Origin of the sequence: Lysinibacillus sp. NPDC092081 (genome assembly GCF_044755845.1) — a bacterium.
In the GTDB taxonomy this organism is placed as follows: Bacteria; Bacillota; Bacilli; order Bacillales_A; family Planococcaceae; genus Lysinibacillus.
Genome location: NZ_JBIVRU010000001.1, coordinates 864,102 through 976,340, shown reverse-complemented (window position 1 = coordinate 976,340; position 112,239 = coordinate 864,102). Strand labels below are relative to the sequence as shown.

The following is a 112,239-nucleotide window of genomic DNA, read 5'->3' as shown; positions in this document are numbered from 1 at the left end:
GCATATGGATTTCGACGTTTCGATCACTTTCGAGCAAAAATCTTATTAAATTTAAAGTATAAAGAAATCGGAGTTCATTTGGGCTAACGTGCTGAGAGATTAGTGCACCCCAACATTTGACTTAGAACCTTCTTGATAAAGTAATTAATGGATAATCATGGGCATAGTTTTCGTCTAGGCTAAAGCGCTAGGATACAATAGTAGTTTTTCCTTGAAGCGCACGTTCTTGCATTTCTACATCAAACTCTTTTTCAGATTTTGATACGACTACACAAGCTACACCGTTACCAATTAAATTTGTTACAGCACGTGCCTCAGACATGAAGCGGTCAACACCAATTAATAGCGCAATCCCTTCGACTGGAATCATTGGGAAGGCAGCAAGTGTCGCTGCTAATGTGATAAAACCAGAACCAGTTACACCAGCTGCTCCCTTGGATGTAATCATTAAAATCCCAAGAAGTGTAATAATCTGAATCCACGTCAATTCCATTCCGTATGCTTGTGCAATAAATAATGCAGCCATTGATAGGTAGATGGAAGTTCCATCAAGATTGAAGGAATAACCAGTTGGTACTACTAAGCCAACAACTTGTTTAGAGCAGCCAAAGTTTTCTAATTTACGCATCATAGATGGCAAGGCAGATTCAGATGATGAAGTACCAATTACTAAGAAAATCTCCTCTTTAATATAAGCAATAAATTTGAAAATGTTGAAGCCGAAGAATTTTGCAATCGTTCCTAAAACAAAGACTACGAACAAGAACATTGTAATATATACTGCAGCCATTAATAGGCCTAAGTTACCTAACGATTTCAAACCAAAATTACCAATCGTATAGGCCATTGCACCAAAAGCACCTATTGGAGATATTTTCATTACCATACTTACGATTTTGAAGAAAATCTCTGCCACTTGTTCAAAAAATGTGATGACAGGTTTTGCAGGTGCTCCAATAGAAGCAGCAGCTAAGCCGAACAAGATTGCGGAGAATAACACAGGAAGTAATTGTCCTGTTGCAAGTGCACCTACTACGTTTTCGGGAATAATGCTAGAGATGAAAGCACCTAAGCCTTGCTCACTTTCTGCAGCAGCGGTTGTATATTTTGAGATGTCAGCTTCGGAAGCACCTGATGTATCTAATCCAGTACCAGGGCTAACGATCATTGCAACAGCAATACCGATTGCTAAAGCAATGGTAGAGACGATTTCGAAATACAGTAACGCCTTTCCTCCGATTTTTCCAACCTTTTTCATATCTCCCATACTACCGATTCCAATTACAACTGTTAAGAAGATAATAGGGGCGATTAACATTTTAATTAGCTTAATGAATAAGTCTGCCAGAATTTTAAGGCTTGCACCAAACTCAGGGAAGATTGCCCCAACAATAACCCCTAGAATGATCGCAGCTATAACCTGAACGGTCAGATTTTTCAGTAATTTCACTGTATGCTACCTCTTTTCTAAATTTTCTCTTTGATATCGTTTTCACTAGATTTATCATAGCGAATCCTTTTAGAAAAAAGAGATTTAGAAAATAAGAAACATATCGTTCATTAAGTACATTCATCCATATTTTAAATAAAATGTAGTGTTTTCAATAACTCAAGCTGTTATGATGCTCTGTAAATAATTCACTATTGTTATAATACAAAAATAATTAATGATAGAAAATTTTGTTTTATGTCAATTTTCGTAATATTGTTCATTAAGTTCATGACTTTCTCCTACTTATGTCAACTAAAAGTGTTGTCAAAAGATTTTTTTGAAGATAATCTTAAAAGCATATCATTGATAGAAGTGACATTCTGAGCCTGAGTAAAATCCGTCCATTAGGCTTTTCTAATAGTGAAATGCAAATTTGGAAAGGAAGAAATTTTAAATGATAAAAATGCCTGTAAACGGCAAAATCCTGTTAGTGACATTTTTAATCATTGCATTCTCCTTTTTACTTGGTGGCATTTTTGTACTTGGAAACCTCTTAACTGAGCAAGAAAAGGAGTTTGGTCAGCGTGCTATGCTTGTTGCGCGGACTGTATCAAATGTGCCCGAAATCAGTATGCATTTGAAAAATGACAATATTAAAGAAGCGGCGAAAAATGTCAATAAAATTGTAGATGGAATTCGTGTTGTTAATAAAGCAGAGTATATTGTTGTAATGAATATGGATCGTATTAAACTATCTCACCCAGTCAGTAAAGAAATAGGGCAGCGTAGTGAGTCACAGGATTTAAATGCTTCCTTTAGTGAGCATTATTATGTATCGAAGGCACAAGGGGAAGCCGGTGTAATGATTCGAGCTTTCGTCCCCATCATTGATGACAAAAAAGAACAAGTAGGTATTGTCGTTGTAGGGTATTCACTGCCAACTTTTATAGAAATGTTGCAAAATTATGAGCATGAAATTTTTATTACTTTTCTTATATCGCTTGTTTTTAGTATTTGGGGGGCATATACACTTGGCCGACATATTAAAAAGCAAATGTTTGGGCTTGAGCCTCATGAGATTGCAAAGATGTATGTGGAACGAACAGAAACTTTCAATGCTATGCATGAAGGCATTATAGCGGTCGATAAAGGAATGAATATTACAATTTTTAATGAAAAAGCAGCTGATATATTAGGAGTTACTAGAAAGATAGAGGATTGTATTGGGGAAAAGATTTATGATGTTTTACCTGACACACGATTGCCTGAAATTGTTGAAACAGCAACGCCTGTATACAATCAAGAGCTCTACATCAATCATCATAGTATTTTGAGTAATCGTGTCCCGATTATTGTAAATGGAGAATTAGTCGGAGCAGTTGCCATGTTTAAAGATTTAACAGCGGTGAAAAAGCTTGCGGAAGAGGTAACGGGTGTTAAAGCTTTTGTGCAAGCACTGCGTGTACAAACACATGAGCATAAAAATAAGCTTCATACTATTGCAGGACTTCTGCAATTGGGACATACAAAGCAAGCGCTTGAATACGTTACAGCTACTACCGAAAATGAAGCTTCTTTAACGAAGTTTTTGAATGAACGCTTCCATAATGAAAATATTTCAGGATTATTGCTAAGTAAAGTTAGTTATGGCAAGGAATTAGGCATACAAGTAGAAATCGATCGAAAAAGTCATTTTAAACGCTTTCCACCATTATTAGATCACAACGATTTTGTCGTCTTGTTAGGAAATTTAATTGAAAATGCATTTGAAGCGCTAAATGTTCTTTCAAAGGATGATAAATATGTAGCGATTTCTGTAGATGAGCATGACGGTGTGCTAGCAATTGCTGTTTCTGATAATGGAATCGGGATGTCTGAAGGGGTGCAAGCTCGTATGTTTGAAAATGGATTTTCTACAAAGGCAAGTGAGAATCGCGGTATTGGCTTGCATCTAATACATGAAATCGTAAGAAAAGGTAATGGCGATATTGAGGTAGTGAGTGAATTTATGAAAGGGACAAGTTTCTTAATCTTATTCGAGTTAGGGGAAGAGTAGATGGATGTAATAAATGTGTTATTAATTGAAGATGATCCGATGGTACGAGAAGTGAACAGGCAATTTATTGAGCAAATCAAAGGATTTTCACTGATAGGCTATGCTAGTAATGGGATAGAAGGGGTAGAGAAGATTAAACAATTAAACCCTGAACTTGTCTTTATGGATATTTTTATGCCAGAGCAGGATGGTATTATTACGCTAGGAAAAATTCGTGAAGAACATATTCCAGTTGATGTTATTGCCGTAACTGCTGCGAATGATATGCCTACTGTGCAGCGAATTTTACACCTAGGCGTCTATGATTATATTATGAAACCTTTTACGTTTGAACGAATTGAACAAACTTTAAAAAATTATCAAGCTTATAGAAAGAAAATAAGTGGTATGCAAGATCTAACACAGCATGATGTGGATCATCTAATGCAGCAACGTATCCCTGAGCAAATAGTTGTTCCTCCAATCACTGAGACAATCATAATTGACGAGCTACCAAAGGGTTTTAACCGAGCAACATTAGACAAGGTACTTGCCTATATTCAAGAGAGTAACGAAGCCGTATCAGCGGAAGAAGTGTCCACGTATATTGGAACGGCTCGTGTAACAGCTCGACGTTACTTGGATTTTTTAGAAAAACAAAATTTATTAAAAGTAGATATACAATATGGAAGTGTGGGACGTCCTATCCATCGATATTATATTTAATTTATTTCAGCGGGTGTCCAAACACCCGCTGAAATAAGTAATTGATTCTAAATTGGTTGTCTTATAAAGCTGTTTAATACATCTTTTATAGGGCAACCTTTTTAGTAACTAAAAATATGCTTTATCCCACGAGACAAACTTTCTTTGACAATACATATAGCATAGAATACGCTACAATAATGGTATATTAGTCTTAAAAGGACGTTTTTATGAAAAAAGAATCTGCTGTCAATGAACTTAGATATTTAAAGTTTCGAGAAAGCTTATGAGGAGTAGGTTTAACACATGTTCAACGTTCGAAAAGAGTCGCTATTTAAATTTTTGAAAATTCTATTTCCATTAGCACTTTTAGCAATAGCAATTTATGAAATTCTACAAACGATAAGTGGGATAGATGTTCATTTACTTCAGAAGGAAGTTAATGAATTGCAGATATGGAAGCTATTATTTATTCTTTTCATCACCTTTTGTGCTATTACACCGATGATTTTTTATGATGTTATTTTAGTGAAAATAGTAGGAATCAAAATAAACAACCGTATTTTGCTGAATCATTCATTTATTGTGAATACCTTTTCAAATCTTATAGGCTTTGGTGGTTTAGTTGGTGTATTTCTGCGTAATTATTTCTATTCGAAATATAAAGAGGATAAGGAAGACTTGTTAAAAAGCATTGCCTCCGTTACACTCTTTTATTTAACAGGGATTTCGCTGTTAGCTTGGATTATGTCTATATTCTTTTGGGACTTCCCATTGCTAAAAGAAGTACGATGGTTAAAAATAGCGGTTATTCTTGTCAGCTTATATGTTCCGATTTTTATTGCTATACTCATCATTCGCAATAAAAAAGCAGGTTCTATAACTCCGAAGATTTCCCTTCAATTGATGGCAACTTCAGTAACTGAATGGCTTGCGGTCTTTTTAGTTATCTGGATATTAACTTTTATTTTGAAGATACCAATAGAATTATCTGGATTAATTCCCGTATTTCTAATTGCTTCCTGTGCGGGAATTGTCAGTATGATACCTGGTGGAGTTGGCTCATTTGACCTTGTTTTTTTATGGGGGACACAAAGTTTAGGAATCGCTGATGAAAAGGTCCTTTTTCTATTAATTTTGTACCGGATTGGCTATTTTGTGCTTCCATTTTTGGTTTCTGCCCTTTTATTTGTAAAAGAATATTGGAATCGTTGGAATGAATCGTGGGATGACTTGCCGAATGTTATTTTTCAGAAGCTTAGTCACACGTTATTAACGATATTGGTATTTCTCTCTGGTATTGTATTATTGCTATCAGCGTCGGTGCCAGGTATTTTAAGCCGACTAAAAATAGCTCAGGAATTTCTATCTTCACCAATCATGCATGTCTCCCATCAAATGACTGTTGCAGCTGGCTTTATTCTCTTAGGGTTATGTAGGGGGATTAAATATAAAGTAAAAAGGGCATACCAGCTTTGCCTCATTGTGCTAAGTAGCTCTGCACTATTTTCAATTTTTAAAGGCTTGGACTATGAAGAAGCTATTTTTTTATTGATTGTCGCAGGGCTGTTAATTGCCTCAAAAAAACAATTTTACCGTGAAAGTAACGTTTTGACATGGGGAATCGTTTTGATTGACCTTGCCGCAGTGACAATTATTACTGTGATGTATGTATTGATTGGTTATGTGAACTTACCTACTTCCAAAATTCGTATTCCAGCCACTCTACAGGAATATATCATTACAGATTACCGAGACCTATTTTATAGTGCAGTAATTGGCATCCTAATAGCAATTGTCATTTTTTGTATAGGTTATTTTATCCGTGCACCTAAGAAAATGGAAAAGCTTTTATCGAGGGAGCAAGAAGAAAGAATCAAAAATCATTTGATGTCCTATAAAGGGACGGAGTATTCACATTTAATTTTTTTACATGACAAGTTTGTACATTGGAATAAACAAGGTACAGTTTTATTTTCTTATCAAATATTTGCTGATAAAATCGTTGTACTGGGAGATCCAGTAGGAGATGAAGCTGATTTTTTATCTGCTATTCAGGAGTTTTTGGAATTGGCGGATAAGCATAGTTATACACCGGTGTTTTATGAAATTAACAATAAGATTTTTCCTTCGTTACATGAGCATGGGTATAGTTTTTTTAAGCTTGGCGAGCAAGCTTTTGTAGACTTAGATAAGTTTACACTCGCTGGTAAGGGAATGAAGGGACGTCGAGCGGTAAAAAATAAATTTGAACGAGAAGATTTTACAGTTGAACTAGTAAGTCCTCCTTACTCACGGGAATTAATGAGTGAATTGGAGGAAGTGTCTACGAAGTGGTTGCAGGGAAGGGCAGAAAAAGGTTTTTCTCTTGGCTTTTTTGATGAACACTATTTAAACACTTCAAACATTGCCGTTTTACGTGGAGTAGAAGGAGTTATTGGCTTTGCCAGTCTCATGCCAATGTACGATAATGGCGAAAGACTCTCAGTAGATCTCATGCGTTTTAAGCCAGGAGCTCCATCTGGGACGATGGATTTCATTTTCCTATCGCTCTTTGAATGGGCAAAAGCAGAAGGCTATCATGTTTTTAATATGGGGATGTCGCCATTGTCAAATGTCGGACAATCCAGGTATTCTTTTTTAAGCGAAAAAATTGCAGCACAAATATTTTTACATGGGCAGCACTTCTACCATTTTAAAGGATTAAAAAACTTTAAATTAAAATATGCAGATTTTTGGGAGCCAAAGTATATAGCGTATCGAAAAAAATCTTCATTACCATTTACAATGGCACAAGTTACGCTATTAATAGGCAAAAAGAGAAAATAAGTAGCAAAGGTCTCACACTGCTTGCATAGAGAAGAGTGGGAAGCTAATTAAGGGTTAGAAGGACCAGCATAATTAAACGCATTGGTCGCACAGCCAATACAAAAAAAGATGCATTGCAAAATTACTTTGCGATGCATCTTTTTTGATGGATTTTTTATCGTTGGAAGAACAGCGGATATCGCTGATAAAAGAGCCGGAATCGCTGATAAAGGAGCCAGAATTGCTATAAACAACAAGCAAAGCCGGTAGATGTGAAAAATCAACTTTTCATTACACGATGATATAAAACACATGAAAAAATTGTAATTTTATATTTGATTTTCCATTAGCGCTTTGTAATAATAGAGAAAATTTTAGTTCTAGATGAAAAATTAAAACTTATAAGGGGGGGAGCAGTTTGCGTATTCCGAATAAATTGACAGTAGGTGATGAAATACGTGTTATCGCACCTAGTCGCAGTGCGGCAATCATCACAGCAGAAGGCGCTGAACAAACAACGAAAAAACTTGAAGAGTTAGGCTTTACGGTATCCTATGGGCGTCATATTTTTGAATGTGATCTCCAACATTCATCATCAATTGAGCATCGAGTTGCTGACATTCATGATGCCTTTCGTGATGAGAATGTAAAGGCTGTATTAACAGTCATTGGTGGTTATAACTGTAATGAGGTATTACCCTATTTGGATTACGACATGATAGCAAATAACCCAAAAATATTTTGTGGTTTCAGTGATATCACAGCTTTAGCAACAGCTATTACAAAAAAATGTGGATTTATTACATATTCAGGTCCTCATTTTTCTAGCTTTCGTATGGAACAGGCACAAGACTATCAGTTAATATATTTTCAACAATGTTTAATGAACAATACACCATATACGATTAAAGCATCAAACGTATGGAGTGATGACGCATGGTATTTAGATCAACATAATCGTCATTTTGAAGCAGCTAGCTGGAAGGTGTATTCTGACGGAGAGGCAAGTGGACAATTATTTGGTGGAAATTTATGTACGTTAAATTTACTTCAAGGGACACCGTATATGCCTGATCTATCGAATAGTATTTTATTTTTAGAAGATGATGAAATAGTTAACCCAGAAATATTTGCCCGTGATTTCACCTCATTATTACAAGCCACTACCAATATTAAAGGAATAGCGATAGGGCGTTTTCAAAGAGCTTCTAATATGACAGAGGAGCAGCTACGTTTTATTTTAGATAAGCATCCCAATTTAAAAAGAATACCAGTTATCTATGATGTTGATTTTGGACATACACAGCCAATCTTTACGTTCCCTATCGGTGGTGAAATTCAAATGAACACGAAAGACTTGATGATACATGTCACTAAATTTTAGGCAGTAGGGGGTTAATAAAAATGTTAATAAGAGAAGCAATACGTGAAGATGCTGAACAGATCATAGCTGTCATAAAAAATGCGGAAGAGTCTAATTTAATGTTATTCGGGCCAGGTGAACGAAAGTTAGAGACTGAACAATTTACTAAATTTATCGAGAATATTCACAATAACAGCCATTCAACTTTATTTATAGCTGAAATTGAAAAGAGAGTAGTTGGTTATTTAATTGTTCAAGGTAATAATATGCCATCTAGAGTTTCACATCGAGCCTATATTGTCGTAGGCATCCATAGTGATTTTAGAGGAAGAAAGATTGGTACTGCATTATTTAGTCATCTTGACGATTGGGCAAAAGAAAAGGGCATGCATCGCTTGGAACTGACAGTAATGGCGAACAACACTGCAGGGGTAGCATTATATGAAAAAATGGGATTTGAAATTGAGGGAACTAAGAGACATTCCTTATATGTTGATGGGGAGTACATTGATGAATATTTTATGTCAAAAATATTGTAAGACAAAGGGTGTGTGTATATGAATTCTAGAACTAGAATTATTAATATCGGTATTTTTTCACCATCTTCACCCGCATCCATCAATGCACTATCTCGATATAAGCGTGCAAAAGCTTTTCTTGAACAAAGAAATATAAACTTAATTGACTAACTGGTAAATCTGATATTTATCGTTCAGGTACTCCTAAAGAGCGCGCTGAGGAATTGAATGAATTATTACGTGATTCAAACGTCCACATCATCATGTCGACAATAGGTGGTACAAATTCAAACAGTATGCTGCCATATATTGATTATGAGGCATTTCGAAGCAATCCAAAAATCGTCGTTGGTTATTCTGATGCAACGGCAATATTACTGGCACTTACGGTGGAAAAAAAGTTATATAAAAATGAATGGGTGACGGTTCAAGAAGGAGTTGCTGAAGGTAGATTAATTGGTGGCAATGTAAATGCTATGTATGGATTTATTGGTACTTCTTATTTCCCGAAAATTAATGATGGAGATATCTTATTAATAGAAGATTGCGCTAAAAATACGGCTATCGTTGAGAAGAATTTTGCAATGCTGAAATTGCATGGTGTATTCGAAAAAATAAGTGGCATTATTTTAGGTAAGCATGAGCGTTATGATGATCTAGGAACTGGACGTAAACCGTATGAAGTCCTGCTTGAACAGTTAGATGACATCGATATCCCGATCTTAGCAAAATTTGATATTTGCCATACTCACCCGATGCATCCAATTGCTATTGGAAAACAAGTAAGATTAGATGCAACGGCTAAAAAAGTCTATTGTATTGAGAGATGGTTGTAAATTAACTAGCCCTGCAGGTTTTTTGCAGGGCTTAGTTTCATTTAAGACCCGACGTAGTCATCTTCTGTAATAGCGTACATTTTAACATTTTGATGAATTCCCTTAATAAACATACTTTTTCGTAAAATCCCCTCAAAAAGCATCCCTGATTTTTCCATTACCTTTTGAGATCCGATATTTTCTTCAAAGCATCGCGCTTGAATTCGAACTAATCCTAATTCGTTAAAACCAAAATCAATTAATTTTTTTGCCGCTTCTGTCGTTATCCCTTTATTCCAATAAGCTTCAGAAAGTACATAACCAATCTCTGCGAATTTATGTGTCTCGTTAACCGATACGAAATCAATGGTGCCAACTAATTTTTGTTCAAATTCAATACCCCAAAACAAATGATTACCTTGCTGATAACCATCTAAAATTAGTGCCATAAAAGCTCTTGTATCCTCAATGCTTGTATGAACTTGCCATGTCACATATCGTGCTACACTTTCGCAAGAAGCATAATCGAACATAGCCTCTAAATCTTGCGGTGAAATAGGTCTTAAAAGTAGCCTTTCAGTTTTTAAACTAGGTATAGAATATTTCATTCATTTACCCTCCTTTACAATATTATATGAAAAAGTCTATTCCATTTCATATAATATTGGGTTGTACGTTTATCGATAGAAATGGCTAGCTCCGACATCTAAACACTCTTGATGAAAAATTCATACTTCCTCGAAAATCGAAAAGAACATTCGGGCTTCGAAGACGTGCATATAGCGAGCACTTGTCATATACTAAAATAGAAAAATAGCAAATGGAGGAAATATGAGAAAGAAAACTAGTAAATGGAAACTCGTCACATTAGTCGCGATGATTATTATGTTATGCCTATCGACAATCCCTGCAAAGACAGCAATGGCAAGCACTACACAGCCGAAAAGGGAAATGCGGGCTGTTTGGATTTCAACGGTTCTTAATATTGATATGAAAGCAGGCATGACTAAGGAGCAGTACACGGTTTGGACGCGTCAAACATTGGATCAATTAAAAGCAAGTAAATTGAATACTGTTATTTATCAAGTAAGACCAACAAATGATGCAATGTATGCATCTGAGCTGGCGCCATGGTCGTCCTACATAACAGGTAAAAAGCAGGGCACAAATCCTGGTTACGATCCTCTTACGATTATGGTAGAGGAGGCACATAAAAGGGGTATGGAGCTGCATGCATGGATGAATCCTTATCGTGTAACAATGTCTGGACAACAACTAACAGACCTTGCTGCCGATAATGTGGCTAGAAAAAATCCAAACTGGGTTGTCAAATATGGCAAGCAATATTATTTAAATCCCGGTTTACCAGAAGTGCAGAACTATTTAGTTGATACAGTAAGAGAGCTAGTAGCCAATTATGATATTGATGCAGTCCATATGGATGATTATTTTTATCCATACAAAATTGCTAATGAAGCTTTTCCGGATCAAGCAGCTTACAAAAAATACGGTGTTTCTTTTAAAAAGGTGGAAGATTGGCGACGAAATAATGTCAACCAGCTTGTAGAAAATCTTTACACTGCCATTAAAGACACAAAGCCATATGTTCAATTTGGTATCTCACCATTTGGTGTATGGCGCAATAAATCGTTGGATAAAACAGGAAGCGATACGCGAGCTGGTGTCAATAATTACGATGATTTATATGCAGACGTCAGAACATGGATTCAAAAGGGCACGATCGATTACATTACACCACAAGTTTATTGGTCAAGAACATTAGCTGTTGCCAAATATGGTACGTTATTGGATTGGTGGAGCCATGAAGTACAAACCTATGCACAGACACATCCTGTTCAGTTGTATATTGGACTTGCCGACTATAAAGTAGGGAATGACAGTGATGGGGCATGGAAAAATAAGATGGAGCTACCTAGCCAAATTATGGCGAATCGTTCGGAGCAAGTAGCAGCCAAGGGACAAATGCATTTCTCCCTAAAAAGTATTCAAAATAATAAACTGGGCTATTCAACGATTGTTAAACAGCAACTATATAATTACACAGCACTGACACCAGATACAACTTGGAATGGTGACACAGTGCCGAGCGAGCCAACTTTTGTACAAGTGACAAAGGAAGCGGCTGGTCGCAAGATTGAAATTATAGACGAAAATGAAGCACAACCACGCAAGTATGTCATTTATCGTTTTACAGGGAACAGAGAAGGTTCTTATAATGACCCTCAAAATATAGTGGATGTTGTTTATAATATGGATGGCATCACCCAGTTTGTGGACAAGACAGCTCTTGCTAAGGGTAGCTACACATACGGCATTACGGCTGTATCTGCTACAGGTGTGGAAAGCAAGGAAGTTTTTGTGGTGAAAGAAGATCAGTAAATAGCTTATGATTAACAAAACAGCCACTCACGCGATGACCGCATGAGTAGCTGTTTTTTTGAAGTTTCACTTTATTAATCTTCTTCAATATCTTTTCGGTTTTTCTTTAACATTTTAGATAACATTTCATATACGATTGGTACAACTACTAATGTTAACAATGTTGAAGATAGTAAACCACCGATTACTGTAATTGCTAAGTCTTTTGAAATTAGACCACTACCACCACTACCAAGTGCCATTGGAATCATCGCACCGATTGTTGCTATGGCAGTCATTAGGATTGGACGTAAACGAGTTGCACCTGCCTCTAAAATGGCCTCGCGCATAGCAAGTCCGCCACGTTCCATATGAATAATGCGGTCTACTAATACGATGGCGTTTGTTACAACGATACCGATCAGCATTAATAATCCCATCATAACAGAAACAGAAATTGTTTGACCTGTGACGAACAAGCCGACAAATGCACCAATTACTGCGAATGGAAGTGAGAACAGGATAGCGAATGGTGCTAAACCTTCACCGAATGTTACTACTAGGATGAAGTAAACGATAGCAATTGCCGCTAACATGGCAATTCCAAGCTTCGTGAATGTTTCTTGCATATCGGCAGCAACACCACCAACGCCAGTCGTTACACCTTTAGGTAAATCTAATTTATCGATTTTTTTATCAGCCGCTGAAGTTGCTTTTGAAATATCGTCACCGATAATCGTACCAGAAACTTTTGCGAAATATTCACCTTTTGAGCGAGATAATTTGTTTAATGTAGTGCCTTCTTCTACTTTTACTAACTCACCGATTGTCATTGTTGTGCCTAAAGCTGTTTGGATTTTAGTAGCTAATACATCATCAAGAGATTTAGCTGCAGCTTTTTCTTCATGTTGTACAATAACATCAATATCTTCACCATCATACTGAACTTTAGTTAGGACTTCTGATGATGTATTTTGATTTAAAGCCATTACAATTTGAGCAGTAGTTAAACCGTATTGTAGAACATTCTTTTGATCCACTTTTAGGATATGCTCAACAAATGGATCTTCAGTATCAGACTTAATGTCTTCTAAACCATCAACTTCTTTTAATGCGCCTTCTACTTGTTTCACTGCTTTGCGAAGCTTATCTAAATCTTCACTATATAATGTGTAACTTACTTCATTTGAAGACGACGACATTGATGAGAAGTTTTGAGATTTCCATGTTCCTGATTGACCGATGTTAGTTACATAGTCTTCAACTTCTTGACGTGCTTCAGGGAAGTCCTTCATATCTGGATCGAAGATGAGGTACATTAAGGCACCACCAGCACCGCCACCCATCATCATTGCCGAAGGATCAACATGTTTAGGGTCATTGATCGAAACTTGTAAAATATTAACGTCTTTACGTTTCATTAATTCTTTTTCAACTTTTGCAACATTTGCTTCTGTATCTTTCATTAGCTCGCCTGTACCAGGAGTGTAAGTTAAGTACATAACCTTATCTTCTTGTGAGCCCATGAAACTGAAGCCAATAAGTGGTGCTAAAGCAAGAGAACCAACAAGCAATACAATCGCTATAACTGATGTAATGATTTTATGATTTAATGCTTTTGCTAGTACATCTTTATACCAAAGAGCTAGTTTACCAACTTCTTTATGTTGACTTTCTTTTTTCTCACCGTATATTTTTTTACGGAATAGGAAGTGAGATAGAGCTGGAACAATTGTAATCGCCACTATTAATGAAGCACCTAGCGCAAACGACATTGTTAACGCAAACGGCATGAATAATTCACCAACCATACCGCCTACAAACATTAGTGGGGCGAATACTGCTACAGTTACTAATGTAGAAGAAAGGATTGGTTTGAACATTTCAATTGTCGCTTCACGAATAAGAGCGCGACCTGTTAGTTTTTCATCTTTTAAATGGATACGTCGATAAATATTTTCAACAACTACAATTGAGTCATCGATTACACGACCAATCGCCACGGTTATCGCGCCGAGAGTCATAATGTTTAATGTGATATCCATCCAGTTTAATAGTAGTAATGCCATGAATACTGAAACTGGGATTGAAATAATCGAAATAATTGTTGATTTGAAATCACGTAAAAATAGTAAAATAATTAATACGGCAATGGCACCACCGAATACCGCTTTTTCAATCATTGTAAAGACTGAATCTTCAATTGGTTTACCTTGGTCAAGTGAGATATCCACTTTTAGGCCGTCCAATGATTTTTCTTCGGCCTTCATTAAATCCTTCACTGCATTTACGACTTTTACCGTATTTGCATCTTGAGCTTTCACGATTTGAATCGCAATTGCATCTTTGCCGTTTGTACGTGATACGGATTGTACTTTACCTTCTACTGCAATCGTTGCAATATCGCCTAAGCGAACGAATGGTGAAGGATTTGTAGCTGAAGGTGTAACTGGTATTAATAAGTCTTTTAACTCATCGATAGATTTAACTTTACCGTCTACTGAAACGGCCTGTTCACCTACAGTAAATTGATATAAACCAAGTGAAAGTGACATATCACTTGCTTGAATCATTTGCTTGACAGAATCCTCTGTTAAGCCAAGAGCAGCCATTTTTGCTTTATCATATTTAAATGATATTTCATTAATGTGCTGACCATTGATAGTTGCTGAAGCAACGCCATCAATTTTTTCGATTTTAGGAAGTAGAATGTTTTCTACTGTTGACGTTAATCCAACAATATCTTCCTTAGAGCTACTAACCGATAAACCGACAACGGGCATCATATTCATGCTAATTGCCATAACTGTCGGTTTTTGAGCACCTTCAGGTAATTTTATACCTTCTAAAGCGGACTCTAATTGGCGCTTTTTCTCATCCATATCAATTCCGTAGTCGTATTCAACTTGAACTTGAGCTACGTTTGAAGAGGAATTTGAGTAAACAGCCTTTACATCTTCTAAGCTTTCTATTGACTTTTCAAATGGTATGGAAAGCTCATTCATAACCTGTTCAGGTGTTGCACCAGGATAAACACCCATTACAATTAAATATGGTATAGAAATGTCAGGTATGGATTCCATTTTCATTCTTGTACCTGAATAAATACCAGAGACAGTGATGATAATTGTTAATAACCACACTGCCAATTTGTTTTTCAATACGAAATTAACTAAACCTTTCACCTTCACACCTACCCTTTATTGACTAACTAGATTTCGTTATTTATACTAATGACTAATCGGTCATTTGTCAATGAAATACATTAGGAGAGAATTAAAAGTATGTTAAAAAAACAACTTATTATGGAGAAAGCATTGGAGCTATTCTCAGAACAAGGCTTTGAAGCTACATCTGTACAACAAATCACAGAACGATGTGGAATTTCAAAAGGTGCATTTTATTTATCTTTCAAAACAAAAGACGAGCTTCTAATTTCCATGGTAGAGTATTTTCTACAACAGTTTGTCACTGACGTTGACCAAGTAGTCAGAAGTTCACTTAGTAAAGATATTATTTTAGTTGAATTTTATAAAAGTATTTTTCAAGCATTTAAAAACCATGCTGCATCTGCCCGTGTTTTTTTTAATGAAAAAGTACTTCTTACAAAAAAAGAGTTGTTTCAAAAAATAATTGCCTATGATGTTGAGATGTCTAAGTCGATTATCTATATGCTTGAGCAGCTATATCAGGGTGAACTTCAGGAGACAAAATATGATGTTATGTATTGTATTAAAGGATTTATGAAAAGTTATTCAGAACTATTTATTTTTTCCGATATACCACTCGATTTAGATCAATTGGCTAAATCTCTAGCTGAAAAGACGGAGATCATTGCACGGCATACGACGATACCATTTATAACAGAAGAACTCGTTCGATTAACAGAAAAACCTTGTAATGAAGAAGTTTCACAGGAATCTTTGCTAGAATTAATCGAACAATATCTAGATGGCTTAGAAGACACTATAGAACGCGAGTCGCTTGAATTATTAAAATTTCAAGTTAAAAACCCAACCTATAGTAAACCGATTATAAAAGGTTTAATTGAAAACATACGCTTGCGACCAGATTATCGTTGGGTTGCTTATGTAATAGCTAAATACTTTAATATTTAGGCATAAGGATAGGATTGCTTACTCTAACGGGTGAGTAATCCTATTTTTATCTTCATTCAGAAATGTTTTCTGTGCGATAGCTAAAATTCTGTCAATGAAATTGATGGAGATTAAAAAATGGCCGTACAAAAAAATGAAGTGTTTAGCGGCAATTATGTAATGGTCTAGGTGATTAGAAGTGATTGCAGTGTTTCAAAAAGCGCTACAATAGGGACATGATTCCATTCAATTAGCCATTTCTTGAACTACTCTAATTATTTTCGAATCTTATTGTCATTGAAATGATTTTAGAGTCGTCATACTATATACGAAAAAAGAAGCAAAGAGGTTTCAAAAAATTGTAAAAAAAACTACGCAATTTTGCGTAGTTTTTTGTAATGAGGTTAAACCTCCATAATAATCGGTAAAATCATAGGTCGACGTTTTGTTTTTTCAAATAAATATGGTCCTAATACGTCAGTGATTTCATTTTTTAGCTCAGTCCATTGAGGTGTTTTACCTTGAATTGTCTCGTTTAGGTGACGATTTAACATTTTTTGCGCTTCGTTAATCATCGTACCTGACTCACGCATGTAAACAAAGCCTCGAGAAATAATGTCTGGGCCGGAAACAATTTTTTGATTTTCCATATCCACACTGACAACAACGATCACTAAACCTTCTTCAGAAAGAATGCGTCGATCACGTAATACGATATTGCCGATATCTCCAATACCATTGCCGTCAATATAAACGTCTCCAGAAGGGATACGACCTGCTACGTGTGCCTCATTGGCACTTAATGCTAGCACGTCACCATTCTCCATAACGAATGTGTTTTTAAGTGGAACATCACAATCTTCTGCTAGATGAGTATGCATTTTCAACATACGGAATTCACCGTGAATCGGCATAAAGAATTTCGGTTTCATTAAGCGCAGCATCAATTTTTGTTCTTCCTGAGAACCGTGACCAGAAGTATGGATATTATTTAGTGCACCATGAATAACTTCTGCACCAGCACGGAAAAGTAAGTTGATGATCTTGTTTACACTTACCGTATTTCCTGGTACTGGTGAAGAAGAGAAGATAACTGTGTCACCAGGCTGGATTTGGATTTGACGATGTGTACCGTTGGCAATACGAGAAAGGGCTGCCATCGGTTCACCTTGAGAGCCTGTACACAATATCATTACTTCATTGGCAGGAAGACGATTAATGCTTTGGGCATCAATAAATGTATCCTTTGGCGCATTAATATAGCCTAGTTCACGACCAAGTGTAATGGCATTATCCATTGAACGTCCGAAGACAGCAATTTTTCTTCCGTATTTTATTGCAGCATCCGTTGCTTGTTGTAAACGGTAAATGTTGGATGCGAAAGTTGCGAAAATAATACGGCTATCAACCTTACGGAAAATCTCATCGATACTTTTTCCAACTGTACGCTCTGACATTGTGAAGTTCGGCTTTTCTGCATTTGTACTATCTGAAAGTAAGCACAGTACTCCATCACGGCCGATTTCAGCCATTTTTGTTAAGTTGGCTGGCTCGCCTACAGGTGTAAAGTCAAATTTAAAGTCACCGGTATGCACGATGTTACCAGGTGGTGTTTTTACAACAACTCCGTAAGCGTCTGGAATACTATGTGTTGTTCTAAAGAAGCTAACAGATGTTTTTCTGAACTTAATAACATCCTCTTCTTTAATTTCGATAAGCTTTGTAGTACGTAGCAAGCCATGCTCGTCTAACTTATTGCGTAATAAGCCAAGTGCAAGCTTACCACCGTAGACAGGGACATTTACTTGACGTAATAAGTAGGGAATACCACCAATATGGTCTTCATGACCATGTGTAACAAATAATCCTTTAATTTTGTCGACGTTGCGTACTAAATACGTATAATCCGGAATTACATAGTCAATGCCGAGTAAGTCGTCTTCTGGGAATTTAATACCTGCATCAATTAAAATGATTTCATCTTGAAATTGAACGCCGTAAGTGTTTTTGCCGATTTCGCCCAGTCCGCCGAGCGCGAAAACAGCTGCTTGGTCATTTTTAACAAACTTCATGTTTGTTAAATTTCCTCCAAGATGAAGTTCGGACTTGCTTGTTCGTAGACTAAATAGTTACCTTCAAGCAGTTGAACGAACTCGATGTTGTAGTTTCGGTCTTGTAGCTTTTGACGTACTTCGCGTTCTGAAGCAGCTTCAAGGTATAGACTTTTAGTGTTTTCGCGAACTGGAATTTCATTTGCATTTTCTTGATAATAAACTTTGTAAATCATAGTTTGCTCTCCTTTTATTGCGTACAATTTTATTGCACCTTGACTAATACCACGCACGTACTACAAGGAAAAACAGCAAATTTCTAGATACTAAGGATGAAATTAGGTGTTTGAAGTTCTTGTATCTCAATGCTACAATCCAGACGTAATTACAACAAGGTGTAATTGAATAAAGCAATGAGACAGTGGTTGCACATAGCCAAATAAATGCATTTCCTTTATATTATCACGCAGTTACTCTAAAATAAAGAAAAGCCCTTCAAATAATGAAGGGCAAATGTTAGGCAATTGATTTTTTTCCGAGTATGCCGCGAAGTTGCTTCAACAATTTTCGTTTGAGTTTCTTCAGCATGGCACATCACTCCTTAGGATCATTATAATAAAAAATATTACCTCGGTAAAGTTATTAACCTTTGCAGTTATATTACATAATGAAGGGGACTATAAGATGAAGAAAATATTATTTTTTGATGTAGATGGTACACTTTATAATAGTGAGAAAATATTACCTGATTCTGCGAAAAAAGCGCTTTTTGAAGCTCGTCGTAATGGATATGAGCTAGCGATTGCAACTGGGCGTGGACCTTTCATGATTCAATCCTTGCTAGAAGAGCTAGATATTAATACGTATGTGACATTTAACGGACAATATGTTGTTTATCGTGGTGAAGTTGTCTATACAAATGGTGTTGAGAAAGACAAGCTAGCCAAAATCATTGCCTTTGGTGAAGCGCGAAATGAACCTGTAGTATTTTTAGACGACAAACGAATGATTGCATCTATAGGAAATAACGATATGGTAGTAGAAAGCTTAAATACATTAAAATACCAGTATCCAACTATAGACTCAACTTATTATATGCAGAACGACGTCTATCAAACACTTATTTTTATGGAAGAAAAAGATGAACATTTATATCGTGAAGCATTTCCAAATGTGCAGTTTGTGCGCTGGCATCGCTATTCTTGTGATATTTTACCAAATGGAGGCTCGAAGGCTGTTGGTATTGAAAAGATCCTTAAGAAAATGGGGCTGACATTAAATGATGCCATTGCTTTTGGAGATGGTATCAACGATATTGAAATGCTGCAGGCTGTTGGGACAGGCGTGGCGATGGGGAATGGACATGAGAGAGTAAAGGCTGTTGCTACTCATATTGCAGAGCATGTAGATGAGGACGGTCTTGCTAAAATCATGCACCAATTAAATATTATCTAATGAAGCAACTAGTTGGAGGAATTGACTACAACTAGTTGCTTTTGTATTTGAATTATTCAGTGTCTTTGTTTGTATTTACAAGTTTCAACTGTACACCTTTATCTGTGAAATGATTGATAGTGTCTTTAGAGAGTGCGTAATCTGTGATAATCATATCTACCTCATGTACTGGACAAACTTGAATAGCGACATCTTTGTTGAATTTCGAAGAGGCTGCTGCTACATAGACAGTTTGAGAAATATTTATAATTTGTTTCCGGGTGATAGCTTCTTCTAAATTGAAATCTGAAATTCCTTTTTCGATCGAGACCCCACAAGCGCAAATAAAAGCTTTATTAATATGAAGGTGATCGAAGCGGAAGAGGAAATCATTAGACGTTACAGATTTTTCAGAATGACGAATTTTACCGCCGATGATGATCACTTCGATATTGGAGGCACGATGGAAGAACTGCCTGCACTGCTGGGGAAAATTAATGAACGTTTAGAACAAGGGATAGAAATGGCATAAAAATAATTGGGATATTTAAGTTAGACCTGAGTGAAAGTAGACCCCGCAGTTTACAATAACTGCAGGGGTTTGCTTTCTTTCTGTGCTCCTAATCGCGCTCATATGGTATAGAATCTGGAATTTCCACAAATGGATTTTTTTCATTGATGCGATCGTAAAACATAATGCCGTTAAGGTGGTCTAATTCGTGTTGGAAGGCTATAGCAGGTAAGCCTTTAAGTCTCATTTTTTTCTCTTCACCGTCAATTGTTTTAAATTTAACTGTGACGCGAGCATGACGTGGTACATAGCCTGGAACATTGCGATCTACAGAAAGACAACCCTCACCCGCTGCAAGATATGTGTTTTCTACAGAGTGGCTAACGATTTTTGGGTTGATTGCTACAAAACTTAATTGTTCCCCATTCTCATCAGTTAAATGAAGGGCAAACATTCGATGTAGGCTATTTACTTGATTGGCAGCTAATCCAATGCCGCTACGTAAATTATATTTATCTGCCATTTCAGGATCTTGGCTGTTTTTTAAGTATTGAAGCATGTCTTCTGCAAGCTGTCTTACTTCATCAGTTAAAGGGAATTTAACCTCTTCAGCTTTTGTGCGTAAAGTCGGATGACCTTCGCGAATAATATCATCCATTAAAATCATATATGAATCTTCCTTTCAACTTTGTAGTGCTTACTTATAATTATACATCACGAATTAAAACAATCACATGAAAAAAGACCTTATTTGAATATACTTAAAAAATTTTTCTACAGCTATTAGATTGTCTAGAACTGGGGCATTCTACTATTGGTAACATGTAGGGAAACTTAATAATTGTGTACTTCAAACAAATTGTTATAATACAGTTCTTGTTAATTGGTGGTACAGTATAAAACAGGGTTCTTTAATCGTTATCTTAGAAAAAATCTTTGTTTGTACGCGTAATATATGATTGACCGACAGTATTTTATTCAGTATACTGAGTGCAAAGAATAAGTTGTACTAGTTGAAATGGTGATTTATTTTAATACAGCTGAAAGGGAGATGTGACAAATGGGCAAGAAAAACAATAATATTTTTGACGCTAAACAAACGCTAACTGAAATAGAAGATAAGTTTGAAATGTTTCAAATTTTGAATGAAGAAGGCGAAATTATAAATGACGAGGCAGACCCAAAGTTATCTGATGAGGAGCTAGTTGAGTTAATGACGCGTATGGTTTATACACGTATTTTAGACCAACGTTCTATCTCTCTTAACCGTCAAGGTCGATTAGGTTTCTATGCACCAACGGCTGGTCAAGAAGCTTCACAACTTGCTTCACACTTTGCATTAGAAAAAGAAGATTGGATTTTACCAGGTTACCGTGATGTACCACAAATCGTATGGCATGGTTTACCTTTAGATAAAGCGTTTTTATTCTCGCGTGGTCATTTTATGGGGAACCAAGTTCCTGAAGGTGTAAACGTATTAGCACCTCAAATCATTATCGGTGCACAATATATCCAAGCTGCAGGTGTAGCGCTTGGTATTCAAAAACGTGGTAAAAAGGCTGTAGCTGTAACTTATACAGGTGATGGTGGTTCATCGCAAGGGGATTTCTATGAAGGCATTAACTTTGCAGGTGCGTTTAAATCACCAGCAATCTTCATTGTACAAAATAACCAATTTGCAATTTCAACACCTCGTGAATTACAAACAGCTGCGAAAACAATTGCTCAAAAAGGTGTAGCAGCTGGCTTACCAAGTATTTTAGTAGATGGTATGGATGCGCTAGCAGTTTACGTAGCAACACGTGATGCACGTGAGCGCGCAGTTAATGGCGAAGGTCCAACTTTAATTGAAACAATGTGCTATCGCTATGGTCCTCATACAATGGCAGGGGATGACCCAACGCGTTACCGTACATCTGATACAGATAATGAATGGGCACAAAAAGACCCTCTTGTACGCTTCCGTAAATATTTAGAGGCGAAAGGTCTATGGGATGAGCAAAAAGAAGAAGCTGTTATTGAGCGTGCGAAAGAAGAAATTAAAGAGGCGATCAAAAAAGCCGATGCTGCTCCAAAACAAAAAGTAACACAGTTAATGGAAAACATGTATAAAGGCGAAATGCCATCTAATTTAAAAGAACAGTATGAAATCTACAAAGAGAAGGAGTCGAAATAACCTATGGCACAAATGACAATGATTCAAGCAATTACAGATGCACTTCGCACAGAATTAAAGAATGATGAAAACGTTCTTGTATTCGGGGAAGATGTAGGTGTCAACGGTGGGGTATTCCGCGCAACTGAAGGCCTACAAAAAGAATTCGGTGTTGACCGCGTATTCGATACACCATTAGCAGAATCAGGTATTGGTGGTTTAGCAATCGGACTTTCTCTACAAGGTTTCCGTCCAGTTCCTGAAATACAGTTCTTCGGTTTTGTTTATGAAGTAATGGATTCAATTAGTGGTCAATTAGCACGTATGAGCTATCGTAGCGGTGGTGTCTATAATGCACCAGTAACAATCCGTTCTCCGTTTGGTGGTGGCGTGCATACACCTGAAATGCACTCTGATAGCTTAGAGAGCTTAATGACAGCACAGCCAGGTTTAACGGTTGTTGTTCCATCAACACCGTACGATGCTAAAGGCTTACTGATTTCATCTATTCGAAATGATAACCCAGTCATTTTCTTAGAGCATTTAAAATTATATCGTTCATTCCGTGAAGAGGTACCTGAGGAAGCATACGAAATTCCACTAGGTAAAGCGGATGTAAAACGTGAAGGTAAAGATCTAACAATTATTGCCTATGGTTTAATGGTTCACGAAAGCTTAAAGGCTGCAGAAGAGCTAGAAAAAGAAGGCCACTCTGTAGAGGTTATTGATTTACGTACAATCCAACCAATTGATATTGAAACAATTATTGCGTCAGTTGAAAAAACAGGTCGTGCAATCGTTGTACAAGAAGCTCAAAAACAAGCTGGTATTGCTGCAAATGTTGTGGCTGAGATTACAGAACGCGCGATTTTAAGCTTAGAAGCACCTGTACTTCGTGTAGCTGCACCAGATACTGTGTACCCATTCCCACAAGCTGAAGGTGTTTGGTTACCAAACTTTAAAGATGTAATGGAAACAGCGAAAAAAGTTTTAACATTCTAACTTCTTTCAGCGAAGTCTCCCACTTCTATAGGTGGTGTGATGAATGCGGTTTGAAGTCACTTTTCAGCGGGTGTCCAAACATCCGCTGAAATAAAGGAACTCAGTCTAAGAACGCCACGTCCTGTGGCAATTTATCTGTGCGAAAGCGAAGCGACAGCAACACATGACTGAGTGACCAACATCCTGTTGGCCTAAAGCCTCCGGCGGATGTCACAGAATCGGAAAGGGATGCTTAAAGGAAGTTAGCCTAAAATCATCGCATCCATGCGATAACGGCTAACTGACCTGCATCGGTAAAAACGCCACGTCCTGTGGCATTACCGAAATGACCGACATCGTGTCGGCCCTCGTGCAGGCCTAAGCACAAAGCCGATTCCGGACGCAATTATGCCGAGGCATAATTGATTGTAGCTTCTAAACGACGGTAATATAGAAAGGATGGGTACACATGGCATTTGAATTTAGATTACCAGATATAGGCGAGGGTATTCACGAAGGCGAAATCGTGAAATGGTTCGTTAAAGCTGGAGATACAGTAAAAGAAGATGATATTCTTTGTGAAGTACAAAATGACAAAGCAGTGGTAGAGATCCCTTCTCCGGTTGAAGGGAAAGTAGAGGAAGTTTTAGTAGGAGAAGGCACAGTAGCGGTTGTTGGTGATATCTTAATCCGTTTTGATGCACCTGGCTATGAAGACTTAAAACTAAAAGGTGATGACCATGCTGAAGCGAAAACAGAGGCTCAAGTTCAAGCGACAGCTGAGTATGGTAAGGAAGTAGTAAAGGCACCTGTTGAAGCTGAGCAGGCTCCAGAGAAAACTCCTGAGAAGTCTGAAGCTGTTGTAGTAGCAGAAGATAATAAGCGTATCATTGCAATGCCTTCCGTACGTAAATTTGCACGAGATAATGATGTGAATATTCGTGAAGTTAAAGGTACAGGCAAAAATGGACGTATTTTAAAACTAGATATTGAGAATTTCCTAAAAGGTGGAGGCGTTGTAGAAGCTGAAGTAGCACCAGTGGCTAATGAAGAAGCTATTCAACAAGAAACAACTACACAAGCAGCACCAGTAGTCCTTGAAGGTGAATTCCCAGAAACACGTGAGAAAATGTCGGGCATTCGAAAAGCGATTGCAAAAGCGATGGTTCACTCGAAACAAACGGCTCCACATGTTACACTAATGGATGAAGTCGATGTAACAGCTCTAGTAGCACATCGCAAAAAATTCAAAGATATCGCTGCTGAAAAGGGTGTAAAATTAACGTACTTACCATACGTAGTTAAAGCGCTTATTTCAACTTTACGCGAATTCCCAGAATTTAACCGCTCATTAGATGATGCAACGCAAGAAATTATTCAGAAGCATTATTATAATATTGGTATTGCAGCAGATACAGAAAAAGGCTTGCTTGTACCAGTTATTAAGCACGCGGATCGTAAATCTGTTTTTGCAGTATCAAACGAGATTAATGAATTAGCGACTAAAGCACGTGAAGGCAAGCTTGCACCACATGAAATGAAGGGCGCTTCGATGTCTATTACGAATATCGGCTCTGCAGGAGGACAATGGTTTACTCCGGTAATTAATCATCCTGAAGTAGCAATTCTAGGTATTGGTCGAATTTCAGAAAAACCTGTAATAAAAAATGGTGAAATTGTAGCCGCACCTGTGTTAGCATTATCATTGAGCTTTGATCATCGTATGATTGATGGAGCCACTGCGCAAAATGCTTTAAATCACTTAAAGCGTTTGTTAAGTGAACCAGAATTATTATTAATGGAGGCGTAACAAAAATGGTAGTAGGAGATTTTCCAATCGAAACAGATACTCTTGTCATTGGTTCAGGTCCTGGAGGATATGTAGCAGCAATCCGTGCAGCTCAAACTGGCCAAAAAGTAACAATCGTTGAAAAAAATGTACTTGGTGGTGTGTGCTTAAACGTAGGTTGTATCCCATCAAAAGCATTAATTTCAGTAGGTCACCGTTTTGAGCATGCTAAACATTCAGATGACATGGGTATCATCGCTTCTGATGTGAAATTAGACTTCTCAAAAGCACAAGCATTTAAAGACAGCGTTGTTAAAAAATTAACTGGCGGTGTTGAAGGCTTACTTAAAGGTAATAAAGTTGAAATTGTACAAGGTGAAGCTTATTTCGTTGACGCTCATTCAGTGCGTATCATCAATGGTGAATCTGCTCAAACTTACACATTTAACAATGTAATTATCGCAACAGGTTCTCGCCCAGTTGAAATTCCAACATTTAAATTCTCTGATCGCGTACTAAATTCTACTGGCGCACTTTCTTTACAAGAAGTACCAGGTAAATTAGTTGTTATCGGTGGAGGCTATATTGGTACAGAGTTAGGTTCAGCTTATGCTAATCTTGGCTCACAAGTAACAATTATCGAAGGCGGAAAAGATATCTTAGCTGGTTTCGAAAAACAAATGACACAAATAGTGAAAAAAGGCCTTAAAAAGAAAGGCGTTGAAATGGAAGTAAACGCATCTGCAAAAGGCGTTGAAGAAACAGAAAACGGCGTAGTAGTAACATATGAAGTTGGCGGAGAAGAGAAAAAAGTTGAAGCTGACTATGTATTAGTAACTGTAGGTCGTCGTCCAAATACAGATGAAATGGGCCTAGCTGAAATCGGTATTGAATTCGGTGAACGTGGTCTTATCAATGTTGACAAACAATGTCGTACAAATATTCCAAACATCTATGCAATTGGTGATATTGTATCAGGTCCTCAACTTGCTCATAAAGCATCTTACGAAGGTAAAGTTGCTGCTGAAGCAATCGCTGGTGAAAAATCAATCGTTGATTATTTAGCTATTCCTGCTGTATGCTTCACAGATCCGGAAATGGCAACAGTTGGTTATAACGAAGATGAAGCGAAAGCTGAAGGCATTGAATACACTGCAGCGAAATTCCCATTCGCAGCAAATGGTCGTGCACTTGCATTAAACCAAACAGAAGGTTTCGTGAAGCTTGTTGCGCGTAAAGAAGACGGCTTATTAATCGGTGCTCAAATCGTAGGTGCTGGTGCATCAGATATGATCGCTGAAATGGGCTTAGCAATTGAAGGCGGCATGACTGCTGAAGATATTGCGTTAACAATCCATGCTCACCCAACATTAGGTGAAATTACTATGGAAGCTGCTGAAGTATTACTTGGCAACCCAATCCATATTGTAGCTAAAAAATAATAAAGTTTATGAAAACGGCTATAAAGCATTTGCTTTATAGCCGTTTTTTTTATTGAATAATTATTGTTTCAATGAAATTAAGGTGTCATATTAAATAAAGTATGGCTATTCGGCCCAACGAGAGGTTGATTTCCGTTATTACTAATCCCCAAGGAGTCGCCCAACCTCCACTCCAATCAACGTATCCACATGACATACGTTTTAACAAAATGTCATCTAACTTTTGAATTTTATCGCTTAACTTTCACATTTTATCGCCCAACTTTTAAATTTTATCGACTAACTTTCACGTTTTATCACCCAACTTCTGAATTTTATCGACATCCACCGTCCAAAGAACAAAAAAGGATTCATACACAAAACTGTGTGCGAAACCTTTTACTTTATTATGTCGCCCAGTCCATTTGCTTTGTAGCCGTTTTTTGTATATTACTTGTAATTTTGATAAAGTAATTATATCGAATGAATTTTCGAAAAATATAATTCGGTTTGGAATCTATTAAACGCCGGATAGACTTAGTGAAGGTGTCAGATAGATCTCTGACATTAACTGCTAGATGTCCGAAAATGATAACAATATTTATGAAAAAAGAGAAGTTGAACAAAAAACTGGGGTGATAAAGATGGAACTAGGCTTAAAGGGGAAAGTAGCGGTTATTACAGGTTCAAGTAAGGGAATTGGTTATTATACAGCGATGCAGCTTGTGAAAGAGGGGGTGAAGGTTGTACTTTGTGCCCGTGGTGAAAAGCAACTCCAAGTGGCTGCTGGCTGTATTAAAAACGAAACAGGCGAGGACGTTTTAATTGTACCGACTGATATTACAAAGGAAAAGGATTGTAAGTACTTAATTGAACGAGCAGTAGAGCATTTTGGTCGTCTTGATATTCTTGTAAATAATGCAGGTACAGCTTCAGCTAATCCATTTGAATCGGTTAGCAGTGAGCTATGGCAGGCTGATTTAGATTTAAAAGTGTTTGGTGCTGTCAATTGTTCAAAATATGCTGCACCTCATTTACGTAAGGTTGGTGGTGGTGCAATTGTAAATGTGACCGCGGTAATGGCTAAAACGCCACCAGCAAGTTCACTTCCTACTACTGTAAGCCGTGCGGCAGGGCTCGCGTTAACAAAAGCTATGAGCAAAGACTTAGGTAAAGATAATATTCGTGTGAATTCTGTTTGTATTGGGCTTATTCGTAGTGATCAAATAGAGAAGAAGTGGAAAGAAGAAGCACCAGAGCTTTCGTGGGAAAATTATTCCCGCAAGGTAGGTCAAGCGATTCCACTGGGGCGCGTAGGGGATACTCAAGAAGCAGCAAATGTCATTACTTTTTTAGTATCAGATGCTGCTAGTTATGTGACGGGCACTTCTGTAAACATTGATGGCGGTTCAGGGCATGCATTATAGTTAATGTTTTTTGAGAAAGGCTGTTTTCTAAAAGAATGTTGCTGTTAAAACATAAAAACAGAGTTAATCTACAAAATGTGTAGAATCAACTCTGTTTTTATGTTTGATATTTCGAAAATCGAATTTTTAACTAAAGCACCCGTTAGTTGAATAAGAATTAAACAACTTTATTATTTTTTATAGGACTTTAAAGTTACTAAACACTTAAGAAATCAACTATCATTTTCTTTTCACGCTCTGGCAACATATGTATGTGTCCGCATCCTTTTAGCATATGAGTCGTGTTGTTTGGTATGATTCTATTTGCTCTTGGTAATACCTTTTTCGCTGGAAACAAACAATCTTTTTCTGCTGCCATAATAAGTGTGGGTGCTTTACATTGTTGCATTAATTTTTCACTTACATTGGATGGCATCCCTACTTTTGTTTTTACATGATCAAAACTATCTTTCACCATATCCAAAGTATCTTTATCAAGAATTTCTTCGTTAATGGCCATAAATAAAGCCGTTTCTTTTATATATTTTTCTATCTTTGTTAGTTTATATTTGAGTAGTGGCATCATCATTTTCACAGTACTGATTGGAAAGGCATTATTAATACCTGATGGTACAATTAATACGGATTTTTTTACTTTTTCCGGTGCAATGCACATCAGTTTTGCCAAAACTCCGCCTCCAAACGAAACCCCAAAACAAGCTATTTTATCAAATCCAAGCCCTGAAATAACGTCACTGGACCACTTTCCATAATCATAATTGCTAGGTGAGAGAGTAACTTCATCACTTTTTCCGGGATGGCCAATAATATCAACCGCATAGATATGAAAATCCATAAGCAGGAATCTGTACGTTAGTAAATTATAGGCAGTCGTACTATTTCCACCATGAAATACTAACAATGGTTCACCCGATAGATTGCCAGTTTCAATGATATGAGTTCTTCCAAAACGAGTATGAACGTAAACATCCTTACATGAATAATCTAATTTCTTTAATTGAGCATCATAAAGCTTTAGTGACATTTCTCTTCCGGATTGTGTTTTGTATATACTCATATGTCCTCCCTTATATCCATATTTCCCTTTTCAACTTGTTATTCGTTAATATATTAAAAAAATCCTTCTTCCACTAAACTGCTCCGTTAGTACAATAAGAAAAAAGAGCTGTCTAAAACAGCTCAATAAACTTCTAGTAAAGCACCCCGTTAGTTTTATAAGAACAGAGACGCTTATTCAACAATCGCGCCAGGTCCAGCTGGGCATATGGCTATCCGGAAAGCACGCACAGGAAAGAAGAATGACAAAAAAAGTCAGCGATTAAAGTTTTATTTCGATATAGAAAAGTGTAAGGTATGTCCATTGCGTGAAGGCTGTTATAAAGAAGGTGGAAAAATGAAAACTTATAGTATTTCAATAAAATCCACCGACCACAAAGAGCAAGAAGCCTTTCAAGAAACTGAAATTTTCAAAGAGCTTTCAAAAAAAAGATATAAAATCGAAGCCAAAAATAATGAAATTAAAAATCCGCACGGGTTCCATACGGCCAAATCAGCGGGTTTATTTGGCATGGAAATACAAGGGGCCACAACGATATTTGCGGTAAATCTCAAACGAATATTGAAACTGCTAAACGAAAAAGAGTAAGTAATAGACAATAAAATAAGACACTTTCTGTTCAAAATGTACAGAAAGTGTCTTAATTTTATTTAAAAAACTACTGAACCCTTAAAAAGCTCAAGTTTTTCAGTGCCCTCGCAAAATACAGACAGCAGCTTCAAAAGGTTGCTTAGCTTTTTTTCAAAATGTCCTTTACAAAGGGTACACTTTAAAGCGAGATGGGCTTTATTTATTATTGAATTAAATGTGAAGGAATGTTGGGGAGGAAGGGGGATTATGAATTAATCACAGAGTACTCGCTCAAAAAATCAATCGAGAGATAACCCTATTAACATTGAGCAAATATTTTAGGGAAAAGACTAGTGACTGATTCGATTATAAGTCATCGAATTATTTTAATAATTATTTGGATGTTAAAAGATAGAATATATATATATACCTTCTCATTGAAGAAAAATCAATTAATCTAATATTGGACTCGCTATTAATAAACTCTAAAAGCACTCCAGATAACAAACAAAAATAAAAGTATTAAATTTAAAATCAACATTTTTCTTATACCAAAGCCTCTAAATGTATAACCCAACTTATGAAATACAATATCCACCAGACTTTTTACAATCAAAAACAATACAGTGTATAATAAATGATGCTCAGTTGATTGTTGTATTAATGATATTGTGAAAAACAGGATACCTACAGAAATAAGAGAATGGTAAATGCTTAGTTTGTTTTGACTCACGTACAGCCCAGGCTGAATGTTCAACTGCCATATATGGCCGGTAGAATAACTTTTCTTTTCCTCATTTCTGTAATAAGAGCATCTACTAAAAGATGTCCTTGATCTGTCTTCATTGCTATAGGCGGAAGCCAACGTGCTAACTCTCGATATTCTTTTAAAGTAAATGTCCGAAATCCTAATGTCTTTCTAATTTTACTCAATTGTTCTCGCGAAGGAATATGAAGAGACAAAGTAGCATCTTTCCTACATAGAATACTACTTTATCCCCAGTTGTATGAATACTTGCACTATCCCCCTATAATAAAATTGAATAATCATCGAATATTAATTGTTAACTATAATCAACATTTTTGATAAGTTGGAATAACCATCAAAATAATATCTTGTTACATTGTATTTTCGATAATTATTATATAAAATTGGATCTGCACCAAAAGAGTGTTGATAAAAATAAGATTTTTAAATTTTACTCATCGTAAGAATTATCGTTTCAGAAAAGGAGTGTATGATGAAAAAGTTTTTAAGAGTAATTCTAATCTTATTGGTGATATTTATAGGAATTATGGTGGGAAGCATAATTTTAAATAAAACATATCATACAGAGTTTAAGTCTATAAATGAAACGGATCAAAACATGTTAAAAGAATTATCTACTATTTATAAGAGCTTCGAAGAATCGAGTGATAAACTTTGGGATGAAGATTATCATTTCGAAAAAAGGCCATTAGTTCTGATACGTAGTAATAAAGATGGGGGGTTCTTTAGACAAGAAGCTTATGCAGTTAATGTAAAGGGGTTAGAAAATAGTATTTTTGCAAATGAAATAAAAGTCCCAAATTCTTTGCATTTACCTAAAGTCTATCGCTTAACTCGTTTTGATTTTAGAACTATTTCTACTTGGATGCCTTGGAACTTTGGGACAATAAATATTAACGATATGGATGTATTTTATTTAAAATATTATCCTAAAATGTTTAGTAATCCAGATTTATATTTTGATTTTTCGTCTTTCTTATTACATGAGGCTTTTCATGCTTATAAACAAAAAAATTGGACATATGATTCAAATGGTGGAGAGTCTATTCACGAATATCCGATAGATAAAGAAAATTACGCGCTAATGGGGTTAGAATTTAAGTTATTAGATAAAGCAATGATTGATACGAGCTCAGAAAGTATCAAGCAGGCATTATATGATTGGACAATTGTACGTAATTATCGCTATAAAAAATGGCCTCGATTAATTGGAGAAACAAAAACTGAAGCAATAGAAGGTTCAGCACGATACATAGAGTATCGTTATAGTAAGTTAACTGGTGGAAACCTTATGGTACTTGCAAAGAAACAGAAGCCATATCATGTTACTTTTATGGAGGCGTTCAACTTCATTGCTAATGGACAGGCAGAATCTCCAAGGTTTTTAGAGCGGAATATGAGATATGAGACTGGTTCAGCTCTTGAATTATGCATGGATAAAGCAAATATTCCTTGGAAAGAAGCTATTGAAGATAGTGCAACTAAACAAGGTAAGACACCATATGAAATATTAAATACGTACTTTAATATAAATGATACGCCAATAATTGAAAATAAAATAAAAGAAATTAAAGAGAACAATGACTATGAAACACTTTTAGAACAAGGAGAAAAACTTGTGAAAATAAGTAACGAGTAAAGAAAATATAATTTGAAAAAGAATCTCCTGGTTGTAGAAATTGCATCATCTAAGAATGTATCCACACAAGAAGTGATTGAAGTTATTGCGAAAGCACAAAAAGAGATGCAGTTTAAAAGAGGAGAAACAGGAGAAATGATAGAAGAATATTCTAAATGTATCGAATTAAAAGTATTACATGTAATTGAGTACAAAAGTAATTAAGTAAAATAAACGGTAAAAAATATTTTTACCACTTTAAAAACATGTCAAACTGTTGATATATCATTCTTTATATAATTAGTAAGAATTCAGATTATACAAATGGTTCTGTTAACCATTCGTATGATCTGTTCTTTTTTATCAATTATCTGGTTACTGGAGCAGAAATGTGTGCTTCAGAGCAAAATAATCACTGTCTCTTCCATTAAATTATACCTTTAGATGGGAACCCTATTTCGAAGGGTACTTTTTGTTCAAATGAAACTAAAGCTTTTACTTCTCAATAAGTTATTTTGTTCTGTATTACTCATGAGAATTGGATGAACTACAAGAGTTAAATGTAGGGATAGCAACGAACTTATTATTAAAGGAAATGACGAATTATATAATGATGAAATATGCATTGTGTAATTTTTAGTATAAATGACTTAATACAAATACTTGCTATTATTTGCTTTCGGTACGTTAACCGGCTGAAAGAGGCTGGCTGAAAGTAATGAAAACTATAGAACTATGTGTAGAAGAAACGGAAGTAACCGGTGATTACGGATTAGCATTACAAGCCTTTATAATAAACCCATTAATAGGTAATATTTCCAATCAATCACCAGCAGAAAAAGTGGATTACAACAATATGATGTTATGATTGCACATTGAATGAACAAAAAAAAAATAGAAAATGTCATCCAATTCCGTAAATATTTATTTAAGAAGAAAAAATAATTGGGTAATAAAATTGACTCCATACAATCTACTGAAGAACTCCATACGAATTCCTGAAAAACTTCATACAAACTCCAGATAGCATATTTAGAATAATAACTATCAAGGAGGTTAGGAAAATGAATTTTATAAAACGCGCAATTCTTAGTATGAAAAAAAGAATAGGAACATCATTAATTTTGATGGCGGTCTTCCTGATTGTAACAAATTTGGTGCTAGGAGGATTCGCAATCCAAAATGCATCACAAAAAGCTGCTGATTCAGCAAGAAAAAAACTGGGCGCAGATGTTACTTTAGGTCTTGATTTTGATAAATTAGGAAAACAAGCAAGGGAAACTGGCGAAATGCCTATTGTGCCAGATCTCAACATAAAAGAAGCAGAGCAGTTAGCGAAGTCCCAGTATGTAAAAGACTATAATTATCTAACCGGTACTATGGGAACTTCGGAGGGGCTTAAATTAGTAGGAGCTCCAGAAGAAGGAGAAGACGACGCAGGAGCAGGCAAAGCGGGAATGGCGGGTGTAGCAGGAGGATCAGCAGGTTCAGCTATAGAAATAGATATGAATTCCTCTTTTCTGATAGAAGGAGTTCGGAAGACTTTATTACAAGAAAGTTTTAAAAATGGAAAAAGTAAAATCATTGATGGAAAACCAATTACAGAAAAGATGGAAGATCAGAATGTAGCTTTAATGGAAAAAAGATTAGCGGAACAAAACAAATTAAAAGTAGGAGATAAGGTTAAAATTCAATCAGGGGATAAGAAGAAAACTCTTGAAGTTGAAATTATTGGTATTTATGAAACGGATGAGCAAGGAATGGGTCAAAATCCCCCACCATTTATTGATCCAGCTAATAAGCTATATATGCCTTACTCTACTCTAAAAAAATTAGAAGCAGATGAAGGTAATATGAGTAGCATTCAAGTTGTGTACTTCTTGAACGATCCACTAGACATTGATGCATTTAAAAAAGAAGCAAAACAATCTGATATTGATTTTAAGTATTTTAAGTTAGATGCACATGATTCATTGTACAAACAAATGATTGGTCCTATCGAAAATATCTCGTCTACTTCTCAAATGATTATCTATATTGTATCTATTGCAGGTGCTATTATCTTAGGATTAATCATTATGTTATCGATTAAATCACGTCGTAAGGAAATGGGAATTCTATTGTCCATTGGAGAGAAAAAATGGAAATTGATGGCGCAGTTTATGGTGGAAGTAGTATGTATTGCTATTTTAGCATTTTCATTATCTCTAGCAACAGGAGCTAAAGTTTCTCAATTTATAGGGGATAGCTTACTTTCGAGCGAAATTGCTACAGCAAGCGAAGAAGAAAATCCGCAAAATAGTGGTGCAGTTGTGGTATCTGGACCTGGTGGTACGCTACAAAATGAAACAGAAGATCCAATTGATGAAATTGATGTAAGTATAACAGTAGAGGATTTAGGGAAAATGGGGGGAATTGGACTAGCTATTGCTCTATTAGCCACTCTTCTTCCAGCATTATCTATTCTGCGCTTAAATCCAAAACAAATCCTTTTAAAAGATGAATAAGGAGGCTCGATATGGAGACGATTTTACAATTTAAAAACTTAGATTATTATTATGAAAGTAACGGAAAAAAAGTAACGATACTAGAGAATGTGAATTTTTCTTTTCAAAAAGGGCTTTTCTATACGATTTTAGGGCCATCTGGATCTGGTAAAACTACAACTCTTAGCTTAGGTTGTGGGCTGGATATACCTAAGAATGGTTATGTACTATATAATGGCAAGGATATTAGAAAAATTGGTTTGGATCGATACCGTAATCAAAATGTATCCGTAATTTTCCAATCCTATAATTTGATTACCTATATGACTGCTCTTCAGAATGTACTAACGGCAATGGAAATTACAGGTGTGAAGGTACAAAATAAAAAAGCAAGAGCATTAGAATTACTAGAGAAGGTAGGACTCACAGAAGTAGAAGCGAAACGCAACGTCTTGCAGCTAAGTGGTGGACAACAACAACGTGTAGCAATTGCTCGAGCATTATCTTGCAATGTGGATTTACTTATTGCTGATGAACCAACAGGAAACCTTGATGAAGAAACAGCAAAAGAGATTATTGAGTTGTTTCAGGAGCTCGCCCATCAAGAGAATAAATGCGTAATTGTTGTTACGCATTCACAAGAAGTTGCAAAAAAATCGGATCGAGCAGTTTATTTAAGCAAAAAGAAGTTAGTAGTAAACGAAATTAATAATACCTAATTCACAAGAGGCTAGGACAAAAGTATTTTAGCTAAAGTAAAACCCGAACAAATTTGCAAGACACTCATACGGTGTTTTGCCATTGTTCGGGTTTCTAAATACAGTGCTTGATTTGTTTGAATGTAATTGGGTTTTCACAAAAAGCTAATTAGTTATGTTCCAGCCTCTTCTTACGATTAGTCAACCTTATTTAAAGAATGATTTATATTTTTATGAGTGTGAAGTGGTGAGGGATATCCCTCACCACTTCACACTCATTTTTAGATACATCAAAAAGACCTTACGATTTTTATTTTTTTCGAAAGGTCATTATGATTTAGTTCTATGTAGGTGATTACGATTTCTGAGCTGGTAGTGCGGACTCATAATCGTAACGTCAGTAACTGAGAGGTCACTTTCAGAAACTTATTGATGCAGGCGATGATCGCAACTTTATGAGGCTTCCTCTGAGGTTGCTTTTTTAATTTGTTAGTAATAGTCCACACCCCATGCCCATCAATTTAAGGATGAATGCCATAGATTATAATCCTAGGAAACATCCATAATATCAAAGACAGTCTTCTTCTCATATCTGTGAGATTTCCGTCCATTTTCCTGCAGTAGGGTAAACAAGCGGATTAGAATCTTTGTTATTGCTTGGGTGTTTTGCTGTATCGCTTAATATAAAAAATCACATTACTAAACGTGGCTCCACTAGGCTTCGTCACATGCTTTATACAGCTGTTCATTGTTCCATTCGAGATAGTCGGAAAGAGAAAACAACACCTGAAAATATAGCACGAAATAAGCGATTAAGAGCCTTCTACGATTTAAAACGTGAGGAATGAAAGCCATATAAAGTAGCCATTATTGCTTGTGAAAATAAGCTTTTACATTGGATTTATGCTATTTTAAAAACGGAAACACCATTTCAAGAAACCATTTAGTGACGGTATTTTCAAATACAACAAAAACCTTCCAAATTGAATTCGGAGGGTTATTTGGGTTGCGCTTTTTAGTGTAGCATGAAGTGTTTTTTAATTTAAAAGATTTTTATTGACAATCTATTAGCTGGTTTAATTGAAGAAGAAGCGTGAAGCTTATTAAAAAACTTGCTAAACACTAACGGGTTCTGTTTTGAAGTACAAAAAGCAAAATCGCAGGTTAAAAAAACAATTAATTAGCATATTAAAAGGTACTGCGATTGCAGTACCTTTTTTGTACAACTTGGTTTGATATTTCGTGAATCAAAATTTAACTAAAGCCCCCCGTTAGTTTAAGTGCGATTCTTCACAAACTCTTAAATATTTGCAATTAAAAAAGATTCACACCATATTTATTAATTTCCTCATATTGTTCATTAGTTCGCAGTAGGGTGTACAAACGCTGCGCTTTTTTATGATGGAATTTACAAAAATTATACAATGAGGTGATAATATGGAAAATGATAAATTGGTTTGCAAGGCTTGTGGTAACGACTCCTTCGCAACTGGTCAAGTTGGTGCTGCTACAAGTCAAGGTAATGTTAGTCCTATAGGGTCTGTACTAATTGTTTTTGAATTCCTAACCGATCTATCTGAATCCAATACTCTGAGATTTTTTCATTTTCTATTCTATATACCGCACTTGCCATTTGTATTACTGGGAGCCCTGTAGGTTTGTATCCGTCGATTTCTCCTACATGTGTACCTATTTGTTTCCAACGTACATATACTTTATTTCCGTCCGCTAATAATTCTTGAATTTCTAATGAAAAATTACCATATGCTTTAATCATTTCTCTTACGTGATCAGCATAATCTTTAGGTGTCCTCAACACTGTTTGTTCTTCTTCAGATACAATTTGATGTGCTATTACTTGTTCTGCCATTAATTGATTTGAATAATCAGGTTTCTTACCTAATCGTACTTCTTTAAAAAATTTTCTGATAATTTGTTCTGGTGTCATTTAAAAACCCCCTGATAAGAACTCTCGGAAACCCATCAATTTTTTATTAAGTTACTATTTGATGGATTGAACTGTTGATATTAATGCTTCCCATATAATATCTAAATCTTTTTCCTCTGTACGCCAATTACTAAAGGCAGCACGAATTGCGGGAACACCTTTATAGATAGTTGGTGTCATAAACACTTTTCCTTGCTTATTTAAAGAAGTAAGAAATTGGTTGTTGATTTCAGTACTTATTGATTCTTTGTTTAAAGAAAAGCAAACGACGTTTAATCTTACTGGAGATAAAAGTTTAAACTCCTGGCTGTCGTTTATTTTGTCCCCAAGACGTTTAGCCAGCTCAACATTTTGCTCAATAAGATTTTGGTAGCCTTTTTTTCCATATGCTTTTAGCGTAAACCATGCTGGTAATGCACGGAATCTTCGAGAATTTTCGGGTGTAAGATCAAAAAATTCTGGATTTTCAATAGATCCTCCAAGATAAGCGGCATTATTTTGAAATACTTCCACTTGAAGCTGCTTATGACGAGTAAATTGCATTGCAGAGTCGTAGGGAACATTAAGCCATTTATGCGCATCAACTGTAATTGAATCGGCATAATCCATTCCCTCTACTAATTCTCTATACATAGGGGAACAAGCAGCAAAACCACCAAAAGCAGCATCAATATGTAGCCAAAAGTGGTAGTGCTGTTTAAGCTTCCCAATCGCAACCATATCATCATAGTCTACAGTGTTAACTGTCCCAGCATTTGCAACAACAATGCATGGTTCACTTTTATTTTGTTCAAGAAATTCAATTAATTTTTCGATATCGATAGCCTCTCGATCCTCCTTACAAGGTATTAAATTGATCGATTTTCTTCCTATGCCTAGCATAGAAGTTGCTTTGAAAACACTTGAGTGTGGTGCGCCACTCAAAATTTTAATTGGCGGAATATCGTACAGGCCTTCAATGGAAGTGTCTTTTCCATAGTGATGTGCAATCCATTGTCTTGCCTGAGCAAGACCTACAAAATTCGCCATGGTTGCACCGCTTACGAAGGTACCACTATATTCATTACTTAAATAAAATAATTCTTTTAACATATCAATCGTTTCCAATTCAATTAACCCAGCAATTGAATCTTGTGAGCTAGATACATTTTGATCATAAATACTAACCAACCAATCTCCAATAATGGATGCAGGTGTGGAGCCCCCGGTGACAAAACCTAAGTATCTTGAACCAGCACTTCCGCTTAAGCCTTTGGCGTAGTATTGAGTGAAATATTCAAGGGTTGCACTTGCACCAATACCTAATTTAGATAGTTCGTTTTTTGGCATTTCATAGGATTGAGTCGAAACGCGTCTATCTTCAATGCCATTATAAAAATTTGTTGCATGCTGTACTACTTTTTTTAATATATGCTCAAAATTTTTTTGGTCTTGGTTTATTACATTCATAATTTACATTCTCCTCTTTCAACAATTTTTTCTTGCCCTTAACTATTTCCACAATATATAGTATTGTGTATAACAGTCAATTAACGAATATAACAGTAGGAGATAATATGAAAATAAAGCTTAATCGTCAATCAGATCAATCTTTAATTAATCAGATTGCAAACATTCTTGCAGAGAAAATTCGTTCAGGTGCTTTAGAAGAGGGCAGCCAATTGCCTTCAATCCGGAAATTTTCAAAAGAAAATCAAGTAAGTCATGTTACAGTAAGCAAGGCTTATACACTCTTGGAGAAAAATAGATATATTTGTTTAGAGCATGGGAAGGGTGCTTTTGTTAGAAAGAAAGAACAGAGGAAAAGTATTGAAGATAGTAAAAGTAGGAATTATGATTGGCAGCTAGCTATTCCAGATTATATTCAGCGTTCACAATACATGTTAAACTTGGCACCTGAAAATTCGATTAAACTATCTAGTGCAATCATAAATCCAGGATTACTACCCTCAACTTATTTAACGAAAGAAATAAACCAAGTGTTGCAGGATGATTCACAAATTGTAGCCCGCTATGGTCCTATTCAAGGAGATTATGAAGTTCGAGAAGTGATTAGAAAATATTTAGAACTATATTGCCAATTCAAAACAATAAGCTCAGAGATCATAATTACCAGCGGTGTTCAGCAAGGAATTGATCTAGTTGCAAGAACTTTTATTGGCCCTGGAGACATTGTTATTACAGAGGCACCCACATATACGGCAGCCCTCGATGTTTTCCGAAATCGAGGAGCTCATATTATTCCTATTCCTGTGGATGAAGAAGGTATGCAGACAAATATTTTAGCTACTTTATGTTTAACAAAAAAACCAAAAGTTGTTTATACGATTCCTACGTTTCATAATCCAACAGGTACGGTTTTAAGTAAAAAGAGAAGAATAGACTTATTAGAATTGGCACAAAGGAACGGGTTTCTTATTATAGAGGATGACTCATGGAATGAAATATATTTTGATGATAGTCTACCGCCACCCAATATTAAATCTATGGATAATAGCGGTCATGTTATTTATTTAAAAGGTTTTAGCAAAGTATTAGCACCCGGCTGCAAAATTGGTGTAGCGGTTTCAAATGGGACAGTTCATCAGCGATTGTTAACATCGAAATCTTGTACAGACCTAGGCAGTCCACTTTTAACACAAAAAGCGTTGATTCCATTTTTAAGTTCAAATAGAATGAATAAACATTTAGAAAAGTTACGTATTGCACTGGAAATAAGAAGAGATCAAGCGATTGCATTGTTAGAGAAATATGCACCTGAAGGAGTTAAATGGGCAATACCTAAGGGAGGACTAAACATCTGGGTGACTTTGCCTAGTAGTGGAAATACAGATGAACTACTTTTAAAAGCACAACAGTCAAATATTTCATTTTTGCCAAGTTCAGCATGTTATCCAAGTGAACCACATTATAACCATATGAGAATTAGTTTCTCCTATCTAGATGATCAAAAGCTTGAACAAGGTATTATTGAGCTTTGTAAGGTTATGGAATTATATTTTCATGAAATTAAACCAAATAATAATAGCGTTTAAGTGCATTTTTTCACAATTTTGGGATAGCTAGAGAAAGAACTTTTATTGTCATAGTTGATGCTGTGTTATCAATAAAGGCACCCTAAAAATAGAAAAAGGTGCTTAATAAATATGTACGCACACCCAAATATCTCACAATCAAAAGTAAACAAACGATGGAAAGAAGAATTAATGTAAAACACGGATAAAGTGCGAGTTCATGAACTATACAATGAATATCCAGATGGAAATATTGACGGTATTACAGATTTTTATTAAAAATAAATGTAATAAAATAATCTTTAACTTTCCTCTAATCTAACGGGGAATTTTTTTATTTATAGAGAGCACTTTTAAGTCAGAATGATGTGCTCTCTTTTTCCTGCTTACTGAACAATTTCTTTCAGATATTCATTCAATGTAGTGATGGAATTTAAAATTCCGCATTGGTATATCTGTTTAAAGTAACCTTCTAACCTTCTTCTTCAACTAACCTGCCCCGTTAGTTGAAGAGCAACAATCTTTACGAAAACAGCCTTGAGAAAAGAATACTTAGCGGTGTCTAAAAAAATGAATGTAGATCAGTTTTAGACAACCTCTTTATTTTATGTATAGAAAAAGGGTGGCTCAAAGTGTTTTAGAGTTATCCTTTTTTTCTATTGTTTTCCTAAAATTATAATAGACAGAAAATTCCTGCAGATGTAGAATAAACGTAATAGGGGGTGAAATGTGGCGAAATGTTGAATGAAAATTTTGCTGCGATGTTAAAGAGGGTTGTTCGTATTATTGTGCAGATTGGGATACTCAATATTTTTTATTACATGGGCGTCGGTATTGTAGATTTACTACATGTACCTCTTCCAGGAAGTGTAATTGGATTACTATTATTAGCACTTACACTCAATTTTAAAATAATTAAAGTAGAATACATTCAAGATGGCGCAGGCTTCTTAATTGGCGTATTAACCTTGTTTTTCATTCCTGCAACAGTAGGAGTGATTGACTACCCTGAACTTTTTTCAACAACGGGTCTATTGATTATGCTAGCCGTTATAGCAAGCACGCTCATCACGATTTATGTTACGGGATTACTTAGTCAAATGGTTGAGAAAAAAGAGCTGGCTAAAAAAGAAATAGAAGTGATTGTAGAAGAAGGAGAGGGGAAATTAACTGTTGATTGAAATTATCGTTGTCGTTGGTACTGTTATCTTGTTCGTGTTATTTACAAAACTTTATCAACGTTACCCACATCCTTTAATGATTCCGCTAGTGACGACAACTATCGTCAGTGCAGTCGTGTTATTAGTCTTTAATATTCCGTATTCTACTTATATGGAGGGAGGGAAATGGCTTCAAAAAATGCTAGGTCCAGCAGTTGTAGCCCTTGCTTACCCTCTATATAATCAGCGTGAGATCATTATGAAATATAAGTATGCTATTTTGTCAGGTATTTTTATCGCTATGATTACGGGCTTAGTGACAATATTTGTTATGCTGAAATGGATTGGTGTCAATAAAAGCTGGCTGTTGACGGCCTTGCCTAAATCATTAACGACCCCAGTAGGTATGCAGGTGAGTGAGACAATTGGCGGCATTCCACCATTAACAGCTGTGCTTGTAATGCTAGCAGGGTTTGTAGGCGCTATTATTGGACCGTTAGTCATTAAATACGGCAAAATTGATACTGCCGTTAGTAGAGGGGTTGCAGTAGGTAGTGCTTCACATGGCGTTGGACTTGTGAAATTAAGAGAATACGGAGAACAAGAATTATCAGTAGGCTCGTTATCTATGGCCTTAACTGCAATTATTGGCGCATTTTTATGTCCACTTTTTGTTTATTTATTTTTATAAAAAAACTATATACAGCAGTATAATATAGGGTAAATAGTATAGTAAAATAGAACCAGACCTTATATTTAGAGGTTTTGAGTTTGATTATATATAATCAAACTTTTTATTTTTATATATGTAGCTTTGAAATAAAGTTTGAGCAAAACACTTCGTAAATCCTTATTTTACGATTAATAAGAAGAATCCATTTTGGAAAAAGATTGATTAAAATGGATTCTTCTTTTGCGTTTTTAAGTTTAGTTTTTATAAAAAAGTTTGAACATTTTCTACCAGTATTACTCCATAAACGCGCTGATTGTGGAATATCGTTTGTCAATTAAAGCCCCTGTAGTTAAAATATAGGAACTATTAAAAAATGCAGGTATATGTTGCTTTGAAATAAAGTTTGGGCACAAGACCTAATTCACCAGCAATGACAATTGTTTCTTCCAACGGCAATAAAGGAAATTGCTCCGGAATATTAACGGATAAATCCGAATATACAGTTAAATAAAAGTAGTTTCATTCCAAATCTGATAAAAATTCATGCTGCCTTTTCGTTTTAATACCTTTTAAACAAGTGGTTCTTCCTAAATGAGGAAACATCTGAAATATTTAACCACGGTTTATAATCAGCACCATTTCCTGAGCCACGACCTTCTTTAATCCACTTTTCAACTTTAGATGTTCTAGTTCTTTTAGACATAAAAAAACACCCCTTTGGCTAAAAAATACCAAAGGGGGAAAGCTTGGCAACATTTTTACAAACATCGCGACTTTATTTTAAACATCGCAACTTTATTTCAAAGCTACAATAGAAATTCTTTTATGCGAAAATTCAATATTAAGATACCCATCTTTATAGACATTAAAATAACCCTGATACTAGTAAATATATCTAGTATGATTTTATAACATTGACCACACGTGGTTATTCTAACAGTCATTTTCTACAAAAAAACCAGGTACTCACGTATTTATGAGCGCCTGGTTATTTATTTTGGTGACTTAATAATAATTTTTCAACCTGTGTTTTCAGGGCTTGATTTGCATATGTCAGCACTAGGTCTTCGCCAGCTGTGGCAACGGTCAAATCGCTAAAATACTGATCAACCTTTACCCACTTAACAACCCTCTTTTACCAACAGTCTCTTGGAGTTGTAACATTCTTGTGAAATATCATCCAATAGCTTATCAAGTATGGGCAAATATACTTTACTCAATTTAAGGTTTTCAATTACTTTGTAGTCACGTTGTAATGATTGAACGGCCATATCGTAAACTACATATTTATGAAGTAGTCGCCTTTGCTCGAAACTTATCATACAACGGAGCGCTCCTCGTGGAAGACTGGAAAATATTTTGGACTTTAGGCATTATTATTTAACTAACTGTTGTATATTTAATTATCAATCGATAGGTTTTGCTTTTGAATTTTTGATTCCTCAATCCAAATCAATGTTAGTGTAGTTTTTATTTTACATTAACATCAAAAACAAAGGACTCTTTTCCTTTATCCCATGTTACCTTTAGTTCATAAATATAATATCCTTCTTTAGATGGCATTGTTATTTTATAATCATTCATTTCAACATTATCAATTGTACCATCTTCATTCTGTTTAGTTATTGTTATAAATGAAGGATTTTTTTCAATTTCAAAATTTAATATATCTTTTTTTTCTACATCCAATGTTTCAAAATCATCGGCTAATGCATTAAGATCCCGAGAACGCATTTCTGTTATTTTTACATCGTCTTCATCCCATTCGAAATTACTTGAAATCATAGTATATTGTTCTCCGTTCACAATAACTTTGCCTTCAGGCTGACTAAAAGTACCGTTTGGAAAACCATTACATCCACTCAAAAGAGTAACAATCAAAATTGATAGAATTATTTTTTTCATTTCAACACCCCTATAAATAAAATAATAGACTCAATTATAGTAAATGTTCTTTCAGTTATAACACAAAAAATATTTTGAAAATACAGAAATTATTTGTATATAATTAGATATATGTTATTATTTACATTATATCACAATATTGGAGGTAATAAGGGTGAAAAAAAGTTTATTGTCAGGTCTTATTTTAGCGGGTAGTTTTTTATTATTTAATAATGATGCGTCAGCAGAAGAACTAAGCAATTCCACAAGTCAACCATCCGAGTCTACAGATAATATCGTTTATTACGATACTGACAAACAAGATATATTAATCACGGATGAAGTTATTATCAGAACAATCGAGCCAAGTGAATCTTTACTTAAAAGAACCATTCGTTTAGGCATAAATACACTAAATAACGGCGTATGGGATTTACTTGGACATGAAACAGTTTACTCAAACTCAAGCATTTGGCATTCTACTGGAGGAGATTTTAAAGTAGAAATTGAGCAAACTGATTTCGGTCCAGTTTTTTATCAATTAAAGGAACAAGATCCATATATTGATGATAATGTAGGGAAACAATATTCGATTTCCGGCTCTAAATATTTCGCATTAGAATATCGAGGTATTTCAGGTTATGTTGATGATGATGGTGTAAAAGGTGCTGCTGAATTTTATATGGCAAAACTAACGCACAAAAGCAATGGATACTTTATGGCTTTTTATGATTAAAAATATAGGCTGTTTTCTCAAAGATTGTTTCTGTTAATACATAAAGGCAGATTTTATCTACAAAACGTGTAGATAAAATCTGCCTTTTTATTGGTGTTTTGTGAATCGAAAATATGCAAATAGATACATATACTTTATTCACATGTTAGGGGAAAATGCACTTTTCTAAAATTCTGGGATAATAGCATTCAAAAAGTAAATTATAATAACGATTATAGCCAGAATAATAAACTCTTTTTTATCAAAATCCTTATTAGTCCTGTTTTGGTTTATTTTCCGTCTGTAATTTCCCTGCACCTTTTTTTGTATACTTTTTTTATTTTCTGACATAACCTCGTCCCCTTTTTTTCAATCGTCTTCTTGGATTTTACTTTAATGATAGAAGTTATTACGGTCATTATCTTTATTTCATATAACTAATATTCTGAGCCCTCATAAGCCATTTGACCTTACAAAAATTCGAGCGAAGTGTGAACAAAATTACTTTATATTGAAAAAAATTTTTTCACTTTAAAAATGAAGATGTTTCACTAATTACGGCTAAATCTTATATAATTTCATAGTTGCACCTATAAATGAAATTATTTACATTCTATATTAATATTAATTACCATCGCAATAAAGTTCTTATTGAACTATCACTCTCTCTCGAGGGAGCGCTCATGGGAGATTCATCCTACTCAGGTTGCTGCACCAACCTCTAATTTGATTGGCCGTAGAAAGGATGTGGATGTAGTATGGATATTCACAAGGATTCTATTACCACACATTTTTCGGTCTGGATATCCACCCACAAAAATTTCGAAATTAAAGAGTCGTTATTTTTTTGTTGTGTTAGGTCATGTACCTCTATAACTTCTACATTGCTTAAACAAGCCAATGTAGCTCTGTAGCTCCTTCTGTATTAGCTCGCACCTCTCTTAAAAGATTCTTTGTATTATCTTTTTGCATATTTCTTTATTTTTACTATTGTAACTAATACTGCAACTGTAGAATTAAAAGCTTTCTTGAATACATATTCTTCATGAAAAAAGTGAATTAATTCGTGCCCTGCAAAAGATTTAAAAGAGTTGATACAGCTGTAAAAAAGAAAGGGTTGAATAACAGGGTGATGTATTGTCGCTTTGCATGGTAAGAAGGTTTATAAACTTTTTAGAAATTGTTTAACAAAAAAATCAAAAAAACCATTAATTGTATTATAATTACTGAATTGACTTATTAATTTAAAAATTCAGAAAAAAGGGAGAAAAATATGAAGAAAATTATTACTATATTGTTTGCAACTCTATTTATTTCTTTAACAGCTTTTGTATCTAATTCTTACGCTTCTGAAATTGATGCTTCTAGCTATAGTCAAAAGAAAGAAGTAATTATGGCTAATGACTTTAGCAATGCATCAAACTCCCAAATTATTACAAACTTATCATTCTATAAAAAACAAATTCTTAATTTAACTGATGAAGAGTTTGATAGATTTATGTATAATGTCGTAAAAGATAATCAAAATAATCTTGATGAGGTTAAAGCAAATTTAGAACTAGTTGGCGTTACTCTAAACATAGATAATAAAGGTGCGGATGTAGGAATTGAACCAGCAGCTATCAAACCTTCTCAAATGACTCTAACAGCTTATTCAACTAAAAAATTAGGAGATTCTTTCTGGAGATTAAATACTAGTTGGACTACTAATGGAGTAAGTGAAGTTTATGCATCAACTATAGACGTAGTATCAATTGAATGGAACGCTAATGATGGTACTTATTATGATGCTGCTGTACCAGGTAGTCCTGTGTCTAAAAGAGATGGTAGTAAAAGTAGTTCTGGTGTCTACCTATTTAACGTAGAAGATGATAAGCTAAATTTTGATTCTTATGCAACTGTGTATATAAATAAAAAGACTAATAATGCTTTAAGTTACGGAACAAAATATATACACACTTATTCGACAGTTAGTACAACTGTTGGTGGTTCAGCAAGCGTTAACTACGAAAAAGGAAATATAACAGGTGGCCTTTCATTTGACGTTAGTATAAGTACTAATCAACAAAAGTGGTCGGTATGGGATGATAATGTATTATACTGGTAAGTAGTTATTAAAGTAAGGTAAATTAATAAGTTAATTCAATCTAGAAAGACAATAACCTATGCTTGAGCATTAAGTTATTGTTTTTCTTTTTAAGTAGGAGGGATATTTTGAACAAAAGTCAGTTCATAGTTGTTCTTTTGCTAGTTTTTTTAGTAGTCGGCGTAGGTACTTATACGTATTATCGCTTTAACCCAATAATTAATATTAATACTAAAATAATTGAGCTTGATGAAAAGTCTCAGGAAAAATACAATAATATAGATAAATCTCAGAAAAATAACTTTAAAAAACTAGAATTTACATTGAATATAGATTATTCTGACAATATAGATGATTTAGAAATAAACATACCCTATTCATTTCGCGAGCTATTAGGGGAAGACGTTTATTGGAACGGTTATAGTTATCAAGATAAAGATCCAGAAAAAAATAAGATAGAATATAAAGACGAAATCATTATAAATTATAAGCAGCTTGAAAATAAGGATATCAAAAATTTATTGAATAAAGGAACAATCACAATAACATGGAAATTGGACGGAAAGAAGAAAAGTAAAACATTTAATCTTGGAGAAATGATTACATTTTCCAAGGCATAGAGTGTAGGTGATTGTATTAAAAACCTGGCGGAATGAACGGTGAGTTTTTTTATTTTTTCGTAAACATCTCATTAGAGTATACCCTTTGTAAAGTACATTTTAAAAAAAGCAGCAACCTTTTGAAGTTGCTGTTTGTATTTTGCAGGCGGTAACCTTTTCAAGTTCCATTGCCCTCGATAATGGTTGTAAATACACCATGTTTTTATCCAACAAATAAGAAAACATGATGTTTCTTATCTCTTAATTTAAATGATGTTCTTTCATATCTAAACCATGTTACAACTTTCTTTGACTGTTTTAATATGTAAAAAGACCAGGTACTCACAATGATAGGAGTGCCTGGTTATTTAATTTATGCATTTTGTTCTTCATCGGATGATTTAACTGAAGAAACGATCTATACAGCAGCGAGTTACATACTAATTAAAGAAAACCTAAGCGAACAACTATTATGAGGACTTGAACTAACTGCCACGTTAGCGGAATAAGAAACCTTAACTAACAGGATTTCTTATCAATCTTTTTTATAAATGATTAGACTTTGTTATAAATTATCAAACTTTATTAAAAGACCACAATATAAAAATACATCCATTAAATCAATCTTTTTTGAGATAATGGATGTATTTTTTATATTTCATTAAGAATTTTTTGTAAGGCAGTTATATATCCTGCCTTATATACCTGAACCTTCTTCATTATTTATTGTTCCTGAATAAACAGACTTCGTAAATGTATCAAAGAATTCTTTTGGAGAAGAATAAAACTCCTGATTAGCTTCCATATAATCAAGCAATAGTCCAACAGCTTGTACTAACTTCTTATGCCAAGTTCTGCTTTTACTACTATTCTTTATTTGATATCTGTGTAATTGTTCAAAAAGCATTGTCTCTCCATTATACTCAACTAGAAGAGTAGGAAAGTCTATGCTCCTGCCTGTATTATCCTCATATGTTTTTGAAGATACCTGAACATATCCCATATATATCCTCCCGTTCCCATATTTTGATTATAATATTACATATAATACCATATATATTTACATATAACTACAATAAAAAAGGTACTACATCATTAAAATGTAATACTTTTTTAGTAGTTTGATTATAAATATTTCACCCTAGATAAGAAATCTGTATATAGTCTTTTAACTTTTTTCGATAATAATTTGAATGGTATGAGCAAGTCCTGTGTGGAGCATACCTTCATTTCGTACTTGTTCACCTGTAAAAAAATGGATAATTTTATAAGGTTGACACCATTTTAGAACATTTAATGGATCATATAAAAATTCAAGCTGTCTTGGGCCACCCGAGGCGTAAGGTAGTTGATAAATTGAATAAAGTTCCATCATAATACGACCGCCAGATTTCACAGAATCTACAATCCGCTTAAACACTTCTTGTTGCTGTTCAGCTGGAAAATGTCCAAACACCATAATAGCAGCATCAAACATTTCTACTGGTAGTTCATCTTGCAGTAAGTCAGTAAGCTTTGTCTGAACTGTAACATTATGTTTTTCTGCCAGCTGTTCGGTTTTTTTAAGACCGCTTTCGGCATAATCAAAGGCAGTTACTTTATGTCCCTGTATAGCTAAAAATACAGCATTTCGACCTTCACCTTCTGCGTATGCGGCCACATTAAGATAATCTTTCAAATAGTGTACATAGTCTTCTATAAATGCATTTGGTTGCTCACCATAAACATATTCGATTGTTTTAAATCGTTGATCCCATGTGTTCATTCCATCACTCCCTTTAAATAGTGTAAGTAAAAATTCCTTTTAAATATTGTAAGTAAAGTATGCTCTAATATCGAATTTTTTGCTTCGTTTATGAAAGCGACTATGCGTTGCGAATTAGCAAATGATAACTTCTAGAATAAAGTGTAATAATCCATTATTATTTGATCAAAATCTGATAAGTTGGAGGTGAAGTTCAATGAATTTAGAAAACCGTTTAAAAGAATTAAGGGAACAACATAAATATACGCAGGATGATGTCGCGGGTTTTTTAAATATTTCAAGACAATCCGTTTCAAAATGGGAGTTAGGAAAGGGCTATCCTGATATTGATAATTTAAGAAGGTTAAGTGATTTATATAAAATTTCTTTAGATCAACTTATTACAGGTGAAGAAAAATATCATACACTAGAAGCCTCAGCCCCTGATTCAAATAAATCCGATCATAAAACTGTTGGGGATTTCTTGTGGAGGCATTGGTGGCTTATTTTTCCTATATTTGGTATGATCTCTGCTTGGTTTCATTACTATTAATCAACAAAAAGCTACCTCTCTTTGAGGTAGCTTTGCCATTAAATAATAGGTTTGCGTTCTTTTATGACACGAATTGTTTTTAATGTTGTATCTTCCGGTCCTTGAACAGGTAATCCAGCTTCAATATTCATTTGAATATAACGAATATTTTCTTGAGTAATTATTTCCCCGGGAATAAAAATCGGAATACCTGGGGGATATACCATAACGAATTCTGCACAAATACAATTATCCGCTTCTGCAAGAGGAACAACTTCAGTATCTGCATAAAATGCATCGCGTGGTGACATAGCGAGTGCAGGGATTTCTGGTACATTGACCATTGTTTCAGTAATAGCAGCTTCTGAATCGAATGCTTTTGACATACGACTAAGGGCATTGATGAGGAGATTAATTTCCTTTTTCGTATCACCTAATGTCACTAAACATAAAATATTGTATAGGTCCGATAATTCTACTTCAATATTTGCATTGTGACGAAGCCACTCTTCAGCTTGATGACCAGAGATGCCTAAATCTTTAACACTTATTAGTAGCTTTAAAGGGTCCATATCATAAGTTGCGGATGAATTTAATTTTTCTTTACCAGCACATTTTATATGTGGGATTTGGTTAATGCGTTTACGTGCATCTTTTGCCAAGCGAAGTGCATCACCAATTAAATCATAACCATGGATTGCTAGCTGACGTCGTGCTGTATCAAGAGAAGCAAGTAATGGATAAGATGTCGATGTCGTTGTTAGCATCGACAGGATAGCTTGTACACGTTTTGCAGAAACAAGTCCTTCACGAACATTTAAAATAGACGTTTGAGTCATAGAACCACCAAGCTTATGTACGCTTGTTGCAGCCATATCAGCCCCAGCTTCCATTGCGGAGTAAGGAAGATCATCATGAAACTTAATGTGTACACCATGTGCTTCATCAACAACTACCGGAATGTTGCGGCTATGAACTATCTCAGTAATACGCTTTAAATCCGCCGAGAAGCCGTAGTACGTTGGGTTAATGACAAGAACTGCCTTTGTATCTGGATAAGCATTTAAAGCTTTTTCAACAGCTTCAGGCGATATTCCATGTGAAATACCGTATTCACTATCTACTTCAGGATGAATAAAAATCGGGATTGCTCCAGCGAAAACAATCGCCGACATAATGGATTTATGAACATTCCGTGGTACTAGAATCTTATCACCTGGACCGACGACGGTCAGAATCATCGCCATGATGGCGCCACTAGTACCTTGAACGGAAAAGAATGTATGATCAGCACCAAAGGCTTTGGCAGCAAGTGCTTGCGCTTCTTTTATGGCGCCCTTCGGTGAATGTAAATCGTCTAGTGGAGCAATATTAATTAAATCAATTGATAAAACGTTGTCGCCGACGAATTCTCGGAACGCAGGGTCCATACCTTGACCTTTCTTATGGCCTGGAATATGGAACTGAATTGGATGTCTGTTCCGATGTTTAAGTAATACGTCGAACAATGGAGTCTCTAATTGTGACAACGCAGGTACCACCTCACTTTATAATATGTAAGAAAACAAATGAATTATAGCACCAAATTGCAAGAAAAAAAAGACTTTACAGAAAAAATAAAAATAAAAGGATTTTCCGATAATTTCGAGAAATTAGTATCGTAGGAAAGGGGAGATACTATGAATTGGAATACACGTGTGACAAATCTCTTAAATATTAAATACCCAATTATTCAAGGAGGGTTAGCCTATTTAGCGTATGCTGATTTAGCAGCAGCGGTGTCGAATGCTGGGGGGTTAGGGCAAATTACAGCAATGAGTTTACGAGATCCTGACTTATTGCGCGCTGAGATCCATAAAGTACGAACATTAACGGATAAACCGTTTGGCGTAAATTTTGCAATTGGTATGTATGGCACTGGTTATGAGGATATGGTCCGCGTTGCGGTGGAAGAAAAGGTACCAGTTGTTACAATGACTGGCGGGAATCCTGCACCTATTTTTGATATTTTGGAAGGAACGGATATTAAAAAATTAGTTCTTGTTGCTGCACGTAGACAAGCTCAAAAGGCGGAAGAACTAGGCGCAGATGCTGTTATGGTTGTTGGGCAAGAGGGCGGAGGTCATCTTGGACGCGATGATATAGGGACGATGGTGCTCGTGCCACAGGTTGTAGATAGTGTGAAAATACCTGTTATTGCTTCTGGTGGTATTGGTGATGGCCGTGGCTGGATGGCAGCTCATGCACTGGGAGCAGAGGGAATTGAAATGGGCACGCGTTTTATAGCGACAAAGGAATGTGTTGATGCCTCTGAGGCTTATAAAGAAGCATTAATCGCAAGCACCGAGGCAGATACGACTGTTATAAAACGCTCTATAGGTGCACCAGCAAGAGCGCTGCGCAGTGAATTTACAGAAAAGATTTTAGAAGTAGAGCGCACTACACCTACGTATGAAGCATTAAAAGATTATATTAGCGGGAAAGCAAATAAACGTTTTATTTATGATGGCGAGAAAGATGAAGGAATTGGCTGGGCTGGACAAGTTACAGGAATGATTCATGATATTCCAACAGTCGAGGAGCTTATTACTCGAATGGTTGCAGAAGCAGAAAGTATTCGGGTAAAATGGGCTGAGTAATATAAAGAGGTGGTTATGTCCATGGAATACTCTTATCCGTTTTCGACGGATTGGTCAACTGAGGAAATTGTTGATGTTGTCCAATTTTTTGAAGGAATTGAACAAGCTTATGAGAAAGGCATTAAGCGTGAAGTGATGATGGCGAAATATCGTCGTTTTAAAGAAATTGTTCCTTCACAGGCCGAGGAAAAAACAATTTTCCGTGAATTTGAAGAAGCAAGTGGCTATGTCAGTTATCCTGTTGTGAAACAAACAAAAGATGCAACGGATGGCACGATTATTAAAGTTGCCCCGAAGCAACGTCGATAAAAATTGACTGGGACAAAACTGGTCAAAACCTTAAACAGCGCGAGAAATCAATTTTAGAAACGTTGATTTCTTGCGCTTTTCTAATGTGGAATTTTTAAAATTTGCTTTTAAAAGAGGGTGATTTCCGTTTCAGGCTACTCATCATAGTTTATCGGAACAAAATCCCGTTTTATCGGAACAATTTCAGTTCTTGTTTTTATCTGATAGCTTTACACTATCTCTGTGTTAAAAATAAGCGTTTTTCATATACTACATATACAATATAAAACATTTTGAAAAGCAGAAAAAAATAATAATTTCCTCAAACTCTCATCCAAAAAAAGATTCTTCATACAAATTTTTATTCACTAGGGATAATAACGTAAATTTTCCACAATATATAAATACGAGGTTTTGTCATTGAAAATTATTTTAGTTATTATGCCACAAAGCTTGAAGTACAGTCCGTCAAACTTTATTTTCCAACAATGATGTTGTAAATAGGGAGTAAACGGCTAAAAGTGTCTTCAGTTAATTGCTGAAATTGACTAGCTGACAGCTTAACGGCTTGATCTTTTGGAATATGTCGCCCTACTAAAAACTCACCTTTTTTAACATCACGTAAACGAAGAAGTAATTCATCTAGCTTGTCTTCTTTAGCATCTTGCATGGAGATTGCTGCTGGAGACATATGATCCCCAGAGACAATGAAATCATCAGGAAGTTGCTGTAGCATTGCTCTGTTGGCGATTAAACGTTCTGCTATTTCACTTTTATGAGGAGCTTCATAAATAATAGCTAAGACGATGAATAAATGTGTGCTCCAAAGACCAATCTGAAAGTGAGGTAATGATTTATAACCTCTTTTGTAGGGAGCGAAGGCAACCCAGCTGTCATTCGGGGGATTTACTGTTCTACGTGCATGCTTTGCAACATGTGGAAAAAATTCTTCTCCAAGATGACTCGAAAAGAAGGAAGAGAAATCCTCCCCTAGAATTTGGAATTTCGGTCGTACACATTCATTTAAGGCATCCATTCTCTGTTCTAATCCGTCTATTTGAAAAACATTGAAGTCTTTATTCGTCCATTTTATTTTCGGCATTTTTTATTAACTCCTTTCGATTTATAAGGTTTATTTTATAACGAAAATGGGAAAAAATCTTATAACAAGAACTTTATCGAAGCTGATAAGTCACTGTGAAAAAATAAAAAAAGGAAGTGATTTTTATGAAACCAATCGTAAAAATTATACGTAAAGTCGACATTGAAAAGCAATATGAACACATTTTACAATTAGAATTAGATTATGAATTAGCCTCGCTCTTTTCGGCAATGAATGAAAAAAATGAGTTTGAAATTGAAAAAAGTAAAAAACGTCTGGCTGAAATTCAGCTTGAACTTGATAGCTTGCACGCCTATGCGTAGTCAAAATTTTATACCGATTTGAAAAATCACTTGCTGAATATTCCGACAGCAGGTGATTTTTATTGCTATAAAGGGTAAAATGGATAGTATATCATAATGGAAAGTACTATTTTCAAGGAAGTATTAGGTGCTACGTATTAACAAAATGTCATGAGAAATCAAGCCTTAAGTAGTGAGAAAGTTGAAAAGCATTGCTAAATGTATAAGGCCTTTTCTTATAATCGAAGGGTGGGTTTTTATGGATTTACAACAAATTGATCAATTTGCGAAAAGTATTATATTTGAAGCGGGGAGCCGTATTCGGGAGGCCTTTTCGTACAATCTAGTTATCGAGACAAAATCAAGTGCCAATGATCTTGTTACAAATATTGACCGTGAGACAGAATTATTTTTTATCGAAAAAATACGAAGTTTCGATCCAACCCACAAAATTTTAGGGGAAGAGGGAATGGGAGAGAAAGTAGAGTCGTTAGAAGGTGTTGTATGGATAATTGATCCGATCGATGGCACGATGAATTTTGTGAAACAACATCGTCATTTTATGATTTCTATCGGTATTTTTGTTAATGGGGTAGGCAAGCTAGGTTACATATTTGATGTCATGCGTGAAGATTTATTTTATGCGATTGCAGGCGAAGGGGCATGGTACAATGACTCACCATTACGTAGATTGCAGTCAGTCAAAATGGAGGAATCGGTCATTGGTATAAACGCACACTGGGTAGCACCAAATCGACATATTCACCATGAAAAAGTAATTGAACTGGTTAGGAAAGTACGTGGTACGAGGTCTTATGGTTCAGCCGCAATGGAAATAGCGTTTGTTGTCAGTGGTAAATTAGATGCTTATGTATCTATGCGATTATCGCCGTGGGATATTGCTGGAGGTACGATTATCGCTAAGGAAGTTGGTGCTATTACCACTAATTTACATGGAGAGGGCTTTGATTTCTTGCATCAGGATACGTTTATCATTGCCAATCCTTCTATACACAAAGAGTTATTAGAAAAATATATTGTGCCTTATGAATAATAAAAGGAGCCGTCTATTTTTTTAGACAGGCTCCTTTTTGCTATTAAAGTAGTCCTTGCTCACGCAGTTTACGTTTCATTTTAAAGGCTGTCATGAAAATGACACAAGTAGCCACAATGCCTGCTATTATACCTAATCCACTACCAACTGCAATAGATAATCCGATAGAACACATTGCTAAAACAGCCGCTAATGCGTAAACGGCCATTACGAATTTTGCACGATTCATAGCCGAGCCTCCTATATTAAAAATTTATAATGCAAATATATTTTTTTAGAATGATGTAAATTCTAATAAGGACATTTCTATCCTTCATGTGCTATAATATCACAGTTAAACATTCGAAAAAAGAATATGGAGTGGAATAATGACAAACTTACGTCAAGATCTTCGCAATATCGCAATAATCGCCCACGTTGACCATGGTAAAACTACTTTAGTCGACCAATTACTAAAACAATCAGGTACATTCCGTTCAAACGAACGTGTTGAAGAACGTGCAATGGACTCTAACGATATTGAACGCGAACGTGGTATTACGATTTTAGCTAAAAATACAGCAGTAAACTATGAAGGAACTCGTATCAACATCCTTGATACGCCTGGACACGCTGACTTCGGTGGTGAGGTAGAACGTATTTTAAAAATGGTAGATGGCGTTGTACTAGTTGTCGATGCGTATGAGGGTTGTATGCCACAAACACGTTTTGTGTTGAAAAAAGCATTAGAACAACGTTTAACACCAATCGTTGTTGTTAATAAAGTAGACAAAGATTCAGCTCGTCCACTAGAAGTAGTAGATGAAGTACTTGAATTATTCATTGAACTAGGTGCAGATGAAGATCAATTAGACTTCCCTGTTGTCTATGCTTCAGGTGTAAATGGTACAGCTTCTTTAGACGCTGATCCATCTAAGCAAGAAGCGGATATGAAATGTCTATTTAAGAAAATTATCGAAGCTATTCCAGCACCAATTGATAACTCAGAAGAGCCATTACAATTCCAAGTAGCTTTACTTGACTATAATGACTTCGTTGGACGTATCGGTATTGGTCGCGTATTCCGCGGAACAATTTCTGTAGGTCAACAAGTATCTCTTATGAAGTTAGACGGAACAGTGAAAAACTTCCGTGTAACGAAAATCTTTGGTTTCTTCGGCTTAAAACGTGAAGAAGTTGAGACAGCAAAAGCTGGTGACTTAATCGCCGTTTCAGGTATGGAAGACATCAACGTTGGTGAAACAGTTTGCCCTGTTGAGCACCCAGATGCGCTAACGCCATTACGTATTGATGAGCCAACTTTACAAATGACTTTCTTAGTAAACAATTCTCCATTCGCAGGTCGTGAAGGGAAATGGGTTACTTCTCGTAAAGTAGAAGAGCGTTTACGTGCTCAATTACAAACAGACGTATCTTTACGTGTTGAAGATACTGATTCTCCAGATGCTTGGACAGTTTCAGGTCGTGGGGAGCTTCACTTATCTATCCTTATCGAAAACATGCGTCGTGAAGGCTTCGAATTACAAGTGTCGAAACCACAAGTAATCGTGCGTGAAATGGACGGCGTGAAATGTGAACCTTTCGAACGCGTTCAAATAGATGTGCCTGAAGAAAATGTTGGTTCAATTATTGAATCAATTGGTACACGTAAAGGTGAAATGCTTGATATGGTGAACAACGGTAGTGGTCAAGTTCGTTTAACGTTCTTAGTACCAGCTCGTGGATTAATCGGTTATACAACTGAATTCATGTCGATGACAAAAGGTTTCGGTATTATCAACCATACGTTCGATTGCTATCAACCATTATTACCAGGAAAAATTGGTGGCCGTCACCAAGGTGTACTAGTTTCAATGGAAACTGGTAAATCAACAACTTATGGTATGATGCAAATTGAAGACCGTGGTACACTGTTCTTGGAGCCAGGTACAGATATTTACGAAGGTATGATCGTTGGAGAAAATACTCGTGACGCTGATATCACTGTAAACATCACAAAAATGAAACAAAAAACAAACATCCGTTCAGCAAACAAAGACCAAACGAATGTTATTAAAAAGCCACGTATTCTATCACTAGAAGAAGCGCTTGAATACTTAGGTGATGACGAGTACTTAGAAATCACACCAGAATCTATTCGCCTTCGTAAACAAATTCTAGATAAAAACGAACGTGAGAAAGCAGCGAAAAAATTACGTAACGCAGAACAATAATTTTCCGCTGACATGGAAAGGAAGAGGATATTGATGTTGAATTGGTTGTTATTCAACTCCGTTCAAGCATCTGAAATGAGAGAAGGAACTGAGGCTGAAGTATTAGAGGATTTAACAGGTATTAGCCGTCTTATTTATGAATACTCACCAAATTATACTGTAGCAGGGTATATCGTTTTCTTCTCCGTATTCATTTTGTGCGCAATTGTTTATCAACTAGGCTTTGCACGAAAATTAAACTTTAGGCAAAACATTGTTATCTACATTTGTTTGTTCATAGGATGTATTGTTTTGACATTCTTTGCTCTTTCATTACCGATGATGGAAGGATTAATTGTTGCAGCATTATTTTTAGGCATTTATAAAGTGCGGTTATCTAGAGAAAATAAAAATGCATAAAAGGTAATTTATAAGTAAACCAGTCAGGTGATAATAAAACTATCATCTAACTGGTTTATTCTTATAATAATCAAAATTATTATAGCTTCTTTGATATAGTATTTTGAATATTTTTTTATTTTTAAAAATTAAAAGTTCTCATAAATAAAAATAACTTAAAGTGTTTAATCATTCGATAAAAAAATTTCTCTATTTTATAGATTGGAGAAAAGTGAATCGGGGCATCATCCAAAAGACAGTGACGATAAAAATACGTTCTGGTTTGACTTTAAAGGCTATATTGATTCAAATAAAAAAACAACTAAAAACCCCGAAAATGTTAATTTTTTCTAACATTACGGGGTTTTCTTGGTTTGTATTGGACGCCATATAAAATGTTAAATAAATAGATGTAATAGATAATAAATATTTAATGGCGGCTAACGAGCGTTAATTTAAAGAAATATTACCAGTTGCACTACATTTATTTGTATCACCAGAACAATACAAAGCTAACTTATGCTTAGTATTAGTATTTGTCGTAACAAATTTCCCAAGAGCTGCACCAGGACGAACAATTAAAGTGTCTGATTCTGGTTTATTATTTGCATCTAGTATTGTCCAATAAATATCTACTGAACCAGTATTTTTAATTAGAACATAAACCTTTGATGATGCATTAATTAAACTTGAGTAGTCATAAGTATTAGAAGAGCCTACAAAAACAGCCTCCGATGTAGATGCAGAAGCATCATCTGCACTATAAGTATAAATAGACAAGATAAATATTAATGGCATGATAAATTTAAGTAATTTTTTCATTTTAATCTCCCTTTTGAGTTATTTTATACATATCGTTATTATGGTAAATATTATCCATTACATACTTAAATTAACATATATCACTATATTATTCAACTAAATTATATGTGAAATCGTTTTTGATTTTACAGTGCTTTATTAAAATAAACAGGTGTTACTTTCGGATTCTAATACTATCATATTTGTAACTTTTCTAAGGTTTCCGAAAGTGACGTTTAAGTATTTATTTTAGTAGTAATTTAACATAATTCTTCGCACCTTAAATGTCATAAGTGAATAAGTTAATATCGATAGGCTTATTTCATCAATCAAGGAGGAAATGGAATGCGTTGGCTTAAAAAAGGTTTATTATTTAGTGTTATTGCTTTATTATTCCTTTCTTTGACGGCGTGCAATAAAACAGAACTTGAAAAAGTCAAAGTTGGGGAAGTAACGCGCTCGATTTTCTATGCGCCGCAGTATGTAGCACTTGAAAAAGGATACTTCAAGGATGAAGGGCTTTCCGTTGAGCTACAGACAATTGCAGGTGGCGATAAGACAATGACGGCGTTACTTTCTGATGGCATTGATATCGCCTTAGTTGGATCGGAAACTTCTATTTATGTAACGCTTCAAGGCGCCAATGACCCGATTCAAAATTTTGCGCAGTTAACACAAACAGATGGCACATTTTTAGTGGCGCGTAAAAAGATGGATGATTTTTCATGGGATCAGTTAAAAGGCTCTACATTTTTAGGGCAACGTAAAGGTGGAATGCCACAAATGGCGGGTGAGTTTGTCCTGAAAAAACATGGCATTGACCCTGCGAATGATTTAAAACTCATTCAAAACATTGATTTTGCTAATATTTCCACAGCCTTTGCTTCTGGAACAGGGGACTATGTACAGCTATTTGAACCAACAGCGAGCATGCTTGAGAAAGAAGGTAAGGGCTATATTGTCGCTTCGTTTGGTACTGAATCGGGGCAATTACCATATACATCGTTTATGGCGAAGAGCAGTTATTTAAAGGACAAAGCGAAGACCGTTCAAGGCTTTACAAATGCATTGAAACGAGCACAGGATTTTGTACAAAAAGCGAGTCCGGCCGAAATTGCGAAAATTATTCAGCCATACTTTGAAAATGTAGATGTTGGATTAATTGAAACGGTGGTAGAGCATTATAAATCACAGGGTTCCTATGCTACAGATCCTATTTTGGATAAGGGGGAATGGGATAACTTGCAAAAGATAATGGAGGAAGCAGGTGAACTTCCTCAACGGGTGGATTATGAAAAGCTTGTGAATACAACCTTTGCTAAAAAGGCAGCTGAGTAATATGGAATTTTTAAAAGTAGCAAATATTCACCATAGCTATTTTTCGAATACGCAGGCAAAGGAAGTTTTACGTGATATCAGTTTAGATATTCGTGAAGGTGAGTTTGTTTCTTTTATAGGACCGAGCGGATGTGGGAAAACGACGTTATTATCAATTATTGCGGGCTTATTTTCGTCTACAGAAGGCAAGATATACATTGATGGTGAGGAAATTTCAACACACAATCAGTCTCTCATAGGCTACATGCTTCAGCAAGATTATTTATTTCCATGGAAAACTATCGAAGAAAATGTCACTATAGGTCTGAAAATCATGGAGCGAAGCACTAAAACTCATAAAGTAACTGCAAATGCACTTTTGCGAGAAATTGGTTTACCGCATGTAGGGAATAACTATCCGAGAGAGTTATCAGGTGGCATGCGTCAACGGGTTGCACTTGCAAGAACTTTAGCGGTGGATCCTAAAATTTTATTGCTAGATGAACCATTTTCGGCACTTGATTATCAGTCAAAATTAAAACTGGAGGACTTGGTTGTTGAAACGTTAAAGGCCTATCAAAAAACGGCAGTTCTCGTGACACATGATATTGGTGAAGCTATTGCGATGAGTGAGCGGGTATTTCTATTCTCTGCAAATCCAGGTACATTGCATAGAGTGTTTGAAATACCTTCAGAGTTACAAGAGCTTTCACCTTTTGATGTTCGACAGCATCCAGCATATTCAGATATATTCCAAATTATTTGGAAGGAGCTGGAGAGTCTTGGATAATATATTATTTAAACAGTATCAGCAAAAGCTAAAAAAAGAAAAGCGCTATGTTCGATTATATCAGCTGATCATCTTACTCGTATTTTTTTGTGGGTGGGAGCTTCTTTCAAGATTTGGATGGATTGATCGTTTAATTTTTAGTTCACCAACGCAGGTATGGCACACATTAGTAGAAAAAGTGAGCGATGGTACGTTAACACTGCACGTTGGTGTTACTTTAATGGAAACAATCATTGGCTTTATTGCGGGAACACTAATAGGTACATTAATAGCAATAGTATTATGGTGGTCACCGATGGTATCAAAAGTACTTGATCCATATTTAGTTATCTTAAACGCCATGCCGAAAGTTGCTTTAGGACCCATTTTAATAGTCGCACTTGGTCCTGGTTATTTTTCTATTGTAGCAATGGGTGCATTGATTTCAATAATTATTACAACCATCGTAGTTTATACAGCTTTTAAAGGGGTGGATCCAAACTACAGCAAAGTATTACAAACTTTTGGGGCAACCAGATGGCAAATATTTAAAGAAGTTATTTTACCCGCTTCATTTCCAACGATTATTTCTACTTTGAAAGTAAATGTAGGACTTTCTTGGGTAGGTGTCATAGTTGGTGAATTTTTAGTTGCTTCAAAAGGGCTTGGTTATTTAATTATTTATGGCTTCCAAGTGTTTAATTTTAATCTTGTGCTTATGTCACTTCTCATCATCGCCTTTTTTGCGACGATTATGTATCAGGTTGTCGAGTTGATTGAGAAGGTAGTTGTAAAAAATAATGGTTAAACGGTTAAAGAGACTGGGACATAAGTATATTTTTAAAGCAAAATTAAAAAATTTCACATCAAAAAGCGCGAAAAATCAACGTTTTTAAAATTGATTTCTCGCGTTTTTTAAGGTTTTGAGAAGTTTTGTCCCAGTCTCTTCATAATGTTGAAAAACAAAATGATCCAGGGCATTTTTATGAATGTTGTGACTCTTGAGGGTGGTTTCCGTTCTGGGCTACTTGCTTTTACTGCAGTAAGCTTTGCTATGCGATGAAAGCGAAACGACAGGAGCACTCGAATAGCCTTCCACTCCAATCAGCGGTAGAGTAGAGCTTTTATAAATTTTATTCATTTCAAAAGTGATCACTTATGGCTACTCACCATAATCGAACAGAAAAGATTTATAACAGTGACGCTATTGTACACCTGTTGTTGCTGCCGCTACGTTAACACTTCGCTTTCGTACAGAAAACATTTGCCGCTGACACTTGTTTTCTGTGCGAAAGCGAAGCGGCAGCAACAAAGAGCCCAGCCGAAACGGAAATCAACCCCTCGCTTTGCCGAAGAGTATATTATATTTAACTTCTTTCAGCGGGTGTCCAAACACCCGCTGAAATAGAGGAACTCAGTCTAAGAACGCCACGTCCTGTGGCATTACCGAAATGACCGACATCGTGTCGGCCCTCATGCAGGCCTAAGCACAAAGCCGATTCCGGACGCAATTATGCCGAGGCATAATTGATTAGGACACCTTAATTTCATTGACACAATAGTTTTCAACAACATAAAGGAGGTGTCTCAAATAATGAGACACCTCCTTCAGTTGCTGTTAAAATTCTTTGTCCATGTGTGGTGAAGTACGATAAAAGCGGAAATTTCCTGTTTCAATGCGTGCAACGGTATTTTCTTCAATACGATCATGGCATGTACCACACATATACGTATGAATTGGTCGATTGCGTAATTTTTTCGCTAACGGTAAATTATCATCTATATTGTTAATTGTATCGCAAATAACGCATTTTACGCGCATTGCATTCCCTCCTACTCAGCACGAATAGCTAATACATTTTTGATAGGGTTGTCTACATTTGAACCGTCTCTAAATAGCACATGAACAGGACCATCTTCTAGTAATGGCTTGCCATCTTGGCTATACTTTAAAATTAATGTATGAGCTTCTTCGATTGTAAATGGATATTCTTTGCCATCTTCACATTCAATGACGATTGTTGTTACTTCAGGTTTAATTTCAGCATTTTTCAAGAAGGGACTTAATTCGATCCCGAAAGTACCTGTTTCCATCCCTTTGCGGTCAAATTTTCGTTCTGATTTCAATGTTGGTGGGAAAGTAGCTCCTTCCATAATCTCACGTGACCAGTGAGCACCTACTTCACGCATATATTTAATATCCGAATCTTCCTCAACTTCTTTTGTGTCGAAGTATGTTTTTAAATCTAATTTACGATCATCGAAAATCCAAACAGTGGGATCTAATGTTAGTTGGAATGTAACTGCGCCCTTGATAGGAATTATTGTTTCCATAATAGAAATCCTCCTCAAATCTTGTATATCCATGAAATAGTATAACGCTAATGACTAGAGATAATAAAGAAATATAATTCGATTTCTCTATTTTCCAATGTAGACACTTGCATTTTTAACGACTAAAAGATAAACTTTATTAAGATAGAATCGAAGAAATATCAGATAATGGGGGCGTCCTCATGGATACTAAATCACAAACTTCTTTTCAAGAGAAGGCTTTGGAGCTTTTAGTTGCTGATGCAGACAAAATTGCTCGCCTCATTCGAGTACAAATGGATCATTTAACAATGCCACAATGCCCTTTATATGAAGAAGTATTAGATACACAAATGTTCGGCCTTTCACGTGAAATTGACTTTGCTGTGAAGCTTGGACTCATTGATCGCGAAAAAGGCAAAGAAATTCTCGATTCACTCGAGAAAGAACTTTCTGTACTACATGACGCGTATACAGACAAATAAAAAGAAAAAACTCAAACGCAATTTGCGATTTGAGTTTTTTTTCTAGAATGAGGTTTTCCGATGAAACAATACTTAAAACGTTATGCACAAAATTTTGATTACCCATTATTTTTTACTTTCCTATTATTAAGCTTATTTGGCTTAGTAATGATTTATAGTTCAAGTATAATGGTAGCGATCGTAATAAAAAAACAAGACCCAGATTACTTTTATCACAAGCAAGTAATCAATTTAACTGTAGCTTTTCTTGGATTTTTAGCAGCGGCATTTTTTCCGTATAAGCATTATGCGAATAAAAAAGTTATGTTGATACTTACCGCTGTATTAGTTGTACTATTTACTTGGGTAAAAATTGCAGGTAATGGTGATGAAATAGGAATAGGGTCTAAAAGTTGGATTCACGTCCCTGGTTTTGGGAACTTTCAGCCTTCTGAATATGCGAAGCTATTTATAATTTTATATTTTGCTGCTGCTTTTTATCGGAAAGGACAAAAATATACACTTGAAAAGCTACAACCAAAAGAAATATTTTATCCAATATTCCTCTGGATTCTAGTTGTTGCTGGTGTAGCCTTTGAAACCGATTTGGGAGCAAGTATTATTCTCTGTGGAATTGCTGTCTCTGTTGTAGCAGCAAGTGGCATTCCGTTTAAAACATTTTGGAAGTTTTTCGGAGTATTAGGGGCTTTTGGCGGAGTCATCTTTGGTATACTAATGTTGTTTAAAGGAAATATGGTAACTCCAAACCGTTTAGGACGTCTTCAATCATTCATAAACCCGTTTAATTATGAAAATGGTAGTGGTCACCAAGTTGTCAATAGTTATTATGCCATTGGCGGAGGCGGTCTAGAGGGAAGAGGTCTCGGTCAATCGATTCAAAAATTGGGGTATTTGCCTGAACCACAAACCGATTTTATCATGGCGATTATTATGGAGGAACTAGGAATTTGGGGAGTTCTTATCGTTTTAGGTGGTTTAGGATTTATTGTATATAAAGGATTTTCGATTGCGTTGCGCACGAAAGATCCACTAGCACGTATGATTACGGCTGGTATTGCGAGCTGGATTGGCTGGCAAACGTTTATCAATCTTGGGGGTTTAACTGGGTTAATCCCGTTAACCGGTGTAACGCTACCTTTTATTAGCTATGGCGGGACATCTATAATTATTCTATCTTTAGCGATGGGAATATTGATCAATGTTTCTATGTTTGAAAAGATAGAAAGGAGAAAGACACAATCATAAAGGGGGATATCAATGGAATCAATCAACAAAATTCTCGTAGCCAATCGAGGAGAAATTGCAATTCGTATTTTCCGTGCATGTACGGAGTTGAATATCCAAACTGTTGCTATTTATTCACGGGAGGACAGTGGGGCGTTCCATCGTTTTAAAGCAGATGAGGCCTATTTAGTGGGAGCAGGCAAGAAACCAATTGATGCTTATTTAGATATTGAGGGCATTATATCGATCGCCAAAGATGCTAATGTTGATGCGATTCACCCAGGTTATGGCTTTTTATCAGAAAACGTAGAATTTGCACGTCGATGTGAAGAAGAGGGGATTGTCTTCATTGGGCCAACTTCAAAGCACTTAGATATGTTTGGAGATAAGGTGAAGGCGCGAGAACAAGCGATTGCTGCAGGTATTCCTGTTATTCCTGGTACAGATGGTCCAGTAGCTAATTTAGCAGAGGTAGAGGCTTTTGCTAGCTCATATGACTATCCAATTATGATTAAGGCAGCACTAGGCGGCGGTGGTCGTGGAATGCGCCTTGTTCATACAGAAGAGGAACTAGCTTCCTCCTATGAACGTGCAAAATCAGAGGCGAAGGCAGCATTTGGCTCTGACGAGGTGTATGTAGAAAAGGCTATTATTAAGCCGAAGCATATTGAAGTCCAAATTATTGGCGACCAACAGGGCAATATCATTCATTTATACGAACGTGATTGCTCAATTCAACGTCGTCATCAAAAGGTTGTTGAAATCGCACCATCTAACTCAATTTCGGAAGATTTAAGAAATCGAATTTGCGATGCTGCGGTTCAATTAATGAAAAATGTCTCGTACATAAATGCAGGGACAGTAGAATTTTTAGTAGCTGGCGATGATTTTTATTTCATTGAAGTCAACCCTCGTATTCAAGTAGAGCATACGATTACTGAAATGATTACGGGTGTTGATATTGTGCACGCCCAAATTAAAGTGGCAGCAGGCTACGGTCTTCACAGTGAGGAAATACACATTCCACAACAGGCGGATATTCCATTGATCGGCTATGCGATTCAAGCACGTGTCACAACGGAAGACCCAGCGAATGACTTTATGCCAGATACAGGGAAGCTTATGGTGTACCGTTCAAGCGGAGGCTTTGGCGTTCGTTTAGATGCAGGTAATGGCTTCCAAGGGGCTGTAGTAACACCGTACTATGATTCATTACTGGTGAAAATTTCAACAACAGGAATGACATTTAAAGAAGCCGCAGCAAAAATGGATCGAAATTTAAAAGAGTTCCGTATTCGTGGGGTGAAAACGAATATTCCATTCTTAAATAATGTCGTAACACACGAGAAATTTTTAACGGGTGCATTTGATACAAGCTTTATCGATACAACACCTGAACTATTTATTTTCCCTGTGCGCCAGGACCGTGGGACAAAGCTTTTAAGTTATATTGGCAATGTGACGCTAAATGGCTTCCCAGGAGTAGAGCAGAAGGCGAAACCAATTTTTGTACAGCCGAGCATCCCAAAAGTCGATAAATTAATCATTCCTCCAGCAGGGACAAAGCAAATTTTAGATGCCCAAGGAGCAGACGGGCTTGTGAAATGGATTCAAGAGCAAGAGGATGTGCTATTAACGGATACAACTTTCCGAGATGCGCACCAATCACTTCTTGCGACACGTGTTCGTTCACAGGATATGTTCGAAATTGCTGACGCAACAGCGCGCATGATGCATGATTTCTTCTCACTCGAAATGTGGGGAGGCGCGACGTTTGATGTGGCGTATCGTTTCTTAAAGGAAGACCCATGGGAGCGCCTTGCCAAGTTGCGTGAACAAGTACCGAATGTGCTATTCCAAATGTTATTACGTGGTGCGAATGCAGTTGGGTACACAAACTACCCAGACAATTTAATTCGTGAGTTTATCGCTGAATCAGCGGCATCAGGCATTGATGTATTCCGTATTTTCGATAGCTTGAACTGGATAAAAGGAATGGAAGTAGCCATTGATGCTGCACGTCAATCTGGTAAAATTGCTGAAGCTGCAATCTGTTACACAGGAGATATTTTTGATGAAACAAGAGCAAAATATTCAGTTCAATACTACAAGGAAATGGCAAAGGAGCTAGAAGCAGCAGGTGCCCATATTTTAGCGATAAAAGATATGGCTGGATTATTGAAACCAGAAGCAGCATATCGTTTAATTTCCGAGTTGAAAGAGACGACAAGTCTACCGATCCATCTGCATACGCATGATACAAGTGGCAATGGTATTTATTTATATGCCAAGGCGATCGAGGCAGGGGTGGATATCATTGATACGGCGCTCGGTTCGATGGCAGGCTTAACGTCACAGCCAAGTGCAAACTCCCTGTACTATGCAATGAAGGGCAGTAAGCGTGAGGTTCGTGCCGATATCGATGCGCTTGAAAAGTTATCGTACTACTGGGAAGATGTACGTAAGTATTATAAGGATTTTGAAAGCGGCATGATTAGCCCACATTCTGAAATTTATGTCCACGAGATGCCAGGTGGCCAATATAGTAACTTGCAGCAGCAAGCCAAAGCTGTGGGTCTTGGGGACAGATGGGAAGAAGTAAAGCACATGTATTCCCGCGTAAACCTTCTATTTGGCGATATTGTCAAAGTAACCCCTTCATCGAAAGTCGTCGGTGATATGGCGTTATTTATGGTGCAAAATGATTTAGATGAAAATTCTGTACTGACAAGAGGGAAAACTATCGACTTCCCAGATTCTGTGATTGAGTTCTTCCAAGGCTATTTAGGACAACCGCATGGTGGCTTCCCAGAGGCACTTCAAAAGGTAGTGTTAAAGGATCGTGAAGCAATTACGGTACGTCCTGGCGAGCTACTGGAGCCTGTGAATTTTGAGCAACTAGAGGCGATACTAGAGGAAAAATTAAATCGTCCCGTGACGAAGCAGGATGTGCTAGCGTTTGCTTTGTATCCGAAAGTGTTTGAAGAGTATGCAAAAACAGTGAACTCCTTCGGTAATATTTCGGTATTAGATACGCCAACATTCCTTTACGGGTTAAAACTAGGCGAAGAAATCGAAGTCGAGATTGAAAAAGGAAAAACACTGATTGTTAAACTTGTTTCCATTGGCGAACCACAGCATGATGGTACACGTGTTATTTACTTTGAGCTAAACGGTCAATCCCGTGAACTAGTCATTCAAGATATGACTGTTGAAGTAGATGGCAGCCTTGCATTAAAAGCAGATCCAAGCAACCCAAATCAAATAGGAGCAACGATGCCAGGTACGGTCTTAAAGGTAGTCGTATCGAAAGGAAGCCCTGTAAAACGTGGGGATCACTTATTAATTACCGAAGCGATGAAAATGGAGACGACCGTTCAAGCGCCAAAAGACGGCATCGTGAAAGAAGTATACGCTAGTGCGGGTGACGCCATTTCAACAGGTGATTTGTTAATTGAAATTGAATAATCGATAAAAAAGAAGGTTATTAGATGGCTTTTATAGCATACTAATAACCTTTTTTATTTTGCTATAGTGGCTCTTTACTATAATGTCGGGTTGATTTCCGTTCCTACTGATTCACATGACATACGTTTTAACAAATGCCATTCCAAACTTTTGATGATGTGCCTATCAATTTACTATTTTTTCAATAATAAACTTGTAAATTATTTTACATTTTATTGAGGCAGAAGCGTTTGGAAATAAAAAGATTCGCCATCGAAAAATAAGGCGAATCTTTTTCTACTATTATTTGTTTTTTTCATTATAATTGCTACGTGCAACTAGCATCACCATATAGCAAAGTAGACCAAATAGAATTGAAATAAATAATGAATGAAGTAATGCGACTGTTAAATTCAATTTAGTTAGGACTACTAACATACCAGCTATTACTTGTAAAATTACTATCGTAAAGGCAATAATCCAGCCAAAGTAAATAACACGTTGATGTTTATATTCTTTTACAGCGTGCCAAGTTATGTATGCAATCCAAATGAAAAAGATAAGAACCGCTAGACGATGCCCCATTTGCACCCATTCATACATATTATTAAAAGCTGCGAATGGTGTTTCGTTATAGCAAAATGGCCAGTCAGGACATATTAAGCTAGAGTCTGTATGGCGAACAAGCGCCCCTGTATAAACGACTAAATAAGAATAAATTGTGACAGCAATCGTATGCCAACGTAATTTTTTTCCAATAAAAACGTTGTCGGCATCAAATTTCCGATCGACTTCAAATACAATCATAGAAAGAAGGAGAACAGCAGCAAAGGAAATAAGAGAAATCCCAAAGTGGAGCGCTAGTATGAAATCACCTTGTCCCCACAACACTTGAGCCGCTCCAATAAGAGCTTGTGCGATTAAGAAAAACATCGCTAAGAAACCTAATAATTTTACTTCGCGAATATGACCGAGTTTACGCCATGTCCAAACTGTTAACGCAAGAATTGAAAGAGATACGACCCCAGTTACAAGACGATGTGAAAATTCAATTAAGACTGCTGGTGTAATTTCTTTTGGAATAAGAGAACCATTGCAATCAGGCCAGTTTCGACCACAGCCTAAGCCACTATCTGTTTTGGTAACAAGTGCTCCACCTAGTAAAATAAGGAGCATTCCAACTGTAGCGGCAACAGCAAACCATTTCATATACCTGTTGTGTTGCATAAAATGAGTCACCTACTTTATCTATGAACATTACATGAAAGTAATGTTTCTGCTACTAGATGATATCGAAAATACAGGTAAAAAACAACTTGTAAAGAGTAGGGAGTATTAGATGTCGATTCCATTTCACAAATTGTTCATAATTTCGTACTCTAACCTTCACAATTCATTTTAGAAAATGTTTTACTATAGATATGTTGTTTTTAATTATTTTTCTAGACAAAGCTAATTTTTACAACTTCATCTAAATTTCACTTAATGTCTAGAAATCAATCGCAAATTTCGCTATAGTAATTGGTAGCGGAATATGCTTACAAAAATGAAAGGAGAGGTATTATGTCAAACGGTCGTGCACTGACGGTTACTAGAAATGGTGGACCAGCATCAACATCTGTTGTAAAAGATTTCTTAGCACTAATAAAAATCGGAATCGTCAACTCGAATCTTGTCACAACGTTTACAGGGATGTGGCTGGCATTTCAATTTACTAGTAGACACTTCTTGCAAGAGCTAGATGTCATATTGTTCACCATGCTGGGTGCGGCATTAATTATAGGTGGCTCGGGCGCAATGAATAACTTTATTGATCAGGATATTGATCCAATCATGAAAAGAACGAAGAGTAGACCGACAGTAACGGGTAGATTTAAGCCGAATTTTGTATTGACCATTGCCCTCTCATTTTTAATTGTAGGTGAAATTTTGTTATTTGCGGCATCGTTTGCGGCCGGCATGTGGGGACTAGTAGGAATATTTGCTTATGTCGTTCTATACTCAATGTGGTCAAAGAGGAAGCATGTTAGTAACACGGTTGTAGGAAGTATTTCAGGGGCGATTCCACCAGTTATTGGGTTTGCAGCTGTTGAACCTGCATTAGGTCCTGGAGCACTTGCCTTATTCCTTATCATGTTTGCATGGCAACCACCGCATTTTTATGCACTTGCTATGAAACGTACTGAGGAATATCGTGCAGCTAATATACCAATGCTACCTGTAGTAAAAGGATTTAAACGTACAAAGTACTCAATGTTATTCTGGATTCTTTTATTATTACCATTACCATTCCTTTTACCAGAGCTTGGGGTTGGCTTCTTACTCCTTGCCACTGCATTGAACTTGGGCTGGTTGATTCTAGCTTTTAAAGGCTTTACCACAAAAGATGATATGAAATGGGCAAATAAAATGTTTATCTATTCGTTGAATCATATGACCATACTATTTGTATCCATCATAATTTTTGCGTTGTTTAGCTAAATTTAGGAATTCTTTCTTTGCCTAAAGAATTCATATAGACAGAACTAATTTCCTAGGTACACATGAAAATACAACAAAGAAAGAGGGGTTTAATTAAGCTATGATGAAAGGGCTTAAAAAATGGCGTCTTTTTTCACTACTAGCAGTGATGATGGTTTTCCTTTCAGGTTGTGGTGAAGATTATATTTCTGCACTGAAACCATCTGGTCAAGTAGGTAAAGAACAATTCAATCTATTAATGCTAGCTACTGGGATTATGACGTTAGTTGTAGTAGTAGTATCCGTTATCTATTTACTTGCATTCTTAAAATTCCGCCGTTCAAAAGTTGGCGAAAACGTTATTCCTAAGCAAGTAGAAGGAAGTCACACTCTTGAAATAATTTGGACAGTTATTCCAATTATTTTATTATTAATCTTAGCTGTACCAGTTGTTACGGCTACTTACAAATTTGCAGATGTTGCTGCGATGGACGAAGTAGATGAAAACGGTGACAAAACAGCACTTACAGTAAATGTAACTGCGCATTTATATTGGTGGGAGTTTGAATACCCTAACCAAGGTATTATAACTGCACAAGAATTAGTTGTACCAACAGGTCAAAAAGTTTACTTTAACTTAAAAGCTGCCGATGTTAAGCACTCATTCTGGATTCCTGCTGTAGGCGGTAAAATGGATACGAACGTAGATAACTTAAACAAGTTCTATCTAGAATTCGATAAAGAATCAAAAGACCTTAAAGACGGCGTATTCTATGGTAAATGTGCTGAGTTATGTGGTCCTTCACATGCATTAATGGACTTCAAAGTTAAAGCATTGAGCCCGGATGCATTCGATGCATGGGTAGCTTTAATGAAAGCAACAGATAAAAAAATGCCTGATAAAACTTCAGCTGATCTTGGGGAAGCTACATTTGCTAAGAGCTGTATGGGTTGTCATGCTGTATCTGGTACAAGCGGTCCAGGTTCAAAAGGTCCTAACTTAACTACATTTGGTGACCGTAACCGTGTTGCTGGTTTCTTAGAACATAATGAAGAAAACTTAAAAGCTTGGATTAAGGACCCTGGGCAATTCAAACCAGGCAACTTAATGATGAATGCAGATGGTACTGCACCAATTTATGGCGACTTAACTGACGAAGAAATTCAAGCTCTAGCAACTTATATCATGAGCTTATCTGTTGAGAAATAATTTTAAGTTTTATGTAACAAACTTTGAGGGAGGTAAAAGTTGTGAGCTCATACACACAGAAAAAGGGCTTTGGAGCAACTGTCTGGGACTACATTACAACTGTTGACCATAAAAAGTTAGCAGTAATGTATTTATTAGCCGGTACATTGTTCTTCGCTATCGCTGGTTTTGAAGCGTTATTAATGCGTATTCAATTAATGAAACCTAATAACGATTTCGTCTCAGCTGGTTTTTTCAATCAATTACTAACAATGCACGGAACAACAATGTTATTCCTAGCTGCGACTCCATTACTATTCGCATTTATGAACATGCTTGTACCATTACAAATTGGTGCGCGTGACGTAGCATTCCCGTTCCTTAACTCTTTAGGGTTCTGGTTATTCTTCCTAGGTGCAGTATTCCTTCACCTGTCATTCTTTATGGGTGGCGCTCCTGATGCGGGCTGGACGTCTTATGCATCATTATCTTTATATTCTCCTGGACATGGTATTGACTTCTATGTTCTCGGTTTACAAATATCAGGGGCAGGTACATTAATATCAGGTCTTAACTTTATCGTTACGATTATTACAATGCGTGCTCCAGGTATGACATTCATGCGTATGCCATTATTCACTTGGACTGCGCTTGTATCAAGTGCACTAATCCTATTCGCATTCCCTCCACTAACAATTGGTTTATTAATGATGTTATTTGACCGTATGTTCGGTGGTAACTTCTTTGACCATACTATGGGCGGTAACACAATTATTTGGGAACACTTATTCTGGATCTTCGGACACCCAGAGGTTTATATCTTAGTATTACCAGCATTCGGTTTATTCTCTGAGATTATTCCAGCGTTCTCTCGTAAACGTTTATTTGGATACTCTTCAATGGTATTCGCAACAATTTTAATCGGTTTCTTAGGGTTCATGGTTTGGGCTCACCACATGTTTACAGTTGGTCTTGGACCAACAGCTAACGCAATCTTTGCTGTTGCAACAATGGCAATTGCCGTACCAACAGGTATGAAAGTATTCAACTGGATCTTAACTATTTGGGGCGGATCTATTAAAGTTACAACACCAATGCTTTATGCACTTGGTTTCATCCCGTCATTCGTTGCGGGTGGTGTTACAGGGGTAATGCAAGCATCTGCACCTCTTGACTACCAATTACACGATTCTTACTTTATCGTTGCTCACTTCCACTACGTAATCGTTGGTGGTATCGTAACAGCGTTATTTGGTTCAGCACACTTCTACTGGCCAATTTTCTTCAACCGTATGTTAAACGAAACGCTTGGTAAAATTACTTTCTGGGTATTCTTTATCGGATTCCATTTAACGTTCTTCGTTCAACACTTCTTAGGTTTAATGGGTATGCCACGTCGCGTATTCACTTACATGGAAGGTCAAGGTTGGGATCAGTTCAACTATATCTCTACAATCGGTGCATTAATGATGGGTGTAGGGGTTATCTTAATGGTAATCAACTGCTTAATGTCAATCAAAGGCAAACCAGCAGGTCGCGACCCATGGGGCGATGGACGTACATTAGAATGGTCAATTCCACAACCAATCCCATTCTATAACTTCCGCCAAACACCACTTGTTCGTGGTTTAGATCCATGGTGGATTGAAAAACAAGAAGGAAATAAAGAAGTTACATTTGCTGAGCCAATCGGTGATGTTCATATGCCAAACAACTCAGCTATCCCATTTGTTATTTCTCTAGGTCTGTTTATCGCGGCATTTGGTGCACTTTATAATCCAGATGCAGATAAACCGTGGTCAATTTATGTTTTAATTGCTGGTCTTGCAATTACATTTGGTGCTATGATTTTCCGTTCTGTTAAGGACGATCACGGCTTCCACTTACACAAAGAAGAAATTCTTGAAATTGAAGAACATCTTTATGGCAAAGGAGGAAATAAATAATGGATTTCAATACTAAATTTACTCCTCATACTTGGCCAGATCATCCTGAACAAGCTACGATGGAAGGGAAAAATAAAGTTGTTGGTTTCTGGATTTTCCTTGCCTGTGAAGTTGTACTTTTCGCAAGTTTATTCGCTACTTACCTAGCGCTTAAGAACAAAGGGCCAGCTGGCATGGAGTTCACAACACAAGGTTTATTTGAATTACCATTAGCATTTGCTATGACGATGTTATTATTAACATCTTCTCTAACTTCAGTTTATGCAATTTACCATATGCGTAACTTTAACTTTAAAGCTATGCAAACTTGGTTGGGTATTACATTACTTTTAGGTCTTGGATTCTTAGGTCTTGAAATCTATGAGTTCAATCACTATGTACACCTTGGTTTCACATTTAACCAATCTGCGTTCTCAACTGCGTTTTATTCATTAGTTGGTACACATGGTTTCCACGTAACTTTAGGTCTTGTGTGGATTGCAACGTTAATGCTTCGTAATGCTAAACGTGGTCTTAACTTATACAATGCGCCTAAATTCTTCGTGGCTGCTTTATACTGGCACTTTATCGACGTAGTTTGGGTATTCATCTTTACAGTAGTTTACTTGATGGGAGTGATCGGATAATATGTCTTCACACGATACACCTATAGTTGCTAAGTCTCAGGCACAATACGAGTATGATCGTCATCATAATGCCGTTCATATGCGTAAACAAGTAATCAACTTTGCGATTATGATTTTCTTTACGTTTATCGCATTCGCAGTAGTTGCAGCTGATTTTTCTAAATACTTAATATTACCACTCATTTTATTGCTTGCTGGTGTTCAAGTTGTTCTTCAACTGTACGCTTTCATGCACTTAGAAGACAAAAAAACGCACTTCGGTGGTGTAATTGGCTTCTTCATGTGGATGGGTATATTAATCGCATTTACTTTCTTCTTAGCTTTTTTAACAATTATTTGGTGGTAATCACCAAAGAAGCACGTTCTCTACTATCAGTAGGAACGTGCTTTTCTTTTTGGTTTTTTTCACGATTATAATTCATGTAAGTGTGATTTCCGTTCCGACTGGGAGACATAATAAAGTAAAAGGATTCACAAACAGTTTTGTGTGTGAATCCTTTTTTGCTCTTTGGAAGGTGGATGTCGATAAATTTCAGAAGTTGGGTGATAAAACGTGAAAGTTAGTCGATAAAATTTAAAAGATGGGCGATAATTCTTGAAAGTGTTCCGATAAAACTAAAAAGTTGGATGACATTTTGTTAAAACGTATGTCATGTGAATCAGATACTTTTCATGTGGTGATTTATCGTTTTTAACATCTTTTCAATAGGTGCCCTAGCTCGTTCGAGTAATATAATGTGGATAGTAATTTGTTCACCTTTCGTTCATTGCAGAATGTTTGTAAGCGTTCTATAATAGGGATACTGAAGTTTAAAGGAGTGCGTTCTGATGCCACTTAGTATATTTGGTTTCCAAGCTTTATGGAGCCCATATTTAATAGGGGTTCTTGTTTTCATAACAGTCATCTATTTTTTAGTCACAACAAAGTGGCGCAAGGATTTTAAAGTAAGTGAGCCTTTGAAAAAGGGAGAGGCTATTTATTTTGTACTGGCAATGGTAACGATTTATATTATTAAAGGATCTCCAGTAGATTTAATGGCGCACATTATGTTTACGATGCATATGGTGCAAATGGCTATTTTATTGTTACTCGTACCGATTTTCTTAATTAAGGGGATTCCATGGTGGGTATGGAAAGTTGCGATTGAAGCACCAGTTGTTAAATCTTTATTTAAAGTATTAACACTCCCTGTCGTTGCGGTATTTGTGTTTACTGGTTTATTTTCTTTCTACCATTTACCTGCAGTATTCGACTACATTAAATTAAACGAAACTTTACATGGTACATATACATTTGTATTATTTGTTTCTGCTGTCTTAATGTACTGGCCTTTGATTCAAGAGATACCTAATAGACCGCAAATGAAACCTTTGCATAAATTAGGCTATATCATTGCTAATGCGGTATTAATTACACCAGCGTGTGCGTTAATTATTTTTGCTTCAGACGCTATGTATGAAACATATACAAATGGTGATGCATGGTTAAAAGCAATGGAACTTTGTGTACCAGCTTCTACATTATCTAGTTTATCTCTCTCAGGACCAGAGCTCTTTACAAATATGGATCCTGTTGCCGATCAACAACTAGGCGGCGTTTTAATGAAGATTTTACAAGAGCTTATTTTTGGTGTATTACTTGGAGCAATCTTTCTTAATTGGTATCGTTCAGAACAAAAGGATCCTGATAAAATTACTGCTGATGCGTTAAAAGAACATCAAAAGAAATGGGAAAGCCAACATCAACATCAGTTGTAAAAAGAAACTGTAACTTCATTCAGCAGGTATCCAAATACCTGCTGAAATAGAGGAACTCAGTCTAAGAACGCCACGTCCTGTGGCAACGACTGAATGACCAACATTGTGTTGGCCTAAAGCCTCCGGCGGATGTCACGGAATCGGAAAAGAGTTCACATAGGATGTTAGCCTAAAGTCATCGCATCCATGCGATAACAGCTAACTGACCTGCATCGGTAAAAACGCCACGTCCTGTGGCATTACCGAAATGACCAACATCGTGTTGGCCCTCGGTAAAAACGCCACGTCCTGTGGCATTACCGAAATGACCGACATCGTGTCGGCCCTCGTGCAGGCCTAAGCACAAAGCCGATTCCGGACGTAATTATGCCGAGGCATAATTGATTTTAAATAAGGAGTTTTGTAAATGGAATTGCAAATTTTGCCTACTATAAGTACATCATTCATCGTTATTAGTGCAGTACTCGTAGCTATTGGTTGGGGCTTAATTATAAAAGGAAAAGTAGAGGCACATAAAAAAGTAATGCTTGCAGCAGGAGTTGCAGCACTTATCTTCTTTATTATTTATGCTTCACGAACAGTCTTTATTGGTAACACAGCGTTTGGTGGAGGAGAAGATTTAAAACCATATTATACTTTCTTCTTAATTTTCCATATTACTCTGGCAACAACTGGAGCAGTATTTGGCATTGTTAGTATCATTTCTGGTTTAAAAACTAATCTCAAGCTTCACCGTCGTATTGGACCGATTACAAGTATTATTTGGTTCTTCGTAGCTATTACCGGTGTTTTAGTATACATTTTACTATATATTATGTTTGAACCAGGTGAAACAACATCTGTCATTAAAGCTATTTTAGGCTTTTAACTTCTATCAGCTAGTGTACAAACTAACGGACCTGCATCGGTAAAAACGCCACGTTTTGTGGATTACCGAAAGGACCGACATCTTGTCGGCTCTCATGTTGTTGCCGCTACGTTAGCACTGCGCTTTCGCACAAAAAGCATCTGCCGCTGCCGCTGCCGCTGCCGCTACGCTTTCGCGCAAAAAACATCTGCCGCTGCCGCTACGCTTTCGCGCAAAAAACATCTGCAGGCTTAAGCATAAAGCCGATTTCGGATGCAATTATGCCGAGGCATAATTGATAAAAGAAAATCTCCCTCCTTATTTTTGAGAAGGAGGGAGATTTTTTATGGATGTTTGATTAAATAGAGAAAGGACAACAACAACGAGTAAAGGACCGATTAAAATACCAAAAAATCCAAAAATTTCGAAACCGATAAACATTGCAATAAAGGTTGTTAGTGAGGAGAGTCCAACCTTATTTCCAATAACTCTAGGCTCAATCATACGTCGAACTAAAAATTGTAAGATCGTTAGTACGACTAGCATAACAGCATAGATATATTCACCTGTAAAGGCTTTGTATATTGCCCAAGGAAGAAGCAAAATAAATGAGTCTAAAAAAGGAATGAAATCTAAAATGACTAGTAAGAGTGATAAAATAAGTGGGAATGGTGTTTTAAGAAAATAAAAGGTTCCAAAAGCTATAGCAAAAATGCAAATACCAACTAAAAATTGTGCTTTTATAAAACCAAATAAAGCAAGTTTCACGCGCTGTCCAATAAATAGTATTTTTTGATGATAGTGAAACGGAATAGGCGCTAACATTTTACGGTTAATATTCGGTAATTCTAAAAGAAACATATATAACACAATCCAATAAACAAAAATATCAAACAAACGAGAAGTTATATACGTAAGTAAAGATGACCAAACATTCACATTTGTTAAAGAAAGAGCATATTTCTCGATTGAAGATAGTGTACGTGCTATCATAAGTTGAATTTGGATAACAAGATCTAAGGGCAAATGATAAGTATAGTTGGAAAGCTTGGATTGTATTTCAATCCATAGTGCTGATAGCTGATTGAGGTACTCTGGAATATGAATGATAAATGTTGAGAATTGTTTCCAGCTTATAAATATAATGAGAATACATAATAGTAATGTCATACTTGAAAAGAACATAAAAAAAATGGATGCGACTATTTTGCGTTTTTTTCGGAACCGTTTACTAATTCGTATGATGACAGGTTCCAATAATAATGCAGTTACGTAGGCAAGCAGTATGGGTAAAGACAGGGATATAAACCAGAGAATTGCAATTCCGACAGCTATAACGATGATCGGATGGCGAAAAAAGGGATGTTTGAAAAATTGTAACATTTATCTCACCTACATCATGTAAAAGATATAGTTAGTATGAGAAGAAATAAAATTTTTACTCAAAATAAAAAAGACTGGACCACCAGTCTTTTCAGATTTAGCTATTGCACTGCATGCTGTTGCCAATTTGCTGTTGCCTGATAAATAATAAAATGATTTCGATGTTTAATCGGCATGTATGCACCGTGAAATAACTATCTAAAATTATGCATGAATTTCAAAAGCTTGTAGGTCTAATTTAACCTTTTTTAAGATTTCTTCACATTTTTTTACAAGATGAGCTGGGAAAACTTCATCATCACCATACTCAACGCCGTGTGGATAGTAGTACTTACCAAGTGCTGGTTTCATTAATGTTAGGATTGCATCGTGTGCACCAACATCACCAGATTTTGCATAGGCGAATACACGTAGGTAATAACGTCCCTCACGAGTATCGAAACGCTTATCAAATGTCATACGCTCGTAATCCCAGCCGCCATCACATTCTAAACCGTTTTTTTTCATGACGCTTACAATAAGTTCTTGATCAGCTGTTAAATTTTCAAGGTTAGTATTTTCAAAATACATCTGTAATCCTCCTTTAGGTTCTCGTACATAGTATACGCTCATTTTTATAATAGAGCATATTCGACATTGTTGCAATGACAACATTGTGTCAACCCAATTACAATTGGTATAATAAATTAGAATAATGTGATAAGAAGGAGTCATGTATGAAAGCTTTATTTCGCATTTTTATGGCATGTGCTGCAATTGCGTTGATTGGCTTTATATTTTTTAATACACCACATGAGAACGAGCCATTAAAAGGCCCGAATGCTAATTCAAATATTATTCCCAAAACCGAATTAAAGCAGCCTGAAATGGGGGCAACAACACGTCCTAAAAGCGGGATGTCGACATTAATAGGTCAAGGAACAAAGGTAGTTTTGGATAAATATGGTGAACCGGTACGAAAGGAACCATCATCTTTTGGTTATGATTGGTGGATCTATAATACAAATGCTTCTACATTTTTCATGGTAGGTGTTGAAAATAATGTTGTGACACAAGTTTACATTGCAGGTAAAGATTTAGATGCTTACCCTTTTAAGGTTGGTCAGAAGCGCGATGATATATACCGAATGACAATCATTGATTATGAAGTAACTGCGAATGTCGGTAAAAATATTTTCGTTTTCTCAATGAGTGAAGAAGATATGCAGACACGATTGCTTGTAAAATTCGATGGACTTTTTGCACAACTTTATATAGATAGAGAAACGGGTGAGCTACAAGGAATACGCTTTACTAATAGTAAAACGCTTGTTCTTCAGCAACCTTATGAAATGACTTATCAAGGCGAGCTAGTTATACCAACACCACCATCTTCCTTTTTACAGCAGGAAATTAATGAAGCGAGTGCTACACAGCTTGACGATTTAATAAATGTAACAAGAGTTCAACATGATTTAGCTCCATTAAATATTGATGAATCATTAGAAGAAGTTGCAAAAATGCATAGTGAAGATATGAAGATTCAAAACTTCCTTGCTCATGAATCACCAATAAATGGAGATTTAAAAAAGAGATTGGAAACTCATGGAATCAAATATAGTGAGGCGAATGAAAATCTTGCGACTGATTATTTTGATGCGATCGAAGCAATGCATGGCTGGCTTAATTCACCTGAGCATCGAAAAGTCATTTTAAATGATAAATATACGACAGTGGGATCTGGAGTATTTTTAAACTATTATACGCAAATATTTTTAGAATCTTCATCTCAGAAGCTGGATAGTGAGAATAAAGACTCTGAGGAGCCAGTAATTGATGAATCATCACCATAACAGATAAATTACTGCCCTTTAATGTGGGATAAATAGAAAATATAAGACTGAAGAAGAACTTGGCGAAATCAAGTTTATCTTCAGTCTTTTCATTTTTAACTTCTTTCAGCAAACGTTTTATGCAAACAAAAAACATCTGTTGCTGACGCTTCGCTTTCGCACAAAAAACATCTGCAGGCCTAAGCACATAGCCGATTCCGGACGCAATTATGCCGAGGCATAATTATGCGAAAAAGATATGCACCTACATTTTTCGTCACACCGGTACATACGCCGTCATATGATAGAGAACCGAAAGGGGGAATGAAGCTTGCAATTAGCTGAGCTATTAAAAGACTGGCCATGTAGCGTAACCGGAGGATCTATTCGCACAAATATAACAGGCGTTGAGGATTATGCTCAGGCAATAAAACCTGGGAATATTTTTATTGTACGTAAGGGTAAAAAAACATCGGGAAGTCGTTTTGTCAAAGAAGCATTAGCTCGGGGTGCAGCCGCGATAGTATCAGAGGAAAGTATTTCACTACCTATTACCGATCAAAATATTCCTTTTGTTTGGGTTCCGAATACATCCCTATTTTTATCGTATGCGAGTGCAAAGCTTTCAGCCTTTCCAGCAGAGGCATTAACCGTCATTGCGATTACAGGTACAAATGGTAAAACAACAGTGAGTCATTTTGTGAGCCAATTGCTAAGAGCGCTACATAAAAACGTTGCAGTTATTGGAACTGTAGGATTTTTCATCAATGAACAGAAACAACAAACAGTGTATGAGCAATTAACCACATTACAGGCAAAAGAGTTACATCCGATATTAAAGCAATGTGTACGAAATGGTGTTACACATGTTGTTTTAGAAGCTTCATCAATGGGATTACAGCAACATAGACTTGATCATTGTGATATCGATTGTGGCGTTTTTTTAAATTTATCGGAGGATCATTTAGAAGATCACGGAGGACTTGAGGCATATAAGCGTGCGAAAAAAAGGTTGGCAGATTTATCGAAAAAGCTAGTGCTAAACGGAGATGATAATTTTTGCCGTTCCGTTGGTATTTATGATAAGAAAAAATCCTGCTCATTTGGCTTTGATAATCATAATGATTTACATATCCAAATTGTCAGTGAATCAATTGGGAAAACGGTACTTTGTTTACAAACGTCATCGAGTGAACATATTGTAGAAATCCCTTTTATCGGTAAATATCATGTGCAAAATGCTGTAGCTGCCTTAATGACATTATGGCGTCTAGGTTTCTCAATTGAAGAGATAGCAGAGCAGATGTGGTTGTTAAGGCTACCAGAAGGAAGACTTGAGAAAATAGACAATCCATTTGGGATTGATGTGTTCGTAGATTACGCACATACTGCAGAGGCATTACAGGCTGTTTTGCAAACTTTTGATCGCTCGAAAACCCTTTATCTTGTATTTAGCTGTGGGGGAAATCGAGATAAGGCGAAACGTTTTGCGATGGGAGCAGTAGCTAGTAAGTATGCGGATATCATTTTTTTAACAACTGATAATCCACGTGATGAAGACCCTATTTTAATTAATGAAAGTATTGTTGCGGGTTTTACTGAGCAGCAATATTATGAAATCTATCTAGATCGAAAAGTTGCTATTCATCAAGCATTAGCAAAGGCAGAAAAAGGTGATATTGTACTTGTTGCCGGAAAAGGGCATGAACAGACCCAACAAATAAAAAATCAAAAATTCCCTTTTTCCGATCAACAATGTATTCGAGATTACTTTTTAAATCTTATGTCTGAGGGCGGCGTTGAATGACAAAGAAAGAACCAGTCGCAATAGCAAGTTTTCGTCCAGTCTCATCCTCGATATCACATTCCATCACAAGTGTCTGACGCCCTTTATGTACGAAACGTCCACGAGCGATTAGTTCCTTGTTAGACGTTGTAGCAATATAAGAGATATTCATATTTGTTGTGACAACATTGTAGCCTTCTGGTACGGAACGCGAAGCAAGTCCTCCCATTGCTGCATCTGCAATTGTTGCAATGATCCCACCGTGTGGTACCTTAATGGTATTATGGATTACGGGTGTAATGGGAATACGAACTTCACTAACTTCAGTCTCAAATTTACCAACCATGTGTAAGGCAGCATTAATATAACGTCGATGAATCCCTTCCTGTTTATCGCGAAGACCAGACAATAAATGTAGTAAAACTTCCTCATCTTCAGCTGTACTATGTTGTAAAATCTCTGCTAGTAATTGTTCTATTTGTCCTTTAGATGATGGTACCAATTAAAAAACTCCTTCATTAAAAATTATCAATAATGTAAAATTACCATAAAATCTGTTATGATGGGAAAGAGATTGGGGGAATTAAAAATGATGATGACCTCTGACTGGGCAATCATTTTGGATGAGGCCGATGCGCTTTGTGAGATGATTCTTTCCTCTGAGCCTGCGAAAATGCTGCAGCAAGCGTATGATGCTGTGTACAGTGATATCCAAATAGTTGAAGCTATTTACGCATTTAATCGCATGAAAGAGCAGTACGAAGATGTACAACGTTTCGGAAAATATCATCCGGACTATCATACAATTATGAAATCGATTCGTCAGCAAAAGCGCGCACTCGATTTAAATGAAAAGGTTTCGGCTTTGAAAATTGCTGAGAATGATTTTCAAGATTTGCTTGATCAAATAAGCTTACTTATAGGGAAAACTGTTTCAGAAGCGGTAAAAGTTCCTGTAAGTAATCCGTTCTTTGCAGCAGGTTCTTCATGTGGTGGAGGATGTGGCTCAGGCGGTTCATGCTCTTGCTCTGCATAAACAAAGTAATACTTTTTCTTAGACTGTAAGCGAACTCGAATGAGTTTGTATGCAGTCTTTTTTGTTACTATGAAATGTTGTAGCGATAGCTATAAACATCAGGATGTAATTATGGCGGAAAAATTGTATAGTAATTGCATAGGCAATATAGAAATTAAAGGAGGATAAACAGATGAAGACTTATCGAATTGCCGTTATACCAGGAGATGGGATTGGTAAAGAGGTTGTACCAGCGGCGATAGAAGTTCTTAATAAAGCGGCTCAATTAGATAGCAGCTTTCAATTTGAATGGACAACCTTCCCATGGGGCTGTGATTATTATTTAGAGACAGGTAAAATGATGCCTGATAATGGTATTGAAATTTTGAAAGGTTACGATCAAATCTTTTTAGGTGCTGTAGGCATGCCAGATTTAGTACCAGATCACATTTCATTATGGGGGCTACTTATTAAAATCCGCCGCGAAATGAAGCAATCTATTAATGTGCGTCCAGCAAAGCTACTTCAAGGTTTGCCTTCACCTTTACGTAACCCAAATGGCTTTGATTTTGTTGTTGTACGTGAAAACTCAGAGGGAGAGTATGCTGAGAGTGGTGGCAGAATACATAGTGGACAGGATGAGGTTGCTATCCAAAATGCTATTTTTACAAGGAAGGGAACAGAGCGTGCAATGCGATATGCATTTGAAATGGCGAAAACCCGACGCCAGCATGTTACAAGTGCCACAAAATCTAATGGAATTACATACAGTATGCCTTTTTGGGATGAAGTATTTGCGCAAGTAGGTAAAGATTACGAGAACATAGGACAAGTATCTAATCATATTGACGCCTTAGCTGCCTTTTTAGTGATGAAACCAGAAAATTTTGATGTAATTGTTGCATCAAATTTATTTGGGGATATTTTAACTGACTTAGGTGGTGCAATTATGGGAAGTATCGGAATTGCTCCAGCTGCAAATTTAAATATAGAGCGACAATATCCATCCATGTTTGAACCAGTCCATGGCTCTGCCCCTGACATTGCAGGACAAGGGATAGCGAATCCGCTTGGACAAATTTGGACAGGTAAAATGATGCTTGATTTTTTAGGCTATCATGAGCTTGGTACAAAAGTGCTGCATGCGATGGAAGCAACATTAGCAGAAGGTATTAAAACTGGTGATTTGGGAGGAAAAGCTACATTAAGTGATGTAACGGATGCGGTATTACGTCATTTGCAATAAAGTGACATTTTAAACAGTGAGGTTTTTTTCAGCCTCACTGTCTATTGGTGTTTACTAGGATGAAATCTGCTGAAAAAATGAAGGGGTGAATGGCCGGTACCTGCTAATTATATAGGTAGAGAAATTAATAAAAGGTAAGGGCTGTTAGAAGAAGACCCTCACCAATCAATGTGTTAACTATTATAAAATGGAGAGAAGGCTCCATTCCTATGTTCTTATTTTTGTAGTAATTCTACAGCAATATCAGGTCGATCTGTAATAATACCTTTTGCGCCGTTGTGAATTAATTTATTCATTGTTGTTACGTCATTGATAATCCAATAATGAACAGGGATGTTTAAATTGCTTAAAAACTGGATAAACTTCGGAGATTCTAATGTAATGACTCCTGATTTAGGCGGTATTTGGAATACATCTACCTTAGGATGATATAAATGTCCGAACTGGCTTGAGAAAGAAGCGAATGCTTTACGAACATCTGATTCACCTGCACCGAGTGCTACTTGATTTTGCGCATATAAATTAAAACGATCTATCTGTTCAGCGTGAAAACTTGTGACAACTACTCGATTCTCAGCACCAAGCTCTTCAATTAAACGCCATAGTTTAGAAGGCATTAAACTTCCTTCATACGTATCTGGTGCATCTTTAATATCGATATTTACCAACATGTTTGGGTAAGTTTCTAATAGTTCACGTAATGTTACAACATCTATTTTTTCATCTCGATAAGGAAATTCCCCATCCAAATCTTCAAATTGATAACCGTGGTTTAATGCATTTATTTCTGCTAAAGTCATATCTGCAACAAGTCCATAGCCATCTGTCGTACGATCAACAGTATCATCATGGAAAACGATAATTTCCTCATCTTTGGTTAAGCGAATATCTATTTCAAAACCGTCAACACCTAACTGTGCGGCTTTTTCAAAAGCAGGCATCGTATGCTCAGGTGCTAAATGAGCACCGCCACGATGTGCGAGAATAATTGGGTGATCAAATTGTAGTGCCCGTTTACCTTCTCGTTGTTGAGGTTTAGAAATAGCTTTACTACCTGCCCAAGCAGCTGCACTTGCCGCTGCGATTGCAAGCGCAATCTTTGTTTTCTTACCCATATTCGTCCTCCTTAACAATTAAATTAATATAAATAGTACCTGCAATTTCACTTTTTAATTTTCAGTGAGCAAACTAGTACTCTATAACTTGCATAAGTGAATGTAAAACTCTTAGTCAACGTTGTATGCTTTTCCATTATAACGGAAAATTGAGCGTTCTGTCAGCTAAACTCTGTTGCTATCATTTTCCGGTCTATGGTATTCTTTTATGTAAGAAATGAGGGGAATACTATATGAACGAACGACAAGGACTAATCGTTTACGTCCATCAATTAAAACATGCGAAGTCTCTTCGAAAATATGGTCATGTTCTTTATATTTCTCGGAGGCAAAAATATGTATTGCTTTATTGCGAGCGAGAGGAAATTGAATCAATGACAACAAAACTACAACGCCTTCCATTCGTGAAAGACGTTGTAAAGTCTTATCGTCCATTTGTTAAAACTGAGTTTGAAAATGCTAAACCAGATAAAGCGAAAGAATATGACTATAAAGCAGGTCTATAATATTATGTTAATGCTGGGATATAGTGATGAAGTCTCATTATTCCAATTAAGTATTGATAAAATAGTTTTGATTCCGAAAATATAGAAGAGTGCTTTATTTCTACAACAACCGCTTTTCTATCTAGTCGTTTAATACTTTCTTCAAATATTTTTTGTCGCTGTGAAGGCTGCTCTTCATTATAAGGGATGCCTTCTCGACAAATATAAATCGGCATGAATTTACTTTCACCGACTGGTTTTAAAGCGACTGCTAAAGAGGCAACCTTTTTTTCTTCTTTAGTGGATGTTAGTATAAAGGCTTGGTGGAAGCGATCTTGATTGGTTCTCACTATTTCAAGTAGCTCATAAACATCACCATAGCCCTCACCTAATTCTATAAATTGTTGTGGCATAATAATTGCACATCCTTTCCAATACACATAGTATCATGCTGCGGGAGGTCAAGCACATGAAATTTGCAATGAGTTTTTTTTCTATTCTAGCACTAATCATTACCGGAACGATATTTTTCCAGTACCATGCTTATTCGTCTGACTTAGAAACAGGCGATGGTGAATTCCATTATTCTCAAGAGATAGAAATTGTCTATCGAGAAAATAGCTTGGATATTCGTCAACATTTTAAAAATTTACCCAACCAAAAAGTGAAAATAAAGTGGCCAGAAAATGCGGTAAATCCAAGTTGCTTTATTGATAACGAAAAAAGCTGTGATCGCTTATCAAAAGAAGTTTCAAATTTTAAAAAAGGAGAGACTAAATCACAATCTGTTTCATACATAATTCCAATTGAGGGTGGCTTAAAAGATAAAATGCTCATCCAAAATGTTTTCGCCACATTAACGAATGGTGAAGCATCTTATTCCGTTGTACATATTTCAACTGATAGTAAAATTGTTGGTCAGTGGATAACGGGCTTGCCTTTAGTAGGTCAGCAAAAACTATCACTTGTTAACTATACAATGTTTAGTGGATATGGTACAGTTCGTGATATTTATTGGCAAACGGGTAATTTAAAAGTACAAGAGCAAACCCCTGTGTTATCTATTTATGCCCCGGGAGCTATCTCGAAGGATTTCTTAAAATCATTGGAAAATTTAAAGTTTTTGAATGATCAACACATTGCTATTATTCAAGAAAAGAATCCAGTGAAAGAACATGATGATCGACTTTTATTTTTGCCAGAGCTAACTGAACAAGCTATTGAACAAGAAGTTATACTATCACAAATAAAGTCCCAATATAAGTTTGAAGATTCACCAACATGGTTGTCGGAAGTTGTGGCATCCTATTTAGTGAAGGATACGATTGGTTCAGATAAAGCGAAGAAAATAGTGAAGACGTTAAAAGAATACATGACAGCTAATCAAGAGTCAGCATGGCTAGAAGCTTTGAATAAACTTGGGGAAGAGCCGATTTCCCCTGCATCAATGGACGATCTTTTATCCGAAGTGTTAGATGCAAAAACGTCTTATTTTAAGTTGAATGCGGCTCAAGAAAACGGCACATATCCACTATTATTTGAGGATGATCGAAGCGTTTACGTTAATGACGTTTTGAGAGAAAATGTTCATGTAATTCTTTATAAAGGACAAGTATTATATACCGCTGATACATTGTTGCCTTATCTAGGCTATACTGCTGGTGAAGGTAAAAATGGATATTATATCAATGGTGATAATCGTACTTTCCGATTCCCGAAAGAACCAGGATTTTATGTATTTAACCAACGTAGATATTCTACTATTTCAGAACCGATTATTAAAATTGCCAATAATTATTATGTTGAAGAAGCTTGGCTACAACGATTATTTTTAGTAGAATTACAAAAAAGTGATGGTCGTATTAATATCAAGATGTTAACTCAAGAACAAGAACAAAAATAATTTTTTTGCAGCGGAGGTTCGTCTTTCGCTGCAAAAATGCTTTTATCTTCATTTAGCATGTTTTTTTGGTAGCGACAGTGTTTTATCTATGCGACAGCAACAGCAACAACAACAATTACGCCAAGGCGAAATTGATATATGGAATAAGAAAGTACGGTGATTTGCCTATGAGAGTTGTAGCAGGAGAACGTAAAGGGATGCCATTAAAGGCGATTACAGGGAATACAACGAGACCAACAACTGATAAAGTAAAGGAATCCATATTTAATATTATTGGTCCATTCTTTGATGGAGGTATAGCGCTCGATTTATTTGCAGGGAGCGGTGGCTTAGGTATCGAATCTTTAAGTAGAGGGGCTGAGCACGCTGTTTTTATCGAAAAGGATGCAAAGGCGTTCCAAGTGCTACAGGAAAACATAAAAAAATGTCGTTACGAGGATTGTTCTGAGCTGTTTCGTATAGATGCGAAACGTGCTGTGAAAGCGTTATTAAAACGTGATATAACGTTTAAATTAGTATTTTTAGATCCACCATATCATCACAAAGAATATTATGACTTAGTGCAGATTCTTGTCGACAATGATAAAATTCAACAAGATGGCATTATTTTATGTGAGCATGCAAAAGAAGTAGAATTACCACAGAGTTTTGGAGACTTTGTAGTAAAAAGACAAGAAACATATGGTGGAACGATTATTTCAGTTTATCTGTGCGAAAGCGGAGTGTAAACGAAATGTCATCAACACATGTTTGCTGTAGCGAAAGCAAAGCGACAGCTACAATTACGCCAAGGCGAAATTGATCGTTGCACAGAGGAAGAGGGAGAATAAGTTGTCAGAGAAGATTGCTGTAGTTCCTGGAAGTTTTGATCCGGTGACATTTGGTCACTTAGATATTATTAAACGGGCGGCAGATGTATTTGACACAGTTTATGTTGCTGTTTTAAATAATTCATCCAAGCACCCATTATTTTCAGTAGAAGAGCGCATGGCTTTAATGGCTGAAGTTACTAAAACATTGCCTAATGTACGTATTGAAAGTTCGTCTGGGCTATTAATAGACTATGCTAAGGAAAAAAAAGCAAAAGCGATTGTCCGTGGTTTACGTGCTGTTTCGGATTTTGAATACGAAATGCAAATTACTTCGATGAACCGTTTTCTTGATGAAACCATTGAAACATTTTTCATCATGACAAAAAATCAATATTCATTCTTAAGCTCAAGCATTGTCAAAGAGGTTGCGAAATACGGTAGTGATGTCAGCGAGCTTGTTCCTGCTTGTGTTGTAGAAGCTTTGAAAGAAAAGTATGATTTTAATAAATGAATCAAAAAAGGGGATGTCTTATTTTTAAGACATTCCCTTTTTTTGATAAAAAGATGGATTTAGGAAAATGTTTCCCGCTGTTATTTACTGTTATAATTGATAAAGTTTAGTATGGTAGAAAAATGATTGATTTCCTCTGTTGTGCTTGCTCCTAAGTCCGGTCTTTACTCTAATCTAAAAAACGCATCACATTATTTTTACTCTAAAGATGAGGCGGCAAATGATTATTTATTTTAAGAAAAAAAGAGCATAAATAGTGGGTACAATGATTATGCTAAGTAGGCGGAATTTTATATAGGGTCGAACGGAAAGCTTGGCTGATTTCGCAATAACAAAAATTTGTAAGTGAATGCTTATACTTTGCATAGTTAACAACATTACAACTAGTAATGGTAAATAGGAAAGATTCGGAAAAGCTGAGACAGTCATTTTAAGACCATTTGTAACTTCAAGAATAGCAGCTATGGAAAGCTCAGCTGTATAGGGAAGTTTAGGTAGCAGTGAATCTAAGCCTTGCTGGACAATCGTCTGGATGGTAGTGAAAAAAATTATTGTAGTTCCAACTAATAGTATTGTCGGTGCTGTTTCTTTAATGCTTTCAGAAAATGGTGCTGTATGCAAAGGTGTATTGTGGATGGAGATGCTAGGTGGATCCGTTTTACGAAATAAGAAGTAACCAGTTATTAAACAACAAATATTAAAACTATGTAGTAAACATAAAAACATCCATCCGAACGTATTACTGTGTAATAAATCAAGGCTTACAAATCCTAGCACGAAAAGCGGACTTGGTGCGTGACATACGGCTAATAAAAAATTTGCTTCTTTAGGATGTAGTTGCCCACTGTTTTTTAAGTAAACAATGGTTGTTGCTCCAGATGGATATCCCCCAAGTGCGCTAATAATGTAGGCTTGTACGTATATAGAAGCTCTTTTTGTTTTCGTTCGCATAGGAGCCGTTAAACGGAGAAGCCATTGCGTTAAAATAAGATAAGGTAATAAATACGGGAAAAGGGCCTCCATAAAAAGATTTAAACCTAAATCAGTACCGTTATGAGCAGTTTGTGGGAATAACAAGAGTAATAGAATAAGAACTATGCAAATCGCTATTTGAATTATCGCATACATGTTATCATCTCGTTTCAACTTTTTGTCATTCACATAGGCAAATGCTAAAATCAATATATGTAAAAAAGGCAAAAACATGAACGTATGGTTTTGCGAGCGTCCTAGGAGGTGTTTTTCTGATGAAGAAAAAAATTAGTATTTATGCAGTGTTATTAGTCGTGATTTGTTTTTTAATGTTATACCGACTAGACGCTTATATCATGAAGCCAGGAAGTGCTTATGATGTCAGTAAATTTGTTAATGTTGACAATAGCCACACAGATGATAAAGGTTCCATGAGTTTAATGACAGTGGCTATGCAGCAAGCTACGCCTTTTTCATATCTGTGGGCGAAAACACAAAAATATCAAAAATTAATGGATATTACCCAAGTTCGAAATCCATTAGAGGATGAAGAGGAATATAATGTTCGGCAGCTTAAATTAATGTCTGATTCTCAATTTAATGCAAAGTATGTAGCTTTTCAGAGAGCCGACATGCCAACAAAAATTCTTTTTAACGGTGTTTTTGTATTAAATGTCCTTGATGGCGGTGCTTCGGATAATTTATTAAAAGCTGGTGATGAAATTATTGAAGTTGGCGGACAAAAAATTTCAAACCAACAAATGCTTGTAGATCTTTTAAAGCCAAAGCAGCTTGGAGATAACGTGACAATTAAATTTATACGTAATAAAAAAGAACAAGAGGTAACGATTACATTAAAGGAAATCCCTAAATCCGAAGAGAAAAGGGCTGGTTTAGGTATTACTTATACTGAAAGTAAATCTATTGAAACAAATCCAAATGTGTCTATGAAAACCGAGGATATTGGAGGTCCGTCTGCTGGACTAATGTTTACTTTAGAAATTTTGGACCAACTTCTCGATGAAGATCTAACGAAAGGCTATGCTATTGCGGGGACAGGGGAAATGCTGGTTGATGGCTCTGTTGGAAGAATCGGTGGAATAGACTATAAAGTCATTGCTGCTGATCGTGATGGTATGGAAATCTTTTTTGCACCTGATGATGAAATTTCTCCAGAAATGAAAGCTAAATATCCTGAACTGGAATCTAATTATGCTACAGCAGTAAAGACTGCTAAAGATATTGGAACAAAAATGAAAATAGTTCCGGTTAAAACAGTTGATGATGCAATCGAATATTTAAAACAGTTACAGCCGAAATAAAGTTTTATCATCATAATAAAGTAAAGGATTCACGCACAGTTTTGTGTGTGAATCTTTTTTGCTCTTTGGAGGGTAAATGTCGATAAAATACAGAAGTTGGGCGATAATTCCTGAAAGTGTTCCGATAAAACTGAAAAGTTAGATGACATTTTGTTAAAACGTATATCATGTGAATTAGTTGATTGGAGTGGAGACTGGGCGACTCCTTGGGGATCAGCAATAGAGGAACGAAGGCTAAAACCATCACGTCCTGTGATAACGCCTTCGTGACCAACATCATGTTGGCCCGAGACCCTGGAGCGAGCACCGCGAGTGAAGCGGCTCATCGGACGCCCCCAGGAAGCTCTGCTCTGTGCGAAAGCGAAGCGACAGCAACAAAGCGCACAGTCGGAACGGAAATCAACCTCTCGTTTTAACCCGAGAGCTATAATGTGATTCATTGACATAATTGTTTTTTAACAGTAAAAAGGATGCTAGAAGAATCTCTGGCATCCTTTTTTCGTTACTTAAAATCGAATCGGCGGTGTTTGATAATCTTTAGGAAGACTTTGCTCTTTTGTTCCATGTTCTATACTTAAATTGTATACCTCTGCTGCATGAATATCTACAGCAAGCATAGCGTCATCCATAGCTGCAACACGACTGATTAAAGGTAAAGGTATATCTTTTTTATGCATCCCTAAATAGGCTTGTCCCTTCTTACTCATACCAAGTAAGCGTATACTGGATGGGGCTTCAAAGCTTTGCAACTGTTCCTTTGTAAACCCGGTATAAATGTGTGTGAGCATTCGTTGAAGTCTTGTCCAAGTATAGCGCTTGGATTTGATTTTCTCCATAAAACTACTGAATGAATGACTTGTTTTCGCTGCTTTAATAAAAGCGTTCTCAATGCCTTCTGTTACTTCAGCATAGCGCGTAAGTTCATTAGGTGTGTGACGAATAATGGTAAACTGTAAAAATGGCCAAAAAGTTTCCCAACTTGCAAATTCACCATATTTTCCGTGCCAATCAGCTAAATAATCAAACGATGCTTTAGGGAGAAAATCTTCCACACTTTGTAGAGCGTTGGTTGTTGCTAGAGCCTTGCGTATTCCTGTGGCACTAGCAATTGATGCACCTTCTTGTAAAGCGTCATGGTAACCTGCAACAATGCGAGGGATCGTTAAAGGCTTAATGTTACTACCTAGCGCCTTGGCAGCCTCAATATAATGAAAACCAAGTATATTGTTTGGTTGTCCCAAATCAATGTATGTTGCAGGGAATTTTTGAGAAAGCTGTTCATAGGCGTAATGAAGACTTTTAGGATAGCTTGCACCGGTTTTAAGGCTTTCTTTAATAAGAGAGTTATATTCAGTGCGATGACTATTAATGAGCTTAAACGTATTCATAAAGGGTTGAATGGAACCATCTTCGCTTCCAAAGGCAAAAGAATCGCAACCAATTGCAGATAGTAAGGAAATTGCTCCTTTTGCGAAATCAGTTGCAGGTGCGGTACTATAAACGTAGGGTAGTTCAATGACTATATCAACACCACCTGCGAGAGCCATTTTTGTGCGTGTCCATTTATCGACCATGGCTGGTTCACCACGCTGCAAAAAATCCCCACTCATGACTGCGATGACAATATCCGCTTGTGCTACTTTTTTTGCCTGTTCCATATGATAGGCATGTCCGTTGTGAAAAGGATTGTATTCAACAACTATTCCGACTGCTTGCAAATTTAAGCCCCCTTTATCAATGTCATTTGCTTCTCGTTCTTATTTGGAGCCCTTTTCCTATATTGAACGGTTTGGAGCAAATACACTTTTTATAATATTTAATTATAGGTGGGTTTTATTGTGGTGACAAGAAATTATCTTGACATCTATTTTTACACATTATATAATCAACATTGTTGTCTCGAGGTGATTAAACGAATGAAATGGTCAATTCATCAATTATCTAAATACCGCCAAAACGGGATGCCGATCGATGCCTATGTCCAGCTGGACGAGGTGATGGAGCGAAACCAGGATATTCGAGCAATTTCGCCCATTCATGTAAAAGGGCTATGTACTTTCGGTGCATCGCAAATGACATGTCAGCTAACTGTGACAGCGACGTTAACACTACCGTGTGCACGCACATGGGAAGATGTTGAGTTTCCTATCGAGGTTGAGACAGTTGAAGTTTTCAGCTGGATTGACGAGGATAAACGAGGGGAAGATGACGGAGATATTCACTATATTGATGGTGAAGTAATCGACATGAAGCCGGTTATCGAGGAGTTAGTGCTTCTTGAAATACCTTTGCAATTGTTTAAGGAGAATACCGAAGGACAAGTGCAAGGTGGTAAAAACTGGTCTTACGCAACAGATGAAGACGTTGAACTACACAAAAAAGCTGACGAACAAAAAGTGGATCCAAGACTAGCTAATTTAGCTAAGTATTTTGATCAAACAGACGAATAGACGATCTGTAAGGAGGTGCCATCAATGGCTGTACCATTTAGAAGAACTTCTAAAACTGCAAAAAGAAAGCGTCGTACGCATTTCAAACTATCTGTACCTGGTATGGTAGCTTGCCCAAACTGTGGTGAAGCTAAATTATCACACCGTGTTTGCAAAGCTTGCGGACAATACAAAGGTAAAGAAGTAGTAAGCAAATAAAACAGTGTTTGCTCACTTAAAAGGCTAGTAGAGAGACCATGGCTCTTTACTAGCCTTTTTGTTGTTTTAATTTCTTTCAGCGGGTGTCCAAACACCCGCTGAAAGAAGTTAAAGCCTCCGGCGGATGTCAAGGAATCTTTCGGCAATGATGAAAAGATATATAGTACTATAATAATTGTATGATACAATTTATCCATCGGGACAAAGGGGGAAATAGTGTGGCTTACATAATTGATAACAAAGAAGGTATTATGACGTTTACGATTAATCGAGAAGAAAAACGGAATGCGGTTAATGATGAGGTTATGGATGGGCTCCAAGAAGTCATTACATATATTCGAAATCATGATGATGTACGTTTTTTAGTCGTGACAGGTGCGGGGGATAAATCATTTTGCTCAGGGGGCGATTTATCTGAATTTCATTCGCTCGAAACAGAGGATGAGGCGTTCGGGATGTTAGGTAAAATGGGTAAAATATTATATGACCTTGCAACATTGCCTGTGCCAACGATTGCGTTAATTAACGGAACAGCGGTTGGTGGAGGTTGTGAAATTGCAACAGCTTGTGATTTTCGTCTAGTGGCAAGTCGTGCGAAGTGTGGTTTTATACAGGGGACATTAGCAATTACGAGCGGCTGGGGAGGCGGTACATACTTATTCGAGCGTGGATTACGCCATGATCGTGCGATGAAGATGCTAGTCGATGCGAAGCCTTATCCAGCGGAATTACTATATGAGATTGGTTGGGCAATGCGCGTTTTTGAAGGTTCAAAAGAAGTGGCGTTGAATGATTTTATCGAACATATGCGTAAAATTCATCCTTCTGTTCATAAAGCTTATAAAGAAATTGAGCTTCGTAAGTGGCGTGAGCGTAATATGTATGAACGTGTTATGGAGGAAGTTCGTACATGTGCGAAATTGTGGGAAAGTGAAGCTCACCACGAGGCAGTTGCTAATTTCCTAACAAAGAAAAACAATAAATAATGTATAACGGCAGTGATTATAGCAAAACATAATCACTGTCTTTTTGAATTCAATGATTCTATTTTGGTCGCCCACGCATATAGTAGTAAAAAATGCGAGGGTGATAGATTATGGAATTGAAAAAAAGAAAAGATCAATGGACAAAGGAAGACGATGAAAGATTAGCAGAAATTGTGTTGCATAATGTGCAAAATGGCAAAACACAGTTAGAAGCTTTTGAAATGGCTGCTACTGAACTAGGTCGTACAAAACAAGCATGTGGTTTCCGTTGGAATAAAACATTACGTAGTCAATATAGTCAGTCACTACTAGCTGTGCGGAATCAGCCACAACAATCTATGCGAAGCCATTTGAAATTGGCGTTAACGAGTTTTGATGAATTAACAGAGGCCTATCAAAGTCTCGAAGTAAGGCACCGCGAATTACAAAATGAGCACGATAAACTAGTGAAATGGTTGCAGCAGGGATATTCTTTAATGAAAGATTAAAATAAGGAAGCCGACGAAAGGTAAAAGTATTGTAGAGTATTTTACTTAGAAAAAATGTAAACTTGAACAAAACATAATGCTGCATGCTACGCTAAGTGTTTCAACAGTTATTAACGGGCAGTAATTTATCTGTGCCGAAAGCAAAGCGTCAGGTACAAACATCACACTTAAACATTCAGTAAAAACGAAGGCGTTAGGTGTGAGATTAACTGCCCGTAGAAGCCCGATTATTATCGTAAACGCTTAGTCAATCCTGTATAATAAAATAACCTGCATAAGAGGTGCCTTAGAACGATTTCTAAGGCACCTCCTTCTGTAGAGAAGGGCAAAAGGGTCGTATAAATGATGCGCGAAGCCGGCTATGATGTAATTGCGATAGGACTGTTTAGGAGGGCGTTCTCTTAAGTTAGATCGTCCATTGTAAATGTGGGAGGTGTGATGTATTGTGGATGTAGCTATTATTGGTGCAGGGGCTGTAGGTCAGTTAACGGCAAGTTTTTTATCTGAATCTGGTATGTCTGTAACGTTGGTTGCAAGAAGGCAGGGGCAAGTAGATGAACTTAATGAGAAATATTTAACACGAGTGAATGTTGATGGAACGAAAACTGTACAAAAAATTGCTTCAACTACTAAATTAGTGGAGCTGCCACAGCAAGATTTAATTGTAATTGCTGTTAAATACGGTCAATTACAAGAACTTTACGAACAACTATCTGCGTTACCTAGTACAGTATCGTTGTTGTTTATGCAAAATGGTTTAGCGCATTTTGATGAAGCACTACGTTTGCCACAAAAAAATATTGCCTTTTGTTCTGTGTCACTCGGTGCTCAAATGATAAATCAGTCAACTGTGCAACATAGAGGTGTAGGAGTTTGCAAAATTGCGATAGAGCGAGGGAATAGTGATGCGTTTAATGATTTGTTACAATTAAGAAATTCCTTATATCCAGTTGAATTGGTTGCTAATGCTGAACAAATGTTATTTGAGAAAGCTGTATTTAACTGCTTGATTAATCCATTAACGGCTATATTGCAAGTGAAGAATGGAGAATTAGTAACGAATAAACAAGCGTTTTTGTTAATGCAAACTATCTATCAAGAATTAACGGATGCTTTTGAAGGTATAGAACAAGCTATCCCTTTTTTCAAGGTGATAGACTTATGTGAAAAAACAGCAAATAATACATCATCAATGCTAGCGGATCGGATACAGGGGAGAAAAAGTGAAATTGACACGATTGTAGGAGTAATACTAGAAAAAGCTCTAGCGAATGGTCATAATTTGCCTACTTTACGTACTTTATATCACCAAGTACTTGCGATAGAGGAGAGCGGTGAAAGACGTTGAAAGATTTTTTACATATTGTTATAAGTATCATTATTTTTTGTCCAATCCTCCTTTTTGTGATTGTCTATTTAATTAGTCGAAAGGTTAAAATTCGAGGCACTCATGCTTTTGGAATGGCATCGGACGTGACAACATTGTGTTTGTTTTTTTCAGTACCACTAGCAATTGGTGTACTATGGAATGTCAATGTTAGTGCGCTATTAGTAACGATGGCGATAATGATGGCAATGATTTTTACATATATTGATTGGCAAACAAAAAAAGAAATTGAAGTGAAATCGCTACTAAGGAAAATTTGGCGTTTTCAATTTTTAGTACTAAGTACGGCGTATATTGTTATTTGTATAGTAGGTGTTATTCGATCTGTTATAGAATATTTACAGGCAGTCTAAGCATTTTCTTTTCATGTTGAAGCCATAAGCGTTAAAATAATAGCATTAAATATTGATTTTTAGTAATAACTCTATATGTGCAAAAAAATAAATAAAATTCCAATGTACGACAACGTTTGAGTATCTAACAAAAATCGTATTATGTTTTTCCGAAACTTGTTAGGGATGTCATTTTGAATAAACGTTCTAACGGTAACAGTAAAGGGATTTATTTTATTTCAAGTTTGCTGATGAAGAGTAAGAAGATGATTTAGTGAGTAGAGGAGTTTGTGTTAAATGAAACTGGAGTCAATCCAAGTACCCATAAAAAATCGTTTGCTAGCAGATTATTGGTCACCGAATACTGCCATCCATGAGTTTTTTGAATACGAATATAACGATAAATCTTTTGAAAAACGAGTGCAATATTTAGAGCAGCATGTGTATGATCAAAAAGAATTAACAGCCATCATACGTCAATTTATGGAACCACTCGGAATATCTAAGAAAGCGAATGAACATTTGCAACAACTAGAGCAAGGAGCTGTTGCAGTTGTCGGCGGACAACAAGCTGGTATCTTAACAGGCCCTCTTTACTCGGTGCATAAGGCGATTTCGGTCATTGCATTAGCGAAAGAGCAAAGTGTAAAACTTCAGCGACCGGTTGTTCCTGTTTTTTGGATAGCTGGTGAAGATCATGATTTAGAGGAAATTAACCATACGTATACAGTACGTGGTGAAGATATTAAAAAACGAGCTTACGGTGAACGTTCAAGACGTAAAACAATGGCTTCTGAAACAAGTATAAATAAAGAATCAATGACACAATTAATCAATACTATTGCGAAAGATATGGGTGAAACAGAATTCACTGAAACGCTTATTAAACAATTATCGGATACGCTTAATAAGTGTGACACATTTACGGACTTCTTTGCGCAACTTATGAACCAATTGTTTAAAGATGAAGGTTTATTGATGATTGATGCAGCGGACTTTAATTTCCGTCAATATGAGCGAGAGAATTTTACCCGTATCATTCATAAAAATGAAGAAATTGCTAAAGTGGTAACAGAAAAAGAAGTGGAGCTTGAACTTGCAGGCTATGGCAATCCTATTTTGGCAACAAATGAAGCGGCCAATTTATTCTATGTGGAAGATGGGGAGCGACATCTTTTAGAAAGAAAAAATCAGCAATTTGTCAATCTAGCTGCAAATATCAAGCTATCTCGTGAAGAAGTTTTAAGAATTGCTGAAAAACACCCTGAGCAGTTAAGTAATAACGTTGTGACGCGTCCGTTAATGCAGGAAATGACATTGCCTGTGCTAGCATTTGTTGGTGGACCAGGGGAGCTTGCGTACTGGGCGACATTGAAGGATGCATTTGCGGTATTAGGCTTACAAATGCCGATTTTTGCTCCGCGTCTTCATATCACGATTGTCACACGTCACGTAGAACAACTTTTACGTGAATATCGTTTAAATGTTGCTGACGTTTGGGATGGGAAAGCGTTGCAGCTTAAAGAACAGTTTATTGCTGAAGTACAAGATACTGAGGCGACACGTCAAATTCAGACGATGCAACGAGAGCTTTTAGGAAAATATGATGCACTTCAACTTTATTTAGAAGAGCAGCATTTATTGCTAGATAAAATTCTTGTAAAAAATAAAGAGAATCATCTAAAGCAATTTGAGTATTTACAGCAAAAGGTTGAACAAACTGTTCTTAACAAGCATGAAACGACAATTCGAAAATTTATGACGCTACAAAATGAGTTATATCCAAATGAAGGATTCCAAGAAAGAACTTATAATCCTTATCAATATTTCAATGAGTTTGGACCTATGTTAATGACTGAAATGCTGAAACAAAATTATAGCATTGGCAATCACCACTATTTAATTTATTTATAATTCCAATGTTTGTAACTTTATACCTAATTAACAATTTAATACAATATAGATTTGATGAACAATGTCGATATAAATAGTAAATAGAGAGCTATCCTACTAAGGGTAGCTCTTTTTTTATGTCATTTAGCATGGGTTCAATAACTTGTTAAAGGTCTATTCACACATTGAGTGTTAAAATGTCAAGTTTTTTTTAAAAAAAGTGGAGGAAAGTGGGGGGATGTGGTACATTATTTAATAAAGTGGGGTGAGTAGCATGTTCATGGGAGAATATCAACACTCTGTTGATGCGAAAGGACGATTAATCGTGCCCGCAAAATTTCGTGACGCCTTAGGTGAAACATTTGTTGTGACACGCGGACTTGATAATTGTTTATTTGGCTATCCTATGGATGAATGGCGAAAACTCGAAGAAAAATTAAAGGGCTTACCGATGACCAAAAAGGATACACGTGCTTTTGCAAGGTTTTTCTTTTCTGGAGCAACGGAAGTAGAAATAGACAAGCAGGGGCGTATTAATATTCCTTCAACTCTTATGCAATATGCACATCTTGTGAAAGAATGTATCGTGTTAGGAGTTTCGAATCGAATTGAAATATGGGCGAAAGATGCTTGGGAGGCTTACTTTAGTGAGTCGGAACAATCCTTTAATGAAATTGCAGAAAATATGATTGGCTTTGATTTTTAATTTTTTTAAGGCCTGGAGGGAGCGAGTGGTATGTTCGATCATACAACCGTGCTATTAAAAGAAACAGTTGATGGGTTGAACATCGATCCTGATGGTGTGTATGTGGACTGTACGTTAGGTGGAGCAGGACACAGTGAATATTTAGTACAACAATTATCTGAAAAAGGGCGTTTAATTTGCTTTGATCAAGATATGACAGCAATTAACAATGCAAAAATTCGATTGGCGCCATATATTGAGCGTGTGACATTTGTTCATTCGAATTTCCGCTATTTAAAAGAAGAGCTATTAGCGCTTGGTATTGAGCAAGTTGATGGTGTTTTATATGATTTAGGCGTATCTTCGCCACAGCTAGATACACCAGAACGAGGTTTTAGTTATCACCATGATGCACCTCTAGATATGCGCATGGATCAAACGGCAACGCTTACAGCATTTCATGTCGTGAATGAATGGGCATATGAAGATTTAGTACGTATATTTTTCCGCTATGGAGAAGAGAAATTTTCAAAGCAAGTTGCTCGTAAAATCGAAGAGGCACGTAAGGTGGCACCAATCGAAACAACTAGCCAACTTGTAGAACTTATTAAAGAGGGTATTCCAGCAGCGGCTCGCCGTAAAGGTGGACATCCAGCGAAGCGCATATTCCAAGCAATACGAATTGCTGTTAATGATGAGCTAGGCGCGGCAGAGGATTCATTAGTCGATGCGATTGATATGATAAACGTAGGTGGACGCGTTAGTGTCATTACGTTCCATTCATTGGAGGACCGCCTATGCAAGACTATCTTTAAGGAAGCGTCATCATTACCGGAATTACCACCAAATTTACCAGTGATTCCTGATGACATGAAGCCGACTTTAAAGCTTATTACGAGAAAACCAATTGTTCCTTCTGATGAAGAATTAGCAGTAAACAATCGTGCTCGTTCGGCAAAGCTTAGAGTGGTAGAGAAAATTAACGACAAAGGGCGTGAGTAAATGGCAGCAGTTCGTGTAAGGCAGCACCAGCAACAACAAGTGCAACAACCGATAACACCCCCTAGTCCACAACCCACTATCATACGTCGTAAAAAAACGAACCAGAAGTTTGAAAAAACAATGCTACTAGTTTTAGTTAGCATTGTTGCTGTATTATCGGTACTAGTTTTGAATAAGCAAGCAGCAATTCAAACGACAAGCATGGACATTCAAAAAATCGAAACTGAAGCAGAAGAGATTACAAAAAAGAATGTTGACTTGACAGTTCGTGTAAGTGAACTTTCTACATACGAAAACATATGGAAAAAAGCTAAAGAACTCGGTTTAACTCAAAATGAGAAAAATGTAAAGGTAGTGCCGGGAGAATGAAAAAAAAGAGATTTCGATTCCAATGGGGAGCCTTTCTATTATTAATTTTTTATGGAGGGCTCTTTTTTCTATTGTTCTCAAGAATGTTTATGTTACAGGCGACGGGTGAAGTGGAAGGACAAGAGCTTGCGGCAAGGGCAGCTGCAAAATATAGCAAAGAAAGTGCAATATCAGCAAGCCGTGGGAAAATTTACGATGCAAATGGGCAAGTCATCGCTGAGGATACACTTAGTTATCGACTAATCGCAATCGTCAATGAAAAGGCTACGACGGATGCAGAAAACCCTCGACATGTAGTAGATCCAGAAAAAACTGCGAAAATATTACATGAATATATTCCTGCTATGGACGAAGAAAAAATCTATAAACAACTTACTAGAGTAAATGATAAGGGCGAAAAGCCTTATCAAGTTGAATTTGGAAGTGCGGGACGTGGATTAAGTCATGACACTATGAGTAAAATCAAAGCGGAGAAATTACCCGGGATTTTATTTATCAATGATTTAAAACGTTATTATCCAAATGGTATATTTGCCTCACACTTAGTTGGTTTCGCACTAAAAGAGGATAATAAAGATGGTACATTCACGACAAAAGGGAAAATGGGCCTTGAGCTTACCTATAACAAAGACTTAACTGGAAAAGACGGTAAGGTTGAATATGAGACGGATGCTTTCCATTATTTATTACCGAATAGTGAAAAAATGGTGACACCTGCGAAAAATGGTGATGACATTTATTTAACATTGGATAAAACAATTCAAAGCTTTTTAGAGGAAGCAATGACATCGGTTGAAAAGGAATATAACCCTGAAGCGATGACAGCTATTGTGGCGGATCCGAAAACAGGTAAAATTTTAGCGATGACTCAGCGACCTACGTTTAATCCGGATACACGTGAAGGCGATAATATGAAATGGCTGAACGAGGCTATTGAAGAGACCATAGAACCAGGTTCGACGATGAAAACGTTCACGCTCGCTTCGGCTATTGATACAGGGGCGTGGCAACCAAATGCAAAATATATGTCAGGTCAATACAGAGTCCTTGATCGTGTAATTAAAGATTACAATAAAGTTGGTTGGGGTAAGATTACTTATTTACAAGGCTTCCAACGTTCATCTAATACTTCGATGGCATATTTATTAAAGCTTATTGGTGAAGATGTATTTTTTGATTATTTAGATCGATTTGGATTTGGTAAAAAAACAGGTATTGATTTACCGAATGAAGCTTCAGGAAAGCTTTTATCGACATATCCAATAGAACGAGTGACAACAGCGTTCGGTCAAGGTTCTACGGTAACGCCAATTCAGTTAATTCAAGCAATGACAGCGATTGCGAATGAAGGGAAAATGATGCAACCGTATGTAATAGATCGTATCGTTGATCCTTCGACAGGAAAAACGATTAAAAAGCATGAGCCGATTGTTAAGGGGAAACCAGTTTCTGCCGACACGGCCAAGCAAGTAAAAGAAATTCTTGCATCTACGTTAACAGCTGAGTTAGGAACAGCGACGGACTTTGCCCTTGATGAATATGTAGTTGCAGGGAAAACAGGTACTGCTCAAATTCCACTTGGAAATGGTGATTATTTTGCAAACGAGTATCTTTATTCATTCCTAGGAATGGCTCCTGTAGATAATCCGCAGCTCATCATGTATGTCTCAGTAAAAAGACCAAAGACAAAAACCGGTTCTGTACCAGTGTCAAAAATATTTAAACCAGTTATGTTAAATAGTTTAAAGTATTTAAATGTTAATCCTGAAGATGTAAAGCATGTTGACGATACAAAAATACAAGATTATACAGGTCAAAATGCTGAGGCTATACAAGTAGAGCTTGCGAACGATGGTCTACAGCCAGTGATTGTTGGTGGTGGCGGTAAAATTATTGACCAATATCCAAAAGGTCCTCAAAAACTTGTTAAAGGTAATTTTGTGTTTTTAAAAACCGCAGGTGATGTAACACTGCCAGACTTCACCAATTGGTCGTTACGTAACGTACTTGCTTTTAAGACAATGGCAAATTTAGAAATTGAAGTTGTTGGAGAGGGCTTTGTAGCTAGTCAGAGCGTCTCGGCAGGTACCGTAATTTCAGATAGTTCACCGATTGTCGTGAAGCTGAAAACGCCAGCTGAAAGCTTTAAGAAAGATGTAGAGACTCCATCCGAGGGTGAAACAACTGAATAAACCTGAATAGAAGCCCACTTTATTTCATACGTTGTAAAAAACAAGGTGTGATGTCGAATGAAGTGGATTTCTATCCATTCCAAAAAGCGATTGCGTATTTTATACGTATTGTTTATGTTTGTAGCCGTTGCGATTATTGTTAGGCTTGTCTTCTTGCAAGTATTAGATCAAAAAGAACTGACAAAGAAAGCCGAAGAGAATTGGGATCGAGAAATTCCTTTTGCCAATGAGCGCGGGCACATTACTGACCGTAAGGGGAAAAATATTGTCACAAATAAGCTTGCGCCAACTTTATATTTCATGCCTTCGCAAAGTAAGGATATTGAAGGGGCGGCAGCGAAAATTGCACAAGTTTTGGGAGTAGATGAACAAAAGCTTTTGGAAAAAATGAAGAAAAAAGCATACTTAGTAAAGCTAGCACCTGAGGGAAAAAATATTCCCTATGAAAAAGCAGTGGAGTTGCAAGGTATGCAGATTGAGGGATTATATAGCGGTGTCGATTATTCAAGGGATTATCCATACGGTACCCTATTATCTCGTTTTTTAGGTTTCACAGGTTATGATGCTCAAGGTTTAGCGGGAATTGAATATGAATACGATAAGTTGTTACAGGCTAATTCTTCGGCAATACGGATCTTTACAGATGCGAAAGGGAATAATTTACCAAACGTAAAGAGCGCCTGGAAGGCTGGTGAAGATGGCGCAACAATCGAGCTATCGATAGATGTAGATGTACAACAGGTCGTCGAGCGTGAATTGTCACAGGCAATGGAGCGTTATGATGCTGACCAAGCAATGGCGATTGCCATGAATCCAAACACTGGCGAGATCTTATCGTTAGCCTCATATCCAACCTTCAATCCAGCAGCATATCAAACGGTAGAGCCTGCTATCTACGATCGGAATTTACCAGTTTGGATGACATATGAGCCCGGGTCAACGTTCAAAATTATAACTCTTAGTGCTGCTTTAGAAGAAAATGTAGTGGATTTAGAGAAGGATACTTTTTATGATCCAGGCTATTCGATGGTTGCTGGAGCAAGATTACGTTGTTGGAAGCGTGAGGGCCATGGCTCTGAAACCTTCCTTGAAGTTGTAGAAAATTCTTGTAACCCAGGCTTTATTGAATTAGGTCAGCGAATAGGTAATGAAAAACTACTACAGTATATTAAAGATTTTGGTTTTGGTAAAAAAACAGGGTCTAATATCGCTGGCGAAGCTTCAGGGATTTTATTTTCTAAGGATTCTTTTGGACCTGTTGAGCAGGCCACAACTTCATTTGGCCAAGGTGTTGCCGTTACACCAATTCAGCAAGTGCAAGCAGTAGCCGCAGCAATAAATGGGGGCAAGCTTTATACGCCATATGTTGTGAAGAAAATTTTTAATCCTAATACTGGAGAAGTTATAGAAGAGACTAAACCGGAAGTTAAAAAACAAGTTATTCGTGAGGAGACGTCTGCAAAGGTTCGAGGTGCATTAGAATCTGTTGTAGCGAAGGGCTCAGGACGTCAAGCTTACCGAGATGGATTACGGATTGGCGGCAAAACAGGTACAGCACAAAAGGTAGAGAATGGCCGTTATAAAGACGGCGAATATATCGTATCGTTTATTGGTTTCGCACCTGCGGATAATCCGCAAATTGTCGTTTATGTAGCAGTAGATAACCCGAAAAAGGGAACGCAGTTTGGCGGTGTGATAGCAGCTCCAATCGTTGGTCAAATTATTGAAGATGTTGCGCCTTTTGTTGGCATTGAAAAATCGAAGGAACAGCTTGAAAAGGATTATCGTTGGGGTGACCCAATCACGGTGAAGGTACCAAGTTTTATTGGTCAAACGAAGGACGATATTGCCAAGCAACAATATCCATTCCGTATTGTATGGCATGGAGAAGGAACTAAAATTGGCAATCAACTGCCTGAAGTGGATAGTGTTATCAAACAAGATGGCACCATTCATCTTTATTTAGAAAACTAATTTAACTTTACCTTTAAAAAATGGGAAAGAACCACTATTATTATGAAGGGTAGTAATAAATACATGAAAGTTTGTACTTTTTTCTTTAAGAAGAAAGTGAAACAAGATTTAAAGGAGATTTTTCAATGAAACTCGCAACAACGCTTACCATTTTAGCTCTTGCTTTTATAGTAACAGTTATCCTGGCACCAATTAGTATTCCACTTCTTCGCCGATTAAAGTTCGGTCAAAGTATTCGTGAAGAGGGACCAAAATCCCATATGAAAAAAGCTGGTACACCAACAATGGGCGGCATTATTTTCTTACTTGCCATTATCCTCACTACTGTTGGTGTAGGTAGCTTTTTAGATTTATTTACAACACAAACTGTCGTACTGTTATTAGTATTAGTAGGGTTTGGGTTAATCGGCTTGTTAGATGATAGCTTAAAGGTTGTTTTTAAACGTAATTTAGGACTAACATCACTTCAAAAGCTTATCGGTCAAATTGTTATTGCGGTCTTGGCTTATTTCTTACTACATGTAGGATCTTTTGATACAACACTTGCTATACCATTTACAGATTGGACGATCGAACTTGGTAATTTCTATGTAGCCTTTTTAATTTTCTGGTTAGTTGGCTTCTCGAATGCAGTGAATTTAACAGATGGATTAGATGGGCTTGTGGCGGGTACTGCATCCATTGCCTTTGCAGCATTTGGTGTTATTGCTCTATTCCAAGATCAAGCTGATATTGCCTTATTTGCATTTGCGGTGACAGGTGCATTATTAGGATTTTTACTTTTCAATGCGAATCCTGCAAAGGTATTTATGGGAGATACGGGCTCGTTAGCATTAGGTGGCGCTTTAGCCATGGTCTCTGTTTTAGTAAAAGCGGAATTCCTACTGTTATTAATTGGATTGGTGTTTGTTATTGAAACATTATCCGTTATTTTACAGGTAGGTAGCTTCAAACTTCGTAAAAAACGTATTTTTAAAATGAGTCCTATTCATCATCATTTTGAATTATCAGGTTGGTCAGAATGGAAGGTAGTACTTGTCTTTTGGTCAACTGCTTTAGCAGTAGCATTGATTGCAGTTTTATCGGAGGCGTTCTTATGAGAAACTTTACAGATTTACAACATAAAAAAGTCCTTGTTTTAGGCCTAGCTAAAAGTGGTGTGGCTGCAGCTGAAATTTTACATGAGCTTGGCGCATTTGTGACGGTCAATGATTCAAAACCATTTGACGAAAGCCCAGATGCGCAAGGTCTATTGCAAAAGGGAATTACGGTTATTTGTGGGCGACACCCAGAGGATTTACTCGATGAAGGCTTTGAATTAGTGGTGAAAAATCCAGGGATTCCTTATAGCAACAAAATAGTAGCAGATGCAATAAGCCGTGGAATCCCCGTTTGGACAGAAATTGAGCTAGCCTATTTAATTAGTGAAGCGTCATTTATCGGTATTACAGGGTCAAACGGTAAAACAACTACGACTACATTAATTTTCGACATGCTGAACAACGGAAGTTTAAAACCGTTAATTGCAGGGAATATAGGAACAGTTGCATGTGGTGTTGCAAGAGAAGCACAAAAGGATAATGTAATTGTTACAGAGTTATCTTCTTTCCAATTAATGGGAATTAAAACATTTAAGCCAAAAATTTCTATATTAACAAATCTTTATGATGCGCATCTTGATTATCATGGGACATTTGACAACTATGTAGAGGCAAAATTTGGTGTTACACGTAATCAAGATGAAAGCGATTATTTTATCTATAATGCTGATCAGCCGATTGTTGTTGGCTATGCAACAAAATCAAATGCTAAAAAGGTACCATTTAGTTCTAAGGGACGTACGAATGAAGGAATTAGTGCGGATGACACAACAATTTACTGGCAAGGTGAGCCGTATCTAGATCGAGCAAATATCGCTTTGCCTGGTAAGCATAACTTAGAAAATATTTTAGCAGCTGTCGCAGCTTGTATTTTAGTCGGCTGTGACAAAGCTAAAATGGAAGAAGTTTTAGCGAAATTTGGAGGAGTTCGTCACCGTACTCAGTTCGTGCGTGAATGGAACGGACGTAAGATTTACAATGACTCAAAAGCAACAAACTGCTTAGCTACAAAAAGTGCTTTAGATGCATTCCAAGCACCTGTTATTTTACTTGCAGGTGGCTTAGATCGAGGACATTCGTTTGAAGAATTACGTCCATGCATGGGCCATGTAAAGGGTGTTGTTGCCTTTGGAGAAACAGGACTACGCTTTGTAGAATTTGCGAAGTCATGTGGTGTACAACAAACTGTCATTGCCCAAAATGTTGAGGATGCAGTACATTATGCGGCGCCGATGTCAGCAGAAGGCGATGTTATTCTATTATCTCCAGCATGTGCAAGCTGGGATCAATATGACAGCTTTGAAATACGAGGCGATGTTTTTATTGATGCTGTAATGAAGCTGTAATGAGCCTGTAATTATTTTAGAATATACTTGACTTGGAAGGATGGCATTACTGAGAGGAAAAGAAAGCTATTTATTGCTCGTCACAACATTGATGCTTTCTATAATCGGCATTATTTTCGTCTATTCTGCAGGTACCTATTGGAGTGCCGTTCATTATAGTGGGAAAATGCCGTTTTATATGAAGCAAAGTCTATACTTTGCCGTAGCCATTGTAGTGTTTTTAATCACTATTCGATTAAATATTTTGAAAGAGCAGTCCTTTTGGAAAATGGCCTATATATTTTCGTTAATTTTACTAGTCCTTGTACTTATACCAGGAATTGGACTTGTACGAAATGGTTCTCAAAGTTGGATTGGTGTAGGTCCTTTAACAATTCAGCCAGCAGAGATAACGAAAATTACAGTCATTGTATACATGAGCCATATTTTAGCGCAGCATAAAACGGGTACTTCGATTATTAATTGGCGGCATGGATTGATCTTATTATTGCCAGTTGTACTTATTATGCTACAGCCTGATTTTGGTTCAGTTTTTATACTCGTTGTTTCTGTGTTTTTATTGTTTTTTGTGGCAGGGTATCCTTTAAAGCTTTATGCGATGTTTATGGTTGCGGGGATTGCTGGGTTAGCAGGCTTGATCGTCACAGCGCCATACCGACTAAAGCGGATTCAGGCATTTGTTGATCCGTGGGTCGATCCTTTAGGAAGTGGGTTCCAGGCTGTACAATCGTTAATGGCTATAGGTCCTGCTGGGATTTTCGGGCATGGTTTTGGACAAAGTAGGCAAAAGTTTTTATATTTACCTGAACCACAAAATGACTTTATTTACGCAATAATTCTTGAAGAGGTTGGCTTGTTTGGTGGACTTGTTATTTTAGCACTTTTCGTACTGGCGATTTATGCAGGCTATAAATTTGCAGTGCGGGCTAAAACAAGAACATCTTATTACGCGATCATTGGACTTGTAACAATGCTGGCCGTACAAGCATTTCTAAATATAGCAGTAGTAATTGGCTTAGTTCCTGTAACAGGGGTCACATTACCTTTTATCAGCTATGGAGGAACATCTTTAGTAACAATGTGGCTAATAATAGGTATTATTTATCAATTAGCGAAATAAATATAAAGGAGGAGTACTTTTTTGGAGAAAGTAATTGACATAGAAGATCGCATACCTACGCTAAAACAGCGACGAAAAAAGCGTACAAATCGGAAATTTATAGTGCTAATATTACTTTTCTTTATCGTGTTAGCAGTACTCCTTTATTTTCAATCTCCTTACAGTAAAATCAACAACATAACAGTCAACGGTGCTCGATTAGTAGAAGAACAATATTATTTGAAGGCAAGTACTCTTGCAACTGGGAAGTCAATGTGGGGATTTAAAGTAGAAGACGTAGAGAAATTATTACTAAAGGATAAATGGGTGAAAGAAGCACATGTTAAACGTAATTGGCTTCAAGGCGTGACAATAGAAATTAAAGAATGGAAAAAGGTTGCGTACTTAGCTGGTGACGGTACTTATTATCCATTGCTTGAAAATGGCAAGCGCTTTGAACAAGCTGGGGATGACATCCCGATTGATGCACCTGTATTTATCGGCATAACTGGCGAAAAGACAATTAAGAAGCTTGTAAAGCAATTAGCACAACTAAATCCAGAAGTATTAGCATTAATTTCTCAAGTCAATACAAACAGTAATGAAACAAATCCTAATGCAATCAGGCTCTACATGAACGATGGCTACGAAGTTCGTGCTGTTATTCAAACTTTAGCAGAAAAGCTAAATCATTACCCCTCACTTGTAGCACAAATTCCGAATTTGGAAAAGGGGGTTATCGATTTAGAGGTCGGCTCGTATTATCGCCCTTTCAATAATGAGTACAACCAAGCAAATCTTGATATGGATAAAGATGCGGCCAACCAGGAAGTGAAAAAAGATGAACAACAAGAAAAAGAATAGCAAAGAAAATTTCTTTTCAAGAAAACAATTTCAATTGCTTATTGTTTGTATAACTATGGGGTTTATCATTGGCTATTCCTACAACCAGGCAAAAGATAATCGAGATGCAGGTTCTTCGACTAATACAAAGCTTTTCGAGCAAGAGGATTCATATCGTGAGGAGTTAATTGCACAGCAAGAGCGCAATAAAGAATTGACAGAAGAGGCGAATGCTTTACAAGAAAAAATTCGCAAGTATGAAAAGTCATTTGCCGCTAGCAAAAAGGATTATACAAAGCTTGTTGAAGAAGCGGAGGATTTACGCTTGTTATTAGGCGATTTAAATTCAGAAGGAAAAGGGATACGTATAACTCTGCAAGATGGTGATTACGATCCGAAATCTGCTAATCCTAATGATTATATCGTGCATGAAAGCCATATTTTTAAATTGCTCAATGAGCTTAAAATTTCCGGTGCTCAAGCAATTGCTATTAATGGTCAACGTGTATTGGCAAATTCTTATATACGCTGTAATGGACCAGTCATTACTATTGATGGCAAGCAGCATCCAGCTCCATTCGTCATCGAGGCTGTCGGAGATTCAGCAACATTAATAGCTTCCTTAAACTTAAATGGTGGCGTTGTAGATCAATTATTAAATGACAATATTGTTGTATCATTAGAAGCAGATCAAAAGTTTACAATGCCAAAAGCAAAAGTAGAAAGTTAAACGATTTCTAGTCAACATTTACAAATTTAGCATGTATTTTGCATAATTCAAGATCTAAGGCGTAAATCTATGAGGGGTTACGATACGTCTAGGAGGGGCTATTTTGAAAAAAAATATGTATACCCGAATAACGATCGTGCTATTTATTATCGGTTTGATGATAGCGGTACAATACAATACCATAAAGCAACCAGCTGAGCGAGATACACGAGACATTTGGGCCATAAGAGAGGAATTAGCAGAAGAAAAGCAAAGGCATTCCACATTATTAGCAGAAATTCGCTCACTTAATGAAGTAGTGGGTCGCTATGAGCAATCTGAGAAAGCAAATTTACAATCAGCATTATATGAAACGCTGCATCATTTAAAGCTACAGGCAGGGCTAACGGAAGTCACAGGGCCAGGAGTTATACTTCGTGTTGAACCAGCACCCGAATTAGTAGAAATGGGGTATGAAATCAAAGAAATTTCACCTGATTTACTAACCCAATTACTAAATGCTTTGTTTAAAAACAATGCGGCGAGTGTCTCGATAGATGGAAATCGCGTTGTCCAGACGACAGCCATTCGAGATATAAATGGAAAGACTACAGTGAACAGTGTACCACTGTCCTCACCACCCTTTGAAATTTATGTTGGGACAAGTTCTTTTAAGGAAGCTCAAAAAATGTACAATTCGTTACAAGCCTCAACATTTATCGATTCCTTTTATTTGGATAACTTTAATTTAATAATTGAGGAACCAACTGAGCATCTCACAATCCCAGCATTTGATAAGCCATTGACAAATGATTATTTAACAGAGGTGGAAAAAGGAGAATAATATATGTGGCTACCATTTTTAGGTTTGATATTTGGACTTGCCCTTGGCTTGTTAACAAATATACAAATACCCTCTATATATGAAAATTATCTGTCAATAGCTGTTTTAGCAGCCTTAGATACATTATTTGGCGGTATTCGTGCTCAATTACAGCAAGTATATGACGATAAAGTATTTGTATCAGGATTCTTTTTCAATATAATTCTGGCAGCGGGATTAGCCTTTTTAGGTGTGTATTTAGGGATAGATTTATATTTAGCTGCCATTTTCGCTTTCGGAGTACGTTTATTCCAGAATATAGCAATAATTAGGCGTATTTTACTAACTCGATTAGATGAGAAACGTCACAAAAGGAACAAAAATTCCATAGAATGAGAGAAATATTGAGCAAAATACTCGATTTGCTTAGACATTATGCCGAATTTACAATAGAATGAGAATAAGAGCATTTTTTCAAGGAGGTGCAGTGAATTGAATCAGCAAGATTTATATATTTCTCTTGATATAGGATCATCCTCTATCAAGGTATTAATAGGTGAAATGAGCGACGGTCAATTACATGTAATTGGAGTCGGAAATGTAAAATCGAATGGAGTTCGAAAAGGTGCAATTGTTGATATTGATGCAACAGTTCAATCGATTCGAAAAGCAATAGATCAAGCTGAACGAATGACAGGATATCAAATAAATGAAGTCGTTTTAGGGGTTCCAGCTAACCAGACGATGTTACAGCTAGTTAAAGGTGTTGTCGCTGTAAATAGTGAAAATAGAGAAATTACAGATGATGATTTAGATAGAGTGGTAGAATCTGCACAAGTCATGTCAATACCTCCTGAACGTGAATTAGTGAATATTATTCCTAGACAATTTATTGTGGATAATTTAGATGAGATTAAAGATCCACGAGGTATGATTGGTATTCGTTTAGAAATGGATGCCACAATGATCACAACTTCCAAAACACTTTTACACAATGTTCTACGCTGTGTAGAACGTGCAGGTCTAAGTATTCGAGAAATATATTTGCAACCATTAGCAGCAGGTTTTTTTGCATTAACGGAGGATGAAAAAAACCAAGGTACCGCTTTCGTTGATTTAGGAGGCGGTTCAACTACTATCACAGTATTCGAAGAGGGACTGTTAACACATACGGGTGTCATTCCTATTGGTGGCGATCATATCACGAAAGATATTTCAATCGTCTTAAAAACACCAACAGAACAGGCAGAACAAATTAAACATCAATTTGGACATGCCTATTATGAGGACGCATCAGATGATGAACTTTTCGAAGTACCAGTTGTAGGGACAGATTCAACAGATCAGTACAGCCAGCGCTTTATATCAGA

Annotated in this window: 103 protein-coding genes and 6 pseudogenes (1 of these 109 cut by a window edge); 77 read left to right on the top strand and 32 right to left on the bottom strand. The window is 36.5% G+C overall.

The window, feature by feature from the left end; all coding sequences use genetic code 11:
- Window positions 1-187: 187 nt before the first annotated feature.
- Entirely contained in the window at window positions 188-1,450 is a 1,263-nt protein-coding gene (locus ACIQLB_RS04875) for a dicarboxylate/amino acid:cation symporter (protein ID WP_400721613.1), read from the bottom strand.
- Between the two features lie 436 nt (window positions 1,451-1,886).
- On the opposite strand from ACIQLB_RS04875, the gene ACIQLB_RS04870 reads away from it, so the two are divergent.
- The 6 genes and pseudogenes from ACIQLB_RS04870 to ACIQLB_RS04845 all read left to right on the top strand — a co-directional run bounded on the left by ACIQLB_RS04870 (window position 1,887) and on the right by ACIQLB_RS04845 (window position 9,697).
- Window positions 1,887-3,488, top strand: coding sequence for an ATP-binding protein (locus tag ACIQLB_RS04870; RefSeq protein ID WP_400721611.1), 1,602 nt, complete (start codon window positions 1,887-1,889; stop codon window positions 3,486-3,488).
- Window positions 3,489-4,193 (top strand): response regulator, encoded by a 705-nt coding sequence (locus tag ACIQLB_RS04865; RefSeq protein WP_370045937.1) that lies wholly within the window; start codon window positions 3,489-3,491, stop codon window positions 4,191-4,193.
- Window positions 4,194-4,478: 285 nt separating this feature from the next.
- Entirely contained in the window at window positions 4,479-7,001 is a 2,523-nt protein-coding gene (gene mprF, locus ACIQLB_RS04860) for a bifunctional lysylphosphatidylglycerol flippase/synthetase MprF (RefSeq protein WP_400721607.1), read from the top strand.
- Window positions 7,002-7,398: 397 nt separating this feature from the next.
- Entirely contained in the window at window positions 7,399-8,364 is a 966-nt protein-coding gene (locus tag ACIQLB_RS04855; RefSeq protein WP_400721605.1) for a S66 family peptidase, read from the top strand.
- 20 nt (window positions 8,365-8,384) lie between these two features.
- Window positions 8,385-8,882, top strand: a complete 498-nt coding sequence (locus tag ACIQLB_RS04850) for a GNAT family N-acetyltransferase (protein WP_400721602.1) — start codon at window positions 8,385-8,387, stop codon at window positions 8,880-8,882.
- An 18-nt stretch (window positions 8,883-8,900) separates the two neighbouring features.
- Window positions 8,901-9,697 (top strand): annotated as a pseudogene (locus tag ACIQLB_RS04845) (S66 family peptidase).
- A gap of 41 nt (window positions 9,698-9,738) precedes the next feature.
- On the opposite strand, the gene ACIQLB_RS04840 reads toward ACIQLB_RS04845, so the two are convergent.
- Complete coding sequence (locus ACIQLB_RS04840) at window positions 9,739-10,284, bottom strand: GNAT family N-acetyltransferase (protein ID WP_400721600.1); 546 nt, start codon at window positions 10,282-10,284, stop codon at window positions 9,739-9,741.
- A 223-nt stretch (window positions 10,285-10,507) separates the two neighbouring features.
- Here ACIQLB_RS04840 and ACIQLB_RS04835 point away from each other — a divergent pair, with 223 nt between their 5' ends.
- The gene (locus tag ACIQLB_RS04835) at window positions 10,508-12,076 is read left to right on the top strand and encodes a glycoside hydrolase family 10-like protein (RefSeq protein ID WP_400721597.1); all 1,569 of its coding nucleotides are present in this window, start codon (window positions 10,508-10,510) and stop codon (window positions 12,074-12,076) included.
- A gap of 74 nt (window positions 12,077-12,150) precedes the next feature.
- On the opposite strand, the gene ACIQLB_RS04830 is transcribed toward ACIQLB_RS04835, so the two are convergent.
- The gene (locus tag ACIQLB_RS04830) at window positions 12,151-15,240 is read right to left on the bottom strand and encodes an efflux RND transporter permease subunit (RefSeq protein ID WP_400721594.1); all 3,090 of its coding nucleotides are present in this window, start codon (window positions 15,238-15,240) and stop codon (window positions 12,151-12,153) included.
- A 99-nt stretch (window positions 15,241-15,339) separates the two neighbouring features.
- Between ACIQLB_RS04830 and ACIQLB_RS04825 the strand changes: the two genes are divergently transcribed.
- Window positions 15,340-16,173: a TetR/AcrR family transcriptional regulator gene (locus ACIQLB_RS04825; protein WP_400721591.1), complete on the top strand. Its 834-nt coding sequence runs from the start codon at window positions 15,340-15,342 to the stop codon at window positions 16,171-16,173.
- Between the two features lie 383 nt (window positions 16,174-16,556).
- On the opposite strand, the gene rnjA is transcribed toward ACIQLB_RS04825, so the two are convergent.
- Window positions 16,557-18,224: a ribonuclease J1 gene (rnjA, locus tag ACIQLB_RS04820; protein WP_400721588.1), complete on the bottom strand. Its 1,668-nt coding sequence runs from the start codon at window positions 18,222-18,224 to the stop codon at window positions 16,557-16,559.
- A 5-nt stretch (window positions 18,225-18,229) separates the two neighbouring features.
- Window positions 18,230-18,439, bottom strand: a complete 210-nt coding sequence (locus tag ACIQLB_RS04815) for a DNA-dependent RNA polymerase subunit epsilon (RefSeq protein WP_370045955.1) — start codon at window positions 18,437-18,439, stop codon at window positions 18,230-18,232.
- Window positions 18,440-18,887: 448 nt separating this feature from the next.
- Between ACIQLB_RS04815 and ACIQLB_RS04810 the strand changes: the two genes are divergently transcribed.
- The gene (locus tag ACIQLB_RS04810; RefSeq protein ID WP_400721583.1) at window positions 18,888-19,658 is read left to right on the top strand and encodes a Cof-type HAD-IIB family hydrolase; all 771 of its coding nucleotides are present in this window, start codon (window positions 18,888-18,890) and stop codon (window positions 19,656-19,658) included.
- A 52-nt stretch (window positions 19,659-19,710) separates the two neighbouring features.
- On the opposite strand, the gene ACIQLB_RS04805 is transcribed toward ACIQLB_RS04810, so the two are convergent.
- Window positions 19,711-20,061, bottom strand: coding sequence for a DeoR/GlpR family DNA-binding transcription regulator (locus ACIQLB_RS04805; RefSeq protein ID WP_400721699.1), 351 nt, complete (start codon window positions 20,059-20,061; stop codon window positions 19,711-19,713).
- On the opposite strand from ACIQLB_RS04805, the gene ACIQLB_RS04800 reads away from it, so the two are divergent.
- Window positions 19,999-20,169, top strand: a complete 171-nt coding sequence (locus ACIQLB_RS04800) for a hypothetical protein (protein WP_400721702.1) — start codon at window positions 19,999-20,001, stop codon at window positions 20,167-20,169. The two genes, ACIQLB_RS04805 and ACIQLB_RS04800, sit on opposite strands and share 63 nt — an antisense overlap.
- Before the next feature lie 88 nt (window positions 20,170-20,257).
- Here ACIQLB_RS04800 and def read toward each other — a convergent pair whose 3' ends face one another.
- Entirely contained in the window at window positions 20,258-20,815 is a 558-nt protein-coding gene (gene def / locus ACIQLB_RS04795; RefSeq protein ID WP_400721580.1) for a peptide deformylase, read from the bottom strand.
- Between the two features lie 393 nt (window positions 20,816-21,208).
- Between def and pdhA the strand changes: the two genes are divergently transcribed.
- From pdhA to ACIQLB_RS04770, 5 genes are all read left to right on the top strand, one after another.
- Window positions 21,209-22,324, top strand: a complete 1,116-nt coding sequence (gene pdhA, locus ACIQLB_RS04790) for a pyruvate dehydrogenase (acetyl-transferring) E1 component subunit alpha (RefSeq protein WP_049668279.1) — start codon at window positions 21,209-21,211, stop codon at window positions 22,322-22,324.
- 3 nt (window positions 22,325-22,327) lie between these two features.
- On the top strand, window positions 22,328-23,305 hold the full coding sequence (locus ACIQLB_RS04785) for an alpha-ketoacid dehydrogenase subunit beta (protein ID WP_400721577.1): 978 nt from the start codon (window positions 22,328-22,330) through the stop codon (window positions 23,303-23,305).
- 448 nt (window positions 23,306-23,753) lie between these two features.
- Complete coding sequence (locus tag ACIQLB_RS04780; protein ID WP_400721574.1) at window positions 23,754-25,094, top strand: dihydrolipoamide acetyltransferase family protein; 1,341 nt, start codon at window positions 23,754-23,756, stop codon at window positions 25,092-25,094.
- 5 nt (window positions 25,095-25,099) lie between these two features.
- Window positions 25,100-26,515 carry a dihydrolipoyl dehydrogenase gene (lpdA, locus tag ACIQLB_RS04775; RefSeq protein WP_400721572.1) on the top strand — a complete coding sequence of 472 codons (1,416 nt, stop codon included), beginning with the start codon at window positions 25,100-25,102 and terminating at the stop codon, window positions 26,513-26,515.
- A 623-nt stretch (window positions 26,516-27,138) separates the two neighbouring features.
- Window positions 27,139-27,921: an SDR family NAD(P)-dependent oxidoreductase gene (locus ACIQLB_RS04770; protein WP_400721570.1), complete on the top strand. Its 783-nt coding sequence runs from the start codon at window positions 27,139-27,141 to the stop codon at window positions 27,919-27,921.
- A 196-nt stretch (window positions 27,922-28,117) separates the two neighbouring features.
- Here ACIQLB_RS04770 and ACIQLB_RS04765 read toward each other — a convergent pair whose 3' ends face one another.
- Complete coding sequence (locus tag ACIQLB_RS04765; RefSeq protein ID WP_400721567.1) at window positions 28,118-28,978, bottom strand: alpha/beta fold hydrolase; 861 nt, start codon at window positions 28,976-28,978, stop codon at window positions 28,118-28,120.
- Window positions 28,979-29,131: 153 nt separating this feature from the next.
- Here ACIQLB_RS04765 and ACIQLB_RS04760 point away from each other — a divergent pair.
- Window positions 29,132-29,566: pseudogene (locus ACIQLB_RS04760) on the top strand (transposase); the annotation flags it as partial.
- A gap of 695 nt (window positions 29,567-30,261) precedes the next feature.
- On the opposite strand, the pseudogene ACIQLB_RS04755 reads toward ACIQLB_RS04760, so the two are convergent.
- Window positions 30,262-30,490 (bottom strand): annotated as a pseudogene (locus ACIQLB_RS04755) (DUF4158 domain-containing protein); the annotation flags it as partial.
- 299 nt (window positions 30,491-30,789) lie between these two features.
- Here ACIQLB_RS04755 and ACIQLB_RS04750 point away from each other — a divergent pair.
- The 6 genes and pseudogenes from ACIQLB_RS04750 to ACIQLB_RS04725 form a co-directional block, all read left to right on the top strand.
- Entirely contained in the window at window positions 30,790-31,956 is a 1,167-nt protein-coding gene (locus tag ACIQLB_RS04750; protein WP_400721565.1) for a hypothetical protein, read from the top strand.
- A gap of 12 nt (window positions 31,957-31,968) precedes the next feature.
- Window positions 31,969-32,160 carry a hypothetical protein gene (locus tag ACIQLB_RS04745; protein ID WP_400721562.1) on the top strand — a complete coding sequence of 64 codons (192 nt, stop codon included), beginning with the start codon at window positions 31,969-31,971 and terminating at the stop codon, window positions 32,158-32,160.
- Window positions 32,161-32,737: 577 nt separating this feature from the next.
- Window positions 32,738-32,880, top strand: a pseudogene (locus ACIQLB_RS04740) (serine protease); the annotation flags it as partial.
- 119 nt (window positions 32,881-32,999) lie between these two features.
- Window positions 33,000-34,442, top strand: coding sequence for an ABC transporter permease (locus ACIQLB_RS04735; RefSeq protein WP_400721559.1), 1,443 nt, complete (start codon window positions 33,000-33,002; stop codon window positions 34,440-34,442).
- A gap of 11 nt (window positions 34,443-34,453) precedes the next feature.
- Window positions 34,454-35,140, top strand: coding sequence for an ABC transporter ATP-binding protein (locus ACIQLB_RS04730; RefSeq protein WP_400721556.1), 687 nt, complete (start codon window positions 34,454-34,456; stop codon window positions 35,138-35,140).
- Window positions 35,141-35,814: 674 nt separating this feature from the next.
- Window positions 35,815-36,066, top strand: a pseudogene (locus ACIQLB_RS04725) (IS110 family transposase); the annotation flags it as partial.
- 584 nt (window positions 36,067-36,650) lie between these two features.
- Here the strand turns inward: ACIQLB_RS04725 and ACIQLB_RS04720 are convergent.
- Window positions 36,651-37,067 (bottom strand): ester cyclase, encoded by a 417-nt coding sequence (locus tag ACIQLB_RS04720; protein WP_400721553.1) that lies wholly within the window; start codon window positions 37,065-37,067, stop codon window positions 36,651-36,653.
- A gap of 54 nt (window positions 37,068-37,121) precedes the next feature.
- Window positions 37,122-38,516: a pyridoxal phosphate-dependent decarboxylase family protein gene (locus tag ACIQLB_RS04715; RefSeq protein ID WP_400721550.1), complete on the bottom strand. Its 1,395-nt coding sequence runs from the start codon at window positions 38,514-38,516 to the stop codon at window positions 37,122-37,124.
- A 107-nt stretch (window positions 38,517-38,623) separates the two neighbouring features.
- On the opposite strand from ACIQLB_RS04715, the gene pdxR reads away from it, so the two are divergent.
- From pdxR to ACIQLB_RS04700, 3 genes are all read left to right on the top strand, one after another.
- Entirely contained in the window at window positions 38,624-40,102 is a 1,479-nt protein-coding gene (gene pdxR, locus ACIQLB_RS04710; protein WP_400721548.1) for a MocR-like pyridoxine biosynthesis transcription factor PdxR, read from the top strand.
- Between the two features lie 716 nt (window positions 40,103-40,818).
- The gene (locus tag ACIQLB_RS04705) at window positions 40,819-41,262 is read left to right on the top strand and encodes a CidA/LrgA family protein (protein ID WP_400721545.1); all 444 of its coding nucleotides are present in this window, start codon (window positions 40,819-40,821) and stop codon (window positions 41,260-41,262) included.
- Window positions 41,255-41,932: an LrgB family protein gene (locus ACIQLB_RS04700; protein ID WP_400721542.1), complete on the top strand. Its 678-nt coding sequence runs from the start codon at window positions 41,255-41,257 to the stop codon at window positions 41,930-41,932. The genes ACIQLB_RS04705 and ACIQLB_RS04700 overlap by 8 nt, the downstream gene beginning before the upstream one ends.
- Before the next feature lie 393 nt (window positions 41,933-42,325).
- On the opposite strand, the pseudogene ACIQLB_RS04695 reads toward ACIQLB_RS04700, so the two are convergent.
- The 3 genes and pseudogenes from ACIQLB_RS04695 to ACIQLB_RS04690 all read right to left on the bottom strand — a co-directional run.
- Window positions 42,326-42,617: pseudogene (locus ACIQLB_RS04695) on the bottom strand (hypothetical protein); the annotation flags it as partial.
- 418 nt (window positions 42,618-43,035) lie between these two features.
- Entirely contained in the window at window positions 43,036-43,185 is a 150-nt protein-coding gene (locus ACIQLB_RS24625) for a YhjD family protein (protein WP_483869703.1), read from the bottom strand.
- A gap of 199 nt (window positions 43,186-43,384) precedes the next feature.
- Window positions 43,385-43,819 carry a lipoprotein gene (locus tag ACIQLB_RS04690; RefSeq protein ID WP_400721539.1) on the bottom strand — a complete coding sequence of 145 codons (435 nt, stop codon included), beginning with the start codon at window positions 43,817-43,819 and terminating at the stop codon, window positions 43,385-43,387.
- A gap of 154 nt (window positions 43,820-43,973) precedes the next feature.
- Between ACIQLB_RS04690 and ACIQLB_RS04685 the strand changes: the two genes are divergently transcribed.
- On the top strand, window positions 43,974-44,534 hold the full coding sequence (locus ACIQLB_RS04685; RefSeq protein ID WP_400721536.1) for a hypothetical protein: 561 nt from the start codon (window positions 43,974-43,976) through the stop codon (window positions 44,532-44,534).
- Window positions 44,535-44,699: 165 nt separating this feature from the next.
- On the opposite strand, the gene ACIQLB_RS04680 is transcribed toward ACIQLB_RS04685, so the two are convergent.
- Entirely contained in the window at window positions 44,700-44,864 is a 165-nt protein-coding gene (locus ACIQLB_RS04680; protein ID WP_400721534.1) for a hypothetical protein, read from the bottom strand.
- Window positions 44,865-45,786: 922 nt separating this feature from the next.
- Here ACIQLB_RS04680 and ACIQLB_RS04675 point away from each other — a divergent pair.
- Both ACIQLB_RS04675 and ACIQLB_RS04670 read left to right on the top strand, forming a co-directional pair.
- Entirely contained in the window at window positions 45,787-46,620 is an 834-nt protein-coding gene (locus ACIQLB_RS04675) for a hypothetical protein (RefSeq protein ID WP_400721531.1), read from the top strand.
- A 107-nt stretch (window positions 46,621-46,727) separates the two neighbouring features.
- A complete protein-coding gene (locus tag ACIQLB_RS04670; protein ID WP_400721528.1) occupies window positions 46,728-47,219 on the top strand; it encodes a hypothetical protein in 492 nt (163 codons plus the stop codon).
- A 676-nt stretch (window positions 47,220-47,895) separates the two neighbouring features.
- Here the strand turns inward: ACIQLB_RS04670 and ACIQLB_RS04665 are convergent.
- Window positions 47,896-48,201, bottom strand: a complete 306-nt coding sequence (locus tag ACIQLB_RS04665) for a hypothetical protein (RefSeq protein ID WP_400721525.1) — start codon at window positions 48,199-48,201, stop codon at window positions 47,896-47,898.
- 165 nt (window positions 48,202-48,366) lie between these two features.
- On the bottom strand, window positions 48,367-48,963 hold the full coding sequence (locus ACIQLB_RS04660) for a class I SAM-dependent methyltransferase (protein WP_400721522.1): 597 nt from the start codon (window positions 48,961-48,963) through the stop codon (window positions 48,367-48,369).
- 196 nt (window positions 48,964-49,159) lie between these two features.
- On the opposite strand from ACIQLB_RS04660, the gene ACIQLB_RS04655 reads away from it, so the two are divergent.
- Window positions 49,160-49,495 (top strand): helix-turn-helix transcriptional regulator, encoded by a 336-nt coding sequence (locus tag ACIQLB_RS04655; RefSeq protein WP_370045978.1) that lies wholly within the window; start codon window positions 49,160-49,162, stop codon window positions 49,493-49,495.
- 38 nt (window positions 49,496-49,533) lie between these two features.
- Here ACIQLB_RS04655 and ACIQLB_RS04650 read toward each other — a convergent pair whose 3' ends face one another.
- Window positions 49,534-51,003, bottom strand: coding sequence for an aminotransferase class I/II-fold pyridoxal phosphate-dependent enzyme (locus ACIQLB_RS04650; RefSeq protein ID WP_400721518.1), 1,470 nt, complete (start codon window positions 51,001-51,003; stop codon window positions 49,534-49,536).
- Window positions 51,004-51,153: 150 nt separating this feature from the next.
- On the opposite strand from ACIQLB_RS04650, the gene ACIQLB_RS04645 reads away from it, so the two are divergent.
- Together ACIQLB_RS04645 and ACIQLB_RS04640 are read left to right on the top strand one after the other, a co-directional pair.
- Window positions 51,154-52,113 carry an NAD(P)H-dependent flavin oxidoreductase gene (locus ACIQLB_RS04645; RefSeq protein ID WP_400721515.1) on the top strand — a complete coding sequence of 320 codons (960 nt, stop codon included), beginning with the start codon at window positions 51,154-51,156 and terminating at the stop codon, window positions 52,111-52,113.
- A gap of 21 nt (window positions 52,114-52,134) precedes the next feature.
- Window positions 52,135-52,422 (top strand): UPF0223 family protein, encoded by a 288-nt coding sequence (locus tag ACIQLB_RS04640; RefSeq protein ID WP_079559718.1) that lies wholly within the window; start codon window positions 52,135-52,137, stop codon window positions 52,420-52,422.
- Between the two features lie 454 nt (window positions 52,423-52,876).
- Here ACIQLB_RS04640 and ACIQLB_RS04635 read toward each other — a convergent pair whose 3' ends face one another.
- Window positions 52,877-53,503 carry a YktB family protein gene (locus tag ACIQLB_RS04635; RefSeq protein ID WP_400721512.1) on the bottom strand — a complete coding sequence of 209 codons (627 nt, stop codon included), beginning with the start codon at window positions 53,501-53,503 and terminating at the stop codon, window positions 52,877-52,879.
- Window positions 53,504-53,628: 125 nt separating this feature from the next.
- Here ACIQLB_RS04635 and ACIQLB_RS04630 point away from each other — a divergent pair, with 125 nt between their 5' ends.
- Window positions 53,629-53,826, top strand: a complete 198-nt coding sequence (locus tag ACIQLB_RS04630; RefSeq protein WP_370045985.1) for a hypothetical protein — start codon at window positions 53,629-53,631, stop codon at window positions 53,824-53,826.
- Window positions 53,827-54,064: 238 nt separating this feature from the next.
- Window positions 54,065-54,859 carry an inositol monophosphatase family protein gene (locus tag ACIQLB_RS04625; protein ID WP_400721508.1) on the top strand — a complete coding sequence of 265 codons (795 nt, stop codon included), beginning with the start codon at window positions 54,065-54,067 and terminating at the stop codon, window positions 54,857-54,859.
- A 43-nt stretch (window positions 54,860-54,902) separates the two neighbouring features.
- On the opposite strand, the gene ACIQLB_RS04620 is transcribed toward ACIQLB_RS04625, so the two are convergent.
- On the bottom strand, window positions 54,903-55,088 hold the full coding sequence (locus ACIQLB_RS04620) for a DUF5325 family protein (RefSeq protein WP_400721505.1): 186 nt from the start codon (window positions 55,086-55,088) through the stop codon (window positions 54,903-54,905).
- A 139-nt stretch (window positions 55,089-55,227) separates the two neighbouring features.
- Between ACIQLB_RS04620 and typA the strand changes: the two genes are divergently transcribed.
- Both typA and ACIQLB_RS04610 read left to right on the top strand, forming a co-directional pair.
- Window positions 55,228-57,072 (top strand): translational GTPase TypA, encoded by a 1,845-nt coding sequence (gene typA, locus ACIQLB_RS04615; RefSeq protein ID WP_400721502.1) that lies wholly within the window; start codon window positions 55,228-55,230, stop codon window positions 57,070-57,072.
- 33 nt (window positions 57,073-57,105) lie between these two features.
- Complete coding sequence (locus tag ACIQLB_RS04610) at window positions 57,106-57,471, top strand: YlaH-like family protein (RefSeq protein ID WP_400721499.1); 366 nt, start codon at window positions 57,106-57,108, stop codon at window positions 57,469-57,471.
- Window positions 57,472-57,900: 429 nt separating this feature from the next.
- Here the strand turns inward: ACIQLB_RS04610 and ACIQLB_RS04605 are convergent, their stop codons facing one another.
- On the bottom strand, window positions 57,901-58,272 hold the full coding sequence (locus tag ACIQLB_RS04605; protein WP_400721496.1) for a hypothetical protein: 372 nt from the start codon (window positions 58,270-58,272) through the stop codon (window positions 57,901-57,903).
- 324 nt (window positions 58,273-58,596) lie between these two features.
- Here ACIQLB_RS04605 and ACIQLB_RS04600 point away from each other — a divergent pair, with 324 nt between their 5' ends.
- From ACIQLB_RS04600 to ACIQLB_RS04590, 3 genes are read left to right on the top strand one after another with little or no spacing between them, the layout of a single operon-like run.
- The gene (locus ACIQLB_RS04600) at window positions 58,597-59,589 is read left to right on the top strand and encodes an ABC transporter substrate-binding protein (RefSeq protein WP_400721494.1); all 993 of its coding nucleotides are present in this window, start codon (window positions 58,597-58,599) and stop codon (window positions 59,587-59,589) included.
- A 1-nt stretch (window position 59,590) separates the two neighbouring features.
- Window positions 59,591-60,358, top strand: coding sequence for an ABC transporter ATP-binding protein (locus tag ACIQLB_RS04595; RefSeq protein WP_400721491.1), 768 nt, complete (start codon window positions 59,591-59,593; stop codon window positions 60,356-60,358).
- On the top strand, window positions 60,351-61,145 hold the full coding sequence (locus tag ACIQLB_RS04590) for an ABC transporter permease (protein ID WP_400721488.1): 795 nt from the start codon (window positions 60,351-60,353) through the stop codon (window positions 61,143-61,145). The genes ACIQLB_RS04595 and ACIQLB_RS04590 overlap by 8 nt, the downstream gene beginning before the upstream one ends.
- 810 nt (window positions 61,146-61,955) lie before the next feature.
- Here the strand turns inward: ACIQLB_RS04590 and ACIQLB_RS04585 are convergent.
- Together ACIQLB_RS04585 and ACIQLB_RS04580 are read right to left on the bottom strand one after the other, a co-directional pair.
- Window positions 61,956-62,159 (bottom strand): YlaI family protein, encoded by a 204-nt coding sequence (locus ACIQLB_RS04585; RefSeq protein WP_400721485.1) that lies wholly within the window; start codon window positions 62,157-62,159, stop codon window positions 61,956-61,958.
- A gap of 11 nt (window positions 62,160-62,170) precedes the next feature.
- Entirely contained in the window at window positions 62,171-62,671 is a 501-nt protein-coding gene (locus ACIQLB_RS04580; RefSeq protein ID WP_400721482.1) for a peptidyl-prolyl cis-trans isomerase, read from the bottom strand.
- 182 nt (window positions 62,672-62,853) lie between these two features.
- Here ACIQLB_RS04580 and ACIQLB_RS04575 point away from each other — a divergent pair, with 182 nt between their 5' ends.
- The 3 genes from ACIQLB_RS04575 to pyc are packed head-to-tail and all read left to right on the top strand — an operon-like array spanning window position 62,854 to window position 67,827.
- A complete protein-coding gene (locus ACIQLB_RS04575) occupies window positions 62,854-63,135 on the top strand; it encodes an Fpa/YlaN family protein (protein ID WP_053483432.1) in 282 nt (93 codons plus the stop codon).
- A gap of 60 nt (window positions 63,136-63,195) precedes the next feature.
- Entirely contained in the window at window positions 63,196-64,380 is a 1,185-nt protein-coding gene (locus ACIQLB_RS04570) for an FtsW/RodA/SpoVE family cell cycle protein (protein WP_400721478.1), read from the top strand.
- Between the two features lie 12 nt (window positions 64,381-64,392).
- On the top strand, window positions 64,393-67,827 hold the full coding sequence (pyc, locus tag ACIQLB_RS04565) for a pyruvate carboxylase (RefSeq protein WP_400721475.1): 3,435 nt from the start codon (window positions 64,393-64,395) through the stop codon (window positions 67,825-67,827).
- Between the two features lie 282 nt (window positions 67,828-68,109).
- Here the strand turns inward: pyc and ACIQLB_RS04560 are convergent, their stop codons facing one another.
- Window positions 68,110-69,033: a COX15/CtaA family protein gene (locus ACIQLB_RS04560; protein WP_400721472.1), complete on the bottom strand. Its 924-nt coding sequence runs from the start codon at window positions 69,031-69,033 to the stop codon at window positions 68,110-68,112.
- A 336-nt stretch (window positions 69,034-69,369) separates the two neighbouring features.
- Between ACIQLB_RS04560 and cyoE the strand changes: the two genes are divergently transcribed.
- From cyoE to ctaG, 6 genes are all read left to right on the top strand, one after another.
- Window positions 69,370-70,287, top strand: a complete 918-nt coding sequence (gene cyoE, locus ACIQLB_RS04555; protein ID WP_400721469.1) for a heme o synthase — start codon at window positions 69,370-69,372, stop codon at window positions 70,285-70,287.
- A 100-nt stretch (window positions 70,288-70,387) separates the two neighbouring features.
- Window positions 70,388-71,476 (top strand): cytochrome c oxidase subunit II, encoded by a 1,089-nt coding sequence (gene coxB / locus ACIQLB_RS04550; protein ID WP_400721466.1) that lies wholly within the window; start codon window positions 70,388-70,390, stop codon window positions 71,474-71,476.
- A gap of 41 nt (window positions 71,477-71,517) precedes the next feature.
- Complete coding sequence (ctaD, locus tag ACIQLB_RS04545) at window positions 71,518-73,401, top strand: cytochrome c oxidase subunit I (RefSeq protein ID WP_400721463.1); 1,884 nt, start codon at window positions 71,518-71,520, stop codon at window positions 73,399-73,401.
- On the top strand, window positions 73,401-74,027 hold the full coding sequence (locus ACIQLB_RS04540) for a cytochrome c oxidase subunit 3 (RefSeq protein ID WP_400721460.1): 627 nt from the start codon (window positions 73,401-73,403) through the stop codon (window positions 74,025-74,027). The genes ctaD and ACIQLB_RS04540 overlap by 1 nt, the downstream gene beginning before the upstream one ends.
- Before the next feature lies 1 nt (window position 74,028).
- On the top strand, window positions 74,029-74,373 hold the full coding sequence (locus ACIQLB_RS04535; protein ID WP_053594672.1) for a cytochrome C oxidase subunit IV family protein: 345 nt from the start codon (window positions 74,029-74,031) through the stop codon (window positions 74,371-74,373).
- A 482-nt stretch (window positions 74,374-74,855) separates the two neighbouring features.
- Complete coding sequence (gene ctaG, locus ACIQLB_RS04530; protein WP_400721456.1) at window positions 74,856-75,785, top strand: cytochrome c oxidase assembly factor CtaG; 930 nt, start codon at window positions 74,856-74,858, stop codon at window positions 75,783-75,785.
- Between the two features lie 175 nt (window positions 75,786-75,960).
- On the opposite strand, the gene ACIQLB_RS04525 is transcribed toward ctaG, so the two are convergent.
- Window positions 75,961-76,131, bottom strand: coding sequence for a hypothetical protein (locus ACIQLB_RS04525; RefSeq protein ID WP_400721453.1), 171 nt, complete (start codon window positions 76,129-76,131; stop codon window positions 75,961-75,963).
- A 60-nt stretch (window positions 76,132-76,191) separates the two neighbouring features.
- Here ACIQLB_RS04525 and ACIQLB_RS04520 point away from each other — a divergent pair, with 60 nt between their 5' ends.
- Window positions 76,192-76,653 (top strand): DUF420 domain-containing protein, encoded by a 462-nt coding sequence (locus ACIQLB_RS04520; protein ID WP_400721450.1) that lies wholly within the window; start codon window positions 76,192-76,194, stop codon window positions 76,651-76,653.
- A gap of 297 nt (window positions 76,654-76,950) precedes the next feature.
- Here the strand turns inward: ACIQLB_RS04520 and ytvI are convergent, their stop codons facing one another.
- Together ytvI and ACIQLB_RS04510 are read right to left on the bottom strand one after the other, a co-directional pair.
- A complete protein-coding gene (ytvI, locus tag ACIQLB_RS04515) occupies window positions 76,951-78,015 on the bottom strand; it encodes a sporulation integral membrane protein YtvI (protein WP_400721447.1) in 1,065 nt (354 codons plus the stop codon).
- A gap of 204 nt (window positions 78,016-78,219) precedes the next feature.
- A complete protein-coding gene (locus ACIQLB_RS04510) occupies window positions 78,220-78,585 on the bottom strand; it encodes a YugN family protein (protein ID WP_053594668.1) in 366 nt (121 codons plus the stop codon).
- Between the two features lie 146 nt (window positions 78,586-78,731).
- Between ACIQLB_RS04510 and ACIQLB_RS04505 the strand changes: the two genes are divergently transcribed.
- The gene (locus ACIQLB_RS04505) at window positions 78,732-79,847 is read left to right on the top strand and encodes a CAP domain-containing protein (RefSeq protein ID WP_400721443.1); all 1,116 of its coding nucleotides are present in this window, start codon (window positions 78,732-78,734) and stop codon (window positions 79,845-79,847) included.
- 310 nt (window positions 79,848-80,157) lie between these two features.
- Complete coding sequence (locus tag ACIQLB_RS04500) at window positions 80,158-81,633, top strand: UDP-N-acetylmuramoyl-L-alanyl-D-glutamate--2,6-diaminopimelate ligase (protein ID WP_400721440.1); 1,476 nt, start codon at window positions 80,158-80,160, stop codon at window positions 81,631-81,633.
- Here ACIQLB_RS04500 and ACIQLB_RS04495 read toward each other — a convergent pair.
- The gene (locus tag ACIQLB_RS04495; protein ID WP_400721437.1) at window positions 81,608-82,114 is read right to left on the bottom strand and encodes a PaaI family thioesterase; all 507 of its coding nucleotides are present in this window, start codon (window positions 82,112-82,114) and stop codon (window positions 81,608-81,610) included. The two genes, ACIQLB_RS04500 and ACIQLB_RS04495, sit on opposite strands and share 26 nt — an antisense overlap.
- Before the next feature lie 87 nt (window positions 82,115-82,201).
- Here ACIQLB_RS04495 and ACIQLB_RS04490 point away from each other — a divergent pair, with 87 nt between their 5' ends.
- Window positions 82,202-82,648, top strand: a complete 447-nt coding sequence (locus tag ACIQLB_RS04490) for a YlbF/YmcA family competence regulator (protein WP_400721434.1) — start codon at window positions 82,202-82,204, stop codon at window positions 82,646-82,648.
- A 172-nt stretch (window positions 82,649-82,820) separates the two neighbouring features.
- Window positions 82,821-83,873, top strand: coding sequence for a tartrate dehydrogenase (locus ACIQLB_RS04485; RefSeq protein ID WP_400721431.1), 1,053 nt, complete (start codon window positions 82,821-82,823; stop codon window positions 83,871-83,873).
- A 215-nt stretch (window positions 83,874-84,088) separates the two neighbouring features.
- On the opposite strand, the gene ACIQLB_RS04480 is transcribed toward ACIQLB_RS04485, so the two are convergent.
- Window positions 84,089-84,988: a glycerophosphodiester phosphodiesterase family protein gene (locus ACIQLB_RS04480; protein ID WP_400721428.1), complete on the bottom strand. Its 900-nt coding sequence runs from the start codon at window positions 84,986-84,988 to the stop codon at window positions 84,089-84,091.
- 233 nt (window positions 84,989-85,221) lie between these two features.
- Between ACIQLB_RS04480 and ACIQLB_RS04475 the strand changes: the two genes are divergently transcribed.
- The gene (locus ACIQLB_RS04475) at window positions 85,222-85,494 is read left to right on the top strand and encodes a YlbG family protein (RefSeq protein ID WP_053483414.1); all 273 of its coding nucleotides are present in this window, start codon (window positions 85,222-85,224) and stop codon (window positions 85,492-85,494) included.
- A 2-nt stretch (window positions 85,495-85,496) separates the two neighbouring features.
- Here the strand turns inward: ACIQLB_RS04475 and ACIQLB_RS04470 are convergent, their stop codons facing one another.
- Complete coding sequence (locus ACIQLB_RS04470; RefSeq protein ID WP_400721425.1) at window positions 85,497-85,886, bottom strand: DUF7147 family protein; 390 nt, start codon at window positions 85,884-85,886, stop codon at window positions 85,497-85,499.
- A 56-nt stretch (window positions 85,887-85,942) separates the two neighbouring features.
- On the opposite strand from ACIQLB_RS04470, the gene ACIQLB_RS04465 reads away from it, so the two are divergent.
- The 3 genes from ACIQLB_RS04465 to coaD all read left to right on the top strand — a co-directional run bounded on the left by ACIQLB_RS04465 (window position 85,943) and on the right by coaD (window position 88,699).
- On the top strand, window positions 85,943-87,376 hold the full coding sequence (locus ACIQLB_RS04465) for an RNA polymerase II (protein WP_400721422.1): 1,434 nt from the start codon (window positions 85,943-85,945) through the stop codon (window positions 87,374-87,376).
- Between the two features lie 167 nt (window positions 87,377-87,543).
- Entirely contained in the window at window positions 87,544-88,104 is a 561-nt protein-coding gene (gene rsmD, locus ACIQLB_RS04460) for a 16S rRNA (guanine(966)-N(2))-methyltransferase RsmD (protein ID WP_400721419.1), read from the top strand.
- Window positions 88,105-88,207: 103 nt separating this feature from the next.
- On the top strand, window positions 88,208-88,699 hold the full coding sequence (coaD, locus tag ACIQLB_RS04455; RefSeq protein ID WP_400721416.1) for a pantetheine-phosphate adenylyltransferase: 492 nt from the start codon (window positions 88,208-88,210) through the stop codon (window positions 88,697-88,699).
- Window positions 88,700-88,927: 228 nt separating this feature from the next.
- Here the strand turns inward: coaD and ACIQLB_RS04450 are convergent, their stop codons facing one another.
- Window positions 88,928-89,827 (bottom strand): hypothetical protein, encoded by a 900-nt coding sequence (locus tag ACIQLB_RS04450; protein ID WP_400721413.1) that lies wholly within the window; start codon window positions 89,825-89,827, stop codon window positions 88,928-88,930.
- A gap of 119 nt (window positions 89,828-89,946) precedes the next feature.
- Here ACIQLB_RS04450 and ACIQLB_RS04445 point away from each other — a divergent pair, with 119 nt between their 5' ends.
- Window positions 89,947-90,993 (top strand): SepM family pheromone-processing serine protease, encoded by a 1,047-nt coding sequence (locus ACIQLB_RS04445; RefSeq protein ID WP_400721410.1) that lies wholly within the window; start codon window positions 89,947-89,949, stop codon window positions 90,991-90,993.
- A gap of 506 nt (window positions 90,994-91,499) precedes the next feature.
- On the opposite strand, the gene ACIQLB_RS04440 is transcribed toward ACIQLB_RS04445, so the two are convergent.
- Window positions 91,500-92,711 carry a nucleotidyltransferase gene (locus ACIQLB_RS04440; RefSeq protein WP_400721407.1) on the bottom strand — a complete coding sequence of 404 codons (1,212 nt, stop codon included), beginning with the start codon at window positions 92,709-92,711 and terminating at the stop codon, window positions 91,500-91,502.
- A gap of 198 nt (window positions 92,712-92,909) precedes the next feature.
- Between ACIQLB_RS04440 and ACIQLB_RS04435 the strand changes: the two genes are divergently transcribed.
- The 20 genes from ACIQLB_RS04435 to ftsA form a co-directional block, all read left to right on the top strand.
- Window positions 92,910-93,443 (top strand): YceD family protein, encoded by a 534-nt coding sequence (locus ACIQLB_RS04435; protein ID WP_400721405.1) that lies wholly within the window; start codon window positions 92,910-92,912, stop codon window positions 93,441-93,443.
- 24 nt (window positions 93,444-93,467) lie between these two features.
- On the top strand, window positions 93,468-93,641 hold the full coding sequence (gene rpmF, locus ACIQLB_RS04430; RefSeq protein WP_010858320.1) for a 50S ribosomal protein L32: 174 nt from the start codon (window positions 93,468-93,470) through the stop codon (window positions 93,639-93,641).
- Between the two features lie 218 nt (window positions 93,642-93,859).
- Complete coding sequence (locus tag ACIQLB_RS04425; protein WP_400721401.1) at window positions 93,860-94,627, top strand: enoyl-CoA hydratase/isomerase family protein; 768 nt, start codon at window positions 93,860-93,862, stop codon at window positions 94,625-94,627.
- Window positions 94,628-94,737: 110 nt separating this feature from the next.
- Entirely contained in the window at window positions 94,738-95,115 is a 378-nt protein-coding gene (locus tag ACIQLB_RS04420; RefSeq protein ID WP_053483404.1) for a transcriptional regulator, read from the top strand.
- A 445-nt stretch (window positions 95,116-95,560) separates the two neighbouring features.
- Window positions 95,561-96,463 carry a ketopantoate reductase family protein gene (locus tag ACIQLB_RS04415; protein ID WP_400721398.1) on the top strand — a complete coding sequence of 301 codons (903 nt, stop codon included), beginning with the start codon at window positions 95,561-95,563 and terminating at the stop codon, window positions 96,461-96,463.
- Complete coding sequence (locus ACIQLB_RS04410; RefSeq protein ID WP_400721395.1) at window positions 96,460-96,855, top strand: DUF3397 domain-containing protein; 396 nt, start codon at window positions 96,460-96,462, stop codon at window positions 96,853-96,855. The genes ACIQLB_RS04415 and ACIQLB_RS04410 overlap by 4 nt, the downstream gene beginning before the upstream one ends.
- 276 nt (window positions 96,856-97,131) lie before the next feature.
- Complete coding sequence (gene bshC / locus ACIQLB_RS04405) at window positions 97,132-98,748, top strand: bacillithiol biosynthesis cysteine-adding enzyme BshC (RefSeq protein WP_400721392.1); 1,617 nt, start codon at window positions 97,132-97,134, stop codon at window positions 98,746-98,748.
- A gap of 253 nt (window positions 98,749-99,001) precedes the next feature.
- A complete protein-coding gene (gene mraZ / locus ACIQLB_RS04400) occupies window positions 99,002-99,433 on the top strand; it encodes a division/cell wall cluster transcriptional repressor MraZ (RefSeq protein WP_053483400.1) in 432 nt (143 codons plus the stop codon).
- A 30-nt stretch (window positions 99,434-99,463) separates the two neighbouring features.
- The gene (rsmH, locus tag ACIQLB_RS04395) at window positions 99,464-100,414 is read left to right on the top strand and encodes a 16S rRNA (cytosine(1402)-N(4))-methyltransferase RsmH (protein ID WP_400721388.1); all 951 of its coding nucleotides are present in this window, start codon (window positions 99,464-99,466) and stop codon (window positions 100,412-100,414) included.
- On the top strand, window positions 100,415-100,783 hold the full coding sequence (ftsL, locus tag ACIQLB_RS04390) for a cell division protein FtsL (protein ID WP_400721385.1): 369 nt from the start codon (window positions 100,415-100,417) through the stop codon (window positions 100,781-100,783).
- Complete coding sequence (locus tag ACIQLB_RS04385; protein WP_400721382.1) at window positions 100,780-102,975, top strand: penicillin-binding protein; 2,196 nt, start codon at window positions 100,780-100,782, stop codon at window positions 102,973-102,975. The genes ftsL and ACIQLB_RS04385 overlap by 4 nt, the downstream gene beginning before the upstream one ends.
- Window positions 102,976-103,032: 57 nt before the next feature.
- The gene (locus ACIQLB_RS04380; RefSeq protein ID WP_400721379.1) at window positions 103,033-104,949 is read left to right on the top strand and encodes a stage V sporulation protein D; all 1,917 of its coding nucleotides are present in this window, start codon (window positions 103,033-103,035) and stop codon (window positions 104,947-104,949) included.
- A gap of 125 nt (window positions 104,950-105,074) precedes the next feature.
- Window positions 105,075-106,049 carry a phospho-N-acetylmuramoyl-pentapeptide-transferase gene (gene mraY / locus ACIQLB_RS04375; protein WP_400721376.1) on the top strand — a complete coding sequence of 325 codons (975 nt, stop codon included), beginning with the start codon at window positions 105,075-105,077 and terminating at the stop codon, window positions 106,047-106,049.
- Window positions 106,046-107,395 carry a UDP-N-acetylmuramoyl-L-alanine--D-glutamate ligase gene (gene murD / locus ACIQLB_RS04370; protein WP_400721372.1) on the top strand — a complete coding sequence of 450 codons (1,350 nt, stop codon included), beginning with the start codon at window positions 106,046-106,048 and terminating at the stop codon, window positions 107,393-107,395. Before mraY ends, murD begins: the two co-directional genes overlap by 4 nt.
- A gap of 40 nt (window positions 107,396-107,435) precedes the next feature.
- Window positions 107,436-108,515 (top strand): FtsW/RodA/SpoVE family cell cycle protein, encoded by a 1,080-nt coding sequence (locus ACIQLB_RS04365; RefSeq protein ID WP_400721370.1) that lies wholly within the window; start codon window positions 107,436-107,438, stop codon window positions 108,513-108,515.
- A 21-nt stretch (window positions 108,516-108,536) separates the two neighbouring features.
- The gene (locus ACIQLB_RS04360) at window positions 108,537-109,358 is read left to right on the top strand and encodes a cell division protein FtsQ/DivIB (protein ID WP_400721367.1); all 822 of its coding nucleotides are present in this window, start codon (window positions 108,537-108,539) and stop codon (window positions 109,356-109,358) included.
- Entirely contained in the window at window positions 109,336-110,067 is a 732-nt protein-coding gene (locus tag ACIQLB_RS04355; protein WP_400721364.1) for a DUF881 domain-containing protein, read from the top strand. Before ACIQLB_RS04360 ends, ACIQLB_RS04355 begins: the two co-directional genes overlap by 23 nt.
- 103 nt (window positions 110,068-110,170) lie before the next feature.
- The gene (locus ACIQLB_RS04350; RefSeq protein ID WP_400721361.1) at window positions 110,171-110,890 is read left to right on the top strand and encodes a DUF881 domain-containing protein; all 720 of its coding nucleotides are present in this window, start codon (window positions 110,171-110,173) and stop codon (window positions 110,888-110,890) included.
- A gap of 3 nt (window positions 110,891-110,893) precedes the next feature.
- Complete coding sequence (locus ACIQLB_RS04345) at window positions 110,894-111,265, top strand: small basic family protein (protein ID WP_323645284.1); 372 nt, start codon at window positions 110,894-110,896, stop codon at window positions 111,263-111,265.
- A 96-nt stretch (window positions 111,266-111,361) separates the two neighbouring features.
- A protein-coding gene (gene ftsA / locus ACIQLB_RS04340; protein ID WP_400721358.1) for a cell division protein FtsA crosses the window boundary here: on the top strand, window positions 111,362-112,239 show its 5' portion. It continues 406 nt past the right edge of the window; the window shows 878 of its 1,284 coding nt (coding positions 1-878); the start codon lies at window positions 111,362-111,364; the stop codon falls past the right edge of the window.

What these genes read in the sequence shown, in the direction of transcription:
- ACIQLB_RS04675 (WP_400721531.1), top strand. Translation starts at nt 45,787, where the DNA reads ATGAAGAAAATTATTACTATATTGTTTGCAACTCTATTTATTTCTTTA.
- ACIQLB_RS04705 (WP_400721545.1), top strand. Translation starts at nt 40,819, where the DNA reads ATGTTGAATGAAAATTTTGCTGCGATGTTAAAGAGGGTTGTTCGTATT.
- ACIQLB_RS04420 (WP_053483404.1), top strand. Translation starts at nt 94,738, where the DNA reads ATGGAATTGAAAAAAAGAAAAGATCAATGGACAAAGGAAGACGATGAA.
- ACIQLB_RS04465 (WP_400721422.1), top strand. Translation starts at nt 85,943, where the DNA reads ATGAAATTTGCAATGAGTTTTTTTTCTATTCTAGCACTAATCATTACC.
- ACIQLB_RS04585 (WP_400721485.1), bottom strand. Translation starts at nt 62,159, where the DNA reads ATGCGCGTAAAATGCGTTATTTGCGATACAATTAACAATATAGATGAT.
- ACIQLB_RS04345 (WP_323645284.1), top strand. Translation starts at nt 110,894, where the DNA reads ATGTGGCTACCATTTTTAGGTTTGATATTTGGACTTGCCCTTGGCTTG.
- ACIQLB_RS04825 (WP_400721591.1), top strand. Translation starts at nt 15,340, where the DNA reads ATGTTAAAAAAACAACTTATTATGGAGAAAGCATTGGAGCTATTCTCA.
- rpmF (WP_010858320.1), top strand. Translation starts at nt 93,468, where the DNA reads ATGGCTGTACCATTTAGAAGAACTTCTAAAACTGCAAAAAGAAAGCGT.
- ACIQLB_RS04435 (WP_400721405.1), top strand. Translation starts at nt 92,910, where the DNA reads ATGAAATGGTCAATTCATCAATTATCTAAATACCGCCAAAACGGGATG.
- ytvI (WP_400721447.1), bottom strand. Translation starts at nt 78,015, where the DNA reads ATGTTACAATTTTTCAAACATCCCTTTTTTCGCCATCCGATCATCGTT.
- ftsL (WP_400721385.1), top strand. Translation starts at nt 100,415, where the DNA reads ATGGCAGCAGTTCGTGTAAGGCAGCACCAGCAACAACAAGTGCAACAA.
- ACIQLB_RS04665 (WP_400721525.1), bottom strand. Translation starts at nt 48,201, where the DNA reads ATGGGATATGTTCAGGTATCTTCAAAAACATATGAGGATAATACAGGC.
- ACIQLB_RS04645 (WP_400721515.1), top strand. Translation starts at nt 51,154, where the DNA reads ATGAATTGGAATACACGTGTGACAAATCTCTTAAATATTAAATACCCA.
- ACIQLB_RS04380 (WP_400721379.1), top strand. Translation starts at nt 103,033, where the DNA reads ATGAAGTGGATTTCTATCCATTCCAAAAAGCGATTGCGTATTTTATAC.
- murD (WP_400721372.1), top strand. Translation starts at nt 106,046, where the DNA reads ATGAGAAACTTTACAGATTTACAACATAAAAAAGTCCTTGTTTTAGGC.
- ACIQLB_RS04520 (WP_400721450.1), top strand. Translation starts at nt 76,192, where the DNA reads ATGGAATTGCAAATTTTGCCTACTATAAGTACATCATTCATCGTTATT.
- ACIQLB_RS04635 (WP_400721512.1), bottom strand. Translation starts at nt 53,503, where the DNA reads ATGCCGAAAATAAAATGGACGAATAAAGACTTCAATGTTTTTCAAATA.
- ACIQLB_RS04470 (WP_400721425.1), bottom strand. Translation starts at nt 85,886, where the DNA reads ATGCCACAACAATTTATAGAATTAGGTGAGGGCTATGGTGATGTTTAT.
- ACIQLB_RS04735 (WP_400721559.1), top strand. Translation starts at nt 33,000, where the DNA reads ATGAATTTTATAAAACGCGCAATTCTTAGTATGAAAAAAAGAATAGGA.
- ACIQLB_RS04610 (WP_400721499.1), top strand. Translation starts at nt 57,106, where the DNA reads ATGTTGAATTGGTTGTTATTCAACTCCGTTCAAGCATCTGAAATGAGA.
- ACIQLB_RS04850 (WP_400721602.1), top strand. Translation starts at nt 8,385, where the DNA reads ATGTTAATAAGAGAAGCAATACGTGAAGATGCTGAACAGATCATAGCT.
- ACIQLB_RS04770 (WP_400721570.1), top strand. Translation starts at nt 27,139, where the DNA reads ATGGAACTAGGCTTAAAGGGGAAAGTAGCGGTTATTACAGGTTCAAGT.
- mraY (WP_400721376.1), top strand. Translation starts at nt 105,075, where the DNA reads ATGAAACTCGCAACAACGCTTACCATTTTAGCTCTTGCTTTTATAGTA.
- cyoE (WP_400721469.1), top strand. Translation starts at nt 69,370, where the DNA reads ATGTCAAACGGTCGTGCACTGACGGTTACTAGAAATGGTGGACCAGCA.
- ACIQLB_RS04535 (WP_053594672.1), top strand. Translation starts at nt 74,029, where the DNA reads ATGTCTTCACACGATACACCTATAGTTGCTAAGTCTCAGGCACAATAC.
- ACIQLB_RS04780 (WP_400721574.1), top strand. Translation starts at nt 23,754, where the DNA reads ATGGCATTTGAATTTAGATTACCAGATATAGGCGAGGGTATTCACGAA.
- ACIQLB_RS04575 (WP_053483432.1), top strand. Translation starts at nt 62,854, where the DNA reads ATGGATACTAAATCACAAACTTCTTTTCAAGAGAAGGCTTTGGAGCTT.
- ACIQLB_RS04560 (WP_400721472.1), bottom strand. Translation starts at nt 69,033, where the DNA reads ATGCAACACAACAGGTATATGAAATGGTTTGCTGTTGCCGCTACAGTT.
- ACIQLB_RS04580 (WP_400721482.1), bottom strand. Translation starts at nt 62,671, where the DNA reads ATGGAAACAATAATTCCTATCAAGGGCGCAGTTACATTCCAACTAACA.
- ACIQLB_RS04835 (WP_400721597.1), top strand. Translation starts at nt 10,508, where the DNA reads ATGAGAAAGAAAACTAGTAAATGGAAACTCGTCACATTAGTCGCGATG.
- ACIQLB_RS04840 (WP_400721600.1), bottom strand. Translation starts at nt 10,284, where the DNA reads ATGAAATATTCTATACCTAGTTTAAAAACTGAAAGGCTACTTTTAAGA.
- ACIQLB_RS04595 (WP_400721491.1), top strand. Translation starts at nt 59,591, where the DNA reads ATGGAATTTTTAAAAGTAGCAAATATTCACCATAGCTATTTTTCGAAT.
- ACIQLB_RS04690 (WP_400721539.1), bottom strand. Translation starts at nt 43,819, where the DNA reads ATGAAAAAAATAATTCTATCAATTTTGATTGTTACTCTTTTGAGTGGA.
- ACIQLB_RS04730 (WP_400721556.1), top strand. Translation starts at nt 34,454, where the DNA reads ATGGAGACGATTTTACAATTTAAAAACTTAGATTATTATTATGAAAGT.
- ACIQLB_RS04365 (WP_400721370.1), top strand. Translation starts at nt 107,436, where the DNA reads ATGGCATTACTGAGAGGAAAAGAAAGCTATTTATTGCTCGTCACAACA.
- ACIQLB_RS04785 (WP_400721577.1), top strand. Translation starts at nt 22,328, where the DNA reads ATGGCACAAATGACAATGATTCAAGCAATTACAGATGCACTTCGCACA.
- ACIQLB_RS04505 (WP_400721443.1), top strand. Translation starts at nt 78,732, where the DNA reads ATGAAAGCTTTATTTCGCATTTTTATGGCATGTGCTGCAATTGCGTTG.
- ACIQLB_RS04385 (WP_400721382.1), top strand. Translation starts at nt 100,780, where the DNA reads ATGAAAAAAAAGAGATTTCGATTCCAATGGGGAGCCTTTCTATTATTA.
- ACIQLB_RS04490 (WP_400721434.1), top strand. Translation starts at nt 82,202, where the DNA reads ATGATGATGACCTCTGACTGGGCAATCATTTTGGATGAGGCCGATGCG.
- mraZ (WP_053483400.1), top strand. Translation starts at nt 99,002, where the DNA reads ATGTTCATGGGAGAATATCAACACTCTGTTGATGCGAAAGGACGATTA.
- ACIQLB_RS04625 (WP_400721508.1), top strand. Translation starts at nt 54,065, where the DNA reads ATGGATTTACAACAAATTGATCAATTTGCGAAAAGTATTATATTTGAA.
- ACIQLB_RS24625 (WP_483869703.1), bottom strand. Translation starts at nt 43,185, where the DNA reads ATGGCCGTTCAATCATTACAACGTGACTACAAAGTAATTGAAAACCTT.
- pdhA (WP_049668279.1), top strand. Translation starts at nt 21,209, where the DNA reads ATGGGCAAGAAAAACAATAATATTTTTGACGCTAAACAAACGCTAACT.
- ACIQLB_RS04620 (WP_400721505.1), bottom strand. Translation starts at nt 55,088, where the DNA reads ATGAATCGTGCAAAATTCGTAATGGCCGTTTACGCATTAGCGGCTGTT.
- ACIQLB_RS04680 (WP_400721534.1), bottom strand. Translation starts at nt 44,864, where the DNA reads ATGTCAGAAAATAAAAAAAGTATACAAAAAAAGGTGCAGGGAAATTAC.
- rsmD (WP_400721419.1), top strand. Translation starts at nt 87,544, where the DNA reads ATGAGAGTTGTAGCAGGAGAACGTAAAGGGATGCCATTAAAGGCGATT.
- ACIQLB_RS04570 (WP_400721478.1), top strand. Translation starts at nt 63,196, where the DNA reads ATGAAACAATACTTAAAACGTTATGCACAAAATTTTGATTACCCATTA.
- ACIQLB_RS04765 (WP_400721567.1), bottom strand. Translation starts at nt 28,978, where the DNA reads ATGAGTATATACAAAACACAATCCGGAAGAGAAATGTCACTAAAGCTT.
- ACIQLB_RS04865 (WP_370045937.1), top strand. Translation starts at nt 3,489, where the DNA reads ATGGATGTAATAAATGTGTTATTAATTGAAGATGATCCGATGGTACGA.
- ACIQLB_RS04600 (WP_400721494.1), top strand. Translation starts at nt 58,597, where the DNA reads ATGCGTTGGCTTAAAAAAGGTTTATTATTTAGTGTTATTGCTTTATTA.
- ACIQLB_RS04450 (WP_400721413.1), bottom strand. Translation starts at nt 89,827, where the DNA reads ATGTATGCGATAATTCAAATAGCGATTTGCATAGTTCTTATTCTATTA.
- pyc (WP_400721475.1), top strand. Translation starts at nt 64,393, where the DNA reads ATGGAATCAATCAACAAAATTCTCGTAGCCAATCGAGGAGAAATTGCA.
- def (WP_400721580.1), bottom strand. Translation starts at nt 20,815, where the DNA reads ATGATTTTAATGGATGATATTATTCGCGAAGGTCATCCGACTTTACGC.
- coxB (WP_400721466.1), top strand. Translation starts at nt 70,388, where the DNA reads ATGATGAAAGGGCTTAAAAAATGGCGTCTTTTTTCACTACTAGCAGTG.
- ACIQLB_RS04355 (WP_400721364.1), top strand. Translation starts at nt 109,336, where the DNA reads ATGAACAACAAGAAAAAGAATAGCAAAGAAAATTTCTTTTCAAGAAAA.
- ACIQLB_RS04660 (WP_400721522.1), bottom strand. Translation starts at nt 48,963, where the DNA reads ATGAACACATGGGATCAACGATTTAAAACAATCGAATATGTTTATGGT.
- ACIQLB_RS04715 (WP_400721550.1), bottom strand. Translation starts at nt 38,516, where the DNA reads ATGAATGTAATAAACCAAGACCAAAAAAATTTTGAGCATATATTAAAA.
- ACIQLB_RS04445 (WP_400721410.1), top strand. Translation starts at nt 89,947, where the DNA reads ATGAAGAAAAAAATTAGTATTTATGCAGTGTTATTAGTCGTGATTTGT.
- ACIQLB_RS04810 (WP_400721583.1), top strand. Translation starts at nt 18,888, where the DNA reads ATGAAGAAAATATTATTTTTTGATGTAGATGGTACACTTTATAATAGT.
- rsmH (WP_400721388.1), top strand. Translation starts at nt 99,464, where the DNA reads ATGTTCGATCATACAACCGTGCTATTAAAAGAAACAGTTGATGGGTTG.
- ACIQLB_RS04540 (WP_400721460.1), top strand. Translation starts at nt 73,401, where the DNA reads ATGGATTTCAATACTAAATTTACTCCTCATACTTGGCCAGATCATCCT.
- ACIQLB_RS04475 (WP_053483414.1), top strand. Translation starts at nt 85,222, where the DNA reads ATGAACGAACGACAAGGACTAATCGTTTACGTCCATCAATTAAAACAT.
- rnjA (WP_400721588.1), bottom strand. Translation starts at nt 18,224, where the DNA reads ATGAAGTTTGTTAAAAATGACCAAGCAGCTGTTTTCGCGCTCGGCGGA.
- ACIQLB_RS04800 (WP_400721702.1), top strand. Translation starts at nt 19,999, where the DNA reads ATGAAGGTGATCGAAGCGGAAGAGGAAATCATTAGACGTTACAGATTT.
- ACIQLB_RS04655 (WP_370045978.1), top strand. Translation starts at nt 49,160, where the DNA reads ATGAATTTAGAAAACCGTTTAAAAGAATTAAGGGAACAACATAAATAT.
- ACIQLB_RS04480 (WP_400721428.1), bottom strand. Translation starts at nt 84,988, where the DNA reads ATGGGTAAGAAAACAAAGATTGCGCTTGCAATCGCAGCGGCAAGTGCA.
- ACIQLB_RS04485 (WP_400721431.1), top strand. Translation starts at nt 82,821, where the DNA reads ATGAAGACTTATCGAATTGCCGTTATACCAGGAGATGGGATTGGTAAA.
- lpdA (WP_400721572.1), top strand. Translation starts at nt 25,100, where the DNA reads ATGGTAGTAGGAGATTTTCCAATCGAAACAGATACTCTTGTCATTGGT.
- ACIQLB_RS04870 (WP_400721611.1), top strand. Translation starts at nt 1,887, where the DNA reads ATGATAAAAATGCCTGTAAACGGCAAAATCCTGTTAGTGACATTTTTA.
- bshC (WP_400721392.1), top strand. Translation starts at nt 97,132, where the DNA reads ATGAAACTGGAGTCAATCCAAGTACCCATAAAAAATCGTTTGCTAGCA.
- typA (WP_400721502.1), top strand. Translation starts at nt 55,228, where the DNA reads ATGACAAACTTACGTCAAGATCTTCGCAATATCGCAATAATCGCCCAC.
- mprF (WP_400721607.1), top strand. Translation starts at nt 4,479, where the DNA reads ATGTTCAACGTTCGAAAAGAGTCGCTATTTAAATTTTTGAAAATTCTA.
- ACIQLB_RS04605 (WP_400721496.1), bottom strand. Translation starts at nt 58,272, where the DNA reads ATGAAAAAATTACTTAAATTTATCATGCCATTAATATTTATCTTGTCT.
- ACIQLB_RS04815 (WP_370045955.1), bottom strand. Translation starts at nt 18,439, where the DNA reads ATGATTTACAAAGTTTATTATCAAGAAAATGCAAATGAAATTCCAGTT.
- ACIQLB_RS04750 (WP_400721565.1), top strand. Translation starts at nt 30,790, where the DNA reads ATGAAAAAGTTTTTAAGAGTAATTCTAATCTTATTGGTGATATTTATA.
- pdxR (WP_400721548.1), top strand. Translation starts at nt 38,624, where the DNA reads ATGAAAATAAAGCTTAATCGTCAATCAGATCAATCTTTAATTAATCAG.
- ACIQLB_RS04640 (WP_079559718.1), top strand. Translation starts at nt 52,135, where the DNA reads ATGGAATACTCTTATCCGTTTTCGACGGATTGGTCAACTGAGGAAATT.
- ACIQLB_RS04720 (WP_400721553.1), bottom strand. Translation starts at nt 37,067, where the DNA reads ATGACACCAGAACAAATTATCAGAAAATTTTTTAAAGAAGTACGATTA.
- ctaG (WP_400721456.1), top strand. Translation starts at nt 74,856, where the DNA reads ATGCCACTTAGTATATTTGGTTTCCAAGCTTTATGGAGCCCATATTTA.
- ACIQLB_RS04510 (WP_053594668.1), bottom strand. Translation starts at nt 78,585, where the DNA reads ATGTATTTTGAAAATACTAACCTTGAAAATTTAACAGCTGATCAAGAA.
- ACIQLB_RS04630 (WP_370045985.1), top strand. Translation starts at nt 53,629, where the DNA reads ATGAAACCAATCGTAAAAATTATACGTAAAGTCGACATTGAAAAGCAA.